The sequence below is a fragment of the Paenisporosarcina quisquiliarum genome (genome assembly GCF_027563315.1).
Classification (GTDB): domain Bacteria; phylum Bacillota; class Bacilli; order Bacillales_A; family Planococcaceae; genus Paenisporosarcina; species Paenisporosarcina quisquiliarum.
In genome coordinates, this window is record NZ_JAMKBJ010000002.1 from 173,014 (window position 1) to 288,356 (window position 115,343).

At 40.2% G+C, this 115,343-nt stretch carries 109 protein-coding genes, 1 riboswitch and 3 other annotated features (2 of these 113 only partly in view); of the genes, 10 read left to right on the forward strand and 99 right to left on the reverse strand.

The window, feature by feature from the left end; all coding sequences use genetic code 11:
- From M9R32_RS03110 to M9R32_RS03140, 7 genes are all read right to left on the reverse strand, one after another.
- Positions 1–1,140 carry the 5' portion of a type 1 periplasmic-binding domain-containing protein gene (locus M9R32_RS03110; RefSeq protein WP_269925288.1) on the reverse strand. 312 nt of this gene lie to the left of the window's left edge, so 1,140 of the gene's 1,452 nt are visible here — the first part of the coding sequence; its start codon is at positions 1,138–1,140; the stop codon falls past the left edge of the window.
- Positions 1,141–1,154: 14 nt separating this feature from the next.
- Positions 1,155–1,616, reverse strand: a complete 462-nt coding sequence (locus M9R32_RS03115; RefSeq protein WP_269925289.1) for a type II secretion system protein — start codon at positions 1,614–1,616, stop codon at positions 1,155–1,157.
- Positions 1,613–2,164 carry a type IV pilus modification PilV family protein gene (locus tag M9R32_RS03120; RefSeq protein ID WP_269925290.1) on the reverse strand — a complete coding sequence of 184 codons (552 nt, stop codon included), beginning with the start codon at positions 2,162–2,164 and terminating at the stop codon, positions 1,613–1,615. The genes M9R32_RS03115 and M9R32_RS03120 overlap by 4 nt, the downstream gene beginning before the upstream one ends.
- A 129-nt stretch (positions 2,165–2,293) precedes the next feature.
- Positions 2,294–4,000 carry a sensor domain-containing diguanylate cyclase gene (locus M9R32_RS03125; RefSeq protein WP_269925291.1) on the reverse strand — a complete coding sequence of 569 codons (1,707 nt, stop codon included), beginning with the start codon at positions 3,998–4,000 and terminating at the stop codon, positions 2,294–2,296.
- A gap of 82 nt (positions 4,001–4,082) precedes the next feature.
- Positions 4,083–5,333 carry a bifunctional folylpolyglutamate synthase/dihydrofolate synthase gene (locus tag M9R32_RS03130; protein WP_269925292.1) on the reverse strand — a complete coding sequence of 417 codons (1,251 nt, stop codon included), beginning with the start codon at positions 5,331–5,333 and terminating at the stop codon, positions 4,083–4,085.
- Positions 5,334–5,396: 63 nt separating this feature from the next.
- On the reverse strand, positions 5,397–6,701 hold the full coding sequence (locus tag M9R32_RS03135) for a bifunctional folylpolyglutamate synthase/dihydrofolate synthase (RefSeq protein ID WP_269925293.1): 1,305 nt from the start codon (positions 6,699–6,701) through the stop codon (positions 5,397–5,399).
- A gap of 329 nt (positions 6,702–7,030) precedes the next feature.
- Positions 7,031–9,679 carry a valine--tRNA ligase gene (locus M9R32_RS03140; protein WP_269925294.1) on the reverse strand — a complete coding sequence of 883 codons (2,649 nt, stop codon included), beginning with the start codon at positions 9,677–9,679 and terminating at the stop codon, positions 7,031–7,033.
- 45 nt (positions 9,680–9,724) lie between these two features.
- Positions 9,725–9,951: a binding site (T-box leader), on the reverse strand.
- Positions 9,952–10,044: 93 nt separating this feature from the next.
- Between M9R32_RS03140 and M9R32_RS03145 the strand changes: the two genes are divergently transcribed.
- Positions 10,045–10,236, forward strand: coding sequence for a hypothetical protein (locus tag M9R32_RS03145; protein WP_269925295.1), 192 nt, complete (start codon positions 10,045–10,047; stop codon positions 10,234–10,236).
- Here the strand turns inward: M9R32_RS03145 and M9R32_RS03150 are convergent.
- The 26 genes from M9R32_RS03150 to M9R32_RS03275 all read right to left on the reverse strand — a co-directional run bounded on the left by M9R32_RS03150 (position 10,229) and on the right by M9R32_RS03275 (position 37,563).
- Positions 10,229–10,780 carry a hypothetical protein gene (locus M9R32_RS03150; RefSeq protein WP_269925296.1) on the reverse strand — a complete coding sequence of 184 codons (552 nt, stop codon included), beginning with the start codon at positions 10,778–10,780 and terminating at the stop codon, positions 10,229–10,231. The genes M9R32_RS03145 and M9R32_RS03150 overlap by 8 nt on opposite strands.
- Before the next feature lie 189 nt (positions 10,781–10,969).
- Complete coding sequence (locus M9R32_RS03155; protein ID WP_269925297.1) at positions 10,970–12,046, reverse strand: AbrB family transcriptional regulator; 1,077 nt, start codon at positions 12,044–12,046, stop codon at positions 10,970–10,972.
- A gap of 43 nt (positions 12,047–12,089) precedes the next feature.
- Positions 12,090–13,379, reverse strand: a complete 1,290-nt coding sequence (gene hemL / locus M9R32_RS03160) for a glutamate-1-semialdehyde 2,1-aminomutase (RefSeq protein ID WP_269925298.1) — start codon at positions 13,377–13,379, stop codon at positions 12,090–12,092.
- A complete protein-coding gene (gene hemB / locus M9R32_RS03165) occupies positions 13,379–14,359 on the reverse strand; it encodes a porphobilinogen synthase (protein WP_269925299.1) in 981 nt (326 codons plus the stop codon). Before hemB ends, hemL begins: the two co-directional genes overlap by 1 nt.
- A complete protein-coding gene (locus M9R32_RS03170; protein ID WP_269925300.1) occupies positions 14,356–15,120 on the reverse strand; it encodes a uroporphyrinogen-III synthase in 765 nt (254 codons plus the stop codon). Before M9R32_RS03170 ends, hemB begins: the two co-directional genes overlap by 4 nt.
- On the reverse strand, positions 15,113–16,042 hold the full coding sequence (gene hemC, locus M9R32_RS03175; RefSeq protein WP_269925301.1) for a hydroxymethylbilane synthase: 930 nt from the start codon (positions 16,040–16,042) through the stop codon (positions 15,113–15,115). Before hemC ends, M9R32_RS03170 begins: the two co-directional genes overlap by 8 nt.
- Before the next feature lie 34 nt (positions 16,043–16,076).
- Positions 16,077–16,907 (reverse strand): cytochrome C assembly family protein, encoded by an 831-nt coding sequence (locus tag M9R32_RS03180; protein ID WP_269925302.1) that lies wholly within the window; start codon positions 16,905–16,907, stop codon positions 16,077–16,079.
- Positions 16,908–16,995: 88 nt separating this feature from the next.
- The gene (gene hemA / locus M9R32_RS03185; RefSeq protein ID WP_269925303.1) at positions 16,996–18,360 is read right to left on the reverse strand and encodes a glutamyl-tRNA reductase; all 1,365 of its coding nucleotides are present in this window, start codon (positions 18,358–18,360) and stop codon (positions 16,996–16,998) included.
- A 554-nt stretch (positions 18,361–18,914) separates the two neighbouring features.
- On the reverse strand, positions 18,915–19,511 hold the full coding sequence (gene yihA, locus M9R32_RS03190) for a ribosome biogenesis GTP-binding protein YihA/YsxC (RefSeq protein WP_269925304.1): 597 nt from the start codon (positions 19,509–19,511) through the stop codon (positions 18,915–18,917).
- Complete coding sequence (gene lon, locus M9R32_RS03195; protein WP_269925305.1) at positions 19,508–21,838, reverse strand: endopeptidase La; 2,331 nt, start codon at positions 21,836–21,838, stop codon at positions 19,508–19,510. Before lon ends, yihA begins: the two co-directional genes overlap by 4 nt.
- Before the next feature lie 129 nt (positions 21,839–21,967).
- The gene (gene clpX, locus M9R32_RS03200; protein ID WP_269925306.1) at positions 21,968–23,233 is read right to left on the reverse strand and encodes an ATP-dependent protease ATP-binding subunit ClpX; all 1,266 of its coding nucleotides are present in this window, start codon (positions 23,231–23,233) and stop codon (positions 21,968–21,970) included.
- Positions 23,234–23,433: 200 nt separating this feature from the next.
- Positions 23,434–24,720: a trigger factor gene (gene tig / locus M9R32_RS03205; protein WP_269925307.1), complete on the reverse strand. Its 1,287-nt coding sequence runs from the start codon at positions 24,718–24,720 to the stop codon at positions 23,434–23,436.
- A 102-nt stretch (positions 24,721–24,822) separates the two neighbouring features.
- Positions 24,823–25,824 (reverse strand): tetratricopeptide repeat protein, encoded by a 1,002-nt coding sequence (locus M9R32_RS03210; RefSeq protein ID WP_269925308.1) that lies wholly within the window; start codon positions 25,822–25,824, stop codon positions 24,823–24,825.
- A gap of 109 nt (positions 25,825–25,933) precedes the next feature.
- On the reverse strand, positions 25,934–27,169 hold the full coding sequence (locus tag M9R32_RS03215; protein WP_269925309.1) for an ATP-binding protein: 1,236 nt from the start codon (positions 27,167–27,169) through the stop codon (positions 25,934–25,936).
- Positions 27,170–27,385: 216 nt separating this feature from the next.
- Positions 27,386–27,595: a hypothetical protein gene (locus tag M9R32_RS03220; RefSeq protein ID WP_269925310.1), complete on the reverse strand. Its 210-nt coding sequence runs from the start codon at positions 27,593–27,595 to the stop codon at positions 27,386–27,388.
- A 611-nt stretch (positions 27,596–28,206) separates the two neighbouring features.
- Positions 28,207–29,160: a hypothetical protein gene (locus M9R32_RS03225; protein WP_269925311.1), complete on the reverse strand. Its 954-nt coding sequence runs from the start codon at positions 29,158–29,160 to the stop codon at positions 28,207–28,209.
- 816 nt (positions 29,161–29,976) lie between these two features.
- Positions 29,977–30,486 carry a metallophosphoesterase gene (locus M9R32_RS03230; RefSeq protein ID WP_269925312.1) on the reverse strand — a complete coding sequence of 170 codons (510 nt, stop codon included), beginning with the start codon at positions 30,484–30,486 and terminating at the stop codon, positions 29,977–29,979.
- Between the two features lie 12 nt (positions 30,487–30,498).
- Complete coding sequence (locus M9R32_RS03235) at positions 30,499–31,095, reverse strand: XTP/dITP diphosphatase (protein WP_269925313.1); 597 nt, start codon at positions 31,093–31,095, stop codon at positions 30,499–30,501.
- Entirely contained in the window at positions 31,092–31,850 is a 759-nt protein-coding gene (gene rph / locus M9R32_RS03240) for a ribonuclease PH (RefSeq protein ID WP_269925314.1), read from the reverse strand. Before rph ends, M9R32_RS03235 begins: the two co-directional genes overlap by 4 nt.
- A 100-nt stretch (positions 31,851–31,950) precedes the next feature.
- On the reverse strand, positions 31,951–32,748 hold the full coding sequence (gene racE, locus M9R32_RS03245; RefSeq protein ID WP_269925315.1) for a glutamate racemase: 798 nt from the start codon (positions 32,746–32,748) through the stop codon (positions 31,951–31,953).
- A 10-nt stretch (positions 32,749–32,758) separates the two neighbouring features.
- On the reverse strand, positions 32,759–33,223 hold the full coding sequence (locus tag M9R32_RS03250) for a MarR family winged helix-turn-helix transcriptional regulator (protein ID WP_269925316.1): 465 nt from the start codon (positions 33,221–33,223) through the stop codon (positions 32,759–32,761).
- 76 nt (positions 33,224–33,299) lie between these two features.
- Positions 33,300–33,524, reverse strand: coding sequence for a helix-turn-helix domain-containing protein (locus tag M9R32_RS03255; RefSeq protein WP_024534303.1), 225 nt, complete (start codon positions 33,522–33,524; stop codon positions 33,300–33,302).
- A gap of 62 nt (positions 33,525–33,586) precedes the next feature.
- On the reverse strand, positions 33,587–34,033 hold the full coding sequence (locus tag M9R32_RS03260) for an acyl-CoA thioesterase (RefSeq protein WP_269925317.1): 447 nt from the start codon (positions 34,031–34,033) through the stop codon (positions 33,587–33,589).
- A gap of 328 nt (positions 34,034–34,361) precedes the next feature.
- Complete coding sequence (gene sdhB, locus M9R32_RS03265) at positions 34,362–35,135, reverse strand: succinate dehydrogenase iron-sulfur subunit (protein WP_269925318.1); 774 nt, start codon at positions 35,133–35,135, stop codon at positions 34,362–34,364.
- A 2-nt stretch (positions 35,136–35,137) separates the two neighbouring features.
- A complete protein-coding gene (gene sdhA, locus M9R32_RS03270; protein ID WP_269925319.1) occupies positions 35,138–36,898 on the reverse strand; it encodes a succinate dehydrogenase flavoprotein subunit in 1,761 nt (586 codons plus the stop codon).
- 56 nt (positions 36,899–36,954) lie between these two features.
- Entirely contained in the window at positions 36,955–37,563 is a 609-nt protein-coding gene (locus M9R32_RS03275; protein WP_269925320.1) for a succinate dehydrogenase cytochrome b558 subunit, read from the reverse strand.
- A 275-nt stretch (positions 37,564–37,838) separates the two neighbouring features.
- Between M9R32_RS03275 and M9R32_RS03280 the strand changes: the two genes are divergently transcribed.
- Positions 37,839–38,258 (forward strand): YslB family protein, encoded by a 420-nt coding sequence (locus tag M9R32_RS03280; RefSeq protein ID WP_269925321.1) that lies wholly within the window; start codon positions 37,839–37,841, stop codon positions 38,256–38,258.
- A 209-nt stretch (positions 38,259–38,467) separates the two neighbouring features.
- Here M9R32_RS03280 and M9R32_RS03285 read toward each other — a convergent pair whose 3' ends face one another.
- The 14 genes from M9R32_RS03285 to zapA all read right to left on the reverse strand — a co-directional run bounded on the left by M9R32_RS03285 (position 38,468) and on the right by zapA (position 54,419).
- The gene (locus tag M9R32_RS03285) at positions 38,468–38,839 is read right to left on the reverse strand and encodes a DnaJ family domain-containing protein (protein ID WP_269925322.1); all 372 of its coding nucleotides are present in this window, start codon (positions 38,837–38,839) and stop codon (positions 38,468–38,470) included.
- Between the two features lie 67 nt (positions 38,840–38,906).
- Positions 38,907–40,130, reverse strand: coding sequence for an aspartate kinase (locus M9R32_RS03290; RefSeq protein WP_269925323.1), 1,224 nt, complete (start codon positions 40,128–40,130; stop codon positions 38,907–38,909).
- A gap of 102 nt (positions 40,131–40,232) precedes the next feature.
- Positions 40,233–40,412: riboswitch (Lysine riboswitch) on the reverse strand.
- Between the two features lie 88 nt (positions 40,413–40,500).
- Complete coding sequence (uvrC, locus tag M9R32_RS03295) at positions 40,501–42,291, reverse strand: excinuclease ABC subunit UvrC (RefSeq protein ID WP_269925324.1); 1,791 nt, start codon at positions 42,289–42,291, stop codon at positions 40,501–40,503.
- A 98-nt stretch (positions 42,292–42,389) separates the two neighbouring features.
- A complete protein-coding gene (trxA, locus tag M9R32_RS03300; RefSeq protein ID WP_269925325.1) occupies positions 42,390–42,704 on the reverse strand; it encodes a thioredoxin in 315 nt (104 codons plus the stop codon).
- Positions 42,705–43,208: 504 nt separating this feature from the next.
- A complete protein-coding gene (locus M9R32_RS03305) occupies positions 43,209–44,183 on the reverse strand; it encodes an electron transfer flavoprotein subunit alpha/FixB family protein (RefSeq protein WP_269925326.1) in 975 nt (324 codons plus the stop codon).
- 37 nt (positions 44,184–44,220) lie between these two features.
- Positions 44,221–44,994 (reverse strand): electron transfer flavoprotein subunit beta/FixA family protein, encoded by a 774-nt coding sequence (locus tag M9R32_RS03310; RefSeq protein ID WP_269925327.1) that lies wholly within the window; start codon positions 44,992–44,994, stop codon positions 44,221–44,223.
- 25 nt (positions 44,995–45,019) lie between these two features.
- Entirely contained in the window at positions 45,020–45,793 is a 774-nt protein-coding gene (locus M9R32_RS03315; protein WP_269925328.1) for an enoyl-CoA hydratase, read from the reverse strand.
- A gap of 18 nt (positions 45,794–45,811) precedes the next feature.
- Entirely contained in the window at positions 45,812–46,393 is a 582-nt protein-coding gene (locus tag M9R32_RS03320; RefSeq protein WP_269925329.1) for a TetR/AcrR family transcriptional regulator, read from the reverse strand.
- 89 nt (positions 46,394–46,482) lie between these two features.
- Complete coding sequence (locus tag M9R32_RS03325) at positions 46,483–48,180, reverse strand: long-chain-fatty-acid--CoA ligase (RefSeq protein WP_269925330.1); 1,698 nt, start codon at positions 48,178–48,180, stop codon at positions 46,483–46,485.
- Between the two features lie 217 nt (positions 48,181–48,397).
- On the reverse strand, positions 48,398–48,811 hold the full coding sequence (locus M9R32_RS03330; protein WP_269925331.1) for a DUF350 domain-containing protein: 414 nt from the start codon (positions 48,809–48,811) through the stop codon (positions 48,398–48,400).
- Positions 48,812–48,916: 105 nt separating this feature from the next.
- A complete protein-coding gene (locus M9R32_RS03335) occupies positions 48,917–51,280 on the reverse strand; it encodes an endonuclease MutS2 (RefSeq protein WP_269925332.1) in 2,364 nt (787 codons plus the stop codon).
- Positions 51,281–51,295: 15 nt separating this feature from the next.
- Positions 51,296–52,996 (reverse strand): DNA polymerase/3'-5' exonuclease PolX, encoded by a 1,701-nt coding sequence (gene polX, locus M9R32_RS03340; RefSeq protein WP_269925333.1) that lies wholly within the window; start codon positions 52,994–52,996, stop codon positions 51,296–51,298.
- 618 nt (positions 52,997–53,614) lie between these two features.
- Positions 53,615–54,154 carry a CvpA family protein gene (locus M9R32_RS03345; protein ID WP_269925334.1) on the reverse strand — a complete coding sequence of 180 codons (540 nt, stop codon included), beginning with the start codon at positions 54,152–54,154 and terminating at the stop codon, positions 53,615–53,617.
- Between the two features lie 4 nt (positions 54,155–54,158).
- Positions 54,159–54,419: a cell division protein ZapA gene (gene zapA / locus M9R32_RS03350; RefSeq protein WP_269925335.1), complete on the reverse strand. Its 261-nt coding sequence runs from the start codon at positions 54,417–54,419 to the stop codon at positions 54,159–54,161.
- Between the two features lie 91 nt (positions 54,420–54,510).
- On the opposite strand from zapA, the gene rnhC reads away from it, so the two are divergent.
- A complete protein-coding gene (rnhC, locus tag M9R32_RS03355) occupies positions 54,511–55,446 on the forward strand; it encodes a ribonuclease HIII (protein WP_269925336.1) in 936 nt (311 codons plus the stop codon).
- 96 nt (positions 55,447–55,542) lie between these two features.
- Here rnhC and pheT read toward each other — a convergent pair whose 3' ends face one another.
- The 3 genes from pheT to M9R32_RS03370 form a co-directional block, all read right to left on the reverse strand.
- Positions 55,543–57,954 carry a phenylalanine--tRNA ligase subunit beta gene (gene pheT / locus M9R32_RS03360; RefSeq protein WP_269925337.1) on the reverse strand — a complete coding sequence of 804 codons (2,412 nt, stop codon included), beginning with the start codon at positions 57,952–57,954 and terminating at the stop codon, positions 55,543–55,545.
- A gap of 12 nt (positions 57,955–57,966) precedes the next feature.
- A complete protein-coding gene (gene pheS / locus M9R32_RS03365) occupies positions 57,967–59,004 on the reverse strand; it encodes a phenylalanine--tRNA ligase subunit alpha (protein WP_269925338.1) in 1,038 nt (345 codons plus the stop codon).
- Between the two features lie 42 nt (positions 59,005–59,046).
- Positions 59,047–59,281 (reverse strand) — a binding site (T-box leader).
- A gap of 50 nt (positions 59,282–59,331) precedes the next feature.
- A complete protein-coding gene (locus tag M9R32_RS03370) occupies positions 59,332–60,102 on the reverse strand; it encodes a TrmH family RNA methyltransferase (RefSeq protein WP_269925339.1) in 771 nt (256 codons plus the stop codon).
- A 93-nt stretch (positions 60,103–60,195) separates the two neighbouring features.
- On the opposite strand from M9R32_RS03370, the gene sspI reads away from it, so the two are divergent.
- A complete protein-coding gene (gene sspI, locus M9R32_RS03375) occupies positions 60,196–60,405 on the forward strand; it encodes a small acid-soluble spore protein SspI (protein ID WP_269925340.1) in 210 nt (69 codons plus the stop codon).
- A 30-nt stretch (positions 60,406–60,435) separates the two neighbouring features.
- On the opposite strand, the gene M9R32_RS03380 is transcribed toward sspI, so the two are convergent.
- The 7 genes from M9R32_RS03380 to M9R32_RS03410 form a co-directional block, all read right to left on the reverse strand.
- Positions 60,436–60,882, reverse strand: a complete 447-nt coding sequence (locus M9R32_RS03380; RefSeq protein WP_269925483.1) for a small multi-drug export protein — start codon at positions 60,880–60,882, stop codon at positions 60,436–60,438.
- Positions 60,882–61,379 (reverse strand): hypothetical protein, encoded by a 498-nt coding sequence (locus M9R32_RS03385; protein WP_269925341.1) that lies wholly within the window; start codon positions 61,377–61,379, stop codon positions 60,882–60,884. The genes M9R32_RS03380 and M9R32_RS03385 overlap by 1 nt, the downstream gene beginning before the upstream one ends.
- 2 nt (positions 61,380–61,381) lie before the next feature.
- Positions 61,382–61,585 (reverse strand): helix-turn-helix transcriptional regulator, encoded by a 204-nt coding sequence (locus M9R32_RS03390; RefSeq protein ID WP_269925342.1) that lies wholly within the window; start codon positions 61,583–61,585, stop codon positions 61,382–61,384.
- A gap of 131 nt (positions 61,586–61,716) precedes the next feature.
- Positions 61,717–62,682 (reverse strand): ornithine carbamoyltransferase, encoded by a 966-nt coding sequence (gene argF / locus M9R32_RS03395; protein WP_269925343.1) that lies wholly within the window; start codon positions 62,680–62,682, stop codon positions 61,717–61,719.
- 136 nt (positions 62,683–62,818) lie between these two features.
- Positions 62,819–63,469, reverse strand: a complete 651-nt coding sequence (locus M9R32_RS03400; RefSeq protein ID WP_269925344.1) for a hypothetical protein — start codon at positions 63,467–63,469, stop codon at positions 62,819–62,821.
- A 303-nt stretch (positions 63,470–63,772) separates the two neighbouring features.
- Positions 63,773–64,861 (reverse strand): M42 family metallopeptidase, encoded by a 1,089-nt coding sequence (locus M9R32_RS03405; RefSeq protein ID WP_269925345.1) that lies wholly within the window; start codon positions 64,859–64,861, stop codon positions 63,773–63,775.
- Between the two features lie 71 nt (positions 64,862–64,932).
- The gene (locus tag M9R32_RS03410; RefSeq protein WP_269925346.1) at positions 64,933–65,418 is read right to left on the reverse strand and encodes a dUTP diphosphatase; all 486 of its coding nucleotides are present in this window, start codon (positions 65,416–65,418) and stop codon (positions 64,933–64,935) included.
- 99 nt (positions 65,419–65,517) lie between these two features.
- Between M9R32_RS03410 and M9R32_RS03415 the strand changes: the two genes are divergently transcribed.
- Positions 65,518–65,907, forward strand: coding sequence for a sigma-w pathway protein ysdB (locus tag M9R32_RS03415; RefSeq protein ID WP_269925347.1), 390 nt, complete (start codon positions 65,518–65,520; stop codon positions 65,905–65,907).
- A gap of 102 nt (positions 65,908–66,009) precedes the next feature.
- On the opposite strand, the gene M9R32_RS03420 is transcribed toward M9R32_RS03415, so the two are convergent.
- The 24 genes from M9R32_RS03420 to citZ all read right to left on the reverse strand — a co-directional run bounded on the left by M9R32_RS03420 (position 66,010) and on the right by citZ (position 91,879).
- The gene (locus M9R32_RS03420) at positions 66,010–66,291 is read right to left on the reverse strand and encodes a DUF1294 domain-containing protein (RefSeq protein WP_269925348.1); all 282 of its coding nucleotides are present in this window, start codon (positions 66,289–66,291) and stop codon (positions 66,010–66,012) included.
- 289 nt (positions 66,292–66,580) lie between these two features.
- On the reverse strand, positions 66,581–66,940 hold the full coding sequence (gene rplT, locus M9R32_RS03425; protein WP_269925349.1) for a 50S ribosomal protein L20: 360 nt from the start codon (positions 66,938–66,940) through the stop codon (positions 66,581–66,583).
- Between the two features lie 52 nt (positions 66,941–66,992).
- Positions 66,993–67,193 carry a 50S ribosomal protein L35 gene (gene rpmI / locus M9R32_RS03430; protein ID WP_016426709.1) on the reverse strand — a complete coding sequence of 67 codons (201 nt, stop codon included), beginning with the start codon at positions 67,191–67,193 and terminating at the stop codon, positions 66,993–66,995.
- Between the two features lie 29 nt (positions 67,194–67,222).
- The gene (gene infC, locus M9R32_RS03435; protein WP_269925484.1) at positions 67,223–67,729 is read right to left on the reverse strand and encodes a translation initiation factor IF-3; all 507 of its coding nucleotides are present in this window, start codon (positions 67,727–67,729) and stop codon (positions 67,223–67,225) included.
- 316 nt (positions 67,730–68,045) lie between these two features.
- Positions 68,046–69,968 carry a threonine--tRNA ligase gene (thrS, locus tag M9R32_RS03440; RefSeq protein ID WP_269925350.1) on the reverse strand — a complete coding sequence of 641 codons (1,923 nt, stop codon included), beginning with the start codon at positions 69,966–69,968 and terminating at the stop codon, positions 68,046–68,048.
- A 56-nt stretch (positions 69,969–70,024) separates the two neighbouring features.
- Positions 70,025–70,258: a binding site (T-box leader), on the reverse strand.
- A gap of 59 nt (positions 70,259–70,317) precedes the next feature.
- On the reverse strand, positions 70,318–71,061 hold the full coding sequence (locus M9R32_RS03445; RefSeq protein WP_269925351.1) for an ABC transporter ATP-binding protein: 744 nt from the start codon (positions 71,059–71,061) through the stop codon (positions 70,318–70,320).
- Between the two features lies 1 nt (position 71,062).
- Complete coding sequence (locus M9R32_RS03450) at positions 71,063–72,694, reverse strand: ABC transporter permease (protein WP_269925352.1); 1,632 nt, start codon at positions 72,692–72,694, stop codon at positions 71,063–71,065.
- Between the two features lie 73 nt (positions 72,695–72,767).
- A complete protein-coding gene (locus M9R32_RS03455) occupies positions 72,768–73,835 on the reverse strand; it encodes a Fe(3+) ABC transporter substrate-binding protein (RefSeq protein ID WP_269925353.1) in 1,068 nt (355 codons plus the stop codon).
- A 254-nt stretch (positions 73,836–74,089) separates the two neighbouring features.
- Complete coding sequence (dnaI, locus tag M9R32_RS03460; RefSeq protein WP_269925354.1) at positions 74,090–75,031, reverse strand: primosomal protein DnaI; 942 nt, start codon at positions 75,029–75,031, stop codon at positions 74,090–74,092.
- Complete coding sequence (locus tag M9R32_RS03465) at positions 75,018–76,421, reverse strand: replication initiation and membrane attachment family protein (RefSeq protein ID WP_269925355.1); 1,404 nt, start codon at positions 76,419–76,421, stop codon at positions 75,018–75,020. The genes dnaI and M9R32_RS03465 overlap by 14 nt, the downstream gene beginning before the upstream one ends.
- A 24-nt stretch (positions 76,422–76,445) precedes the next feature.
- Positions 76,446–76,913, reverse strand: a complete 468-nt coding sequence (gene nrdR / locus M9R32_RS03470) for a transcriptional regulator NrdR (protein WP_269925356.1) — start codon at positions 76,911–76,913, stop codon at positions 76,446–76,448.
- A 119-nt stretch (positions 76,914–77,032) separates the two neighbouring features.
- Entirely contained in the window at positions 77,033–77,416 is a 384-nt protein-coding gene (gene speD / locus M9R32_RS03475) for an adenosylmethionine decarboxylase (protein WP_269925357.1), read from the reverse strand.
- A gap of 224 nt (positions 77,417–77,640) precedes the next feature.
- Positions 77,641–78,663, reverse strand: coding sequence for a glyceraldehyde-3-phosphate dehydrogenase (locus tag M9R32_RS03480; protein ID WP_269925358.1), 1,023 nt, complete (start codon positions 78,661–78,663; stop codon positions 77,641–77,643).
- Positions 78,664–78,789: 126 nt separating this feature from the next.
- Complete coding sequence (gene coaE / locus M9R32_RS03485) at positions 78,790–79,380, reverse strand: dephospho-CoA kinase (protein ID WP_269925359.1); 591 nt, start codon at positions 79,378–79,380, stop codon at positions 78,790–78,792.
- A 15-nt stretch (positions 79,381–79,395) separates the two neighbouring features.
- Positions 79,396–80,268: a bifunctional DNA-formamidopyrimidine glycosylase/DNA-(apurinic or apyrimidinic site) lyase gene (gene mutM / locus M9R32_RS03490; protein WP_269925360.1), complete on the reverse strand. Its 873-nt coding sequence runs from the start codon at positions 80,266–80,268 to the stop codon at positions 79,396–79,398.
- A gap of 12 nt (positions 80,269–80,280) precedes the next feature.
- Complete coding sequence (polA, locus tag M9R32_RS03495; RefSeq protein WP_269925361.1) at positions 80,281–82,905, reverse strand: DNA polymerase I; 2,625 nt, start codon at positions 82,903–82,905, stop codon at positions 80,281–80,283.
- Between the two features lie 280 nt (positions 82,906–83,185).
- On the reverse strand, positions 83,186–84,169 hold the full coding sequence (gene hflC, locus M9R32_RS03500; protein WP_269925362.1) for a protease modulator HflC: 984 nt from the start codon (positions 84,167–84,169) through the stop codon (positions 83,186–83,188).
- Positions 84,169–85,128, reverse strand: a complete 960-nt coding sequence (hflK, locus tag M9R32_RS03505) for an FtsH protease activity modulator HflK (RefSeq protein ID WP_269925363.1) — start codon at positions 85,126–85,128, stop codon at positions 84,169–84,171. Before hflK ends, hflC begins: the two co-directional genes overlap by 1 nt.
- 260 nt (positions 85,129–85,388) lie before the next feature.
- Positions 85,389–86,933: a two-component system histidine kinase PnpS gene (pnpS, locus tag M9R32_RS03510; protein ID WP_269925364.1), complete on the reverse strand. Its 1,545-nt coding sequence runs from the start codon at positions 86,931–86,933 to the stop codon at positions 85,389–85,391.
- A complete protein-coding gene (locus tag M9R32_RS03515) occupies positions 86,930–87,643 on the reverse strand; it encodes a response regulator transcription factor (RefSeq protein WP_269925365.1) in 714 nt (237 codons plus the stop codon). The genes pnpS and M9R32_RS03515 overlap by 4 nt, the downstream gene beginning before the upstream one ends.
- Before the next feature lie 54 nt (positions 87,644–87,697).
- Positions 87,698–88,174, reverse strand: a complete 477-nt coding sequence (locus M9R32_RS03520; RefSeq protein WP_269925366.1) for a MaoC/PaaZ C-terminal domain-containing protein — start codon at positions 88,172–88,174, stop codon at positions 87,698–87,700.
- A gap of 111 nt (positions 88,175–88,285) precedes the next feature.
- Positions 88,286–89,224 (reverse strand): malate dehydrogenase, encoded by a 939-nt coding sequence (mdh, locus tag M9R32_RS03525; protein ID WP_269925367.1) that lies wholly within the window; start codon positions 89,222–89,224, stop codon positions 88,286–88,288.
- Between the two features lie 138 nt (positions 89,225–89,362).
- Positions 89,363–90,631 (reverse strand): NADP-dependent isocitrate dehydrogenase, encoded by a 1,269-nt coding sequence (gene icd, locus M9R32_RS03530; RefSeq protein WP_269925368.1) that lies wholly within the window; start codon positions 90,629–90,631, stop codon positions 89,363–89,365.
- 132 nt (positions 90,632–90,763) lie between these two features.
- Positions 90,764–91,879, reverse strand: coding sequence for a citrate synthase (gene citZ, locus M9R32_RS03535; RefSeq protein ID WP_269925369.1), 1,116 nt, complete (start codon positions 91,877–91,879; stop codon positions 90,764–90,766).
- A gap of 263 nt (positions 91,880–92,142) precedes the next feature.
- Between citZ and M9R32_RS03540 the strand changes: the two genes are divergently transcribed.
- Positions 92,143–93,102 carry an AI-2E family transporter gene (locus M9R32_RS03540; RefSeq protein ID WP_269925370.1) on the forward strand — a complete coding sequence of 320 codons (960 nt, stop codon included), beginning with the start codon at positions 92,143–92,145 and terminating at the stop codon, positions 93,100–93,102.
- On the opposite strand, the gene M9R32_RS03545 is transcribed toward M9R32_RS03540, so the two are convergent.
- From M9R32_RS03545 to M9R32_RS03580, 8 genes are all read right to left on the reverse strand, one after another.
- Positions 93,089–93,472: an FxsA family protein gene (locus tag M9R32_RS03545; protein ID WP_269925371.1), complete on the reverse strand. Its 384-nt coding sequence runs from the start codon at positions 93,470–93,472 to the stop codon at positions 93,089–93,091. The genes M9R32_RS03540 and M9R32_RS03545 overlap by 14 nt on opposite strands.
- Positions 93,473–93,570: 98 nt before the next feature.
- On the reverse strand, positions 93,571–95,331 hold the full coding sequence (gene pyk / locus M9R32_RS03550; protein WP_269925372.1) for a pyruvate kinase: 1,761 nt from the start codon (positions 95,329–95,331) through the stop codon (positions 93,571–93,573).
- Between the two features lie 21 nt (positions 95,332–95,352).
- Positions 95,353–96,312 (reverse strand): 6-phosphofructokinase, encoded by a 960-nt coding sequence (gene pfkA / locus M9R32_RS03555; RefSeq protein WP_269925373.1) that lies wholly within the window; start codon positions 96,310–96,312, stop codon positions 95,353–95,355.
- A 95-nt stretch (positions 96,313–96,407) separates the two neighbouring features.
- Positions 96,408–97,361 (reverse strand): acetyl-CoA carboxylase carboxyl transferase subunit alpha, encoded by a 954-nt coding sequence (gene accA, locus M9R32_RS03560; RefSeq protein ID WP_269925374.1) that lies wholly within the window; start codon positions 97,359–97,361, stop codon positions 96,408–96,410.
- 1 nt (position 97,362) lies between these two features.
- A complete protein-coding gene (gene accD / locus M9R32_RS03565) occupies positions 97,363–98,223 on the reverse strand; it encodes an acetyl-CoA carboxylase, carboxyltransferase subunit beta (protein WP_269925375.1) in 861 nt (286 codons plus the stop codon).
- The gene (locus M9R32_RS03570; RefSeq protein WP_269925376.1) at positions 98,220–98,867 is read right to left on the reverse strand and encodes a FadR/GntR family transcriptional regulator; all 648 of its coding nucleotides are present in this window, start codon (positions 98,865–98,867) and stop codon (positions 98,220–98,222) included. Before M9R32_RS03570 ends, accD begins: the two co-directional genes overlap by 4 nt.
- Positions 98,868–99,076: 209 nt before the next feature.
- Positions 99,077–102,154, reverse strand: coding sequence for a DNA polymerase III subunit alpha (dnaE, locus tag M9R32_RS03575; protein WP_269925377.1), 3,078 nt, complete (start codon positions 102,152–102,154; stop codon positions 99,077–99,079).
- A 19-nt stretch (positions 102,155–102,173) separates the two neighbouring features.
- Positions 102,174–103,109 (reverse strand): DHH family phosphoesterase, encoded by a 936-nt coding sequence (locus M9R32_RS03580; RefSeq protein WP_269925378.1) that lies wholly within the window; start codon positions 103,107–103,109, stop codon positions 102,174–102,176.
- 94 nt (positions 103,110–103,203) lie between these two features.
- Here M9R32_RS03580 and M9R32_RS03585 point away from each other — a divergent pair, with 94 nt between their 5' ends.
- Positions 103,204–103,512, forward strand: a complete 309-nt coding sequence (locus M9R32_RS03585) for a YtpI family protein (protein WP_269925379.1) — start codon at positions 103,204–103,206, stop codon at positions 103,510–103,512.
- 34 nt (positions 103,513–103,546) lie between these two features.
- Here the strand turns inward: M9R32_RS03585 and M9R32_RS03590 are convergent, their stop codons facing one another.
- Together M9R32_RS03590 and M9R32_RS03595 are read right to left on the reverse strand one after the other, a co-directional pair.
- Positions 103,547–104,854: a DRTGG domain-containing protein gene (locus tag M9R32_RS03590; protein ID WP_269925380.1), complete on the reverse strand. Its 1,308-nt coding sequence runs from the start codon at positions 104,852–104,854 to the stop codon at positions 103,547–103,549.
- Positions 104,855–104,961: 107 nt separating this feature from the next.
- Positions 104,962–105,642: a metal-dependent hydrolase gene (locus tag M9R32_RS03595; protein WP_269925381.1), complete on the reverse strand. Its 681-nt coding sequence runs from the start codon at positions 105,640–105,642 to the stop codon at positions 104,962–104,964.
- Positions 105,643–105,748: 106 nt separating this feature from the next.
- Here M9R32_RS03595 and M9R32_RS03600 point away from each other — a divergent pair, with 106 nt between their 5' ends.
- The gene (locus M9R32_RS03600) at positions 105,749–106,846 is read left to right on the forward strand and encodes a M24 family metallopeptidase (RefSeq protein ID WP_269925382.1); all 1,098 of its coding nucleotides are present in this window, start codon (positions 105,749–105,751) and stop codon (positions 106,844–106,846) included.
- A 124-nt stretch (positions 106,847–106,970) separates the two neighbouring features.
- Here M9R32_RS03600 and M9R32_RS16130 read toward each other — a convergent pair whose 3' ends face one another.
- Positions 106,971–107,222 carry a DUF6199 family natural product biosynthesis protein gene (locus M9R32_RS16130; protein WP_472924563.1) on the reverse strand — a complete coding sequence of 84 codons (252 nt, stop codon included), beginning with the start codon at positions 107,220–107,222 and terminating at the stop codon, positions 106,971–106,973.
- Positions 107,223–107,367: 145 nt separating this feature from the next.
- Positions 107,368–108,486: an alanine dehydrogenase gene (gene ald, locus M9R32_RS03605; RefSeq protein WP_269925383.1), complete on the reverse strand. Its 1,119-nt coding sequence runs from the start codon at positions 108,484–108,486 to the stop codon at positions 107,368–107,370.
- Positions 108,487–108,668: 182 nt separating this feature from the next.
- Between ald and M9R32_RS03610 the strand changes: the two genes are divergently transcribed.
- Both M9R32_RS03610 and M9R32_RS03615 read left to right on the forward strand, forming a co-directional pair.
- Entirely contained in the window at positions 108,669–110,003 is a 1,335-nt protein-coding gene (locus M9R32_RS03610; RefSeq protein WP_269925384.1) for a purine-cytosine permease family protein, read from the forward strand.
- A 68-nt stretch (positions 110,004–110,071) separates the two neighbouring features.
- Positions 110,072–110,521, forward strand: a complete 450-nt coding sequence (locus M9R32_RS03615; RefSeq protein WP_269925385.1) for a universal stress protein — start codon at positions 110,072–110,074, stop codon at positions 110,519–110,521.
- Positions 110,522–110,698: 177 nt separating this feature from the next.
- On the opposite strand, the gene M9R32_RS03620 is transcribed toward M9R32_RS03615, so the two are convergent.
- From M9R32_RS03620 to sppA, 6 genes are all read right to left on the reverse strand, one after another.
- Positions 110,699–110,848 carry a hypothetical protein gene (locus tag M9R32_RS03620; RefSeq protein ID WP_269925386.1) on the reverse strand — a complete coding sequence of 50 codons (150 nt, stop codon included), beginning with the start codon at positions 110,846–110,848 and terminating at the stop codon, positions 110,699–110,701.
- Positions 110,849–111,221: 373 nt separating this feature from the next.
- Positions 111,222–112,421 carry an acetate kinase gene (locus tag M9R32_RS03625; protein WP_269925387.1) on the reverse strand — a complete coding sequence of 400 codons (1,200 nt, stop codon included), beginning with the start codon at positions 112,419–112,421 and terminating at the stop codon, positions 111,222–111,224.
- 63 nt (positions 112,422–112,484) lie between these two features.
- Entirely contained in the window at positions 112,485–113,414 is a 930-nt protein-coding gene (locus M9R32_RS03630) for a class I SAM-dependent methyltransferase (RefSeq protein ID WP_269925388.1), read from the reverse strand.
- Positions 113,415–113,524: 110 nt separating this feature from the next.
- On the reverse strand, positions 113,525–114,031 hold the full coding sequence (tpx, locus tag M9R32_RS03635) for a thiol peroxidase (RefSeq protein ID WP_269925389.1): 507 nt from the start codon (positions 114,029–114,031) through the stop codon (positions 113,525–113,527).
- A gap of 27 nt (positions 114,032–114,058) precedes the next feature.
- Positions 114,059–114,661: an RDD family protein gene (locus M9R32_RS03640; protein ID WP_269925390.1), complete on the reverse strand. Its 603-nt coding sequence runs from the start codon at positions 114,659–114,661 to the stop codon at positions 114,059–114,061.
- A 13-nt stretch (positions 114,662–114,674) separates the two neighbouring features.
- Positions 114,675–115,343, reverse strand: the 3' portion of a protein-coding gene (sppA, locus tag M9R32_RS03645) for a signal peptide peptidase SppA (RefSeq protein WP_269925391.1). Its footprint extends 345 nt past the window's final position; 669 of the gene's 1,014 nt are visible here — the last part of the coding sequence; its start codon lies beyond the right edge, outside the window; it ends in the stop codon at positions 114,675–114,677.

Below are 115,343 nucleotides of genomic sequence, written 5' to 3' on the forward strand. Positions count from 1 at the left end.
GGTTGATTTCCAGTCTATAAAACCGGTTTTGTCCTCATTTCCCAAAACAACTAGATTACTATTCGTCAAATTCATGCTGACGTGGAACGAGTAGGACCGGCTTACGATTGTGTTGTTGTCGGCAGAATTACTATTTTTAATAATCAAATCGCCATCTACGTACATGGAAATGTCCTGCAAATTATTCAAGTTATCTACGTTAAGTGTTTGATTGGAAGGTTTGATATATACCGTCCCCCCACTACCATCTAAACTGTTTAAATTACACTTGGTTTTATCTTCTACTGCATAACATAAGTCATCTACTTTTATACTTACTTTCGAAGGATCAGGCAGACTGGCTAAATAACTTTCAAGATTGGTACCCGTATATTTGCAGACACCTGACGTCATTGCACTTGCTTCGACTGGACAAATAGACGTACTGTCATTAGGTGGAATGAATATACGGTCTACTGTTTCTTTTTCACTTAAAATCGTTTTAATCACAATATCATTTGATTCGGAAGTATGATCTGGTATTGTAACAATCAAAGTGGCATTTAGTGTTTTAGCAGAGGTATTTTGTTTTCCTTGGACGGCAAGAGGTATTTCAATTTGCCGGCTTGCTTGATTAAAAACTGGATTTATTGCAAGTGGCATCAACTCATATTTTGTTTTTGAATCTATTCTATTTTCTTGAGGTGCTAAATCTGCATAAATCCGGTTTACTTCAGATGAATACATCTCTAATCCTGCTTTTTCAATTTCTTTCGTTTCGCAATCAATCCAGGCATTAATGTGGGTACTGGAATAAAACACATTACACTCTGCAGTAGACATTCCTGAAGGGAGTGCTAAGTTATTATCTTTGGCAGTGGTAACTGCTGTTGCTTTATCTACTAAATTATTAAGACTGGTATTCATAAAATTCTTATAATCCTGATTCAATATTTTAATTTCATTCACTAAATTATTGATATTGTATTTTACACCCATCTCAGCTGCGACCACCGATTGGTTCCGGACGTCAACGGTCCTTTCCTGTGTAGCGTTATTAAAAGATGCGGCAACAAAAACTGCTGATAAACCAACAAAAAAAACAACTAATAAGAGAACAAGTAACAAAGCATAACCTTTATGGTTGTTTACATACTTCATTCTACCCCTCCTCTTTAGTTAGTTGTTTTATATCTCGTCAATTTTGTGTTGATTTCATAATTTGCATTTTTATAGGATACTTTTGCTACTAATGTGTAGTCCTCTTTAGTGGGATTAATCATTTTACTGGCACTGGTCAATGTTACATTATATCCACTAGAGGATATATCCTTAAATCCAGTGGTTGGTTCGGTTTGGCTAGTACACTGCGTTGGCGCTGCCATTATCTTATAATTGTTCGGAGATCCTCCTTGCTTAATAAAATAACAATCTCCTTTTCGGTGGTCATTCAACAATTTCGAAACAATTAAATTCGCTTCCTGTTGTGTCGAAGTTTTATTCGCTTCAGCAATTGAATGTTTGAACCCTATCCCCAAGGTGGTCATGATTAATACCGCAACCAGTGAAACTAGAGCAAGAGCTGCTATTAACTCCACTAAGGTTATGCCCTGATTATTCTTAAGATAGTTTCTCATGGAGACACCTCGATATAGCCGTACGTCTCACTACTCAATTGACCTTGTAAAGTATAAATTTTAAGAATGGTTTTATATAATGAAATGGTTCCCGCAAGATCAGGCACATCGAATACTTGGATTTCGAATTTAAATTCTTGTCCTGCATTAACCGTACTATTAAATATAAATGAAGTGTAATCATCTTTGTTGGATGTTGTATCATCAGTTACGACACGGGTTTTACTTATTGTCGCTCCTGGAAATTGTAATTCGATAACAGATTCGATTTGGTCAATGGGTATTGTAAGGTATTCAGGGACACTTGGATTAGTATCCGAATCTGGAACGAGAGTTAATTTTCCTTTACTATTTTCAATAAACTCCGCCATTTCCTGCCTCGCAATATTCATCGTGTCTAACTTCGTTTCCGTTTTCGCATTAAACAATGTCATTTGCGGAAATACTGTCATGATTCCTATGAAAACGATTCCCATTATAACAAGGGCTGCCAAAACTTCGACGAGCGTCAAACCAGATTGTTTTGAACGATTTGGTAAAATTTTCATATAAATCTACTCATTTCATGTTCTTTATACGTATTATGAATTGTTTTAATAGAATTGTCATTATATTTATACTATAATATCGCTTCTATTAAAGAGTACGAAAAAAAGAGCTGATTTTCTCAGCCCTTTTTATTTCACATATTCCGCAACACGATTTCGACCTTCGCGTTTTGCTCCGATATATAGCGCTCTGTCTGCATTACGAATCAATGCCATCGCATCGTCGCAGTCTTCTGGTGCAGTGGACACGCCAATGCTTATTGTGATATTTACTAATGATAATAGCGGTTGATCTGCTAAATCTGTTTGGATTTCAAATGGTGTTGATTCTATTTTCTCCCTTAACTCTTCGGCCAATACCAAGGATTGCTCTTTTGAGTAGTTTGGCAGGATGACCACAAATTCTTCACCGCCATATCTAGCAATAGTGCCGGAGTCTCCCAGTTCTTTTTCCAGCAGTCTGGCCAATCCAAAGAGAATATCGTTCCCACTTTGATGACCATAGGCATCATTAATAGATTTGAAGTGGTCAATGTCCATCATCAATAAGGATAACTGACGTAGTTCCCCATTAAGAACTTGGTTCATATTAATTTCGAGCTGCTGATCTAGGTAACGGTAATTATATAATTTCGTTAAGCCACATCGTTCACTTTTTGAAACGGCATCTTGTACGTAGCGTGCTTTTTCAAGTGATACTGCAAAATACGAACATAGCAAACTAATAATTTGCAGCTGATATGTTTCAAATGCATATTTCTTCCTTGATGCAATAACGAAAATGCCTTCCATTTTTTGATTCCGACTGATTGGAACAGATATGATGCTTTCTGCATCCATCGGAAGAAAATCCGAACCTGATTTACGCCATTCCTTTTGTTTATTAAATAAAATGGACTTGTCCTTTTTATAAACGATTCCAGCTATACTTCTCAATAATTCCTCATGTGATTGATAGATATCAACATTAATATCTTTTTCCATTGACTTCAAAAAGTACATATTGCCTTGGTCAATATCAATGATGTAGGAATAATCAACGGGCAACATTTTGCTGATTCTCGATAAAAACAAATCCTTAATTGCATCTCCGCTGAGCCGATCTGCGAGTTCATGACCGATTTCAGTTGCTTGATTCAAGTCCTCATTGACGCGTTCTGAATTACTGTATAACCGAACCAGGAACGTCATAATCAGGAATGGAATGCCTAAAAGCAAGAATGCAACAGGACCCACATATTCAATTAACAAGTAAAGCATAATGCCAAATGGGAATGTGACAATTAATCCTGCGTAATCCCAAATTGAATCTCTTCCAAAAAAGCCTTCATGCTCTTGCTTTGTTAAAACTAAATAAAAATGCAAAATAACATGGTTAGTAAACGTATTTAAAATCTGATAGATACAGCCAAATAAAATAATATCGTGTATGTTTAATGTCCCAATCTGATAACCCATTAATAAGACTGAAACTCCACTTATAGCAGATACCATAAAAAACATAAACGAGTTAAAAAGTGCTCGATAAAAGTCACTCCACCCAATCTTCAGTTGCATGGCCAAAGGAATAATGGCCAGTTGCATGACGATTGACTCAACGAAAGCTCCATATTTTAGGAATATGGCGAGGTTGATCCATTGAACTAAAAATAAGGTCGTCCCAGCTACTTTAAACGGAAAATAAGTCGTGATAATCGCTAATGCAGTGTACCCCAATAAGATGGGCCAATTGATTTCACTGGGTGTCGCAAAATGATAAAGAGAGTATAGTCCAAATGGAACAACAAGAACCCATATGGCCCAAATTAATCGTTGTGTTCGTTTAGAAATGTCCATATGTGCCCCCTTCGATGTGGTTCAATTTATCTAGTACGATTTACATCGTATCAAAATTAGAAAGTTTTGTCATCTTTTATCTTCAAATAATTTTAAACATTCTAATAGCCTTCAAACGCACGCCAGACAAGAGATAAAGCGAACCCGATACTATAGTCACTTGTTTTTCTGAAATTGTATTTGACAGAGAATTGATTAGGTCTTTTGTCACTGATACGTTATTTGATTCGCTTATTTTCGACAAAGCATTTGCAGACATTGCACGCTCATCATCGAAATCCACAAATGTAAAATTCATTGAAATTTCTTCAAAAATTCGCAGTATTTTTTCAGTATCTTTTCCTCTTATCATGCCAATATAAAAATGAACTGGTGTATTAGGAAAATATTCTTTAATTGTCTCGACAAGCGCTCGAGCACTCGCAGGATTATGTGCCCCATCAAAATATAAATACTCCGTTATTTTTTCAAATCTTCCAGGAATAAATGTCTCATTCAACCCTTTACGTAAAGTTGTTTCAACAAAGTCTACTTTTAGCTTTTCTGCCACATAAAGCACAGATTTAATGGCAAGAGCTGCGTTGTTAATCTGATGTGGACCTTTTAGAGGAACGGATAGATTCGAAAAATTTAGACCCTCAGTATCTTCGTACAGTCCATTCTTTAATGAAAAATCTTTATTTATTCTCCAAACTGGAGATTTGGTTTTCTTCGCTTCTTCCATAAGAACCTGTTCAGCTTTCATTTCCATTGGACCAATAACAACCGGACTTCCAGGTTTGATGATTCCTGCTTTATGTGTAGCCACTTCCTCAATTGTGTTCCCTAGAAATTGTTCGTGCTCTAGTGCAATGCTTGGAATCACGGAAAGGAGCGGTGAAATTACATTAGTACTGTCGTACCGGCCCCCCATCCCAGTCTCTAGCAACACAATATCAGGTTGGAATTTTTCAAAAACTAAAAATGCAAGGACTGTTAACAGTTCGAAATCCGTCAGCATGCCACTCAATCCCGCTTCTTTTGCTCGACTGAACGCTTCATCCAATTGACTGGTTGAAATAAACGCACCATTCAGTTGAATCTGATCATGCACATCCATGAAACACGGCGAATAAAAACATCCCGTTTTGATCCCATGGGCTTGAAGCATCGCATTCATCATACTGATGGTCGAACCTTTACCATTTGTACCTGCTACATGAACAAATTTGAGTTTCAGATGTGGACTCCCTACTTTTTCAAGCGCATTGGTAATAGCATCAAGTCCAGGCTCTATCGTATTTTTGCTTTCCATTTGAAAGCGTTCTTTGTATTCATTAAATTTTGGGATCATCTTTGCTTCTCCTTCCTAAACGAGAAAAGAACCCCACCTTCGCAATAAAGGCAGGGTCACATATTAAAGTACTTTCAGTTGAGCTTTTTGTTTTAAATAAGGACGAGCAAGTGACATGAAGTACAGCGAGCCGGTAACAAGAACGACATTCGAGTCATCGACTTTCAAAAGAGCTTCTTCCAGCGCTTCCTGCCAATTTAAGATTAATTGCTTTTCAGCATGATCTGTCTTTTCAAAGATTTCTTTACCTGTTGCTGCATTTTTCACATGAATTTCCGTCACTGTTATGCTTGTTGCAATTTCATCCAGCATATGAAGGACGGAAGAAATGTCTTTATCCTGCAGAGCCGTGAACACGACGTGAATATTTTTTGTTTCGTAGCGTTGCTGAATAGTTTTAATGAGCACTTCCATTCCAGCCGGGTTATGTGCACCATCAATAATGACGTTTGGCAATACTTCTTCAAAACGGGCAGCCCAGCTAGACGTGTTTAGACCTTGACGTATACTTTGTTCCGAAATCGTGAAGCCGTGGTACTTGTTCAATAATAATGCAGCTGTCACAGCAAGCGAGGCATTTTCAACTTGATGATGGCCCATCATTTTTAGGGAAAGATCATTCAGTTTTTCATTGTTTAATTCATAAGTAAAACTTTGTTGGTTGACTTCCTGCGTCACATTTTCAACTAAGAAATCTTTATATAATTGATAGATCGGCGCCTGTTCCAACTCCGCTTTTTTCTCAATTACCGCAACTGCCTTTTTGTCTTTCACCGCGCTGATTACGGGAACAAGATGTTTGATGATTCCCGCTTTTTCTTCAGCAATGGCTTCAACCGTGTCGCCCAGTATTTGTGTGTGGTCGAGAGAAATCGACGTTAAAATAGAAATTAATGGTGTTAGTACATTCGTTGAATCGAATTTCCCGCCGATTCCTGTTTCAATTAAAGCAATATCCACTTTCATGTCGTTGTAGTACATAAACGCAATAACCGTCAAGATTTCGAAGAAGTTCGACCCTTCTCCCACTTGACCTTTTTGCAATAGTGGATAGATATCATTCATATATTGGATAAATTGTTCGTCTGTAATCATTACATCATTCATCATGATGCGTTCGTTCACTTTTTCAAGATGAGGAGATATGAAGCTTCCGACTTGCAGTCCTTCAGCAATCAAAATTTCTTTAAGAGCATTCAAAGTTGAACCTTTACCGTTTGACCCTGCAATGTGAACAGAACGGAATCCTTGATGTGGATTTCCGAGGACTTCTAAAATTGCCGTAATACGGCTCAATCGACCATTTCGCTCCGTTTTCTGATCCATGGAATATATGTATTCAATTACTTTATCAACTGATGTAAACACATTTGGTCACTCCTCAAACTCAATACTCCCAGAACATCTGAGAATTCACTCTATTCTATCATGTTCAATTACAGAAAAGATATGAAATTATTTCTATCGACTAATGAAATTTTTATGTCGAAATAACTTTACTTTCCAGGGTATAAGAGTCCTAAAAATGGATAGATAGAACTGAATTTCATACTCGGACGAGTGAATTCTAGATAACGATGAATGAAATCGAGATAACGATAAGCGAATTCTAGATAAAGACACATGAATTCGGATAAACCTGATCACACTGCTCTCCCAAAAAATACCCCAAAAGCCAAAGCTTTTGGGGCATTATCTTATAGATTCTTCAATTCAGCCAAGCGTTTTTCAACAGTTGCGTGTTTTTCGATATAATCCTGTTGTTTAGCGCGTTCTTCAGCGACTACGGCTTCAGGAGCTTTTGAAACGAAACGTTCGTTTGAAAGTTTACCTGTTACGAGCTTCACTTCTTTTGCCCATTTCTCCAGCTCTTTCTCTAGTCGTGCAGTTTCAGCTGCTACGTCGATTAAGCCTTCTAATGGTAAGAATAGTTCTGCACCTGAAACAACACTCGACATCGATTGTCCTGGCGCTTCAATTCCTTGACCCAATACCAGTGGTTCCGGGTTACAGAATTTCTCTAAATACATTGCATTTTCTTCAAGTACCACTAAAGTTTCTGCATCTTTAGTCGAGATGTACAGTGGAACTTTTTTGCTCATCGGCGTTTGAACTTCTGCGCGAATTGCGCGTACAGAACGGATGATGTCCGAAAGCAATTTCATGCTTGAAGCTTTTTTGCTGTCTGTTAATGATTCATTAACTGTTGGCCAAGCTGCAATCGTAATCGATTCGCCTTCGTGAGGCAGGCTCTGCCAGATCTCTTCCGTGATGAATGGCATGAATGGATGTAATAGACGCATTGTGTTGTCTAAAACATATGCCAATACTGAACGCGTCATTTTCTTCGCGTCTTCGTCTTCACCGTATAGTGGCAGTTTCGCCATTTCGATGTACCAGTCACAGAAATCATCCCAAATAAAGTTGTAAAGTGAGCGACCTACTTCACCGAACTCATATTTTTCTGCTTGTTTCGTTACTTGATCAATCGTTTCATTTAAACGAGTCAAGATCCATGCATCTGCAACTGATTTTTCTCCGCTTAAATCGATGTCTTCAAACTTCATGCCTTCCATGTTCATCATGGCAAAACGTGAAGCATTCCAAATCTTGTTGGCAAAGTTCCAAACAGATTCTACTTTCTCAATTGAGAAACGTAAATCTTGCCCTGGTGATGAACCCGTTGATAAGAAGTAACGTAGTGCATCCGCACCATATTGATCGATAACATCCATTGGATCAACACCGTTGCCCAATGACTTAGACATTTTGCGTCCGTCTTCAGCACGAACAAGACCGTGAATCAATACATCGTCAAATGGACGTTGATCCGTGAATTCAATTCCTTGGAAAATCATACGTGATACCCAGAAGAATATAATGTCATAACCTGTTACTAATGCATCTGTCGGGTAATAACGTTTAAATTCTTCGTTTGCTTCGTCTGGCCAGCCCATAGTCGAAAACGGCCAAAGTGCAGATGAGAACCAAGTATCAAGAACGTCTTCGTCTTGCTTCCAATTTTCAATGTCTGCAGGCGCTTCGTGACCTACATAAATTTCGCCTGTTTCGTTATGATACCAAGCTGGAATGCGGTGGCCCCACCATAATTGACGTGAGATACACCAGTCACGGATATTTTCCATCCAGCGCATATACGTGTTTTCAAAACGTTCTGGTACGAATTGAACTTTGTCTTCGCCTTGCTGTAATTTAATGGCTGCGTCTGCAAGTGGCTGCATGTTTACGAACCACTGTGTCGATAAATACGGTTCAACTACTGCCCCGCTGCGCTCTGAATGCCCAACCGAATGCATATGCTCTTCAATTTTGAACAATACGCCAGCTGCTTGTAGATCCGCAACAATTTGTTTGCGGCATTCGAAGCGATCCATGCCGTTGTATTTGTCCGCATTGTTATTCATCGTGCCGTCTTCATTCATGACCAATACACGTTCCAGTTCGTGTCGGTTACCGATTTCAAAGTCATTCGGGTCATGTGCTGGTGTAATTTTAACAGCACCACTTCCGAATTCCATGTCTACGTAGTCGTCAGCAACAATCTTGATCTCGCGTCCTACGATCGGCAAAGTTACGGTCTTGCCAATCAAGTCTTTATAGCGGTCGTCTTTCGGGTGAACTGCTACAGCTGTATCCCCAAGCATCGTTTCCGGACGTGTCGTTGCCACTTCAATATGACCCGTGCCATCTGTTAGCGGGTATCGCATATGATAGAAAGCACCCTGTACATCTTGATGGATTACTTCGATATCAGATAATGCTGTTTTCGTAGCTGGATCCCAGTTGATAATACGTTCGCCACGGTAAATAAGCCCTTTGTTGTAAAGCTTTACGAATACTTCTTTAACGGCATTTGATAAGCCTTCATCGAGCGTGAAACGTTCACGAGAGTAGTCTAGACCCAATCCAAGTTTCGACCATTGCGTACGAATATGCCCTGCATACTCTTCTTTCCATTTCCATGTTTCCTTAACGAATGCTTCACGACCCAGATCGTAGCGAGATTTGCCTTCTGAACGCAATTTTTCTTCTACTTTTGCCTGTGTTGCAATTCCGGCATGGTCCATTCCTGGCAACCAAAGAGCATCATAGCCTTGCATGCGTTTCATGCGGATTAAAATGTCTTGCAGCGTCGTATCCCAAGCATGGCCCAAGTGTAATTTACCTGTTACGTTTGGTGGTGGAATTACGATTGTGTACGGTTCTTTCCCGCTTTCAGGTTGTGCTTCGAAAAATTTCCCTTTCAGCCACCATTCGTAGCGTCCTTGTTCAATGGACTTCGGATCATACTTCGTTGGAAATTGTGTGTTTTGTTGTTCAGTCATCCTCTATTCCTCCTTTTTTGAATACAAAAAAACTCCTGTCGTCACAAAAAGGACGAAGGAGTTGTTCGCGGTACCACCTTTATTCGCAGATGACAAAATAATCATCACGCTCTCAAGTTTATATAACGGCTTTTAACCGGTTTCTGCTACTGAATCGTTCACAGAAACTGCTCATGGGCGACATTCAAATGTGTGTTAACGGAAACTCTCACCAAACGTTCCCTCTCTTGTGAAAACAGCACCATTTTACTCTTCCCAATCAATGCATTGTTATTTAGTTTTGTAACATATTGTATTTCCAAGATGAGATTATTGTATAGGACTGCACGACAACCCGTCAAGTTTTTTTGAAAGGAGGAATTTCAATGCGAAGAGGATATAATCCCTATCTGCTTCCACCGTGGCTGCGAAAAACCCGCTTCTACTGCAAAGACATCATTTTGCCAATCACAGTTTTTGAATTAATCCGAACCATCTTCATCCCGACGACCTTCGATTTCTTGCTGCTGTGCTTGCTGATTGGGATCTTATTTTTATTTCAAAAAGATATCATTTAACTTCGTAGACGGAATAGGCGTCTTTTAGATCGCGCAAGAAGAAGGGCAAATCTACATTTTCTTTAACTTCAGGACTTTCCTCGGAAGTAGAATTGGCAGGCGCCGTAATTACTTCAACTGAAGAGGATTCCTGTGGTTCAGGAAGTTCATACGTGCAAGTAACATTCCATTCAACTTTTAACGCATTTTCATCCGTTACAAATGCATTGACGTCTGACAAATGGATTTCCGGTTCTACATTGCCATGCACGTAGGTTGGTGGCAATTCCACGAATAAAGGCACTGCATATTCAAAATAGCCGTTTTCCCCATTCATGTCCAAGTCCTCGATTGACACCCACTCAGATGTACCGTGATGCGCACATTCACCCGGTTGGAATCCAACGTGTGCTGAGATATGGTAAATCCCATATAAACTGCATACACCTTTAACTTGTTGAAACTCTACTTGTGGCTTGACCTCAATACGTGCAGCATTTGTCGGTACCCCAAAACTTTCTGGGAAATAAAATACTTCTTGAAGCTTCCAGTTAACTTGATTCACTTCTTGTCCTCCTTCACAAAGCTATGTGAAAGAGTTTATGCGAGAGAACGAGCCTTTATGATTTTTCCTGGGAGGTTCTGGACTTCTCAACGTTATTCATACGTGGAACGCATTTTTTCAGACGTCATCTTCTTTTATTCAGACGTCAACATAAAAAAGTCAGACTGAGCAACCGCTCACCTTTAAACACTAAGCTTTCAACCATTTCTTCAAGACGTAGGTCATGACAGGTCCTGCAATCAACAAAATAAAGAATATACGGAATAAATGAAAACTCGTAACGGTCGACAAATCCGCGCCTGTTTCCAGTGCGGTGATGGACATTTCGGCAATTCCTCCAGGCGCTGCGCTAATAAAGAAATCTAAAAACGTGTTAACCGGATGAATGTTTGTCAGTATGTACGCGATTAATCCACTAAAAGCAATGAGAGCCAAGTTCGTCAGCACAATAGCACTGAACAATCGTATGGACAATTGATCTCGAACTTTTTCGAGTTGCAACCCTAAATGTGCACCTACAAAGATTTGAGAAAGAATCAACACAATGGCAGGCACTTCGACAACTGGGTGATCCGTCACGAACTGCACAATGGCCATCGATAAAATAGGGGCCATCAGTTCAGGCAAAGGAAAATGTATTTTTTTCATTGCGACAAAAAAGAACGTGCCGAGTAAGACCGCTAGAACGAAATGCATGACATTAAATGTCGGCAACACAGCGATTGTCCCTTCATTCAAATGACTCCCTTTCGGAATCCAGGCCGTCAGAAATGGGACAACCGTTACGACAACAAAAATCCGAAATGTTTGCATCAGCGTTACAATAGTTGAATTCGCCGATTTCACTTCCTCACTCAGCAAAACCATTTGGGACAAGCCGCCTGGCAGGGAACCTAGCACACTTGTGGCAATTGACTCCCCAGACATTTTCATGAACAGGTAACTTAGCAGTAACGCGACACCTACGATAGAAAATGTCATTAACACCATCAGTGGAAAATCAAACCACATGAGTTCAATCGATGTTTTGGTAAATGACGAGCCGATTTGAATACCTAAGAAAATCAAACCAACTTGACGATATATTCTCGGCCACTCAAATTCCAGTTTGGTGTACTGCCTCAAAAGCAGCAGTGAACCCATTGGGCCAAGCAACCATGGCAAAAAGATGCCGAGCTGGTCAAATAGAAATCCAGCTGCTGCTGTAATTAAAAAAGTACGTAATACAATCCAAGACTTTTGCAACAAGACCACACCTTTCTCCATTGAAAAAAGCCCTGATACTCGGTTGAGTACCAGGACAGTTACATTACGCTAGTTGTTTGAAAACTTTATGGAATGCTTCCACCGTTTTTGCAATGTCTTCAGACGTATGAGCAGCTGATAGGAACATGCCTTCAAATTGTGAAGGTGGCAAGAAAATGCCTTCCTCAGCCATCAAACGGTAATATTTAGCGAACAATTGAAGATCAGACGTTTTCGCCACATCATAGTTTGTGACCGTTTCGTCTGTAAAGAAGAAGCCAATCATAGAACCTGCACGATTTACTGTGTGTGGAATGTGATATTTCGATGCCGCTTCGCGGAAGCCAGCTTCTAATTGATCCGCCAGTCTGTTGAAGTGTTCATACGTTTCAGGTGTTAAACGGGACAATGTTTCAAGTCCTGCTGTCATTGCTAACGGGTTACCTGAAAGTGTACCTGCTTGATAAATCGGACCACTTGGCGCGATTTGAGACATAATCTCAAGTTTTCCGCCGTATGCACCTACAGGCAGTCCACCGCCGATTACTTTCCCTAGACAAGTCAGATCAGGAGTGACATTGAAATGACCTTGCGCACAGTTGTAGCCTACACGGAAGCCCGTCATGACTTCATCAAAAATAAGAACCGTTCCGTTTTCAGTCGACAATTCGCGAAGACCTTCCAGGAAGCCAGGTTGTGGACCTACTACGCCCATATTTCCTGCAACTGGTTCCACAATAATCGCTGCTAAGTCGTCACCATGTTGTTTAAAGGCAGCACGTACGCTTTCTAAGTCATTGTAAGTGACCGTAATCGTGTTTTTCGCAACCGACTCAGGAACGCCTGGGCTATCAGGTAAACCTAGTGTAGCAACGCCTGAACCCGCTTTAATTAACAAGCTGTCGCCGTGTCCATGGTAACAACCTTCAAATTTCAAGATTTTATTGCGCCCAGTATAACCACGAGCCGCACGAAGAGCACTCATCGTTGCTTCCGTACCAGAAGAAACCATACGTACCATTTCGATTGAAGGCACGCGTTCCATCACTAATTTTGCCAAATCATTTTCAACCACTGTAGGTGCACCGAAACTTGTACCTGTTTCAGCCACTCTTTGAATAGCAGAGACTACGTCTGGATGAGAGTGACCCAAAATCAATGGTCCCCATGAAAGTACATAATCGATATAGTCATTGCCATCGATATCCCTAATGGTTGCGCCTTTTCCACTTGCCATGAAAATAGGATCCATATCAACAGATTTGAATGCACGAACCGGACTGTTAACGCCACCGGGCATTAATTTTACTGCTTCGCTGAATGCTTGTTTTGATTTTTCATAAGAACGTCCCATTATTTCGCCCCCAACCAACGAGCCACGTCTTTCGCGTGGTACGTCATGATTAAATCCGCGCCTGCGCGCTTCATGCTTGTAAGTGTTTCAATGACAATTCTTTCTTCGTCAATCCAACCGTTTTGAGCTGCCGCTTTAACCATTGCATACTCACCACTTACATTATAAGCAACAACTGGTAGGTCAAAGTTGTTTTTCACGTCACGTACGATATCCAAATAAGATAGTGCCGGTTTTACGATTAAGAAGTCCGCGCCTTCTTCGACGTCAGAAGTTGCTTCACGCATTGCTTCATTGCGGTTTGCAAAATCCATTTGATACGACTTGCGGTCACCGAACTGAGGTGTGCTGTTCGCAGCATCACGGAATGGACCGTAATAAGCCGATGCGTATTTCACTGCATACGACATAATCGGAAGATGTGAAAAGCCTGCTTCATCCAATCCGTAACGAATTGCCGCTACGAATCCATCCATCATGTTTGAGGGCGCAATAATATCGGCTCCTGCTTTCGCTTGCGCAATTGCAGTGCGAGCCAATAAATCAAGAGTTGGATCATTCAGAACTTGTCCGTTTTCAATAATGCCGCAATGACCGTGATCGGTATATTCACATAAGCAAGTATCGGCAATAACAACCAGGTGTGGATGACGTTCTTTAACGAAACGAATCGCTTCCTGGATGATGCCGTGATCATGGTAAGCTTGCGTTCCTTCCGCATCTTTTTCAAGCGGAATACCGAATAAGATAACCGAAGGAATGCCAAGTGATACTACTTCGTCGACTTCTGCTCCCAATTGGTCTAATGAGAACTGGAAAACACCAGGCATTGAAGCGATTGGGTTTTTGATATTTTCGCCTTCTGCTACGAAAATCGGATAAATTAAATCATCAGTATGTAATTTTGTTTCACGTACCATTGCACGTAATGTTTCGCTATGACGCAAGCGTCTGTGTCGGTTAAATTGAAGTTCTTTCATTTCAGTTTCTCATCCTTCCAATTAGCAATTTCTTGAACGACTGCAAGCCAAGTGTACGTTGTTGGCATGATATGAACAGGTGCACCTTGTTTTTTCAAAGCAGATGCAGTGATATGACCAATTGCCGCAATCGTCAGTTCGTTCCAATCGGTTTTCGGGGCAATCTCTCGGGCGAAAACTTCTACTGAAGATGGACTCGCAAATGCGACAATAACATTTGGATGTACGTTTAAATACTCACTTAAACTTTTAGCGTTAGTCAGATCCGGCAGTGTTTCATATACGGTCCATTCGTCCACGTTTTGAGATAAGCCCTCTTTGATCGTAGCTTTAGCTAATGATCCTCGTAGAAATAAACAAGAATCCGAATGACCCGCTACCAACGGGAACTGTTGAACGAATGCGTCCGCACTGAACATCGTTGGCATGAAAGTCACCTGGAATCCGATGCGCTCCAATGCGCGAGACGTTTTACTGCCGACTGCCGCAATTTTATTCAACAAAGTATCTATTCGAATCCCGTGTCGCGCCAATTTTTGTTCGAATGCAACGACGGCATTTTGACTTGTGAAAATCAGCCACTCATATGTGTGTAGCTTATTTATAAATAATTCATCTTGAAGCGTTACTTCTTGCGTCCGAATGAGCGGGAATACGACCGAATCCCCTCCCAGTCTCTTGACTTCAAGAAGTGCCTCTTCTGACTTCGGTTGACCTGTAAAGACAATCGTTCGTCCTTGCAAATCACCTTTTTTAGACATTTAAATCGCGTCTTACTTGTTGAATCAAATCATAAGCACCTTGCTCGCTTAATGTCTTCGCCACTTCTTTCCCTGCAGTTTCAGGTTCAACATTTGTTGAAAACTGTTTGAAAACTTGATCAGCATCTGGTGAAGCAACCAAACCTGTAAATTGAACGTCTCCGTTTTCTACAGTAGCAAAACCAGCAATCGGCACTTGGCAACCGCCATCCATTGCATGTAAAAATGCTCGTTCCGCATGAACTGCTTTCCAAGTTTCTTCGTGTGTCAGTTTGCCAAGCTCTCCTAACAACTCCGCGTCATCTCCACGGCATTCAATCGCTAAAGCGCCTTGGCCAACTGCAGGAAGACAATCCTCAGTAGATAAGTATTCCGTTACGACATCATCACTCCATCCAAGACGTTTAAGTCCAGCTGCAGCTAAAATAATCGCGTCGTATTCTTCTGTTTCAAGTTTCGCTAGACGTGTATCAACATTTCCGCGAATCCATTTGATTTCAAGGTCTGGTCGTAACATCAAAAGTTGAGCAGAACGACGTAAACTGCTTGTCCCCACTACTGCACCAACGGGTAGGTCCATAAATTTCACATGACCCGTCGAAATGAATGCGTCGCGTGCATCTTCACGTGGAGGAATACATCCGATGACAAGTCCTTCTGGCAATTCCGAAGGCATATCTTTCATGCTGTGAACTGCAAAGTCGATTTCTTTATCATATAAAGCTTGTTCTATTTCTTTTACAAACAATCCTTTACCACCAACTTTTGAAAGTTGGACATCCAGAATTTGATCGCCTTTCGTGACGATTTCTTTAACTTCAAATTCAAATGGTGATCCTGCTTGTTTCATTTGGTCAATAAACCAGTTCGTTTGTGTCAAAGCCAGTTTACTTCTTCGTGAACCTACAATAATTTTTCTCATCAATAACAACCCCATTTATTCGATTAGTTTAATTTTAATTCCAGAAATGAAACTCGGACAATCGACTTCCCAGGAAGAAGTTCACCAAAACAAGAAGGAATGCATAAACATGCCACCATGCATAACTTGTTCCATGAAGAGTCCCTTTTTTCCGTCGATAAAATAAATAGCCATATACAAATAATAAAATGAATGAACCAATGATTTTCACGTCAAAAAGTGAGAATTCATTGAGTGTAACGTACCCCCACTGCAGTCCAAGGATCAGACTGACGAGGAGGAATGGAATGCCGACAACGATTGAAATCGTCATTCCTTTCTCCGTTTGATCGAGAGAAGGCAGTTTCCCGAATTGTTTTGTCCATTTCTTTTTCTTCAATAAACGATACAAAATGTGATACAACGTCGAAAAGACAAATGATAACGAGAAGCCCACGTACGATAGAATCGCAAAAGTCACATGGATGAATAACAACTCTGAAATCAGTGTTTCCCCAACAGGCGAGCGTTCAATCTGAACCGGTGCAAATGTATGAATCGTCATGAAAATGAACCCGATGACATTCAGGAAAAACACGGGCACCATCACCCGGTATGTAAGATGAAGAACGATGGATAACGTGATCAATAACCAGGCATAAAAATAAATACCTTCAAACAAAGTCAAAATCGGAAACCTTTTCGTTTCCACAATATAAAGGACTAAAAAAACCGTCTGCAATAGCCACACAATGCCGAGTAGCCAAAATGCAATGCGGTGAGCTTTTGAATCTTTATCTAAATAATCAATGAAGTAAAATACAAGACTGATTGCGTAGAGGATAACCATTCCTTCATGCAGCCTTGTCATGGTCAAATCCGCCACTACCTTACCCCTCTTCGCCTTAGACGTAAAAAAGCGTTTTCGCATGTATAGTTTACCATACAGATACGAAAACGCCTCCTAACATGAATTAATATGAATACCCTGGATTAACTACCTGCTTTTTTTCTTCAACAACTTCTAGCTGTTGTTTAGCAGCCATCATTTGACGTTGTTTTTCATGCTGTACTTCTTCTTCAATTCCGAAGATCTGTTGGAATAATTGCAGTTGTTCTTGTGAATTTGATGAAGCAGCAAGTTCTTTTGCCTGCAGGATTGGATCTTTTAATAATTGATTAATAATTGATTTAGTATGTTTGCTTAAAATCTTGCGTTCACGATCTGTCATATCAGGCATTTTGTTTTCGATGCTGAGCATTGTATCCGATTGAATTTGCAATGCTTTCTGACGAAGTGCTGAAATGACTGGGACGACACCCAAAGTGCCAAGCCAATTATTGAACTGGACAAGTTCCTGTTCAATCATCAACATGATGTCGTTAGCAGCACGTTGGCGTTCCGCTAAGTTCGCTTCAACAATGCCTTGCAAGTCATCAATGTCATATAAGAATACATTCGGAAGCTCGCCAATGCGCGGATCCATATCACGCGGTACCGCAATATCGACCATGAACAATGGTTTTCCTTTACGAAGACGTTCCACAAATTGCATCAACTCTAAGTCGATAACAAAATCCGTAGAGCCTGTCGAACTGATTAGAATGTCAGCTTCAAGCAATGCACATTGAAGTTCTTGCATCGATTTAGCTTCACCATCAAATTTTTCAGCTAATAATTGTGCTTTTTCGAAAGTACGGTTGATGACGGTGATTTTTCCCGCTCCACTTCCATGAAGGTTCTTAATCGCCAGTTCACCCATTTTCCCTGCACCCAAAATAACCACATGCTTTTGCTTCAATGAACCGAAAATTTTCTTTCCGAGTTCAACCGCCGCATAAGAAACGGAAACGGCATTTTCACCGATTGCTGTTTCAGCATGTGCACGCTTGGCAAGTGTCACCGATTGCTTGAACAATTGGTTAAACACAGTTCCTGTAGTTCCGCGTTCTTGAGCTTCCAAGAAGCTTTTACGAACTTGTCCAAGAATTTGCGTTTCTCCAAGAACCATTGAATCGATTCCAGCTGTTACGCGGAATAAATGCTCCATTGCCCCATCATTTTCATAAATGAATAGGTACGATGAAAACGATTCAATCGGAAGCTTGAACCAAGTGGCTAAAAATTGTTTTATATAATAACGTCCCGTATGTAACTGATCCACAATCGCGTAGATTTCGGTACGGTTACATGTAGAGACAATCACGTTTTCCAATATGCTTTTCTGCTCTTGCAGTGCTTGCATCGCCTGCGGTAATTCGGACTCTACGAAGGACAAACGTTCGCGAATCTCTACCGGCGCTGTACGATAATTAACACCCACTACGATGGTATGCATGGCTTCATGACACCTCTCACGTTCTATTTCATGCCTTTTATTATAGCATAACGGTTTTAAAATCAAGGTTATAAATGTGAACAAGCTATGAAATCAAGGCTGATTGATTAGCTACTTTGTAATAATTATAATGTAAGTGTAACAAAACGCCAGGTCGCATACAATGGATTTGCTTGTAGGCGAAATTATCTGTGAATGGTGGTGTTTTAGAAAGAAATTGGTTAGTCCAGATCTGTTCGTGTAACAGGTAAACAGATTGTTGCTTGCGGTAGACACAAATCCAAACCAGGTTGCGTAAATTCCCAACAATCTTAATTATACCTCCTAGACTGAATGTTCAATCCTCCAATTGTTTGTTCTCAGTAGTTTGTGAAAAATTTATCGCTCAAACCGGAGATTTATCGCTCATTCTGACCTTTTATCTCTCATATAGAAGCATTTATCGCTCAAACCCATCTCATCCCCAAGTTAACTTTCTGAAACACGTCACACAAAAAAAGCTCAAATAAAAAACTCCCTAAAAAGCTCAACGCTTCTTAGAGAGTCTAACCGTTCTATTCTGTTTCTATTACCATACGACGCTTGATTTCTGCCCATGCCGCATCAAATCCGAGTCCTGTTTCAGATGAAAACAGAATCATCGTATCATGTGCTTCCATATCAAGTTCTTCACGAACCATTTTCTTGTGCTTCTCCCATTTGCCTTTCGGGATTTTATCCGCTTTTGTGGCAATGACGATACAAGGAATGTTGTGATACTTAAGGAAATCATACATCATGCAATCATCATCGGATGGTGGATGACGAAGATCCACGATTTGAATAACTGCTTTCAATAATTCACGACTCGTAATATACGTTTCGATCATTTTACCCCAAGCTTCACGTTCACTTTTCGATACTTTTGCATAGCCGTATCCAGGTACATCGACGAAGAATAATTGTTCTTCAATTTTGTAGAAGTTCAATGTTTGCGTTTTCCCCGGTTTTGATGAAATACGCGCCATACTCTTGCGGCCTATCATTTTATTAATAAATGAAGATTTTCCTACATTAGAACGACCAGCAAGAGCAAACTCCGGAAAACCATCTTCCGGATATTGCTCTGGTCGTACTGCACTGATTACTAATTCTACGTTATGCACTTTCATTGCACGCCGCCTCCTTCTAGTGCTATTTTCAGCACTTCGTCAGCATGGGAGACAAATTTAAATGTTAAGTCCTCGCGCACACTTTCCGGTATATCTTCTATATCTCGTTCATTGTCTTTCGGTAAAATAATGGTGGTTAATCCAGCGCGGTGAGCACTTAATGTTTTTTCTTTCACGCCACCGATTGGCAACACACGGCCTCGTAGTGTAATTTCTCCAGTCATGCCCACTTCACGTCGAATCGGTTGTTTCGATAACGCAGATACAAGAGCCGTGGCAATCGTGATCCCTGCAGAAGGACCGTCTTTTGGAACTGCGCCTTCAGGCACGTGAATATGAATATCATGTGCTTCATGGAAATTCGCATCGAGTCCTAATGATTCGGTTTTCGATCGAACGAAGGACAGAGCTGTCTGTGCAGATTCTTTCATGACATCGCCCAATTTACCTGTCAAAATCAGCTTGCCTTTACCTGGTGAAAGCGATACTTCAATTTGAAGTGTATCTCCGCCAACTGTGGTGTAAGCCAGTCCAGTTGCGACACCTACCTGATTTTCCGTTTCAGCTTGTCCATAACGGAATTTATGCTTACCAATCAAATCTTCCAAAGAAGAAGCTTTGATAACAATGCGTTTTTTATCAGTAGATACCACTTGTTTGGCAGCTTTACGGCAAATCGCAGCAATTTGACGCTCTAGACTACGAACACCAGCTTCACGTGTATAGTAGCGAATCAAGTCAAGAATCGCATCATCTTTAAGTTGTAATTGGGATTTTGTCAATCCATGCTCTTTTAATTGTTTCGGCAATAAATGATTTTTCGCAATCGATTGCTTTTCCATTTCCGTGTAGCCCGCAATCGAAATAATTTCCATGCGGTCGCGAAGTGGTCCAGGAATCGTACTCAAATCGTTTGCTGTTGCAATAAATAATACATTCGATAGGTCGTACGTTTCTTCGATGTAATGATCACTGAAATTATGGTTTTGTTCAGGATCCAAAACCTCAAGCATCGCTGCAGAAGGATCTCCACGGAAATCATTCGACATTTTATCGATTTCATCCAGCAAGAATACAGGATTGATTTTCCCTGCTTTCTTCATTCCTTGAATGATGCGTCCAGGCATTGCGCCTACATACGTACGACGATGTCCACGAATCTCTGATTCATCACGGACTCCACCAAGGGAAATACGTACGAACTGACGACCCAATGATTCTGCAATCGAACGAGCAAGTGAAGTTTTCCCTACACCCGGAGGTCCGGCCAAACAAAGAATCGGTCCACGCAATGACTTCGTCAATTGGCGAACTGCTAAGTATTCAAGCACACGCTCTTTTACTGATTCCAGTCCATCGTGATCACGGTTTAAAATGATTTCTGCATGGTTGATGTCCAAACGATCTTCTGTAGCATCTGTCCACGGAATTGCAACCAACCAATCCAAATAATTACGAATGACACCACTTTCAGCTGCGGCAGCTGGCAGTTTTTCATAGCGATCCAATTCTTTTAAAGCCACTTTCGACGTGGATTCTGGCATTCCAGCCTCATCAATTTTCTTGCGAAGGTCGGCAACTTCTCCTGTTTTCCCTTCACGATCGCCAAGTTCAGTTTGAATCGCTTTCATTTGCTCGCGCAAATAGAACTCTTTCTGTGTACGTTCCATCGCCTGTTTCACACGTGCAGATATTTTCTTTTCCATATCCAGCACTTCTTGCTCATTGTGGAGACGATTGACTAACCATTCCAGACGTTCTTTTACGTCGAACATTTCCAACACTTCTTGCTTTCCACTTATTTTAAGTGGCAAGTACGAGGCAATCATATCTGCCAGACGACCAGGCTCTTCAATGTCTGATACCGTGTCATATGTTTCTGACGTAACTTTTTTCGAAATTTTGGAGTACTTTTCAAAATACTGAAGAAGCATACGCATTAAGGCTTCATGCTCTGGCGTTTTTTCAGTGTCGTCAGGTGCAGATTCAACCGCCACTGTTGCGTAGTTGTCGCCTTCTGTGTAACTTGACCACGTAGCACGTTCCAACCCTTCAACTAAGACACGGATTGTACCGTTTGGCAGTTTAATCATTTGATTGACATGAGCCAATGTTCCGATTCCATAAAGATCATCTTCAACAGGTTGTTCAACGTTCATTTCTTTTTGGGTCGCCAGGAAGACGATGTTATCCGTCAACAACGCTTGTTCCAATGCTGCAACAGAGCGTTCACGGCCTACATCAATATGTAACACCATCGTCGGAAATACTAACAAACCACGTAAAGGTAATAAGGGAACAATTTTTTCTTCATTTTTCTTTGACATGTGGAAAGTCACCTCCGTCCAATTTTGTCCGTTTTCACCATAAATCAAACATATGGAAGAAAAAGCTGACATCCGAGCTGCGCGTATGCACACGCACGATCGAAGCCAGCTTTTCTAACTTAACTCAATTTATGCTGAAGTTTTTTCATCTTGGTTGAGTACAGTACCGTCTTCGAGAACCAATTTAGGACTTGAAGAATCAGTCACTGTTTCTTTCGTAATGACACACTCTATAATATCTTCACGTGAAGGTAATTCATACATCACATCTAACATTAAAGATTCAATAATTGAACGAAGTCCACGTGCACCTGTTTTACGCTCGATTGCAAGCTTCGCAATTTCTACCAACGCGTCGTCTTCAAATGTCAATTTCACATTATCCAATTCAATCATCTTTTGATATTGCTTCACTAAAGCATTTTTAGGTTCAGTTAAAATTTGCACCAAAGCGCTCTCGTTTAACTGTTCCAAGCTTGCCAATACTGGTAAACGACCGATGAATTCCGGGATTAATCCGAATTTCAATAAGTCTTCAGGAATCAATTGTGATAATAATGTAGATTCTTCAGGATCTTTTTTGTTTGGATCTGAACCGAATCCAATCACTTTTTGACCTAAACGACGTTTAATGATCTGGTCAATTCCATCAAATGCTCCACCGACAATGAATAAAATGTTTGTCGTGTCGATTTGAATGAATTCCTGATGAGGATGTTTACGTCCACCTTGAGGAGGAACGCTTGCAACTGTGCCTTCTAAAATTTTAAGAAGTGCTTGTTGTACACCTTCACCTGAAACATCACGCGTAATTGATGGGTTTTCAGATTTACGGGCAACTTTATCGATTTCATCGATATAAATAATGCCTTTTTCTGCTTTTTCAACATCGTAATCAGCAGATTGAATCAGTTTCAAAAGAATGTTTTCAACATCTTCCCCAACATATCCAGCTTCAGTCAATGATGTCGCGTCCGCAATCGCGAACGGTACATTAAGAATGCGCGCAAGCGTTTGAGCTAGCAACGTTTTACCGCTACCAGTTGGTCCCAAAATCACGATATTTGATTTAGATAATTCAACATCATCGATTTTACTGTTGGAATTGATGCGTTTGTAATGATTATAAACAGCTACAGCGAGTGATTTTTTTGCTCGCTCCTGACCAATTACATATTCATCAAGAATGGAAAGGATTTCTTTAGGTTTTGGAACTTCTTTAAACTCAGTTTCTTCTTCTGTACCGAGTTCTTCTTCTACGATTTCTGTACATAATTCAATACATTCATCGCAAATATATACACCAGGTCCTGCGACCAGTTTACGAACTTGTTCTTGGGATTTACCACAGAAGGAACACTTTAAATTCCCTTTTTCATCATTAAATTTGAACAAAATATTCACCCCTATTCAAGCCACAATCTTACAAGATTCTCCTACTAGAATCAACTAATAAGATTAATGAAAACTTAGATCATTATTTTTCATCACGAACACAATCTTTTGGGTTAATCACCAGACATTACCTATGTATGAGAGAAAACAAGGCACGGGCAATATGTCCGCGCCTTGTTTTAATAAAGCAGGTATAAAAATTATTCTGTAACTTTTGCGTTTTCAACTAAGAAGTCGATTGTTTTTTGCATACGGATATCGTTTTCAAGAGCGCCAGTTCCACCAAGTGCTGTACGGATTTGTTCAGCAGTCATGTTGAATTGACCAGACATTTTTTCGATTTCAGTATTCACTTCTTCTTCAGAAGCTGTTAAGCCTTCTGCTTCAGCGATTGCTTCAAGTGTTAATGAAACTTTCACACGCTTGTTAGCATCTTCGATCATTTGAGTACGAAGTGCTTTTTCATCTTGACCTGAGAATTGGTAGTACAGGTCAAGGTTCATGCCTTGTGATTGTAAACGTTGAGCGAAGTCATTTAACATACGGTCCACTTCAGCGTCGATCATAGCTTGAGGAATATCGATCGTTGCGTTTTCAGCAACTTTCTCAACTAACTCATCTTTAAATCCAGCTTCTGCAGCGTTTTTCTTTTCTTCAACTGCTTGTTCTTTTAATTTCGTACGTAGAGCATCGATACCTTCAACTTCGCTATCGATTTCTTTTGCGAAATCATCGTTTAATTCAGGAAGTTCTTTTCCTTTTACTTCTTTCACTGTTACTTTGAAAGTAGCTTCTTTACCAGCAAGTTCAGCTGCATGGTATTCTTCAGGGAAAGTAACAACTACATCTTTTTGTTCGCCAGCTTTTAAGCCAACCAATTGCTCTTCGAATCCTGGAATGAATGAACCAGAACCAATTTCAAGTGCGTGGTCTTCACCAGCGCCGCCTTCAAATGCTTCTTCTCCAAGGAATCCTTCGAAGTCGATTACAGCTGTATCGCCTTCAACGATTGCTTCGTCTTCTTTAACAACTAGCTCAGCTAAACGAGTTTGTTGTTCTTTTAATTGAGCTTCGATGTCTTCGTCAGTTACGTTAGCGTCTTGTTTAGAAACTTCAATTCCTTTGTAATCTCCAAGAGTTACTTCAGGACGTACTGTAACAGTTGCTTTGAAGATCAAGTTTTCGCCTTGTTCCATTTTTTCGATGTCGATTTCCGGACGATCAACAGGATCGATTCCCGCTTCTTCAACAGCTGCAGCGTATGCATCTGGAAGAATGAAATCTAAAGCATCTTGGTATAAAGATTCAGCACCAAAACGTTGTTCGAACATTTTACGTGGCATTTTCCCTTTACGGAAACCTGGTACGTTAATTTGTTTAACAACCTTGTTGAAAGCTTTGTCTAAACCTTCTTTAACTTTTGCTGCTTCTACTTCTACTGTTAGAATACCTGTGTTACCTTCTTGTTTTTCCCATTTCACTGACATATATTCAACCTCCATCATTAATTTCAATTGTTAGTATCATTCTTATCTATGATTTTGACAACCATTCTAGTATAGCATACCCGCTGATACTTTCAACTTTTTTCACATGCTTCGCAATTCGAATAGTACATCAATCCTGACAAGCAAGTCGTACAACTTCCCTTCACAAGTCACTTCTTCCCCCAACATACCGCCGACATAGTTTATGTAAGCTTCAGCCACTTCCTGCTCATCGAACGAAAACCATTCAAATGGATATGTTGCAAATGAGTGACGAATAATCAAATCTTGAACCATTTCCAACTTGGTTGGATTTTGAATGAGTTCCTCTTCAGTCATATTCAAGACAGACTCCACCTTTGATGTTTGTGAAGGATCCACAAGCTCTGCTGGATTAATGACCGTTTGGTAACCGAACTTTTCAATGGATATTTTTCGATTAATACCTTTATGCACCATTAACAACAAAGCGAAGGATTTTGTTATCGGTGAAATCAAATCATCTTCAATAATCGTCACCAGTTCATTTTCAATTGAAGTCAGATCTTCCCCATCCAGTTCAACCAAAAGTTGCTGTTGTTTATCCTCAGGAAATCGTGAAAACGTGTCGTATTGAAACAAACGGACATCAATTTGGTTGTTATGCGGTACATCTTCTAAGATTTGATCACCTTTTTGTTTGGCCACACGTTCATTCAATTTCAGAAGTTGCTCAAATTTATCGAGTTTCTCAACAGGAACTACGCCTTCGTCAAGCAATGATTCTACAATCTCTTTGACCTCACCAAATTGACGGAGCTCCATGAGAATAGTGACATACAACTCCATCGTTTCAAAGTAATAGGTAGGGCCTAACTTCAAAAGTTCTTCACAAACGGTCTTAGCCTCTGCAAATTCCCGGATTTCATACAACGAGTACGCATAGACACCTAGCGTTTGTTCGTCAGCTTCTATGTAAGTCAATGCTTGTCTAATTGAATCCACTGCTAAATCATATTGAAAATCTTCAGCATGTTTGAGTCCTTCAGATATGAGCCTGTCCACCATGCCCGGAAAGACAATGATGTTTTCTTTTTTTTGAAGTTTTCCGTACTTTTTCCGCAATGTGGATTCCGCCTTTCTCTTGCGTATATAGTAGCACAAAATGAAAAATGGATGCGCCTCTCAGCACATCCTTACTTCATTAACTTATTCAATTTGGATTGCGGAAAATTTAAACCGGAATGGTAATCGTGAAAGTTGTTCCTACCCCTTTTTTACTTTCCACATCTATTTTCCCTTTTACTTTACTGATTGTTCCGTATACCATCAGCATGCCTAGCCCTGTACCTTCTTTTTTCGTCGAGTAGTAAGGTTTGCCGAGTTTTTGAATCTCTTCATTTGTCATTCCTACCCCGCTATCTTTAACGGTAATAATGATATTCTGCTCGAGATCATAGACTTCGATTTGTAAAGTTCCACTTTTTTCTTTCATGGATTCGATGCCGTTTTTAAATAAGTTCAAAAGACTTTGCTGCATTTGATTTTTATCGTATTTCAAGTTAAGCGTGTTTGAAAAAGCACATTTGATATCAACCTGGTTCATTCTGGCGAAGGGCATGAGAATATTCTTTACGTAAACAAATTCTTCATGCAAATTCGAATACACCATGTTTTTAGATTGCGGTTTGGCAAATGCCAGAAAATCACTGACAATCTGCTCGGCCCGTTCCAATTCTTTCAGTGAATAATCTATATACATTTTTTCATCTGAAGTAACCGTCTTTGATCCCTTCAAAAGTTGTAAAAAACCATTGGTCACCGTTAGTGGATTCCTAATTTCGTGAGAAACACTTGCTGCAAGCTCACTCATGACATGAAGACGTTCTGCATGAAGGAAATTTTCGCGGTTCTTAATGTTATCCAGCACTTTTTCCACCATCAACATATTCAGGATAATGACGCCCACATGCGTGGTAAGGGAATAAAATGATAAGAGCCAGAATTCCTTCGTCAACTCATCAAAAAATGTGCTGAGCGTCGTCAAATATAGACCCATTGTAAATATCGCCGCGGAAACACCAATGAGTATTCGTTTTTGTGTGTTTACTCGGAGGAATTTTTTGCTGATTAAAGGCACGATTATGAAGATCGCCGTTGAAAATAATAGGGATTGAATCGTTCCCTCTCCGCCAATCATAAAACGATAAACATTCAAAACGATATATAAAGGTAGTACCTTTAAATAACCACCATAAAGAGCGACGATAATAAACGGTATGTATCTTAAATCAAAAATAAATCCTATTTCCAGATGGATCGGATACACCATACACAAAATCATTGAAATAGCGGAGAAGGCAATGAGGAACGCAGTGTTATAAAAATGTCTGCGGTTATCAAAGAAAATGACGAATAACAGAAGAGGAAAAATTAAAAATAAGATATTTAATAACAAAGTTTCTAACACAAAATTCCCTCCTTTCCATTCAAACCATAAAGCTTCTAGGGAGAATTATACTTCTTCTTCGTTCAATGCGACAATGCCGATTTGTCGAATTTTGCAATAAAAAAACCTTCTTTACCAAAGTGAAGTGATATTTATTCGAGACCAATTCACTACTTGATAAAAAAGGTTTTAACGACAACCTACTAAAGTTATAGAAGATTTTTTCATACTGAAAAATCAACGTGAAGCTCTAACTTCAGAACATGCTGGACATTTCTTCTGATTGCTACCTTTAAATTTAGTGAAAGTTTTTTCGAAATTATTTCCACATGAACATTTAAACAGTAGTTTTTGTGAGTATCCTACATACTCTTTAGAAAGTAATGCACAATCTGAATTATTCTTTACATAATCTCTGATATTTTCAATCGTCCATTTTTTATTCATATTAACACCTCCGATATTGATTTCGAATTTAAACACATGAGAAGTTTCGAAAACCTTGCCCATTATACCATTATTTAAGTAACTCCAACTCTGATAAAACATTCAGGCAGAAGGATCATCCAATGATTTGATTATCGGATAATGACTATTATAAGCCACAAAAAAACTTCCTAAATATCATTTAGGAAGTTTTTTCTCAAAGTCTTAATTACGTCCCAGGAGGGATTGGAACCCCCGACCGCGTTCGAAGGGAGTCGCTCAATCCAGCTGTGCTACTGAGACTTGTCTTGCTATGTTGGGCTTTAAGGTTATTTTTGATGATTTGGAATTCGTTCATTTTACGTTTTCGAACCGAAACTACCTACATTAATATGTTAACACTAAAAACCGAGTAGTTGGAAGCTTTATTATATTATTAGGTTTACAATGTTAGAGTTTGGTATGCCTACGATCCTCCACTATATATTCAATCCCATGTATTGGGTTCCAGCTTGCCCCTCAACCTTTGACTTCACTCTTAATAGGCCACTCCCGCAGCTTACGAGTCACCAACCTTCACATCTTTTCACGCAAAAAACGCTCAAACAGGGAGTTTGAACGCATCATTAACACTATTCTTGAGTGATATAAGAGTTACTGATAAACTCCTGTAGCTCTTCGTCCGTCATTCTGCCACCATTAGTACCTTGTTGTGTGTTACGAATACTGTCTCTAAACCGTCTTATTTGGTCGACTTCTTCTCTCGTCCGAATAATTAAGTATTGTTTTTGCGTAAGGCCCTCGTCTTTAATTTCCTCTTGATAAATGAGTTTCTTATTTACAAAACCGTTCTCAATTTCTCTTCTTTTGTGTAAATCTGTGTCATTATCGCGATGATATTCTTGTCTACGGATCGCCACAACGTCAGATAAGTATTTCAAAGGACTGTAAGCGTATTCCGCTACTACAATGTCTTTGGGGATTAGCACAATCGGTCTGCCGTCTGCAGTTGCAGGTAGCATTTCTGTGATAGTCTCCCAACTCCGGGAATTATGGTTCCAAAACGGCCTTTCAAGCTCTACCGTTCTGTTAATGTCGTGCTTTGCACACTGCTCAACAGTAAAAAGAATTAACTCCTTCTTTAGCAAACTAGCAACTAAGTCCGAAAGGTAGTCAGGCCCAAACTTCGGTACAAAAATACATAAATCCTCGACTTTTTCTACAATGCCTCCCCCAAGTATACCCTCTCGCACAACATAATTAAAAACTTCGGTCAACGATGTTTCCGTATTGCCGTTTCCTCTTGGTCTACTAGTCGAATAGCCTAAGAATATTTCGTTAGACTCGTTAGAAGAATTAAATATGGCTTGCGCTAATCGTAAATCGCCATTCTCATAGTAAGTCAAAGTCGTTGTGATAAAACTTTGAACTATCGAGTGCCAATTTTTGAAACGTTCATTTCTAGACACAGCCATAACCGTCGGGTCTAAAAACAACTGATTATCCGTATCTAACCGTACATCAACAAACTCTAAATCGCTTTGCTGATTAGGCGTAATGCTAAAATGCTCTGAAAACCTTACCAATAAAATTCCTCCTTTTAAGTAAAACAAATCTTTATACCTGTTGTAACCAGTAAAATTTTTAACTCCTGATTTTATAATAGAACTTTTCTATCAAAAAACCAACAGAAAAGCCTTTATTTTCTAATTATTCGTGCTAGTTTAACATTTTTCGCTATTGGCGATTAAATCCCGAACATAATACTAACTAAATCACTATTCACTTCAAACAATCCTGTTTCTGTCATAACAAAAAATCCTCCATTCAATTGAAATGGAAGATAGTTTCGTATCATATATCACATAAAATGATAGGAATAAAAAAGGGATTAAGTCACTTGGACCGAAGCCCTGACCTAATCCCAACCCATTAACAAACTTCGTCAAGGGTTCTTAACCTTTTTTAATTACGTCCCAGGAGGGATTCGAACCCCCGACCGACGCCTTAGCTTACCACTATAGCTTTCGCTACCAATGAACATTGTTTGTAGTCTGGACTATATCTTCACCATTGCAGGTGCGACACGTGTAGTCTCTACGGAACCTCACGTCGTTAGACGATTTTCAGCATTCTTACCATTACGTATGTAATCATTCAGATTGCCTCTTCTTCACTTTCGCGAAGCGTAAGTTTCCTCGGTATTGCCATCAGCATGATCTGTTAAGGTTTCACCGATATAGTGTCGTCCACTCTACAGGTTCTTTTTTCCCTGTAAAGGCTCCTAATAAATTGAAGGGCGTTGCTCTATCCAGCTGAGCTACTGAGACTTGTGTGTTTCAGTTCATTTCAGAAATGAAAGACAATACTTATTATAGAAATGCTACCACCAAAAGTCAACGTTATTTTTCAGTAATTTCAAAAGTTACTTGTTCAAGCTTTTCATGTTCATCCGAAAAGAATGTCACAGTCCATTCTACTGGGGACTTTTCAATGATTGCATAGCTTTTTTCCAAACGCCCTCTTGGAAATTCCAAACTTCCCGGATTGACAAATACAGTGCCGTCAATCTGTTCTGCACCCAGTAAATGCGAATGACCGAACAATACCAAGTCAGCGTCATATTCCTGAGCACGATAACTGATTGGCAGCATGGTCGATTTTACTTGTAATAAATGACCATGCGCCATAAAAATTTTCATACCGTTTATTTCAGTAACTACTTCTTCGGGATATGAGGAATCCCAATCGCAATTTCCTCGGACAACAAAGGCTGCATCCAGTGATGCATGACTTGCATCTAGTTCGCTATCTCCGCAATGAAAAATTGCATCTACTGTGCCGACATGTTGTCTTACCTGATCAATTGTCTTCACTTCTCCATGAGTATCACTCATGACTAAAATACGCATGTCCTCGCCACCTTATTTCAACAAGTTGGGTAATTCAGCTTCAATTTTTTTAATGGCATTCCCACGGTGTGAAATTGCCGCTTTTTCTGAGGGCTGTAATTCAGCCATCATTTTGCCGAGTGTCGGCACAAAGAAAATCGGATCGTAGCCAAAGCCATTCGTACCCTTCTTTTCGTGTGCAATAACGCCTTCACACGTTCCAAACGTAGTCTTAGTCTGCATATTTGGACCTGCCAATGCAATCGCGCAGCAAAAACGAGCTGTCCGTTTTTCGTCTTCTACACCTTCAAGTTCGTTCAGCACTTTTTGCATGTTGGCTTCATCACTTTTCTCTACTCCCGCATAACGAGCAGAATAGACGCCTGGCGCGCCATTTAAAGCGTCAATTGCAAGACCGCTGTCATCGGCTAAGACGAATGTTTGTAAGCGCTCAGCAAGCGCCTCCGCTTTCAGAATCGCATTTTCTTCAAACGTTGTGCCGGTTTCTTCAACGTCCATGTCATTCGCCACATCATGGAGCGTTAAAACTTCATAACCATACGGGTTGAAAATCGCTTCGAAGTCTTTCGCTTTGCCTTTGTTTTTCGTTGCAATGATTACTTGTTTCATGACAATGCCCCTTGCCTCGTGCTGATTCGGTCAGCTATTTCACCAAGTACTTCTTTTTGAATGGCAATTAACTGTTGAATACCTTCATCTCCAAGATCGAGCATTTCATTCAGTTGTTGTCTTGTAAACGTTGCTTCTTCCCCGGTACCTTGAAGTTCCACAAATTGACCAGAACCCGTCTGGATAATATTCATATCGACATTTGCCGAAGAATCTTCAATGTAGTTTAAATCAAGAATCGCTCCAAGTTCAGCATCAATTCCTACGCTCGTCGCAGCAAGAAAATCCGTTACAGGGAATTCAGGTAGCTGCTTGTCATCTTGTAACTTAGCAATCGCCATCGTCATCGCAACAAATGCACCTGTAATCGATGCTGTACGTGTCCCGCCGTCTGCCTGGATTACGTCACAGTCAATCCACAATGTACGCTCGCCTAAAGCTTCTAGATTTACGACTGCTCTCAAAGCTCGTCCAATGAGACGTTGAATTTCCATCGTACGTCCACCAATTTTGCCTTTTGACGCCTCACGTTGTGTTCGTGAACCTGTCGCTCTTGGAAGCATCGAATATTCAGCCGTGATCCATCCTTTGCCTTGTCCACGTAAAAAATGGGGTACGCGATCTTCAATCGTTGCTGTACAGATTACTTTTGTCTGTCCTACCGTTATTAATACGGAACCTTCCGGATGTACCAAGTAATCCGTCTCGATTTTTACAGGTCTCAGTTGTTTAGCATTTCGTCCATCATGTCTCATATGGTAATTGCCTCCTTATATACATTCGCGCACTTATCGTATCACATAAGCTTTAAACGAATCAAAACCCGGAAATTCCTTTTACAAGGAATTCCAGGTTTTATTGAAATGATATTTGTTGAATCGTTGGGTTTTCGATTTCAAGCCATTTCGTAATAATGGTCTTGAACATCGGTATGGAACCTGTTGTATAAAATATGTGTGGCTGCTCGCTTGGTAGTTCTCTTTGCTTCTGGTAATAGTTGAGGATTGCGTCCACTTCGTCTGCCGTTTCTTCGGCTGATGAAAGAACTTTCACATGCGGACCAACCGCTTGTTCAATATGATCCTGTAATAAAGGGTAATGTGTACACCCCAAAATTAACGTATCAAATGATTCTTTTTGCAGTGGTTCAAGTGTTTTCTCAACTAAGGCTTTCGCAAAGTCACCTTCATATTCGCCACTTTCAACAAGTGGTACGAATGCGGGGCAAGCAAGTGGAACAGTATGACATGAAGACGATAATGCCTTCAAAGCCAACTCGTAAGCACCACTATGAATCGTACCTACTGTACCTAAAATACAGACTTCAGAACGTCTTGTTGCTTTTATAGCTGCTCGGGCCCCGGGGAAAATAACCCCTACGACAGGGAACGGGCAATATTTTTGTAAGGATTCAAGTGCGACCGCTGTTGCTGTATTACACGCGACAACGAGCATTTTTATGGATTGCGCTTTTAGTGCTTCCGCCATTTGCCATGTGAATTTCCGCACTTCAGTTGCTGAACGCGGTCCATATGGGCATCTCGCTGTATCTCCAATGTAGAGGAATTGCTCATTGGGCAATCGTCGCATAAGTTCTTTGACAACTGTTAAGCCGCCAACACCTGAATCGATCACGCCGATGGGTGCATTCACGAGATTCGCCTCAATCCTCTTTCATTTCTACATGAAGTTTTTGAAGAAGGCTCGACAATTGTTGCACTTCTGACGCATCAAAATCTGTAAGAATATCTTGCAAATAATCTTGACGTTTTTGAATAACTTCTTCAATCACGCGCTCGCCTTCTTTTAATAAATGAATGCGAACGACGCGTCGATCTTGCTCATCACGTACACGCATGACAAGTTGGTTCTTTTCCATCCGGTCGACTAAATCCGTCGTCGTACTGAATGCCAAATACATTTTTGTCGAAAGATCGCCAATTGTCATGTCCCCATGTTCAAACAACCATTGCAATGCAACGAACTGAGGTGGCGTTACTGTATAGTTACTTAAAATCTGACGACCTTTTTGTTTGATAATGCCTGATATATAACGAAGCTCTTTTTCCAGGAAAGCTACTTGTTCCTGGTTATGGTGAAGTTCCTTGTTCGAAATTTGCTCTGTCATGTGCTAAATCCACTCCCTGAATACGTTTACTTGTGTATTCATTGTGACGTTTTTTGCGGAAATTGGCAAGACCTACTCAGTCTAGTGCTAATTCGCCGAGTCGTAAAAGTTCGAGTATTGCTTGTGATCTCCCGGATACACCCAACTTCTGGATGGTATTCGAGATGTGATTTCTCACGGTTTTCTCACTGATTTTGAGTTGAATGGAAATATCTTTCGTTGAATAATCACGCACTAACAATTGAAAAATTTCTCTTTCTCGTCCGGTTAATAATGAACGATGATGTGCTCGTTCTGACAAAATACGCCCCTCCTATCCACTCTTCCTTGTAACGTATGTCAGAAGATAAAAGGCGGTGACGGCTAATTGGGTAGGAATAACGATTTTTCTTCTTCCGTCCACGGAAAACCTTTGCCAGTTGTCTTGCTTATCTGCACAATTGTTCCTCTACCTGTGAAAACGGTCTGCCCTTTTTCGTTTGTTGCATGGTAATGAATATCCACTGAAGAGGAACCCACCGAATCTGCCTTTACATGAATTTGAAGCTTTTCATCAAAGAAAACCTGTTTTACATAATCGCATTGTAAGTCCGCAACAACCGGGATTGTCGTCCCATTAGGATCCAGCCAATCATTCATCAAGCCAATGTGCTTGAAATATTCGATTCGCGCATACTCGAAATACGAAAAATTATATGTATTGTTCAAATGCCCATACATATCCGTTTCACTGAAACGCACTTGTACGGGTACTGAAAACTTAAAACCACTTACCCACTGCTCTGGGTCTTGTATATAAGATGCACGCATGATGGAAAACTCCTTTGATTATCGTATTTTATGAATGGTGATTCATTGTTAATATTATTGTAACAAAGTTTCAATAGATGAGGAAGGATTTGGGAGAGTGGAATTTGTGTGAACTGGGGCAACTTGATTTTGGAGCAACTTTGGCTGTTTTGGAGCAACTTTCAGGATTTGGGAGCAACTTCTGCACTTTTTGGAGCAACTTTTGGGATTTGGGAGCAACTAACCAATTCCCTCCTAATTCTAAACTCCGTACGGACGCAACTGTACTCTTCCCTAAACAAAAAGCAGCCCCCCGCAAATTGCGGGAGGCTGACAAATTAAGCTCTTCTTAGTCAACCATGTGGTCGCTTCCGAAGAAGTTTTTGAACATTTGAACCGTAGTGTCACGGTTTAAAGCTGCGATCGAAGTTGTCAAAGGAATTCCTTTTGGACACGCGACTACACAGTTTTGTGAGTTACCACAGTTTGCAAGGCCACCTTCACCCATAATAGCGTTCAGGCGCTCGTCTTTGTTCATTGCACCAGTTGGATGCGCATTGAAAAGACGTACTTGTGATAACGGTGCTGGACCCATGAAGTCTGAACCGCTATTAACGTTCGGACAAGCTTCTAGACATACACCACAAGTCATACATTTTGATAATTCGTAAGCCCATTGACGTTTGCGCTCTGGCATACGTGGACCTTCACCAAGATCATACGTACCATCGATTGGAACCCAAGCTTTCACTTTTTTCAATGAATCGAACATGCGTGAACGGTCTACGATTAAATCGCGTACCACAGGGAATGTTCTCATTGGTTCCAAACGCACTGGTTGTTCCAATTGGTCGATTAGAGCTGTACATGATTGACGAGGTCTACCGTTGATGACCATCGAACAAGCACCACAAACTTCTTCCAAACAGTTCATATCCCAGTTTACTGGAGTTGTTAATTTGCCGTCAGCATTGATTGGGTTACGGCGAATTTCCATTAAAGCAGAAATAACGTTCATGTTTGGACGATATTCAAGCTCGAACTTTTCCCAATAAGGCGTAGCATCCGTTGTATCCTGGCGAAGGATCTCGAGAACGACTGTTTTAGTAGCTGTTGCACTCATTCTTAATGATCCCCTTTCTTCGCTGAATAGTCACGTTTACGTGGAGGAATCAGAGAAACATCGATATCTTCATAATGGAAGATCGGCGCGCCTGTCGCAGGATCAAACTTCGCCATCGTTGTTTTCATGAATTGCTCATCATTACGCTCTGGGAAATCCGGTTTGTAGTGAGCTCCGCGGCTCTCATCACGGTTAAGTGCTCCCAGGGTAATTACACGTGCCAAGTATAGCATGTTTTTCAACTGACGCGTAAATGTCGCACCTTGGTTTGACCATTTTTGAGTGTCGTTGATATTAATGTTGTTATAACGCTCAAGAAGTTCCTGAATTTTTTCATCTGTTGCTTTCAAGCGGTCGTTGTAACGTACAACTGTTACGTTGTCCGTCATCCACTCACCAAGCTCTTTATGCAACACGTATGCATTTTCAGTACCGTTCAACGCTAATGTGTCATCCCACTTTTGTTGTTCAGCAGCGATGTGTGCATCGAAAATCGTTGAAGGCATATCTTCAGCATGCTTATCCAAATTGTTCATATAGTGAACTGCGTTTGGACCGGCAACCATCCCACCATAAATTGCTGATAGTAATGAGTTTGCTCCAAGACGGTTTGCACCATGTTGAGAGTAATCACATTCACCTGCTGCAAATAATCCAGGAATGCTTGTCATTTGATCATAATCTACCCATAATCCGCCCATTGAGTAATGAACAGCCGGGAAAATTTTCATTGGTACTTTACGTGGGTCGTCGCCCATGAATTTCTCATAGATTTCGATGATTCCACCAAGTTTGATATCCAGTTCTTTAGGGTCTTTGTGAGAAAGATCCAAGTACACCATGTTTTCGCCGTTAATCCCAAGTTTTTGGTTTACACACACATCGAAAATTTCGCGTGTCGCGATATCACGTGGCACTAAGTTACCGTAAGCAGGATATTTTTCTTCTAGGAAATACCAAGGTTTTCCGTCTTTATAAGTCCAAACACGTCCACCTTCACCACGAGCTGATTCAGACATCAGACGAAGCTTGTCATCCCCAGGAATCGCAGTCGGGTGAATTTGAATGAATTCACCATTTGCATAATGTGCTCCTTGTTGATATACAATCGAAGCTGCAGAACCTGTGTTAATAACAGAGTTCGTAGATTTTCCGAAAATAATACCAGGACCACCAGTAGCCATAATAACAGCGTCTCCGCGGAATGCGCGGATTTCCATTGTTGTTAAGCTTTGTGCCATAACGCCGCGACATACGCCGTCGTCATCAAGAATCGCACCAAGGAATTCCCATCCTTCGTACTTCGTTACAAGTCCGTCAACTTCATAGCGACGTACTTGCTCGTCTAGTGCGTACAATAATTGTTGGCCAGTTGTAGCGCCAGCAAATGCTGTACGATGGTGCATTGTTCCACCAAAACGGCGGAAGTCCAATAATCCTTCAGGTGTACGGTTAAACATAACACCCATGCGGTCTAGTAAATGAATGATACTAGGTGCCGCTTCAGTCATTGCTTGTACAGGTGGTTGGTTTGCTAAGAAATCTCCACCATATACTGTATCGTCAAAGTGAATAGCAGGTGAATCGCCTTCACCTTTTGTATTTACAGCTCCATTGATCCCGCCTTGTGCACACACTGAGTGTGAGCGTTTAACAGGAACTAGAGAAAATAATTCAACAGGCGTGCCTTCTTCGGCCGCTTTAATTGTTGCCATTAAACCGGCAAGACCGCCGCCGACAACAATCAATTTACTTTTTGCCATGATTCTTCTCACTCCTCTTTTTAGTAGTAGTCAAGCGCTTTCAATTAATATACTTTTTACACGAATGCAAGAAGTGCTTGAACGCCAACTACTGTCAATGCTAAGAAGATACCTATTGTCACGTAAGTTGAAATTCTTTGTGACGTAGGAGATTGAGTGATACCCCAGCTTACTAGGAATGACCAGATACCATTTGCAAAGTGGAAAGTTGCAGTTACAACACCCAGTACATAGAATGCAAACATAAATGGATTCGCTAAAATATCAGCCATCATATTAAAGTTAACTTCCGCACCCAAAGCTGCTTGGAAACGAGTTTCAAATACATGCCATGCAATGAACACGACAAGGAAAACTCCGGAAAAACGTTGCAAAACAAACATCCAGTTACGGAACGTACCGTAGCGTTGTGGATTGTTTTTCGCAGTAAATGCTATGTAGAGACCATAGAATGCATGGAACATTAATGGTAAGAAAATCACAAACCACTCTAAGAAAAAGCGGAACGGAAGACTTTCCATAAAATGAGCTGCAGTGTTGAATGACTCTTCGCCTCTAGTTGCGAAATGGTTAACAACGAAATGTTGCGTCATGAACAATCCTACTGGAATGATTCCAAGTAAAGAATGCAAACGGCGCAAATAAAATTCACGATCTTTCGACAAGACTGTTACCCCCCTCAGTACTGAAAATAGGCAGACAAGATCAGACCTTCGAATGGAACGAAAGCAACATTGACTGCATATCTCATCATGGTACAATATTATGACATGTTTATTGTACTCCCATCATAAGGGAGCGTCAAGGCAAGGTAGCCCACTACATAAGGCATTTAAATGCAGGTAAATTCTCGTTTCTGCAGCATTTTCACTACCTCGTCCATGAAAAATTCTTATATTAAAAAAGTTTGAAGGCAATTTAGCCAGAAAGCGGGATTCATATGACAATGACAGAGACAAATAAGGTACCCACTTTTGGTTACGAATTAATTCGAGATCACGTACTTTCGACAATTTTAGGCAAACATGAAGAGGATATTTTATATTGGGCTGGAAAAGATTTAGCCCGCAAGTTCCAGATGTTTTCCATGGAAGAAACGATTTCATTTTTCGAGGAAGCTGGATGGGGACAATTGAAGCTAGAACAGCTTTCAAAGGATGAAGCCTTTTATGTCTTAACGGGCGACCCGGACGCTCTTCAAATCGACAAACGTTGTTTCCGTCTAGAAGCTGGATTTTTAGCACAGCAACAACAGAAGTTGAGTGGCTTCATGACCGAATGTTTCGAAGAGAAGTTCGTGAAAAAGAACACAGTCCAATTTCATATTAAATGGGACTTGAAAGAAAAAGTTAACTCCTAGATACGCATGCACCATTTTAGGTGCATGCTGTTTTTTTGAGCTTTTTCAGACGTGAGCTTTGTTTTTTCAGACGTCACTGCTTTTTTTCAGACGTCAACGTAATAAATTTCGACTGAGCAACCATTCAGTGACTTCAAGATTACTACTTTTACGACGATTTCAACCAGAAAGCGGGCAGACACTTCCAATTGGAGTGTCTGCCCGCTTTTTCAATCCCACTTCAAACGATCATCCAATTGGGATTGATATTGTTTAAAGGCACTGCTATTAGTTTTCATGCCTTTTTTCGATAACATTCGGTTCAGTTGTGTAAGTCTTTGATTATACTGCTGTTCCAGCTCTGTTCTTTCGCGTTGTGTGGCTTTTTTCATTTGACTCTGCAAGTCGCTCATTTCTTCTTTTACAAATTGAGCTTCATCGTCATGTCCCGAGTTCTTCAAAATGCGCATGATCATACGAATATCTTCTGGATAATGGGCAAATTCATCTGGCGGCAACGGCTTTCCCGCTCCCGGCAAATTGTCAAACTGTCCTTCACGTTGTGCTTTTTTGATTAAATCCTCCACCATATGCCAGTTCATTTCTTTCACTGCCTCTCATGATGATAATGAAACTATTAACCTACTTCCATCATACCATGAAATGTTTTTACACTCGAACTGCAGCTAATCCAAATTCATCATGCAATGCATTAGTCGCTTGCAACATGGCGCTTTCAGGCACAACAACCGAAACTTTAATTTCTGAAGTACTGACCATTTTCACCGGAATTCCTTCTTTGCGAAGGCGATCGAACATTTGGGCAGCAACACCAGGATTTGAAACCATCCCTGAACCCACAATCGACACTTTGGCCAAGCCTACTTCAAAATTGGTGGATTGGTATCCGAGTTCCGCTTTCTTACTTTCCAACACTTGAATGGTTTCTGCAAAATCCTCTTTTTTAATGGAAAATGAAACGCTTGGTTGCACGCCCTCCATAATGCTTTGGACAATGATATCTACGTTTACATGATGTTTTGCAAGTGTAGTGAAGATTTTTGCCAGTGAGCCGTTAAAAGGCACTTCATACCCTACTGTTATCCTTACGATTTCTGGTTCAAATGCGACACCACGCACAACTAAGTTTTTTTCCATCGTTGGTTCCTCCAATAATATGGTCCCTGTATCTTCACTTAAACTCGAGCGGACACTGAGTGGCATGCAATAATTTTTAGCAAATTCAACTGCTCTCGGATGCAAAACCCCTGCTCCTAAGTTAGCTAGTTCGAGCATTTCGTCATAAGATAACTCCTGCAATTTTCGTGCCCCATCCACGTATCGCGGATCTGAGGTATAAATCCCATCAACATCGGTATAGATATCGCATTGTTCAGCTCTTAATGCTGCTGCAATTGCAACAGCCGTCGTATCGGAGCCACCACGGCCGAGAGTTGTAATCTCTCCGTACGCATCCAATCCCTGGAATCCGGCAACAACTACCACTTTACCGTCCGATAAAGCCTGTTCCATGCGAACCGTATCGATATGTTCAATACGTGCGTTGCGATGAACGGATTCCGTTCCGATTCCTGCCTGCCAACCTGTAAACGAAACCGCATCCTGCCCCATATGTTGTAATGCCATTGTCAACAAAGCGATCGTTACTTGTTCGCCTGTCGACAATAACATATCCATTTCACGTTTTGATGGTTCTGCTGATAAATCACCAGCCAGACTCATTAATTCATCTGTCGTTTTTCCCATAGCAGAAACCACCACGACAATTTCATGACCTTTCGCAGTTTCACCTATAATACGTTTTGCAACGTTACGGATTCTTTCCGTATTTCCGACTGATGTTCCACCAAATTTCATGACAATACGACTCAATGTAAACTCTCCCTTATTTCCAAAGAAGCTAAAAAAGACAGCCTATCCACGGGTGATCCGTGAAAAGCTGTCTCCATGCATGTACGTTCAAAAGAAGCGTCCATGTGAGATAGCCCTCCAGAATCGATTAGATTCTGACAATCCTGCATTTGTTCAATGCAAAACCAGCGCGACATCAGAAACAGTATGTCGAACTTCGGCGAATTTCCCTTTCACTTTCCTTCAATGGATCTGTTCATCCTCGAGAAAGTTACTGTTGATTTTCGCGCCTCTATCACCACTTATTATTGTTTGTTCAAAAAAAGCAGAAGCTCTTTGTTGAACAATCGTTTTAGTGATTCAATTTCAGTGAGTCAACAATATCATATACTCACTCTTTTGACAATGACTCATTTTGAAAATAGGCAGACATGGATTCCGCGATTTGCAATGGTAAACCAGATTGTTTCAGCTCTTCCACGGAAGCTTCTTTGATGCGTTTTACAGAGCCAAAATGTTTCAATAACATTTTTTTACGCTTCGGACCGATTCCTTCGAAACCATCCAAAGCAGAAGCAATAGTTTGTTTCCCACGCTGTTGACGATGGAATGTAATCGCAAATCGATGGACTTCATCCTGTATCCGTTGTAGTAAATAGAAACCTTCACTCGTTCGTTTTAAAGGAATGATTTGTGGTGGTTCTCCATATAACAACGAAGATGTCTGATGTTTCGCATCCTTAGCCAATCCCGCTATCGGAATGGATAAACCGAGTTCATCTTCAATCACTTCGCGTGCGATTTCCATTTGTCCTTTCCCTCCGTCAATGACGATCAGGTCGGGCAATGGTAGTTCGTCTCTTAATACACGGGTATATCGTCTGCGAATAACTTCCCGCATCGCACCGTAGTCATCATGAGCTGCAGCGGTTTTCGTTTTATATTTACGGTAGTCTTTTTTGTTTGGCCTTCCGTCAATAAACGATACCATCGCCGAAACTGCATCTGCTCCGTAAATATGTGAGTTATCGAACGCCTCAATCCGGAGAGGTGGTGCAATATCCATTGCTTTCCCAAGTTCCTCAACCGCACCAATCGTCCGCTGCTCTTGTCGGTCAATAAGCTGGAACTTTTCACGAATGGCGATTTCGGCGTTCTTCGTCGCCAAATCGATCATTTGTTTTTTCTTGCCTCGGCTTGGTGAAGACACTTTTACCTCAAGCAGTTGATTGGCTAGTTGCAAGTCGACGGTGCTCGGTAAAAACACTTCTTTAGGCTTGATATGATGTGGCTTATCATAAAACTGACCAAGGAATGTCAGGAATTCATCGTCCGGGTCTTGATATAACGGGAATAAGGATACATCACGTTCGATTAACTTGCCTTGACGGACAAAGAATACTTGCACACACATCCAACCTTTATCCACGGCAAAGCCAAAAATATCACGGTCAGTAAAATCATTCGTCGTCATTTTTTGTTTTTCCATAACGGTTTCAATATGTGTGATTTGGTCACGGTATTCCTTTGCTCTTTCAAACTCTAAGTTTTCGGCAGCTGAGGACATTTTTTCCGTCAATTCATGCTTCACTTGTTGGTATCCACCATTTAGGAAACGGGTAATTTCATCAATAATTTTCCGATAAGCATCCTGTTCGATTGTTTTTACACAAGGTGCAAGGCACTGGCCTAAATGGTAATACAAGCAGACGCGATCCGGTAAAGTCGGACATTTTCGCAAAGGATAAAGCCGATCAAGTAATTTTTTCGTTTCACTCGCTGCATATGCGTTCGGGTAAGGACCGAAATATTTCCCTTTATCCTTTTTAACAATCCTGGTTGTAATCAATTTCGGATGTTTCTCACCTGTTATTTTGATATAAGGATATGTTTTATCATCTTTCAGCATGATGTTGTATTTAGGATCATGCTTTTTAATTAAATTCAGTTCCAAAATCAATGCTTCAATATCTGAAGACGTAACGATGTACTCGAAATCTTCTATTTCCTGAACGAGGCGTTGTGTTTTCCCATCATGACTCCCTGTAAAATAAGAACGAACACGATTTTTCAACACTTTTGCCTTCCCCACATAAATAATGGTGCCTTGCCGGTCTTTCATTAAATAAACACCCGGCTGATCAGGTAGAATCGCGCATTTTTGTTGAATTAAATCATTCATCATCTCATCACCTGTTGAAAAAAACCGGGTGCCCATGGGTACCCGGTTTTAATAATATGTCTTTTACAATATAAGAATTGAAAGCTAATTGAAAAAGATTATGCGTGTTTGTTAACTAAATTAGCTAAAGCTTCTTTCGGGTTGAATCCAACTACTTTATCAACAGGTTGCCCGTCTTTGAAAAGTACTAATGTTGGAATCGACATAATGCCGAAATTGCTAGCTGTTTCTTGGTTTTCATCTACATCAACTTTTACGATTTTCACTTTACCATTCATGTCAGCATCTAATTCTTCAAGAACTGGAGCGATCATTTTACAAGGTCCACACCAAGGTGCCCAAAAATCGACTAAAACTAAGCCGTCAGAAATTTCACTTGAAAAGCTTTGATCTGTTCCGTGTACAATTGCCATATTAAAACATCCTCCTCTTAATACAAACTCTAAACGTAGTATAGCATGTGGTAAATACTGCTTCTACTTTTATGCTCAGCCTTTTCATGACTAAAATGAACAGGATAAACACTATCCATTGAAGCGGAAGCGATATTTATCATGTACCCGCTTTTGGTCCTTTTCAAAACAAAGGTTTTTGGACATTTGCGCTCGCCGTGTGTTTCACGAATACCAACAAGTTCAAAGAACCTACTCAAAGAATACGATTTTGGTCATACTCTTTCTTGCGGCATGCAGGAACAAATGTGCTCTCTCTAAAGCAATTTTCTATTTTTTGGAGCAACTTTTCAAAAATAGGAGCAACTTCCAATGGTTTTGGAGCAACTTTTCAAATTTGGGAGCAACTTTCGCGATTTGGGAGCAACTAACCATTTTTATCCATTTAGAAAATCTTCCCCTAGCATTCCTGTCCATGAAAAAAACTCCGCAAAGCATTTTCGCTTAGCGGAGTCTTAATAAAGATTAGTTAGCTTTCAATTTCTTGAATTCTTCAGTCAACATTGGGATGACTTCGAACAAGTCACCGACAATCCCATAATCAGCTACTTTGAAAATGTTTGCTTCAGGGTCTTTGTTGATTGCAACGATGATTTTTGAGTTAGACATACCAGCTAAATGCTGGATTGCTCCAGAAATTCCTGCTGCAATGTAAAGGTCAGGAGTTACAACTTTACCTGTTTGACCAATTTGAAGTGAGTAATCACAGTAGTCAGCGTCACATGCACCACGAGATGCACCAACAGCGCCGCCTAAAAGATTAGCTAGTTCTTTTAATGGTTCAAAACCATCTTCGCTCTTCACGCCACGACCACCAGCAACGATTACTTTCGCTTCTGATAAATCTACGCCTTCAGTTGATTTACGTACAACTTCTTTGATAACTGTGCGAAGGTTTGTGATGTCTACAGATAATGAAGATACATCGCCAGTTCGGCTAGCATCGTGAGCTAAAGGCTCAATATTGTTAGGACGGATTGTGATGAAATCAATACCGTCTTTGATTTTCACTTTTTCAAATGCTTTACCAGAGAAGATTGGGCGGATAAATACTACGTCTGCGCCTTCTCCTTCGATATCCGTTACATCTGAAACAAGACCTGATTTTAATTTACTTGCTACTTTTGGTGATAAGTCTTTCCCTAATGCTGTGTGTCCGAAAACAACTGCATCCGGGCTTTCACTTTCAACAACAGCCATAAATGCTTGGCTGAAGCCGTCAGATGTATACGTTTTCAAATGTGGGTGCTCGACAGTGATAGCACGGTCAGCTCCATAATGAATCATTTCAGTTGCTAGAGATTGAACAGAGTCTCCTAGAAGAACTGCTACTACTTCTCCACCGCCTGAAATTTTCTTTGCTGCAGCGATAGTTTCAAAAGATACATTACGTAAAGCACCTTCACGTGCTTCACCGAGTACGATTACTTTTTTTGTCATGATGTGTTTCCCTCCAATTACAAATCTTCAGATTCGATTAAACGACTTTTGCTTCTGTGCGAAGTAATTGCACCAATTCTTGTACTTGGTTTGAAAGATCGCCTTGAAGTACGCGACCTGCTTCTTTTTTAGGAGGCAAGTAAATTTCGATTGTCTCCGTTTTCGCTTCTACATCATCCTCATCAATATCCAAATCATCCAATTCTACTTCATCAAGCGGTTTCTTTTTCGCTTTCATAATACCTGGTAAAGATGGATAACGAGGTTCGTTCAAACCTTGTTGAGCTGTAACTAGTAATGGCAATGACGTTTCTAGAACTTCAGAATCGCCTTCCACATCACGTACGATATTGACTTGTGTTCCATTGATTTCTAATTTCGTAATTGTTGTTACATAGTTGATGTCCAATAAGTCAGCAACACGTGGTCCAACTTGACCAGATCCACCATCAATTGCAACGTTACCAGCTAAAATTAAATCTGGGTTTTTATCTTTCAAGTAATCTGCCAATATTTGAGCAGCAGTAAATTGGTCCATTTCATCTAAATCATCTTCTGTGTTGATTAGAACAGCTTTATCAGCGCCCATTGCAAGAGCTGTACGAAGTTGCTTTTCAGCGTCTTCCCCACCCATTGTCAATACCGTCACTTCGCCGCCGTGAGCGTCGCGGACTTGGATCGCTTCTTCAATTGCATATTCATCGTAAGGATTAATGATGAATTCAGCGCCGTCTTCCTGAATTTTGCCACCAGAAACGACAATCTTTTCTTCTGTATCAAATGTACGTTTTACCAACACATAAATATTCATGTTGCAGACCTCCCAATACTTTTCATTATTTTCCTTTGAACGATGGTTCGCGTTTTTCGATAAATGCTGAAATGCCTTCTTGAGCATCTTCCGAAACGAAAACGGTTCCAAAAGATTGCGCTTCAGCTTTCACACCTTCATCATAAGCGTACGTTTTTGCAAATTGTAACATGTCTATTGCTGCTTTCATTGCAACTGGGCTCTTCTTTGCAATTTTACTTGCAAGTTCCATAGTTTTAGCTAATAATTCTTCCTCCGCATATGCACGGTTTGCCAATCCCCATTGAACCGCTTCCAAACCGCTGATCGGTTCGCTTGTCAGCAACATTTCTGCTGCTTTCGGCATTCCAACTAAACGTGGTAAACGTTGAGTGCCAGCAAAGCCTGGAATCAGACCTAGCTGTAGTTCAGGCAGTCCAAGTTTAGCATTTTCAGATACGATGCGCATGTGACAGCTCATCGCGAGTTCAAGTCCTCCGCCAAGTGCCGCTCCATGAATAGAAGCAATCACCGGTTTTGAGAATCTTTCAACGCGTTCAAAAATTTCTTGTCCGCTTGCAGCTAATGCAGAAAACTCTTCCCCAGTTTTGATTGAAGTAAACTCTTTAATATCTGCGCCTGCCGAGAAGAAACGTCCTTCTCCGTGCAAGACGATGACACGAACGCTGTCATCATGCTCGACAGCATTCAGCAATTCGTTTACTTCGAGAATAAGTGCTCGTGATAATGCATTTGCCGGCGGTCGATTAATCGTTACTTTCGCAACGTGATTTTCTACAGTCCAACTCAAAAACTCCATACAAGCCCATCCCTTCACTTATGATTTCATACCACTCATTAATAAACGATGAACTTTAGGTGCCAATTTCATCAAATCGTACTTCTGTTCATTCATCACCCAAGTAGTAATCGTCTCATCAATTGTACCAAAGACCATGTGTCTCGCAAGACGAATATCTAACTCTTCTTGAAATTCACCATTTTCCAATCCTTCAATTAAAATATCATCGAGCAACATTAAGTACTCTTTTAACACTTCATTGATTTTCATGCGAATTTCCTTGTTGGACTGTCTCAGTTCCAATTGAGTAACGATGGCTAAATGATGATCTGTAGCTAAAACGCGAAAATGATTTTCCACCATTTTTAATAGTTTTTCAGATGATGTTGATCCATCACTTATGATTGCTTTCAGGTTCTCAACAAATAAACCCATTTTTTCCTGGAAGACAGAAATTAAGATATCTTCCTTGTTTTTAAAGTACAGATAAATGGTTCCATCAGCGACGCCTGCTTGTTTCGCGATTTTAGAAACTTGTGCCTGGTGATACCCATTTTCTGCAATCACTACTACGGCTGCGTCGATTATTTGTTTAAATTTCGGTTTGTCTCGTTTCATAGATATCACCACCAAAAAAGATGAAATTATGAATGAGTGTTCATTCACAATTTCATCTTAAACTGAAGTACAAACGTTGTCAAGAATTGTTACGACGTTGCACTTGCTTCTCTATATTTTTCTTTTTCTTCTTCAACTAAAGAACGACGAAGAATTTTACCTACTGCTGTTTTCGGTAACTCTTTTCTGAATTCGTAAATTCTAGGCACTTTAAATGCTGCGAGGTGTTCCCTGCAGAAAGCGTTCAATTCTTCTTCAGTAACCTGATGGTCTTCTTTCAATACAACATACGCTTTAACGGTTTCTCCACGATATGGATCAGGTACACCGACAGCGACACATTCCTGGATAGCGGGATGTTCGTAAAGAACTTCTTCAATTTCTCGAGGATAGATATTGAATCCACCTGCAATAATCATATCTTTTTTACGATCTACAACGTAAAAGAATCCTTTTTCGTCCATATACCCTAAGTCACCGGTTAACAACCATCCATCGCGCATTGTATTTTCAGTATCTTCTGGACGGTTCCAATAACCTTTCATGATTTGTGGTCCGCGTACACAAATTTCTCCTATTTCTCTTGGAGGCATTGGCTCTGTAGAATCCACTTGGAAAATCGCTGCTTCTGTATCTGGCCATGGAACACCGACAGACCCTTTGATTCGTTCATTATCCCAAACAAAATTTGCGTGTGTCACAGGGGATGATTCAGTCAAACCATATCCTTCAACAAGTTTCCCACCAGTTACTTCCTCAAACTTTTCCTGAACTTCCACTGGCAGTGGTGCCGAACCGCTTAAACATGCTTGAATGGATGATAAATCATATTTGGCAATATCCGGATGGTTTAATAGACCGATATAGATGGTTGGTGCTCCAGGGAACAACGTTGGTTTCTGTTTATCTATCGTTTTCAAAGCAGAATCAACATCAAATTTCGGTAATAACACCATTCGGTTGCCTAGCATGACAGACAAAATCATGACGGTTGTCATTCCATACACATGGAAAAATGGCAGGATGCCCAAAATCGTTTCTTCACCTTTTTTACATCGATACAACCACGCATCACACATCGAAGCGTTGGCAATCAGGTTTTTATGGGACAACATAACACCTTTCGGGAATCCGGTTGTACCTCCTGTGTATTGCAAAATCGCAACATCTTCTTCAAAGTCAAAAGGTACGTCTATTTCTTGTGCTTTGCCGACCTTCATCACTTCCGGGAACAAGTGATTCATGCCTCTATGCTCGACTTTTACAGTGAATCCGTATTGTTTCTTTTGAATAAACGGATAAACCAAATTTTTCGGGAAAGGCAAGTAATCTTTTATTCCGGTAATAATGATGTTTTCTAAATTGGTTTCTTTAATTACTTTTGAAATACGAGGGAATAAAATATCGAGTGACAAGATTGCTTTGGCGCCAGAATCTTTCATTTGATAAGCAATTTCTCTCTCTGTATAAAGCGGATTGGTCTGGACGACGATGCCACCTGCATAAAGAATTCCATAGTACCCAATCACATTTTGAGGACAGTTCGGCAACATGATGGCCACTCTGTCACCTTTTTGAATTCCGAGTGAACGCAAATAGTTAGCAAACTTCAACGCAGATTCATAGAGTTCTTGGTACGTCAGATCTTTCCCAAGAAAATGAATAGCCACTTTTTCCGGATAATCACGGTAGGCTCTTGTCAGATATTCCTGAACCGGAATAGGATCGTACGAAAGCGTATGCGGAATCTCTGGTGGATACTGAGACAACCATGGTTTTGCCGTCATTTTATTTTCCCCCTTTTTTTAATCGTTTGAATATTCCTATTCTTTATTATAGAGAAAAATGAATCCGCTTACAATAAAATAAGAAAAAAGCATGGGACGTTTTACATATCCCATGCTACTAAAGTTATTGTAAATACAAATAAATGATGCCCACAATGAAAAAAGCGACGCAGACCCCAAGTAAAATTTTCGCTAGTTTTTCCAAATCAATCCGCTCCTAAGAGATACTTGCGCCAATAACAAATGACAGACCTACGGAAATAGATAATGAAATGAAACCAACGGATCGATTGTCATTTTCAATTTCACGGTCAATATTGAATTTTGGCGTTAAAAATTCAAACAGGAAATATGCGACGAGTAGCAATCCAAAACCATATAAACCCCAGCCCATCATTTCAGGCAAAGAATTATGATTTTCAATGGAATAACGAAAAATATTTGCAACTCCAAAAATTTTCCCTCCTGTCGCCATTGCGACTGCGACATTTCCTTTTTGAATCTCTTCCCAGTTTTTATATTTGGTGACGATTTCAAATATGACCATTGTCAAAATCAAACATAACACGACCACACTGAAATACCCTGTTGTCTCTACTAATGGGTGTTGCCAAAAATCCATCCCTAACATATGTTAACTCCTTTAAACGTTTGTAGCTTGTACGTTTGAAACGGATTATGGTTTCAAAAATTTATTTCAAGACATGAAGATTAGTCGAACAATCAACCACCAAGCTTATTTTAATTCTACAACTGTTACGCCGTGTCCACCTTCGCCGGCTTCCCCAAATCGGTAACTTTTCACGCGGGAGTGATTCTTCAAAAACTGCTGAATCCCTTGTCTTAATGCTCCCGTGCCTTTTCCGTGAATGATGGATACTTGATGGTAACTGGATAATACCGCGTCATCAATGTATTTCTCAGCTCGCAAAATGGCGTCTTCGTAACGTTCTCCACGTAAATCCAGTTCCAGTTTTACATACGTGTCGCGACCTTTGACATGTGTCATCGCTACGGTTTGTTTTGGTTTTTCCGGCTTGATGTATTCCAGGTCCGTTTCAGGCAACTTCATTTTCAGAATGCCAATTTGGACACTCCACTCTGTGTCTGAAACTTTATCAAGCAACGTACCTTTTTGTCCGTAACTCAATACTTTGACCTCGTCACCCTGCGTCAGTGTCATCTCACGTTCTTTAATTTGCTTTTGTTTTTTCAGTACTGAGTTTTCCGGAGCAGCTTTTTCAAGGCGTTTGCGCACATCAATCAATTCATGGTCTTTAATGACGTGTTGTGCATTTTTTTGCATATGGCGAAGTTCAGTAATAATGCTTTCGGCTTCTCGTTTCGCTTCGTCCACAATTTTCCGTGCTTTGTCTTTCGCTTTTTGTTCAAGCTTTTCTTTTTGTTCTTCCAACTCTTTCAGCTGGGCTGTCAGATCTGCTTGAATTTTTTCCGATTCCACGAGCAATGCATGGGACTGTTCCGCATCTTTTTCCGACTGCTTACGGCTCACTTCAAGTGATGCAATCATTGACTCTACTTCGTGACGATCTGTACCAGTAAATGATTGTGCATGCTTAATAATGTGCTGTGGCAAACCAAGTCTTTTTGAAATCTCGAATGCATTACTGCGTCCGGGAACTCCGATTAACAATTTGTAAGTCGGACTTAAAGATTCCACGTCAAATTCAACGCTGGCGTTTGCGACACCCGGTCGGTTATAACCATATGCTTTCAGTTCAGGGTAATGCGTCGTGGCCATCACGCGTGCACCTCTGCCATGCACTTCATCCAAAATAGAAATGGCTAAGGCAGCACCTTCCTGAGGGTCTGTTCCTGCACCAAGTTCATCAAATAACACGAGGCTGCGATCATCAAACTTCGATAATATATCCACAATGTTAACCATGTGGGATGAGAATGTACTCAAACTTTGTTCTATCGATTGTTCGTCTCCGATATCTGCGAAAATTTGATCAAAAACGGTTATTTCTGAACCATCCAGTACAGGAATCGGCAATCCTGCCTGGGCCATTAACGTACATAATCCCACTGTTTTCAGGGTGACTGTTTTACCACCTGTATTCGGTCCGGTAATAACAATCGCTGTAATATCGTCGCCAAATTCAATTGTGTTGGCTACCGCTTCCTCAATATTTAACAATGGATGACGAGCCTTTACCAATCGAATCACGCCAGTGTCATTTACAGTAGGCTTTGTACATTTATTGGCTTGTCCATATTTTGCTTTCGCTAAAATGACATCGATTTCACCCAGAATCTGGACCAGCACAAATATATCGTGAGCAACAGCCTGCACTTCCAGGGACAATGCCAACAAGATGCGTTCGATTTCTTCTTGCTCTTTCATTTTCAGTCTACGAATTTCGTTGTTTGCCTGCACGACAGCATCTGGTTCAATAAACAACGTTTGCCCTGAAGAGGACTGATCATGGACAATCCCACCATAATTTCCACGGTACTCCTGTTTTACAGGGATAACGAAACGATCGTTTCGAATCGTTATGATGGAATCTGATAACATTTTGGATGCGTTTTTCCCGCGTGTGTAACTTTCCAACTTTTCACGAACACGGCTTTCCTGTGCACGCAACTGCTGACGAATTGTGCGTAGCTGAGTGCTGGCACTGTCTAGTACGGCACCGTTGTCATCAATACAAGCGATGATTTCGTGTTCTAATGCTGTAAGAATCGGCAATGCTTGTTTGCGCTCTAAGAAGTAGGGGATTTTAATATCTTCTGATTCCTCTACTGCTTCAAAAAATTGACGTAATATACGGCTGGCACGAATTGTGCTGGCAATTTCCATCAATTCAGTCGGGCTTAGCATACCGCCAATTTGAGCTCGTTTGGCATGCCCACGCACGTCAAAAATACCGCCCATCGGTACATTTCCCCTTACACGCAGTACAGAAAGCCCTTCATCCATTTCATCCAGAAGTTTAACTACAGTATCCAAATCTATTGATGGTTCAAGTAAATCCAAATGTGTACGGCCAAGTGATGATGTGCAAAAACTGGCCACTTGCTCTCTCACTTTATCAAATTCAAGTGTTTTCAATGCGCGTTTGGCGATCATAAAAAAACACCTCCATTACTTCAAGTATTTTATCAATTTCTCATAGGACCATGTATTGACAATCATATCTTTTTTCAACCATGCTTTTTGTCCATATTTCACGCCGATGTCCATAAATCGCAATTGATCTATGCTGTGTGCATCGGTATTAATGGCAATCGGAACATTAAGCTTTTGTGCTTCCTCTAAATATTCAGTCGCCAAATCCAGGCGATGAGGATTTGCATTCAACTCAAGGATTTTACCATACTCCGCAGCCCATTTAATTAGCTGATGGACATCAGGATCATAACCATTTCGTTGTCCGATAATACGGCCAGTCGGATGGGCAATCATATCGACATGAGGATTTTTCATGGCCGTCAATAACCGTTCCATGATTTTTTCCTGTGTTTGGCTGAAACTTGAATGAATGGAGGCAATGACAAAGTCCATTTCTTCAAGTAATTCATCATCAAAATCAAGTGAACCGTCAGGCAGTATGTCCATTTCAGTTCCAGCCAATATTTTAATGTCTGGGTAATTTTTTTGAATTTCTCTTATTTCAGCCATCTGCTGACGCAAGCGTTCAGGAGATAACCCGTTTGCGACACGCAAATAATGAGAGTGATCGGTGATGGCTATATGTGTGTACCCTTTAGCAAGGCAAGCTTCGATCATTTCACTTAATGAATGCGCACCATCTGACCACGTTGTATGCATATGCAAATCCGATTGAATGTCACTGACATCAATAAGTGTTTCCAGTTCTTCTTGACGGTCAAACTCCCTAGAATCTTCTCGGACAGGTGGCGGAAAATAAGGAAGGCCAAAATGGGCGAAGAAATCTTCTTCCGACTCGAATGTTTGATTCGAGCCATCTTCTTGTTCCACTCCGTATTCACTGATTTTCTTTCCTTGTGCTTTGGCAATCTGGCGCAACTTCACATTATGGTCTTTCGAGCCTGTGAAATGGTGTAAAGCAGTCGTGTAAGCTGCGGGTTCAACCAGACGGAAATCTACATCAATTAATTCTTCATAATCGATCGTAACGGAAACTTTCGTGTCTCCAGCGGCAATAATTTCAGATACGGGCAATGCTTTCAATAAAGTTTCCCGAACTGTAACCACATCCGTGGTTGCGATAATGAAATCAAGATCTTTGCTCGTTTCTTTCACACGTCTGAAACTACCTGCCACAGAAAATCTATCTATTTCCTTAATTCCACTTAATACGGCTTCGATGATGGTTACAGCTGTTTCTAAACGCCAAATCGGCAAACGGTCCGGTCTAGAATTGAATTGTTCCAATTCTTTCAGAATTTTCTCTTCCGTTTTTGCACCGAAACCTGCAAGTGAACGGACTTTCCCTTCGTCACACGCTTGTTTCAACGTCTCAGCAGAATCTACACCAAGTTCCTGGTATAGTTTGGCTATTTTCTTCCCGCCGAGACCAGGCAATTTCAACAAAGGCAATAGTCCACTTGGTACTGACTCTTCCAATTCCTGCAATACAGTTGATTTACCCGTTTCAATCAAGTCCTCGATTACTGAAGCCGTACCTTTTCCGATGCCTTTAATTTTTGTGACATCATCCATTTCGGCTAGACTTCTTGCATCCAGTTCAAGTGCTTGAGCAGCTTTTCGGAAAGCTGATACTTTAAAAGGATTTTCTCCTTTCAGTTCCATATATAAAGCAATTTTCTCTAAAGTTTTAATGATGATTTTTTTATTCAAGTGTATCCCTCGTCCCCTGTCAGATTGGTTCAAAAAAGGTATTCCTATCCATGAAATAGCAGAATGAGTTTATAACAAATGTATAGAGTATCGATTGAAAACTATTTAAAAAAGGTTGTGCTAAATGGTGCTATTGATATTCCGCAAAACAGCTACGCTTTCCGTGGACTTGCGCTGAACTAACTCGGACTAAATGTCCGAGTGGATTTCAGCACTTCGCTGTTCCCACAGGAGTCTTCACTGTTTTGCTCCATATCACTAAATCGTAAGTTAGTTATTTCACTGCTTACTATAATGATTGTAGTAGAATGCGGCGACTCCAGCGGAATCAGCGTGTCCCAACTAGACCCCGCAGTGAGCGACTTGTGCAAAATTATTTTTGCATAAGTCGTTTGCGACGAGTAACCGCAGGAGCACCATAAATGAACGAAGGCAAAGAACGTCACATCCTGTGACAATACCTTCGTGACCAACATCCTGTTGGCCCGAGGAGGCTAGTGGACCGCCCGCGGAAAGCGTCCGCATGGAACGAAAATCAACAATATCTCTTAACTGAACATAATAAAAAGAAACTATCTGACGCTTTAAAAAAACTTCTCTCATGAAGAGAGAAGTCACTTATTCAGTATAGATGTACCACCAGTTTTTAACCGTCTCTGATAAAAATGGTGTATTTTTAAGCATAGATTCCGCTAAATTTGAATGCTCGATCAAATTTTGGAAAGGCCCTATCGGCATAAGAGCAACCACGTAGATTAAAATAAACAATAATATGTAAAATTCGATGAAGCCTAAAAATGCACCAGCAATTCTACTAATGAATCCTAGTACTGGTAAGTATGAAAGGAAATCAAACATGGATGCGACTAACTGTAACGCAAATTTCACGACAAAGAAGATGAGTGCAAATGCGATTAACTGATAAAACGTCTGATCCAGATCCAATTTATCGATTGCAAATGTCAGCCTTGAGCTTGAATCGACAGTCGGGTATGGAATCCACAGCACAAATTTTTCTGCGAGTGGTTTATAATAGGAGTAGGCAACGATGAGCGCAATTATGAATCCAGTCATATGGATCAATTGGACGATTAATCCTCGTTTTGCACCTACAAAAATTCCTGCAGCTAATAATACTAAAATAATTATATCTAACATGTATTCAACCCTTTAACCTTTTAATTTCTTCTTCCAGTTGTTCTACTTGTTCTTTTAATTTAACATATTCATGAACTGTGTTGACCGCAGTTAGTACCGCCAACTTAGAACTATCTAATGAGGGATTGTGCGAATTGATTTCTCGCATTTTATCGTCAACCATAGAGGCCACGAGACGCATATGACCGCTCGTTTCCGAACCAACCATTTTATACGTTTGTCCATATATATCTACTGAAACTCGTATTTTATGTTGCTCTGACAAAGGTTACCCTCCCCATCAAAAAATCCTATAAATTATCATACCATGAAATACCTGTACATGTGAATAAGTAGACACAGAAAGGAAAGTGTTCATGTCGAACGTAGTTCTTCAACTATCTCCTACTCAATTAAAAGAAGTATTTTCCCATTATGCAAATAATAGAATCGAGCGTAACGCGCCAGGCGTTGTCTTCGCAGCTAAACTAGCAGACACCTCTATTACCGCATATAAATCTGGCAAAGTTTTGTTTCAAGGCAGTGGTTCTACACGTGAAGCGATGCGCTGGGGGACCTTAGACGAGAAAGCAGCTAAAAAAGCGAGTTCCGCAAAAGGAGACACATTACCTGAAGGGTTCGCATTGAAATCCGTGATTGGTTCTGACGAAACGGGAACCGGAGATTTCTTCGGCCCGATGACGGTCGCTGCTTGTTACGTCCCTGCCGATAAAATCGAGCTGATTCAGTTCCTTGGTGTAAAAGATTCAAAAATGTTGACCGATGACCTTATGAGCAAAATAGCTCCTGATTTAAAAAATGCCTTAACGCACAGCATCTTGATTCTTGGCAACGAAAAATATAACACGGTACAGGCAAAAGGTTGGTCGCAAGGGAAAATAAAAGCGTTGTTACATAACCAGGCATTGAAGCATGTACTTTCAAAAATCGCTCCTGAAAAACCCGAATACATCCTGATCGATCAGTTTGCCGAACGTGGAATTTACTACAATCACGTGAAAGCGGAAAAAGAGATCATCCGTGAAAATGTTCTTTTCTCAACAAAAGCAGAACAATTGCATGTTTCCGTAGCAGCAGCTTCCATTTTGGCACGCGTCGCGTTTCTAGAGGAAATGGATAAGCTCAGTGTCAAAGCTGGAGTAACCATACCAAAAGGCGCAAGTTCAAAAGTGGATGAAGTCGCAGCCCGTATTTACCTGAGCAAAGGCGAGGAATTTCTTTCATCCATTACGAAAAAACATTTCGCGAATACAGGAAAAGCTATGGCGATTGCTAAGAAGAAAAGATTTTAATCGGTATACACTCCAATTTAATTTCATCCCATTACAATTCAAAAAAAGAGGTAGATTCTAAAGTGCCATGCACTCTCGAATCTACCTCTTCTCTATTTATCCTCGAAGCTGCGCATTGCCTTCTTCTTCTAGTGCTTTAAGCACTTTCGAATGAGCTTTAACGACTTCTTCGTCTGTTAATGTACGCTCTGGATCTTCGTAAGTAAGTGAGAATGCCACGGATTTTTGACCCGCTTCCATTTTCTCTCCTTCGTATAAATCGAAGACGCGAACATCTTTTAGTAACTTGCCACCTGCTCTACGGATAATTTGCTGTAATTCACCTGCAGCTTGTGTGCGGTTTACTACTAACGCGATATCACGTGAAATGGATGGGAAACGTGGAACTGGCGTATATAGTAACGGCTCCAATGAGAAATTCAGTAACTTCGCCAAGTTCATTTCCATTACGTACGTTTCTTTTAAGTCGCGTTTCTTTTGTTCGGTTGGATGTAATTGACCAACTACACCAACTACTTCATGCGCAAGTTTAATGGATGCTGTTCGTCCTGGATGTAATCCATCCTTTTGTGTTTGTTCAAATGTAACAAGATGATCTAATCCAAGCTTCGCAAACAAACCTTCGATGATTCCTTTTAATACAAAGAAATCGACTGTTTTACGTTCGCCTTGCCAGCTATGGTCAAGCCATTTGCCAGTCATAACTGCCGCTACGTGCTCTTCTTCGTGTGGAAGACCTTCTGCTGTTTCACCAAGGAATACTGAACCCGTTTCAAACAAAGTCACGGAATCCGCTTTGCGCGCGACGTTGTAACTTGCCGCTTCCAATAAATGCGGAATTAATGATTGACGTAAAGTACTGCGCTCTTCGCTCATTGGCATTAACAGTTCTGTTACAGGTGCTGTCTCAAGAGCAAAGCTTTGTGCCAGTTCTTTTGACGTCAATGAGTACGTAATAGCCTGGTGCAAGCCGGCACCTTCCAGGAAATTACGGACAATGCGACGTTGTGCTTGATAAGGCGTCAAGCCACCCGGTGTCGATTCCCCTTCAGGAAGAGTCATCGGGATATCATCATAACCGTAGATACGGGCAATTTCTTCCACGATATCTTCTTCAATTTGAATATCCTGGCGACGCGTTGGAGCTTTAATATAAAGCATGCCATTTGCTGCTTCGAAATCAAATTTCAAACGGCTTAAAATGGATGTCATTTCTTCCAAAGAAATTTTCATACCTAAGCGATTGTTGATGAAATCTGGTGAGACGATGACTTCTTTTTGAGTTTTATCTAACTCATCAAATTTCACGCTTCCTTGTAGCACTTCTCCACCTGCAAGCTCCGCAATCAGTTGAGCCGCACGTTCTGCAGCTGCTTCCACGCGGTTTGGATCTACGCCTTTTTCAAAGCGTGAACTTGCATCACTACGCAGATTGTGATCTTTTGATGTCTGACGGACAGAAGCGGGTTTGAAATAAGCTGACTCAATGACTATTGTTGTCGTGCCATCATGAACTTCTGAGTTTGCACCACCCATGACTCCTGCGATTGCTACTGGTTCTTGACCGTTTGTGATAACTAAATGATGAGCTTGTAATTCACGTTCCTGATCATCAAGTGTCATTATTTTTTCGCCTGCATGAGCTGCTCTGACAACGATTTCACCCGTTTGTAAACGATCGTAGTCAAATGCGTGAAGCGGTTGACCGTATTCCATCAGTACATAGTTCGTTACGTCAACGACATTGTTATGAGGACGGACACCAGCTGCCATTAATCTTTGTTGTAACCATAATGGCGATTCACCGATGACAACGTTTTTAACGACTTTTGCCACGTACATAGGGTTCGCATCCACGTCTTCCACGCGAAGTTTCAGAACGTTTTCAGCTACTTCATTTGATGAAGCATAGTTAATTTCAGGATACTTCATATCTTCAGAAAGAATGGCTCCTACTTCGTATGCCACGCCTAACATGCTCATCGCATCCGCGCGGTTAGGTGTCAAGCCTAACTCAAGAACTGTATCGTTTAAACCTAAAATTCCAAGTGCATCAGCACCCGTTTGTGTATCTGCAGGTAAAACGTAAATCCCTTCAGCATACGCTTTTGGTACAAGCTTTCCTTCAATTGCAAGTTCCTGAAGGGAACAAATCATCCCGTTCGATTCTTCGCCACGAAGTTTCGCTTTTTTGATTTTCATGCCACCAGGTAAAACAGCTCCTGGACGAGCGACAATGACTTTTTGACCTGCTGCGATATTCGGTGCGCCACAAATAATTTGCGTCACTTCTTCCCCGACATCCACTTGGCAAATCGATAATTTATCTGCTTCTGGATGCTTGCCGCATTCTAAAACATGACCTACTACTACGTTTGTCATGCCGTGGGAACGGTCGATAACTGCATCGACTTCAATTCCTGAACGTGTTATTTTCTCAGCGAGTTCAGCCGGAGCCAACCCTTTAGTATCAATATAATCTGCTAACCATTTTGTAGAAACGAGCATGTGATCTCCTCCTTACACTTCCGTCCGGTGGAATTGCGATACGAATCGCACATCATTTGTATAGAAATGACGAATGTCTTCCACTCCATATTTCAACATCGCAATACGTTCGGGTCCCATACCAAATGCAAATCCTGACAGACGCTTCGAATCATATCCTGCCATTTCCAATACATTCGGATGTACCATACCGGCACCTAAAATTTCAATCCAACCTGTCTTTTTACATACGTTACATCCACTGCCGCCGCATTTGAAACAAGAAATATCCATTTCAACCGAAGGCTCTGTGAATGGGAAGAAACTTGGACGCAAACGAATTTCACGATCGTCTCCAAACATTTTCTTCGCAAATACGGATAACGTTCCTTTTAAATCACTCATGCGAATGTTTTCACCAATAACTAGTCCTTCAATCTGAGTGAATTGATGAGAGTGGGTCGCGTCATCACTATCACGTCGATACACTTTACCCGGACAAATGATTTTGATGGGTTCCCCACCTTTTGCTTCCATCGTGCGTGCTTGCACTGGGGATGTATGAGTGCGTAGTAAAATGTCTTCAGAAATGTAGAATGAATCTTGCATATCGCGAGCCGGATGCCCTTTTGGCAAGTTCAATGCTTCGAAGTTGTAGTAATCCTTTTCGACTTCAGGACCTTCTGCAATTTCATAACCCATGTTGATGAACAGGTCTTCGATTTCTTCCACCACACGAGTCAGTGGATGATGATTTCCTGTTTTCACAGGACGTCCTGGTAATGTCACATCAATGGACTCATTTTCAAGTTGTTGTGCAATAGCTGCGTCTTCTAAAATAACGAGTCGCTCGTCGAGAACTGCAGTTACTTCTTCACGTACGACATTCACCAAAGCACCCATTTTTGGACGTTCTTCAGCTGGCAGTTTCCCCATGCCTTTTAACAAATCGGTAATCGGCCCTTTTTTTCCTAAATACGCAACACGTACGTCTTGCAATTCTTTTACAGTTGAAGCGGCTTGAATTTTACCAATCGCTTCATCTTTCAATTGTTGTAATTGTTCTTGCATGTGTACATCTCCTTCCAAAAAATAAAAAAACCCCGCCCCTATAAAAGGGACGAGGAACAATTTCGCGGTACCACCCTGATTACTACGCTGAGTATCCAGACGTAATCACTTCATTGAATTAACGGCTCTTCACCGGCGCACCTTTACAGCATATGCTGGTCCTGATGGCAGCTAACGGGGTGAACTTCGATGAATCTTTACTGTTTGCACTCACAGTCTTGATGCAAACTTCCTGAAATAAAGGATTTCATGTACTCTTCCCGATCACAGCTTTTACATGTATCGAATTAGTATCTATTATACGCTCGATTTACTGTTTCATCAACTTCAATTTGCTTGAGGAATAAGTGAATACAAAAGAATTCCGGTTGCGACAGCTACGTTTAAAGATTCCGCTTGTCCAAGCAGTGGGATTTTCAGGTTCATATCGGTCTGAACAAGAAGCTCTGGCGACAATCCACTGCCTTCATTGCCCATGATTAACGCAAATTGCCCTTGAGGCTGAACTTGATTGTACAATACCGATTCGTCTAAGGATGTGCCGTAAACAGGTATTCCCTGTTCTTTACATGTTTGAATCCATTGTGATAAATCACCTTTTACAATCGGTATATGGAAGTGCGAACCTTGACCGGAACGGACCGTTTTTGGATTATAAGCATCCGCAGAACCTTTACCCAAAATGATAGCATCCATTCCAGCAGCATCTGCAGTCCGAATCATCGTCCCGACATTGCCTGGATCTTGGACAGCATCAACCAAAAGAAGTTTTTTCCAAGTTTGTTGTTGCTCAGGCGTTGCCAGCTGTTGGCTGCAATGAGCGTAAATTCCTTGTGAGTGCTCTGTTTCGGCAATTTCTTTCGCAATATCCATTGTGACTTCAATGATATCTACTTCATCGACATTCCAACCCGTAGGAATCGTCGTTCCTTCTCTAACAATTAATGCTAAAACATTTTCTTTGTTTTTCAATGATTCTTCAACCAAATGGAAACCTTCAACTAAAAATTCACCCGATTTATCACGTTCTTTTCGAACGGAAACGAGCTTTTTCCAGTGCTTAACTTGTGTATTTTGTGATGATTCAATTCGTTTCATCGATTGTTATACCGCCTTTTTCTTTTTAGTGTATCAAATTCATGTATAAGTGGCGATAGTAGCGGACAAAATGAGGTGTGAGGAGGAGAGATTATGAACTTTCAAATTCGAGATGCAATTACCGCCAACATGGTTGGCAATAGTGCTACTGAGATTCGTGAAGTCGTAGAAGATGCCATCAAACGTGGCGAAGAACATTTACTCCCGGGCCTTGGTGTGTTTTTCGAAAAATGGTGGAAAACAGCCGGTGAACCTGAAAAAGAAACAGTATTAAAACACTTGGAACAATCTTTCCAAGGATAAGAAAAGTCTCCGTATTGCACGGAGACTTTTTCATATTTCACGGACAAAGAAATCAAAGCCGAGTGCCGTTAAAATACCGAATACCAATGCCCATAATGCAATGCTTATGACTGACCAGATAGTTGTCTGTTTCTTGCTCGCACCGAGTGTCATGCCAATAAATGCAGCAATATGAGTCCCTATTAAAATGGGCCCTAGCATTAGCATTCCCGGAAGACCATATTTATTCCATATTCGCTTCGCACGTTCACTGCGCTTGGACTCTTTTTCTTCTTTCCCTTCGTTTCTTTTAGCCAGCCAACTCCTGAAACGATCATATCCAATGATTAAAGCCATCACTGTTACCATATTTCCGATGAAACCAATAATAACCACCCACAAAGGATTTAATCCTGACACAATACCTAGCGGAATGACCAAAGCCATTTCAAGCCAAGGAATTGCCGCCCCCAAAAACACTAAAAAATATTCCCACATCATTCTTCATCCTCCAGGCGTTTTCGTACCTCAATGTAATAAATGAAGTATTGCATCAAGGCAAGCAACAAAATGCCGACAATCATCCAGAATCTAGATAGTTCAAATACTAGGAAAATTACCGCTATAAATGGGAGTGCCCAAGCAAAGAACGTATACACTTTTTGAGAAGCAATTCTTGTAATATGAACCATGCCTTCGTCTTGCTCTAAATATTCCAATGGACGAATCTGTAATAATGAGATTCTTTGTGTTGGGTTTTGTTTATTATGTTTGGAGATCTTCATGAAAAAAATAGCCAATAACAATAAGGTTAAGAAAAGTGTGACAAACAAAGCTACTGACTCCAATGGAGGAAACTGTAGTGAGTAACTGAATTCATCTGAAGTATTAACAAGCTCCGACGTTGCGCCTTTTAAACCGAATGCCATAAAACCAAACAACACAATAAACGCCATTTGCCATAATGGATATTGAACGCGAAAATCTTTTTTCATCATCATTTCTCCTCTTCCAACCAAAATAATTGGTCTACAGGTATTTGAAACTCCCTAGCAATTTTCAAGGACAACGTAATCGAAGGGGAAAAATCTCCTTTTTCGATAAAACCAATCGTTTGTCTTGTTACCCCCACTCGTTCACCTAGCTCCCCTTGCGAAAAACCAAATCGCGCACGAAGCTCTTTGACCCGGTTTTGCAGCATATCTTCACCTCTTCATGTTATGTATTGTATTCATAATGTAAACTATAGTTAACATTTAGTAAAGTATTATTAACAATATACATTTGTTCCAAAAAAAAAATTCCTGAACAATTCTTCAGGAATTTTCTAAATTAAGATAGGATTGATGCCAGTATGGCTTTTTGTGCATGCAGTCGGTTTTCAGCTTGTTCAAATACTGCTGAATTCGGACCATCGATGATGGATGTTGCCACTTCTTCTTCGCGATGTGCAGGTAAACAGTGCAAGAACAAATAATCCGATTTTGCATGCATCACGAGATCCTCATTTATTTGATACCCTTTGAATGCTTGAAGTCTAGCCGCTGTTTCTTCTTCCTGGCCCATGCTAGTCCACACATCGGTGTAAATGATATCGGCGTCTTTAACAGCTACAATTGGATCGTTTGTTGTCATGATATTTGTGCCATTTGAAACTGCCAGTTTTTGAACCTTTGTTAGAATATTTTCATCTATTTCAAAACCTTTAGGTGTTGCAATGGATACCTCAATCCCTAAATGAGCACAGGCAATTAAAAGTGAATTCGCTACATTATTTCCATCTCCCACGTAAGCCAGCTTCAGCCCCGGTAAATAGCCTTTCACTTCATGAATCGTCAGCACATCCGCTAACGCTTGGCATGGATGGTATAAATCTGTTAATCCATTGATGACAGGAATGTTTGCCGCGTCCGCAAGTTCTTCGACCATTTTATGTGAGTGGGCACGAATCATAATGCCATCCATGTATCCCGACAACACTTTTCCAGTATCCGAAATAGGCTCCCCCCTACCGATCTGCAAGTCTCTCGCATGCATATACATTGCATGACCGCCTAATTGATTAATTCCAACTTCAAAAGAAATACGCGTTCTAGTTGAGTGTTTTTCAAAAATGAGGCCGACCGTTTTTCCAGCAAGCAGTGGAGGATGTACATTACTTTTAGCGAGACTCTTGAGGTTCGTTGCTAAACCTAACAATTGCTTAACTTCTATTGATGAATAGTCGAACCAAGTTAACAAGTCTTTGCCTTTCAAACTCTGCACCACTTCAAGGTTTACGTATTCTAGTAATTTCATAAACATTCACTCCTTATTATAATTATGTATACATATTATAAGATTGAATATTTATAATTACAAGTGAATATTTATTATTTAATAAGAAAAAAAGGCAACCTAATTACAAGTTACCTTTTTCTACATTTTCCTTTGATTAGCTATAACGCACTGCTGTTAAAGTACTTTGGCCGAAAAGGAAAATATCAACGTTGTTTTCTAGACGTTGAATTCTCACCGTGTAAGTCACGTTGCGGATGTCATTTTGTTCTACCTCTACATGAGCAAATGGCTCTTGTGTTCTATCGTTATTTCCTTCTTCGTGGACTTCGAATATTTGTGAGTAGATGATGTTGCTCAATCCATTGTCTCTTGTTCGAAGTATCGTAATTAACATTGTAACATCTTCATCTGAGTCATTATCCAATCCAATAATACCACTTAGAGAAATTCTGTCTCCAGCTTTTACTTTATTAAATTCTGCCTGTAGTACTGCAATTGGATCTCCAAAGATTTCAACATTCAAGTTCGAGATATCATATTTGAATTCCACTTTGTCGCCATTGTCTTTGTCATGCTTGTCGTCATGGTCTTTGTCTTTGTCTTTGTCTTTGCCTTTGCCATGGTCATCATCTTTTTTATCATTACCACAGTTAACATTGATATTGATATCCGAGCACTTAAAAGAATTACCCTCGTGTTTTTCATCCTCATGTTTTCCATTGCAATCTACTTCAACTTCGACTTCACGGCATCGCCAACAATCACAACCTTCTAGTTTTTTCCATTTTTTCTTGTTGTATCCCATATTTTTTCACCTCCTGTCGTTCGAATCTCTAGAGATTATCTCTCTTTTCAATTCGTAATTTGCCTTACATCTATAACATATTAAGAGATAGAAGATTGCTCTGGGCAAATATGAAAATTTAATAGATTTCTTCTATCTTTTCTTACTAAAACTCTTTACATAATAAAAGACGTAGTCAATAGCTACGCCTGCGGGTTTTTATAGAATGTAATTAGTGCATGATATGACAACAATCTACTATGGGTTAATTATTAAGAGCATAAAAAAACACCGCCTGAGCGATGCTTTTTCTGATAATTTTATTTAGTCAAAGATAATCTTGTTTACTGTATCGCGATCTAGTTTCTTGAGAACCGCTACAATTAATTTTACAGCATTTTCATAATCATCACGGTGTAAAATACCTGCATGAGAATGAATATAACGTGTGGCAATCCCGATAGCTAAAGAAGGAACACCATTTGCAGTCAAGTGAATAGCGCCTGCATCTGTACCGCCTCCAGGAATAGACTCGAACTGGTATGGAATATTGTTTTCTTCAGCAGTATCTACAACTAAATCTCGAAGTCCTTTGTGAGAAACCATAGAAGCGTCAAACAATACCAATTGTGGACCTGCTCCCATTTTGCTTGTAGATTCTTTCGCTGTAATTCCCGGCGTATCTCCAGCAATACCAACGTCCACTGCAAAACCGATATCCGGTTTGATTTTCGAAGCAGCTGTACGTGCACCACGTAATCCAACTTCTTCTTGAGCAGCCCCTACTCCATAAACGATGTTTGGATGTTTCTCATCTTTCAATGCTTTCAACACATCAATCGCGATTGCGCAACCAATACGGTTATCCCAAGCTTTTGCCAATAGCATTTTCTCATTGTTCATCACAGAGAATTCGAAGTATGGTGTTACCATATCTCCTGGCAATACGCCCCACTCCATTGCTTCTTCTTTCGAAGAGGCACCGATATCAATAAACATATCTTTAATATCAACCGGTTTGTTGCGTGCTTCAGGTGATAAGATATGTGGTGGTTTCGAACCAATAACACCTGTAATCGATTCACCTTTACGCGTTACGATTGTTACTCGTTGAGCTAGCATAACTTGAGACCACCAGCCACCAACGGTTTGGAATTTCAAGAAACCTTTATCATCTATTTGAGTGATCATGAATCCGACTTCATCCAAGTGACCAGCAACCATGATTTTTGGACCGTCAGCGTCTCCAACTTTTTCAGCAATCAAGCTTCCAAGGTTATCTGTGTCCATGCGATCTGCAAATGGCTCTATGTATTTTCTCATAACGTCTCGTGCTTCACGTTCGTTGCCTGGAATGGCTTTTGCATCTGTTAAATCTTTCAACATCGTAAGAGTTGGATCAAGTTTTGTCATTATTTCGCCCTCCTAAATATACACTAACCATCTAATTATAATTCAAATGTCTTCAGTTTTCAAAATATTCTTTAATAGCCAGAACGTTGACGCTCATAATTCTTTTCATTCTTATCAATATACGCTTGAACGATTTGTTGATGCGTAAAACCAAGTGACGTTCCAATCGCTCCATACCATTTCCAAACTTCTTCATATAAAGGTTTGCTTGGTTCTTCGAGAAAGTGTTGGATTGATGCATGGGTATGTAAAAATAATTGTGTGAGAGATTCTTCTCTATCTTCAACTGGCCAGTTTTCTAGATCGTCTAATTGCTTTTCAATGCCAAGAGAAAGTAAAAAATGTATAGAATCTACGTATTCTTCGAGGATTGTTTCTTTGTCGGATGGTCCTTTTGCGCTCCAAAATTTAAAACAACGTGTTTCATTAGCCAATTCTGCGAGTTCTACCAAAAGAGCAAGACCCTTTTCAAAAAACACATCATGAGATACATTCTTTTCCTTCTGGATATATGAGTCGAGAGATTTTTGCATCGTAAATAACTGCTGTAATTGCATAGCGATTGCCTCCAGAAAAATAATTTGAACAATCTTGAAACCAAAGTATTTGTTCATCCGTATACCATAGTAACACGTCTGCCCAGAGGAGGTTCCATTATGATCATCGTATTAATCCGGTTTTTAATTATCGCCATTATTGTCTATTTGTTTTACCGTGGAATTGTTTACTTAATGGATCCTAAGCGAAAACTTGATGATGCGTACGAAAAAGGTGCTTACTATTTTTACGATGATGTGAAAAATGTGCGAAAGAATTTCTTTATCTCATTTAAAGGAGCTTTATTTGAAGGAGAGAAATATCTTGGTACTACGGGTGATGCCTTCGAGGTCGTTTCTATATTTGTATGGGTTAAAGATTCAATGAAACTGCAAGGATTTACTCGGGACGATTTTTTATTTCTTGAAAAAGAAATTCTCATGAACTATCCCGAAGCAGAGATCAGCTGGAAAAATCCAATCGAAAAGTTGATGAATAACCAAAATTAACAACCCGACATGAAAAATTCATGTCGGGTTGTTCTTTTGATAGAAGTCTATTCGTGTTTATTTTGAACCACTAGAATCCAGTCATACTCAAGTCTACCAATGTTACGACCATTCTTTCAAAAATTGCGCTGCCCAGATGAGTAATGCTACTTGTAGAATTGCCAGTAATGTAAAGCCTATACGGAACGACATATGCTTGGTTTTGTGTCGATAGAGGATCATTCCAAGGTAAGCGCCTACTCCCCCGCCAAATAATGCAAGATTCCACAAAGTGCGTTCAGGAACTCGTCGGTTGCGTGTTTGTGCTGCTGATTTATCATGTCCCATTGTGAAAAACGCCACGATTGACATGACAATGAAAAGTCCAATAATAATAAAATACATACTGATTCCCTCCTGATAGCGATGCCACCTTTTCTGTCCCTATTCATTTCTATCTCAATAAGCCTACTTGGCTATGAGACCTATTTGAGCGATAAATGCCCCGATATGAGCGATAAATCTTTTATTTGAGCGACAAATGCCTTGATATGAACGATAAATCCCTCAATTTGAGCGATAAATTTTTCACAATCTATTTCCTACATCTAGAGCACTCAAAAACCACCACTATGTATTTATTAGTATAAAAAAAGGCTGATGGAAAATCCATCAGCCTTTTTAAAAAGTAAGATTAGTTGTTCATTGCTTTTTTAGCAGCTTCTGCTAATTGTGTGAATGCTGCTGCGTCTGTAACAGCTAGGTCAGCTAACATTTTACGGTTAACTTCGATACCAGCTAATTTCAAACCGTGCATTAAACGGCTGTAAGAAAGACCATTCATGCGAGCTGCTGCATTGATACGTGTGATCCATAATTTACGGAAGTCACGTTTTTTGTTACGACGGTCACGGTAAGCATAGTTACCTGATTTCATAACTGCTTGGTTTGCTACTTTATATAGTAATTTTTTAGCACCATAATAACCTTTTGCTAATTTTATAACTTTTTTACGACGCTGGCGCGTCACTGTTCCGCCTTTTACGCGTGGCATAATACATTACCTCCTGCTATTATTTCGAACATTTAAGTTTCGAGTATTTAACTTACTTCATGTAAGCGATAAGTGATTTGATGCGTTTGTAGTCACCAGAAGAAACTAGTCCACCTTTACGTAACTTACGTTTAGCTTTAGTAGACTTATTTGCAAATAAGTGACTGCGGTATGCAGATGCACGTCTTATTTTTCCAGAGCCAGTCTTTTTAAAACGCTTCGCTGCTCCGCGGTGAGTTTTCATTTTTGGCATGTCGAATTCCTCCTAAACTGTCGTCAATCTTACTTTTTCTCGTTCTTCGGTTGAAGAATCAAGAACATGCTACGGCCTTCCATTTTCGGTTTTTGTTCAACCGTGGCTACCTCAGCACAAGCTTCTGCAAAGCGATCTAACACGCGTTGGCCAATTTCTTTGTGCGTAATTGCACGGCCTTTAAAGCGGATAGAAGCTTTAACTTTGTCACCTTTTTCAAGGAACTTGATTGCATTTCGTAATTTCGTTTGGAAATCATGCTCATCGATTGTAGGGCTCAAACGAACCTCTTTCAATACGATAATCTTTTGATTCTTACGAGTTTCACGATCTTTCTTTTGATTCTCAAACTTGAATTTACCATAGTCCATGATACGAGCAACTGGTGGCTTGGCTTGAGGGGCCACAAGGACAAGATCCAAATTAACGTTAGCGGCAATTTCAAGCGCTTCGAAACGTGTTTTTACTCCTAATTGTTCACCATTTTGGTCGATAATTCGAAGTTCACGTGCGCGAATACCATCGTTTACATACATGTCTTTGCTAATAGTAATCCACCTCCAGGTAGTGTCGCGAATACACGGTTTGGGCATATCGTTTATCGATGTTCTCCAATAAATCGGGTACGCCGTTCCGGACCAATAAAAAAACGAGCGGACATTTACATAAGTAGATGTCCGCCCGCCGATATATGCAAGTACAACGCTGTACGTTACGTTCAATCGTGTGCCGACCTGTCAACTACATCTAGTGTCAATCAGGTGAGAAGCGGGCAGCCTCTTCTTATACCACAAACTTTGTATTCATTAACCTTAATAACAATATCACGTACAGCAACCATTGTCAACAACTTTAGTTAACTTCTTGTTGAATGCGTGAAAGGAACTCGTCAAAAGGAATGCTTTCAGAATTCTGTTCTCCGTATTTGCGTACATTGACAAATCCGCTTTCCACTTCTTTGTCGCCGAGTACCAACATGTACGGAATTTTTTGCATTTGTGCTTCACGAATTTTATAGCCAAGTTTTTCGTCACGGTCATCCATGTCGATTCGTAGTCCAGCTGCCTGAAGTTTCTCAATGACACCTTTGGCATAGTCAAAGTGAACTTCGTTCGATACAGGGATTACCTGAACTTGAACTGGTGCCAACCATGTCGGGAATGCACCTTTGTATTCTTCGATCAGGAAGGCAACAAAACGTTCCATTGTTGACACGACACCACGATGAATTACGACCGGACGATGTTGCTTGCCGTCTTCACCGATATATGACAGGTCAAAACGCTCTGGCAACAAGAAGTCCAGTTGAACAGTTGAAAGCGTTTCTTCTTTTCCTAATGCTGTTTTCACCATAACATCAAGCTTAGGACCGTAGAATGCCGCTTCGCCTTCTGCTTCGAAGTAGGATAGACCAAGCTCATCCATCGCTTCTTTTAACATGGATTGTGCTTTGTTCCACATATTATCATCATCATAGTATTTCTCTTTATCTGCAGGGTCACGGTATGACAGTCGGAATGAGTAATCATTTAAGTTAAAGTCTTTGTATACATCAATGACTAATTGAACCACACGTTTAAATTCGTCTTTGATTTGATCTGGACGAACAAAGATATGTGCATCATTCAATGTCATTCCACGTACACGTTGAAGTCCTGTCAATGCGCCTGACAGCTCATAACGGTGCATTGTACCAAGCTCCGCAATACGCATTGGCAAGTTACGGTATGAGTGAATGCCATTTTTGAAAATCATCATATGATGAGGGCAGTTCATCGGACGAAGTACTAAGTCTTCGTTGTCCATGCTCATAACAGGGAACATGTTTTCCTGGTAGTGATCCCAGTGACCACTAGTTTTGTAAAGCTCTACGCTACCCATAACAGGTGTGTAAACGTGGTCGTAACCAAGCTTCACTTCTTTATCGACGATGTAACGTTCGATAATGCGGCGAATAGTTGCGCCTTTCGGCAACCACATTGGCAATCCTTGACCAACTTTTTGTGAATTCATAAATAGGTCAAGTTCTTTCCCGATTTTACGGTGGTCGCGTTCTTTTGCTTCTTCAAGCATTTTCAAGTGCGCAGCCAGTTCTTCTTTAGTGAAGAAAGCTGTTCCGTAAATTCGTTGCAACATTTTATTGTCGCTGTTACCTCTCCAATATGCACCGGCAATACTTAATAATTTAAATTCTTTTAACTTACCTGTCGATGGAACGTGTACACCACGGCATAAGTCGAAAAACTCACCTTGTTCATAAATGGATACTTGCTCATCTTCAGCAATGGCTTCTAGTAATTCAATCTTGTATTCATCCTCTTTGAACTTTTCAAATGCTTCTGCACGAGAAACGTTATGACGAACAATTTCAATATTTTCATTGATGATTTTTTTCATTTCTTTTTCAATGACTGGCAGATCTTCAGCAGTAATAGGTTCTGGTGAATCAATATCGTAGTAGAATCCATTTTCAATGACAGGACCTACGCCCAATTTCACATCTTTAAAAAGACGTTTAACTGCTTGAGCCAATAAGTGGGCTGAACTGTGACGCAATACTTCCAATGCCTCATCCGAACCTGGAGTAACAATGGCAATTGCCCCATCTTGCTCAAGTGGTGCTTTTAAGTCTACAAGCTGGTTATCCAATTGACCCGCTAACGCTTTTTTGCGAAGGCCGGGACTAATCGATGCTGCAACGTCTTCGGTTGTTGTGCCTTTTGAGAACTCCTTTATCGCGCCGTCTGGAAATTTCAGATGAATTGTTTCTGACATTTTAGCCACTCCTTCTTTTTATCGTTAAAAATGAACACAAAAAAACCTCGTCCTATGAAAGGGACGAGGTTTGAGTTCGTGGTTCCACCCTTCTTCCTTCTCTTCAGTACAAGACTAAAAAGATGAAGCTTTGAGCCGGCTAACGGGCCGTTACCGTCAACAGTTACTAAAGATTTCACTGTTGCTGCTCCGAGGTGGTAAATTGCGTGTCGTACTTAAGAAGCTTTCAGCCATGGCTTCTCTCTCTAAAAAGTCGTACAGACAAATGTTGTCCTCTTCTTGGCATTTCATTATTCTTATGTTGACATTTTACTCTTGCATGAAATCAAATGCAACTCCAAATTTAAAATTATACACTCACTAATTCACGGGTTTCTTGTATGGGTACAAATTGTGGGGCTGGCTGGGGATGAATACCAAGCAGATCACAAGGTCGGCCAATCATATCAATACACCCATCTTTTAATTTTACGATGCGGTCCGCTAACGCATGGGCATCATTTTCATCGTGTGTGACAAAAATCGACGTGATATTCGCTTTTTTAAGAATTTCACGTAGGTCCTTGCGAATTTTAACTTGCAGCTCGGCATCCAGGTTACTAAAAGGTTCATCCAACAAAATTAAATGTGGATTTGGCGCAATCGCTCTTGCAATTGCAACTCGCTGTTGCTGCCCTCCACTAAGTTGATGCGGATAACGTTTTTCATAATCCTGAAGTTCTACTAATTCAAGTACTTCTGCGAGACGTTTTTTCTTTTCTGCTTTTTTCATTTGAAATAAACCAAACAGAATATTCTCACCGACCGTCATGTGTGGAAACAATGCATAGTCCTGAAATACCATGCCAATACCCCGCTTCTCCGGTTGAAGAAACGTTTTGCCATCAAAGATGACTTCATTCTGAATCGTCATAGTACCTTGCGTTGGTTTTTCCAGTCCAGCGAGGAGACGCAGTATCGTGCTCTTTCCACTGCCGCTTCTGCCTAATATAGAGATAACTTCACCTTTTTCAATATTCATTGAAAACTGGTCAAGTGCTGATCGGTCTGTATTTGGATATGAGAAACAAACATTTTGAATGGAAATAAACATGTCAATCCGGCTCCTTTTCGAGAAACTTATAGAAAATCACAATGGCAAGGGCACTAATACCGACAATTAGTAAGGAAGCTTGTGAAGCCTCCATGATTTTTTCATCACTGGCATATTGGAATGCCTTTGTAGATAGTGTATCAAAATTGAATGGACGTAAAATTAGTGTTAAAGGAATTTCTTTTAATATATCAATGAAAACCAAAATATATCCGCTGATAATTGCACCTTTTAGCATCGGTACATCCACTTTAAAGAACGTTTTTGTCAAACCGACACCAAGAAGTCTTGAGGCATCACGGAAATCCGTTCCAATTTTATCGTATCCAGATTCAATGGAATTATAACCAATCGCAAAGAACCGGATGATATAGGCGGATATTAACATCGTCAAACTTACACTTAGGACAAGTGTTGTCCCAACACCGAGCATTTGATACAAAGGTGCCAGAAAACGGTCAAGTGCAATAAATGCAGTAACAACAGCCACAGCGATTACCGCTCCTGGTATAGAATAACCGAGGATTGTTAACTTAGGCAACAGTTTCGCCACTTTTCCATGCACGAGTCGACTGAAGTTGCCGACGATCAACGCGAATACAATGATAGCGAATGCACTTATGCCAGCCACTGTAACTGAGTTTTTAACATAAGTCAGAAACTCACCCATTGGAATGGTACCAAGTGTCAGGAACATCCAATCAATTAGCTGGATAATCGGTATGAAGAAACCAAGACTTAAAATCAATAACCCGTAACCAGTTGCCGTAATAGCTTTCCATCCTTTTAGTTCAATAAGAGGCAATGGACGTACTTTCGTAGTGGAATAACTGTATTGCCTTCTTCCACGCAATAATTTTTCAATCATGAGAATCAAGATGACAAACCCCATCAGGGATGCGGCAAGTTTAATTGATGATTCAATATCACCTAAACCAAACCAAGTTTGAAATATCGCCGTCGTAAATGTTTGGATACCGAAGTATTTCACTACGCCATAATCATTTAACACTTCCAGCACAACTAAACTTGCTCCACCAATAATGGAAACCCTGGAAATCGGAATGACGACTTGGAAAAAAGTGCGCCAAGGACCTTTCCCGAGCATTCTAGCACTTTCAATCAATGAAGCGGATTGTTGAGATAAGAAAATCCGCGTAATCGTATACACATATGGATATAAAAACATCGTATAAATAAAAATCGCACCCGGTAGATTCATAATGTCAAAAAATGAAGGATTCAGATTCATTTCGAACCGATCTCTAAGTGTCGTTTGAATCACTCCGGTGTAATTGACAATCCCGTGATACGTATATGCACCAATAAAAGGTGGAATGGATAAAGGCAAAATAAGAGCCCATTTTAAAAACTTTCTTAATGGAAATTGATATTGCGCGATTAGCCAAGCTAGACTCAATCCTATAAATATCGTTAATAGAGCTGTAGTGCTTATGAGAATCAATGAGGTTTTAATGAATGAACCTAGAACAAATTCTTTCATATGTGCCCAGTTTTCATTGGCTGGCGAAAAAATTCCCGTTACAATCGTTAAATTCGGCAAAAAGAGTAGAATCATAATGATTGCCGCTGATACCGTCCACATATTTACATTTGCCAATCTTCTTTGCACGTACCTGACACCTCTTATCCAATCGCAAGAAATCCCTTGCTACGTAAATACGTAACAAGGGCTAATGATTTAATTATTTCCAACCAACTTCATTGAAGATCAAAATTGATTTTGCATTGTTGTCACCTAGAACTGATAAAGGAATATCTTGTTCTTTGAATTCGCCCCATGATTTAAGTAATTCAGTCGGTTCAACTGATTCGTTAACTGGGTACTCATAATTTGCTTCCGCAAATGTTCCTTGAGATTCAGGAGATGAAAGGAACTCAAGTAATTTTACTGCATTGTCTTTATTTTTTGCTGCTTTAACGACACCAGCGCCACTTACGTTCACATGTGTACCTGATGTGTCTTGGTTAGGGAAGAAAATGCCTAAGCCTTTAGCTACTTTAACTTCTTCTGGATCTTCAGAGTTCAGCATTTGGCCAAAGTAGTACGTGTTCATGATTGCAACATCGCCAACACCCGCAGCAATTGCTTTTGCTTGGTCACGGTCTCCACCTTCAGGATCACGTGCAAAGTTTGATACTAATCCTGCAGCCCACTCTTTTGCCTTCTCTTCACCATTGATTTCAATGAAAGAAGCTAACAAAGATTGATTATACACATTTTCCGAGCCACGAATCAAGACGCGACCTTTCCATTGGTCTTCAGTTAATGCTTCATATGTCGATAAATCTTCAGGTTTTACAGTTTCTTTATTATATACAATCACACGTGCACGTTTAGTTAAACCGTACCACATTTGGTCTTTATCTTGGAAATTAGCTGGAACTTGCTCATCCAGAACATCACTTGATACTGCTTGAAGTAATCCATCTTCTTTCGCACGGTATAGACGTCCTGCATCGGCTGTAAGGAATAAATCCGCTTCAGTAGCATCGCCTTCACGTTTAATACGCTCAAGTAATTCATCTGCTTCACCTTTGATTACGTTTACTTTAATGCCAGTTTCTTCTTCGAACTTTTTGTAAAGCTGGTCATCTACATCGTAATGACGAGCTGTGTATAGGTTTACTTCCTTACTTTCGGTTGTTTCTTTCGTTTCTTTGTTCTTTGTTTCTTTAGAAGGTGTATCATTGCCACATGCCGACAATACGACTAGAGCAAAAGCTAAAACAAGAAATAATGCTTTTTTCACTGGATGTCTCTCCCTTTGATTATGTAGTGAATCATTGAAAACGATTCTCACTCTCAATTATAGTTATGTAGATGAGAATGTCAACTGTTCTCCTAACTCTAATACATATTCGAATAATTCGTAAAAATCGAACAATTATAGTGTGTCTCTAACAAGTAGTTTTATGTCTGGTTTTAAAAGGAATTCTTCATATTCCTAGATTTTCTCCACAAAAAAACTACCCGACATAAACTGTCAAGGTAGTCACAAATCATTTATCCATCTCTTCTATTCTTCCCACTCAGACGCATTGGAATGGTTATAGAACGAATTCGTTCCATGATCCGGGCTGCTTTTACAAGTTCCCGTTCACCTTTTCCTGAATAAGCGAGATGTTCTTCAAGTCCGTCATAATCAAAGTTTGAAGTAATGAACGTTGGTAAGTTCTCGGCCATTCGATAATGCAACACGGTTCCTAAGATTTCATCGCGCGTCCAGCTTGATAGTGTCTCAGCACCTAAATCATCCAGCATTAGAACGGGTGCTTTCTTAACATAATCTACTTTTTCCTGAAGCGATTGATCCTGAATGGCATGTTTCATTTCACGTAAAAATTCCGGTACATACACAAGTACCGTTTTTATTTTCTGTTCAGCAAGCTCATTTGCCAGGGCACCCAATACATAGGACTTTCCAACACCGAATTCACCGAATATATAAAAGCCTTTTGAAGGTAAATTACCTGTCGTTTTGACTTCTTCCATAAATGCATTCGCTGCCGTACCGAGATTCACACGTGTATTGTGATCGTATGTAACCGTAGCTAGCCTTGCCTGCAAAACGTCCTTCGGCATATGCATGCTTGAAATCATGGCAGATACTTGGCGACGTTCATCTTCAATCGTTTTTTGTCGGCATCTTGTATAATCCAGGTCAATTGAGCCACGTACAATCGTTAAATTCGGTACATAACCTTTCATGACATTATGACAGCTGGCCACATTTTCACACGATTCACAGTCATGGTTTTGCGACGTATATTCGTACAGTTTATGAAGTCCACGGTCCACCATATCTTTATTGACCAACTCAGCGTTTTCCGTCAAGAAAGCTTGGACGCCACGGTCCTCAAGAATTTCGGTTTTCATTTTTTCATAGCGCTTCGAAAATTCAGGTGCATTCACGACGCGTTTTAACGTTTCACTAATTGGTTCCATTCGTTTTCGCCTGCCCCTCTGTTACACCGAGTTTTTCAAGCAATTGCTGTTTTTTTGCTTCCCAGTCTTCTGTTACTTCATTTTCAATCGTTTGTTTGGTTGAGCGGGTTTCTTTCGCTTTATAAAACCATTCCGGCACTTTTTCATCCCGAACATTTTTTCGTTTGTAAGAAGTAGTGGAAGCGGTTTTGGCTGAATTCTGCCAATCCATATACTGGTCATGTTCCTTGCGTGATATTTCGATTGCCTGTTCACAAGTCTGGATATTTTCACGTTGCCAGTGAGCCGCAATTTTGTGTACATAATTTTTGTTGAGTTTCATTTTCGCTCTGATCAACACAAATTGCAGAAGAACATTGACAACGGCTGGAGGAAAACCATATTTGAAAATCAGTTCATTGGCTAAATCCACTTCCACAGGAAGAGGTTCCTTGCCATTGGATAAATCCCTTAATACTTCCAATGGTGGCGTCTCTTCAAGATATTTAATGAGAGACTGGTCTTTAGACATTTTCACTTCCTGGGAAACCATTTCTCTTTGTACACCAGCTTTAGGCATGAGCCTTGGTGGTTTGGATGAGATAGAAAGCTTGTAATAATCAGCTGCTGTTTTTTTCAAACGTTCTTCCGTAATGCGGTTTTGATCATCAATCGCCATCATTAATACTTTTTGCATATCGATTGCATTTAAGGAATACAGGAAGGCTACTTTGGCAATCAGTTCCTTAACAGATAACGTTAATACACTAGAAGGAATCATCACTTCAGACAATCCTGATTTCAACAGATCAAAATCAAAATCCATTGAATAGAAAGGAAGTTTCTGCGGCCTCACGGAACTCTGATCACTCTGTCCCGGTTCAAAAATATGTCCGAGTTTATTGTAATCGTGATTGCTTTTAAAAACGTCCTGCAAGTCACGCGATATATTCTCGAACCCGCTTAAGATTGGTTGCTTCTTAATGAAACGTTCTCTTATTCGTATATACGCTTTTTCGTGTATGACGCTATATAAGGACGTAGCCAAAATCGGTTCACTGAAGAAAGAAGCGGCATCAAGTGGTGCCACTACCTCGTAAATGAAAAGACGTTTGTCATCATCATCTTTTTTCCACGTTTTCATCAACCCAATTGCTTCGAGAGCCACCCGTGCGTCAAAAATTTTCTTTAATGACATATTTAACACATCCATTAAATAATAGTGTGTCAATTGTTCTGTTGTTTCGCCTTCCGATTCGGCCCATAACGTACAATACAGACTCATTGCATCCGAACCGATAATTGGTTTATACAACATGGTCACAAGCTGGCGATCCTTGTCCGTCAGTATATGGGGCATTTGGATGATGAAGCTATCTACCGGCTGAAGTTCTTTAAATAATAGTTGCATGCCACATCGTCCTCCTGTCCCTTATTATTTGTCTTCTGGACTTTTCTTCAATAAATCTTTTAATTCATCTATAAACACATTAATGTCTTTAAATTGACGATAAACAGATGCAAACCGCACATATGCCACTTCATCGATGGTGGCAAGACGATCCATGACCATTTCACCCACATCTTCCGATTTCACTTCGGAATTCCCAATTCTGCGCAATTCTTTTTCAATCGAAAATACGACTTCTTCCAATGCGTCGAGTGAAACTGGTCGTTTTTCACATGCACGAATTAGGCCTCTTAACACTTTTTCATGGCTGAACTCTTCACGTGAGCCATCTTTTTTCACAACGATCAAAGGCATTTCTTCTACTTTTTCAAATGTTGTAAAACGGAAACCACATTCTTCACATTCTCTTCTTCTACGGATTGCTTTATTGTCGTCTACTGGTCTAGAATCGACGACACGTGTTCCATTAAATTGACAAGCTGGACATCTCATAGTTTTATCTCCTGAATTTCGTCATTCGTTTAGTGTTCCTATTATATCAAAAAAAGTCCATTAAAATCGAAAAAGCAGAGGAATTTCTCCCTCTGCTTACTCAGTTTACAGTTTAATTGTTATGCATGTGCTGTTACGCGAGCTTTACCCGCCATAACAGGACCCATACCACGTGGAATTTCTGTCATTTCACGAGTTTGAGATCCAAGTGCATCAGCAATATATTTAGCAGCAATTGTTGGATCTAAATCGCCGCATGTATATACATCAATACTTGCGTAACCGTGTTCTGGGAAGCTGTGGATTGTTAAGTGTGATTCAGAGATAATCACGACTCCACTTACACCTTGAGGTGCAAATTTGTGGAATGCTACTTCACGAACTTCTGCTCCAGATTTAAGAGCCGCTTCTACAAATGTACGCTCGATATAAGTCTCATCGTTCAATTTGTCAAATTCGCACTCCCATAGTTCAGCAATTACATGACGCCCCATTGTTTCCATGGTTCGTTTCCCCCTTTGATAGGTTTTTTTAGGTTTGTGTATCATCAAAGTCGACTACCACGGGGGAAAGTTAGTCCAGAGAGGTCCTAACCCTTTAAGCAGTCAGTTGTATACAATAAAAGTACACGATTCACATTATATGGTTTAATGTCACACAATGCAAGTGTTCGAGAAAAAAATATTCCTTCCTACTTTTGGAATCAAGTAGGAAGGAATTATTTTGTTTATGCAATTACCGTATCTTTCAGCGCAGAACCTACTTTTTTAGTCAAATCTACCACGCGTGCTGAGTAACCCCATTCATTATCATACCAAGCAAGAACTTTCACTTTACGAGTTCCCATCACCATTGTTGTTAAACCGTCAATGATAGCTGAGTGTGGGTTTGAATTGAAGTCAATAGATACAAGCGGTTCTTCAGTGAATCCAAGAACACCCTTCATTAAACCTTTAGAAGCTTCAATAAATGCAGCATTTACTTCTTCTACCGTCACATCCGTTTGTAGGTCGACAACAAGGTCCACTAACGACACGTTTGGAGTCGGTACGCGAAGAGACATGCCATGAAGTTTACCTTTTAACTCTGGTAAAACCAATGATAATGCTTTTGCAGCTCCTGTAGACGTAGGGATGATGGATTGAGCACAAGCACGTGCACGACGCAAATCTTTATGCGGATTGTCTAAGTTCTTTTGATCATTCGTATACGCATGTACAGTCGTCATAAGACCATTTTCAATACCAAATGTGTCATTCAAAACTTTCGCTACCGGCGCAAGGCAGTTTGTTGTACAGCTAGCATTTGAAATGATGTCATGTTTGTCGATATTCAATTGATGATCATTTACACCCATAACGATGGTTACGTCTTCGTTTTTACCAGGAGCGGTCAAAATTACTTTTTTAGCTCCAGCTTGTAAATGCAATGCCGCTTTTTCGCGGTCGTTAAATTTTCCAGTTGCTTCGATAACAATATCAATGTTCATTTCTTTCCATGGCAACTTCAATGGATCACGATCACTAACTAGTTGTACACGTTTACCATTTACAATTAAAGCGCTTTCTTCAATGACAATGTCACCTGAAAACGTACCATGATTTGTGTCATACTTAATCAAATGTGCTAACGTTTCGGCAGGATAACTTGCATTAATTGCCACCACGTTTAAATCATCTTGAAGAATTGCTTGACGAAATACCATACGACCAATACGGCCAAAACCATTAATTGCGATAGAAGCTGACATGAAAAATCCTCCTAGAAGTATGTTATACTGTTAATCTTTTACCTGAAATTAGTATAACACATTCTAAATTAAGTTAAACACTTTGTTGACAAAGTGAAAATGTTCTATTTTTCAGAAAGTGGGACACTATACGTCCCACTCAAGTAATATACGCTCTAATTGGACTTTGGATTGTTCGATCGATCCATTATTATATATGACGGCATCGGCACCTTTTTCTTTTTCTGAAATTGGTAATTGTGATCGAATTCTTGCCTTCGCTTCTTCCTCTGGCAAAGAATTACGTTGCATCAAACGCTGCAACTGCATTTCTTCCGTGACAGATACCACCAGTATTTTATCCACAAAATGTTGAAGATGACTCTCAAAAAGAAGAGGAATATCCATAATCAACGTTTTTTCCCCTTGTTCAAAAAGCTCATCTCGTTGGCGAAGCATTTCCGCACGAATGGCCGGGTGCATCAAGTCATTCAGTTGTTTTCGTTTTGCTGGTTCATGAAAAATGAGCTGGCCAAGCGCTTCACGATTTAATGTGCCATCCTTATTCATTACTTGATCACCAAATACGCGCTCAATTTCTGACAAGGTTTCTGTTCCAGGTTCGACGACAAGACGGGCTACAAGATCAGCATCAATAATCGGATAGCCTTTTTCTTTTAACATCGCTGATATGGTACTTTTTCCACTCGCAATACTTCCTGTTAATCCAATTATCATTTTATGTTCATCCTTTTATCGTTGACACGAAGGACAATACCAAGAGTTTCGTCCTCCGAGTACAACTTGTTTTGTAGGAATCAAGCAAGCAGGGCATTGTTTCTTTCCATACATTTGTAATCGATCCTGCATGCCCCCTGCTTCCCCATTGATATTACGATAATCTGAAATGGAGCTTCCACCAGCAGATATACTTTCGTTCAACACATCGACAATCATTTGAAACAACGGAATCAGCCGCTTCTGACTGATCCTCTTCACTTTCCTCCCCGGGTGAATACGCATCCGATATAACGCTTCAGTTGCATAAATGTTCCCGCATCCGGAAATTACTTGTCCATCCATAATCGTTTCTTTAATGGACTTGTTTTGATATTTTGTAAGCTTCGACATTTCTATAAAATGATTTAAAGCTGACTCGTGAAAAGGTTCAGGTGCCATCAATAATAATGGCGGAAATTGATCTTCTGAAGTCATTAATCGCATTTCACCAAATCTCCGGATGTCCGCATAGACGAGCAGCATGCCGTCATCCAATTTCCAAATGACGTGAATATGTTTTCTGAACTTATCTTCCGCAATTTCAGCCGTATCCTGTACATAAAACCATGCACCGGTCATTCCGAGATGTGTTACTAACAAAAGTTCCTGTTGATCTTTTAGTAAATGAAAATAAATATATTTGGATCTTCTTACAATTTGCGTGATTTTGGCATTTGCCAGTTTCTGTTTGAAAGGTTCAAGCTCTGAGCCTTTGATGATTGCTTGTTTACCCGCTTGTCGAGAAACTTGAAGAACGGATGAGATTTCTACATGTTCAATCGTTTTCCCGATTGCTACGGGCTTAAGGGAGTTAACAACTCCCTCCACTTCAGGTAGTTCAGGCATTTTTTTGCCCCCTTACTTCGTATCGTACCAAGTCGGACCAAACGCATAATCCACTTTTAGTGGCACTTTTAATTCAATCGCGTGTTCCATTACTTCAGGTACGATTTTTTCTAAAATTGCTATTTCTTCCGGAGGTGCTTCAAAAATTAATTCATCATGGACTTGGAGAAGCATTTTTGCTTGTAAATTTTCTTTTTCCAGGCGGTCCGCCATATCAATCATGGCTTTTTTGATGATATCAGCTGCACTACCTTGAATAGGTGTATTCATCGCTGTACGCTCCGCAAAGCCACGCAAGTTGAAGTTGGAGCTCGTAATATCCGGTAAGTATCTTCTTCTATTTAAAATAGTTGTGACAAACCCTTTTTGCTTCGCCTCGCGGACAATTTCATCCATATACGTTTTTACACCAGGGAAACTTTCAAGGTATCGCTCGATAAACTCAGCCGCTTCTTTACGTGAAATCGACAAGCTTTGAGAAAGTCCATAATCACTGATACCGTAAACAATCCCGAAGTTAACAGCCTTTGCTGCACGACGCATGTCTGATGTCACAGCATCTGCTTCCACGTGGAAAACATCCATTGCCGTTTTGGTATGAATGTCCAAGTCATTACGGAATGCATCAATCAGCTCTTCATCATCGGACATATGTGCTAAAACCCGCAACTCGATTTGAGAGTAATCAGCCGCAAATAAAATCCAATCCGGTTGGGAAGGAACAAATGCCTTTCTGATTTTTCGACCCTCTTCCAAGCGCACCGGTATGTTCTGTAAGTTCGGATTCGTAGAACTCAATCGACCTGTTTGCGTCAGTGCTTGTTGATATCTTGTATGAATTTTGCCATCGTCTTTGTGAATTTCTTTTAACAAACCTTCAATATAAGTCGATTGCAATTTGCCCAACTGACGATAGATAAGAATATGTGAGATGACTTCATGCTTTCCTTCCAATTTTTCTAAAACATCAGCGGCTGTCGAGTAGCCCGTTTTCGTTTTTTTGATTGGAGGAAGTCCGAGTTTTTCAAATAAAATCACACCTAATTGTTTTGGCGAATTGATATTGAAGTTTTCACCTGCTGCATGATAAATGGTTTGTTCAATTTCTGTTAACTTCCCAGCCAAATCCTCACCGATGTCTACAAGTGTTTGACGGTCAACTTTCACTCCATCTGATTCCATCTTCCCTAGTATTGTTGCTAGTGGTAACTCCAGATCATGGTAAAGTTCATATTGCTCGTTTTCTTTCAGTTTATCGTCCATCACTTTACGCAGTTTCCAAACGGCCATTGCTTTTCGGACGACATGTTCGCCAAGCTCCGCATCCGCTGGAACCGATTTTTTGGCACCTTTGCCATACACTTGTTCATTTGTCAGCACTTCACTATATCCAAACTCCCTTGATAATACGGCTACATCGTCCGAAGTTATTCCTGGATTCACGATATAGGCAGCCAGTACAAAGTCGAATTCAACCCCATCGAGTAGCACACCATTGCGATGGAAAGCGGCCAGTGCAGCTTTCGAATCAACCAGCTGTTTCTTTTTGGAATCGTCTGCCAGCCACGTCCGGAATGATTCGCAAGCAAACGCATCATCTACTTTCATGAAAAACGCGTTTTTGTCATCGACAAGTGCGACACCCAACATATCTGCTGTATGATACTGCTCGTCATATAATTCCAAGTGAACGGCCATTTCGTCTGAAAGTTGCTCTGCAGAGATTTCGGTCAAGTGAGTAAATGAAACTTCCGCTTTTGTCTCTTCCACTTGTGAATAAGTCGTTTTTTCAAGTAAAGATTTGAAGGCAAGTTCTTGCCAAACTTTAATGACTTCATCCATATCAGGACCTTTATAAGTCAAATCGTCCATAGTGATTGTGATTGGCGCTTTAGTTTCAATCGTTGCCAATACCTTACTCATTTTAGCCTGCTCTTCATTAGCTTCTAGTTTTTCTTTTAATTTGCCTTTGATTTGCTCAAGTCCTTCATAAACGCCATCTACCGTTTTATGTTCAAGTAATAATTTAATGGCTGTCTTTTCACCTACACCAGGAACTCCTGGAATATTATCCGACGCATCTCCCATCAAGCCTTTCATATCGATGATTTGATCTGGAGATAGACCATACTTCTCCTGAATGTGCTCAGGCGTATATTTCTCGATATCCGTCATGCCTTTACGCGTGATATAGACTGTCGTTGATTCTGAAGAAAGCTGCGTAAGATCTTTATCCCCTGACACAATAATGACTTCTTCCCCTTTTTCTTCAGCCTGTTTGCTCAATGTCCCGATAATGTCATCCGCTTCATACATTGGAAGCTCGTATTGAGGAATTTGATAAGCGGTCAACAGTTTTCGAAGGTATGGGAACTGTTCAGAAAGCTCTGGCGGCGTTTTTTGTCGACCACCTTTATATTCTCCGAAAGTTGTGTGTCTGAACGTGGTTTTCCCAGCATCAAATGCCACAAGCATATGCGTTGGTTGTTCTTCATCTAATATTTTTTGTAGCATCATTGTAAAACCATATACCGAATTTGTGTGAATCCCATGTTCATTCGTCAGTAATGGGAGCGCGAAAAATGCCCGATACGCTAAGCTATTTCCATCTAGTAATAATACTTTGTTTTTGCTCACAGATTTTCCACTCCTCTATAAAAAAACGTCATCTTCCTTCATATTACCATGTAGGCAAGATGAAAGGAAAATGACGCACATATGTTTCAAGGAGTTATCAGCAGTTTATGGTATTGATGCGATTCTTTTTTCGCTTGGTCTGACTCTTGGTTGTAATAATCGACGTTGACGTAGGAAAAATCGATGTTCACGTAGGAAAATTTGGCGTTGACGTAGGAATAATTGACCTTCACGTTGTAAAAGCATCATTTGGTACGTGAAAGACACTTCTTCCTGCTATCTATTCCAGATATCCTGAAAGAATTTTTGCGTAAGGAGAATCCGATGGCAAAATAATCATTGTATCATCGCCAATGGTTTTCTTGTATGATTCCAATGTTCGATACAAGGCATAAAATTCAGGGTCTTTTGAAAAAGATTGATTATAAATCTTGGCTGCTTCCGATTCCCCTGAAGCCGCGATAATAGATGCTTCTTTTTGGGCGATTGCCACCATTTCCTGTACTTTGCGGTCAGTAGATGCTTCAATCGTCCGCTTTTCAGCATCTCCTTCTGACAAGTACTTCTGTGCAATGGATTGACGTTCCGAAATCATGCGTGTGTAGACGGATTGTTCATTTTCAGGTGGAAGATCCGTACGTTTCATGCGGACATCGACTACTTCCACTCCATAATTATCATCCTTCAACAACTCGTTGACACGAGCAGTTACACGGTCATTCAAGCTACCTCTCGATGTATTCTCATCGTTAATAATTTCGTCATAGTTCAGCTGACCTAACTCACTCCGAACGACAGAATAGATGAACTCTTCCATACGTGCTTCAGCATTTAATAAAGTCCCAGCATTCGTAATCATGGCTTTAGGTTGCGTAATACGCCAAACGGCATAATTATCGATGATAATCCGTTTTTTATCCTTTGTGTTAATCTCCGCTTCGGAAACGTTATACGTCATTTGATATCGGGGTAAAGAAGAAACACTTTGGACAAACGGGACTTTCATATAAATACCCGGATCGTCTCGTAAATCCACCACTTCACCAAATTGACGAACAACACGGTATTCATTTTCTTTCACCACATAGACATTGGCCAGCAAGATAATCAGTGCCGCAAACACAATTGTTAAGGTTATGATGGCTTTCATATGTTTCTTAAGGTTTAACGGTTCTCGTGTTTTCGGTATTTTGTTTTTATTTTTGAATTGTTCATTAAACTTTTGTTCCAGACTTGCGAAAGGATTTGGATTGTTTTGATCCATTAATTGCCGCCTCCTTGCTCAGTTGTAACCGGTGGGACTTGTGAAGGTTGTTGTAAAGGTAAGTACTTCACTGTTTCGCCTGAATCATTCATGATATAAATTTGAGCATTCGGAAGAACCGATTCCAAGGTCTCTATAACTAGACGTTGTCTAGTAATCTCTTTATTGTTCCGATACTCTGCATAAAGCTTATCGAATACAGCGACTTCCCCTCGCGCTTGCTCGATACGTGCTGTACGTTGACCTTCAGCACGAGATTTGATGGCAGCAATTTCACCAATTGCTTCACTTTCACGTTGATTTTGATATTTCTTCGCTTCGTTCGTTTTTGTATTTTTCGTTTCACGCGCATCTGTTACTGCCGTAAAAGCGGAACGTACTTCTGCATTAGGCAATTCCACATCCTGCAGTTTTACACCTAATATTGAAATACCAATATCGTATTTTTCGATAAGAGTAGCCAGTAAATCTCGTGTTTGTGCTTCAATATCCGCTTTTCCAGATGTTAAGGCTTCGTCAATCAATGAACTACCGATGATGGAGCGGATTGATGCCGAGGTGGCATCATGAAGAATTTCTTGTGGCGCTTCTGCGTTGAATAAATACTTTCCAGGATCAGTGATTTTCCATTGAACAACTAAATCAGTTAATACAATGTTTTCATCCCCTGTAATCATCTTTGTTTCGTTATCGAAAGAAACGATTTCTCCATCTGCTGATTGTTTATAACCAAATTGCAGACTGAATGTTTCTTTTGAAAGAATTTCCACTTTCTGCATAGGCCAAGGCAATTTGAAATGCAGACCGGAATCCAAAATAGGTTCCTCGGCTTTCCCAAAAGTTATAACGACTGCCTGCTCTGATTCGTCCACAGTGTACCATGAAGTAAATATGACAATAAGTGCAATGATCCCTGTCAAAACCAAAGCTGCCGTCGTTAAAATACGCTTCACACTCATCTATATCCCTCTTTTCTAATCTCTCTATATTTCTACGGCTATCTTCAGATTAAGTTTCAAAGAGTTGCTTTAAACTCAGCAATGATTATGCCAATCGATGCCGAATAACCCTGAAAACTTATAGAACATTTTTTATAATACATGAAAAAAGAACCCTTGAATAAAGGATTCTTTTTCCTGCCAATTGCGGTTGTAGGGGGTTTCATAAGTATCTTATCAAATCACTGTGAATCCTCTGTGAAGAGCTTGTAAAGAACATGTTAAGATGTCTGTTTTTTTGGAATGAGAATTTTAAATTGGGTCCCTTTCCCTTGCTCGCTCTCTACAAAAATTCGACCATGATGTGCTTCGATTAAATGCTTAACAATTGCTAGCCCTAGCCCCGTCCCTCCAGAATTCCGGCTTCTCGCACGATCAATGCGATAGAAGCGTTCAAAAATACGGGGAATTTCTTTTTTATCCATTCCGATTCCTTCGTCTCGGATAATAATAATTCCATGTGTTTCACTTTCATGAAGGGACAAATAAACAGACGTGTTTTCTGGCGAATAAGTTATGGCGTTTGTGAGTAAATTCATGACCACTTGAATCAATCGGTTCATGTCTCCATCAACTACGACGTCACGGTTCAGGTTCGAGATAAACGTCATGTCTTTTTCATCTAAGCGGGGACTCGTCATTTCTGCCGCACGCTTCATGACCTCACGTAAACTCGTTTTGGCAAACTCAACTGAAAAACCATGTTGTTCAATTTTCGATAGTTCAAGTAAGTCCTGGATCAACATTTGAAGACGATTACTTTCTTTATGGATAATTTCCAAAAACGAATGCAAGGTCTTTTCATCTTTCATCGCACCATCCAGCAATGTTTCGGAAAATCCTTTAATCGATGTGATCGGTGTACGAAGTTCGTGGGAAACATTTGCGACAAAATCTTTCCTAATTTGCTCAAGTCGCACAAGGTCAGAGATATCGTGCATCACGATGACAACTCCGAGCCAACGACCATGTTCACCAATTACGGGTGCTCCGTATACTTCCATATGGTGAATTTCTTGCTGTATGACGATGGTCATTTGTTTTCGAGAGGAAGATTCCATTAAAAATACGTAGTCAATGAACTTTTTCAATTCTTCCGGTAACCCTACACTTTTGAATAATTTATCCTGAACATCACGTGCACTGAATTCAAACTGATCCACAAAGGTTTTATTGACGATACTGATTTGCCCGTCACGGTCAATCATCATCAAGGCACTGCCCATATTTTCAATAAGTGTTTTTAATCGTTCTTTTTCCATTTCACGCACTTTGAACAATTCCTGCAAATTCCTCGCTAAGACATTGATCGAAGTGCTGAGTTGTGCCGTAGTTGAAGAGTCGTCTTCATACGCTCTCGCTCTATAATTGCCTTTCGCTAGTTCTATAGCTACTTCAGTCACATTGTCGATTGGTTGCGCGTAACGCTTCGTCAACCGATACGTAAAGAGGATAGCGATGACAAATGCGCCAAGAAAGACAATTAAAATGGTTTTCCAAAGTTGCTTACGTGGATCAATAAAGTCGCTGCCAGTGCGGTTATTTGAAAGAACATCTGTAATTTCAGCCTTTTGGTCGTCATTAATTTCAACATTCGATTGTTCAACAATCTGTGAAATTTCCTCCACTTTTTCAACCGCATTTGACCTTACTGATTCTTCCACATAAACAGGAAAAAGCTGACTTATGATTATACCCAAGCCAGCTAAGATTGTTCCTACCAGTAATGTAAAGGACAAGACTATTTTTCCTTGAAGCGACTTCATACTGTCTTCGGCTCCTCGAATTTATACCCGAGCCCCCGAATGGTCTTAATGTAAATCGGTTTACGGCTGTTGTCTTCAATTTTATCCCGCAAATGGCTGATATGCACATCAACGATTCGAGTATCGCCTGCAAAATCATAATTCCAGACAGCACTTAATAATTGATCACGTGTCAATACTCGGTTTTTGTTTTCCATTAAGTAAACGAGCAATTCGAATTCTTTCGGCGTAAAGTCCAAAGTTTCCTCACGTAAAAACACTTCAAACCGTTCCGGATAAACGCGCAATGGACCAAATTCATACCCTTGGTATTGTCCTTTTACAGACATCTCTTCAACAGACGCGGTAAACCTTCTTAAAACAGCTTTCACGCGTGCCGTTACTTCTCTTGGACTGAATGGCTTCGTCATATAATCGTCTGCGCCCAATTCAAGGCCCAGTACTTTATCAAACTCATCATCCTTTGCTGTCAGCATAATGATCGGTGTATTAATTTTTTGAAGACGCAAAGCTTTGCAAACTTCCATGCCATCCATTTTGGGCAACATTAAATCAAGTATAATGAGATCAGGTTTTTTCTCTAAAACTGCGTCATAGCCTTCCTGTCCATCACTGGCTGTTTCCACAATAAAACCTGCTTGCTCCAAATTATACTGAAGTAAAGTTGCAATTGAACTTTCATCATCGACTACGAGAATTTTCTTTGACATGATTTTTGCCTCCACCTTCGATTTAAAACCCCCATCTTAAACCGAAAGAGCTATTTAGAAATTATCCATTGCTTGAGATGTTAATTTGTTTTCCAATCTTGGAGGTGTAGAAGTAATTTTACCAACAATTACCTTTTCACCATCTTCATTCGTTGCATTTACTTCAATTTCCACCAAGTTTTTCTCAACATTTACAGAAACCACTTGCAGTAAGAAATCAATTGTTGCGTAATGGTACACAGGTTTTGGGAATGATAATTGCTGTTCTACAATATGTGAACCCGGACCAGGTAAATACTTGGAAACGGCCGAAGTAACAATTCCCGTTAGCATAATTGCGGGAACAATTGGTTTTTCATAAACTGTTTGAGATGCAAAATCATGTTGAATGTATAATGGGTTTCCATCATTCGTTAAACCTAAATATAGTAGTAAATCTTTATCTTCGATTTTTTCTGTCAGCTTCAACTTTTCTCCAACTGACATTTCTTCTACTTTTCTTCCGAGTTTGCGTTTCTTGCCCAATAACATCAGATGTCCCCCTCTGTTCGTGTTATCTCTACAATTATATAGTATCAATACCAATGAAAAAAATCGAGCGGGGATTTCCCGCTCGATTGATGTTCGAAGCTTTTTAATCCTTTACGCAAGGATATCCATAACGTTTCGGACAGAAGCGGCTGATTTTTCTAATTCCGCTTTTTCCGATTCCGTTAGATCAAGTTCGATAATTTGTTCAATTCCACCAGCACCTAAAATTGTCGGTACACCAAGATAAATACCTTGTAAGCCATATTCGCCTTCAAGGTAAGCAATCGAAGGCAATACACGACGTTGATCTTTAAGGATTGCTTCAGCCATTTCAACGATAGAGGCTGCTGGTGCGTAGTAAGCTGATCCGTTACCTAGAAGGTTAACGATTTCTGCCCCACCTTTACGAGTGCGTTCCACGATTTCCGCCAAACGTTCGGCTGGAATCAATGTTTCAAGAGGAATTCCACCAGCGTAAGAGTAGCGCACTAATGGAACCATGTCATCACCGTGCCCACCAAGTACAAAACCAGTGATGTCTTTAACTGACAAGTTTAATTCCTGTGCTACGAATGTACGGAAACGTGCTGAATCAAGTACACCTGATTGACCGATTACTCGTTCTTTAGGAAAACCAGATTCTTTGTATACAGTGTATGTCATTGCATCAACGGGATTTGTCAAAACAATGATTGTTGTGTTTGGAGAATGTTTAACGATTTCACCTGTAACGCTTTTCATTACTTTTTGGTTTGTTTGAACCAAATCGTCACGGCTCATACCTGGCTTACGAGCAATACCAGCAGTGATAATCACGATATCCGAGTCTTTCGTATCTTCATAGTTAGAAGTACCAATTATGTTTGCATCAAATCCTTGAACGGGTCCTGCTTCCAACATATCTAATGCCTTCCCTTTAGTCGGGTTTTCCATTTGCGGAATATCAACTATTACTACGTCCCCCAGTTCTTTTTGAGCCAGAAGGAATGCTGTTGTTGCACCTGTAAATCCAGAACCGATTACTGAAATCTTTTTACGCTTCAATGTCATCAGAAAACTCTCCCTTTGTTCGTATGTAAAGAGGGCCGAAACCCTCTCTCTGAAAAAAGTATTCGTTTTACTAATTGCTTATGTGACGAGTTTGCCATATTGTAATGTCGAACTTACGCAGGCTTCTACGCTTTTTTATTAAAGGTTTTTGATTAGTTCGTCAGCGAACTCAGAACATTTCACTTCAGTAGCGCCATCCATCAAACGAGCGAAGTCGTAAGTTACAACTTTAGATGAAATTGTTTTTTCCATTGAGTCCATAACTAATTTAGCCGCTTCGTTCCAACCAAGGTGTTCAAGCATTAATACACCAGAAAGGATTACTGAAGATGGGTTTACTTTATCTAGACCTGCATATTTAGGAGCTGTACCGTGAGTAGCTTCGAAAATAGCATGACCAGTCAAGTAGTTAATGTTTGCTCCTGGAGCGATACCGATTCCACCAACTTGTGCAGCTAGTGCATCAGAAATGTAGTCACCGTTCAAGTTCATTGTTGCCACAACATCAAATTCGCTTGGACGAGTCAAGATTTGTTGTAAGAAGATATCAGCGATTGAATCTTTAACAAGAATTTTACCAGCAGCTAATGCGTCAGCTTGTGCTTTGTTCGCAGCTTCTGTACCTTGATCAGCTTTAATTTGATCGTATTGGTTCCAAGTGAACGTTTTATCAGCGAACTCTTGTTCAGCAACTTCGTAGCCCCAAGTTTTGAAAGCTCCTTCAGTGAACTTCATGATGTTCCCTTTGTGAACAAGTGTTAATGATTCACGGCCTTCTTTAATGATGTAGTTTAATGCAGCACGCACTAAACGCTTCGTTCCTTCTTCAGATACTGGTTTGATTCCGATACCAGAAGTTTCAGGGAAACGGATATTTTTTGTACCCATTTCATTTTGTAAGAATTCGATGATTTTTTTAACTTCATCAGAACCTTTTGCGAACTCGATACCTGCATAGATATCTTCAGTGTTTTCACGGAAAATAACCATATCTGTATCTTCTGGACGTTTTACCGGTGAAGGTACTCCGTCAAAATAACGAACTGGACGTAGACAAGTGTATAGATCCAATTCTTGACGCAATGCAACGTTTAATGAACGAATTCCGCCACCAACTGGTGTTGTAAGAGGTCCTTTGATTGCGATCAAGTATTCACGAATTACGTCTAAAGTTTCTTCTGGTAACCATTCGCCAGTTTTGTCGAATGCTTTTTGTCCAGCCAATACTTCTTTCCAGACGATTGATTTTTCACCGTTGTATGCTTTTTCTACTGCCGCTTCCAATACACGTTCAGATGCTGCCCAGATATCAGGACCAATTCCGTCACCTTCGATATAAGGAATGATTGGATTGTTAGGTACGTTTAAGACGCCGTTTTCAACTTTAATTTTTCCACCGTTTGTCATAATAATTTTCCTCCTATAGGCATAATCATAGGGCTAGCACTTTTAAAGTGTTATTCACAAAGAAGCTAAAATGCACTTCCTGAACGCAACCTTTATATAAAGTACAGCCCTACATATGTGTAATTTTAGAAATTAACGCTCATTCACTGGTACATATTTTTGCATACCAGGTCCTGTATATTCAGCACGTGGACGGATTAGACGGTTATTAGAATATTGTTCTAAGATGTGAGCTAACCAGCCAGATACACGTGATACTGCAAAGATTGGTGTAAATAAATCGTGATCGATATTCAATGAATGATAAACAGACGCTGAATAGAAATCAACATTTGGTGGAAGATTTTTTTGTCCTGTTACGATATCGTCAATTTTAATTGACATTTCGTACCATTTTTCTTCTCCACGAAGTTTCGTTAACTTTTGAGACATTTCACGTAAGTGTTTCGCACGTGGATCACCTTTGCGGTAAACGCGGTGACCGAAGCCCATGATTTTTTCTTTGTTTGCAAGCTTCTCGTTGATGTATGAGTCTACATTATCAACTGAACCAATTTCCATCAACATTTTCATTACTTGCTCGTTCGCTCCACCGTGTAGAGGTCCTTTAAGAGCACCTAGCGCTGCAACAACACCAGAATATACGTCTGAAAGTGTAGCTACACAAACGCGAGCTGTAAATGTTGAAGCATTTAATTCGTGGTCAGCATGCAGTACTAATGCTTTGTTGAAAGCTTCTTCTTCGATTGCTTCAGGCACTTCGCCATTAAGCATGTACAAGAAATTAGCTGCAAAACTTAGGTCACTCTTTGGTGCGATTGGTTCTTGTCCTTTACGAACACGAGCAAATGCTGTTACTAAAGTTGACATTTTAGCTTGAAGCTGAATAGCTTTCAAGTAGTTAGCCTCTTCAGACATATCTTCTGCTTTTTCATCATACAATCCAAGCATAGATACAGCTGTGCGAAGAGCTGTCATTGGATGAACTTGGTCAATCGGGTATGTTTTGAAATGGTTTAATACCTCTTGTGGTACAGCCATATTATCCGCTAATTGTTGTTTAAGTTCTGCTAGTTCATCTGCTTTTGGCAGGCGTTGATGCCAAAGTAAGTAAATTACTTCCTCAAAACTTGCGTGATCTGCCAAGTCATCAATATCATAGCCAACGTATGTAAGAGTGTCATCAATGATTGAACTGATAGCCGACTGAGTAGCTACTACTCCTTCAAGACCTTTTGTAGATGTCATGTATATCGCTCCTTCTTCTTTTTGAAATTCATCGTTCCACACAAAAAAACGCAGAATGATGGCTCATCTGCTCAATATGAACCTTTTATTTAAATCGCTTACATTGCCATTATAATCAATTTTGACTTCTTTGTGAATGAAAACGCTCGATTTTCGAAAACTTTCGCAAAATTCATGATATCTTGTCGCAAAGCAGAAATATTCTGTCTAAACGATTTAGATTCTATCAAACATATTAAAACAAAGGTTTTGGAGGTGAAAAGGTGTATGAAAACATAGTTGCATTTATGAAGAAGTGGGTGCCAGTTGCACTCATATTGCTCGTTACGTGGCTGATTTACCCTGTTACCATTGCCATATTACTTGCATATTTTTTACATCCAATAGTGAAATGGATACATAAAGTTACCCGGTTACCTAGATGGATTACCGTTTTGTTATTCGAAAGCGCCTTACTCGGAGCAATTATCGTAGGTTGTACGTTGATGGTGAGAGAGCTTCTTGAAATACTCTATCCCTTTAGATTTCACTTGGAAGAACTTCAGGTCTTAATGACGGCCAATAAAACAAACTGGCAATCAGTTATTGAAGCTCTATCGATGGTCAGTGAAAACTTATTGAAAAAAATCTCATTATTTATTCAGCATCTTCCAGCCCAATTTGTTGAAACCTTTGTATTTTTAGTAGCGCTGTTTTTTGCTTTGCAAGAATCATTGAAATCCAGAACTTGGTTCTTTATCTATATTCCCACCAAGACGAGACAAACCATCAAGCCATTATTTTTAAAAGCAACCAAGCTTTTCGAGAAATTTACGATCGTGGAGATTAAGTTATTCCTTATGACCTTTGTCCAATTAATGATCGGGTTTTATGTGCTGAATTTTTCGTCTCCGATTGGACTTGCCTTCTTGATATCTTTTGCTGATTTGATGCCATTTTTAGGGACAGGCATAATTTTAATCCCGATGGCTGCTTTCTTCATATTAACGAAGCAAACGACCCTCGGGATTATCATTCTCTTACTCTATGCATTTATATTGTTAACACGTCAATTATTCGAGTCTTACTTGTGGGCAAACACCATGCACATAAGAGCTGTCCATGTTTTTTTCATCAGTGCATGTTCTTTACTGCTTTTCGGCATTCCAGGCATTTTACTAAGTCCTTTTCTGCTTCTCGCAGCCGTTCATTTCAGCAAACATCACTGGTTTACATCACAATAATTTGCCCTTTTTTCATTTTGGACCGAATCCATTTATAGACGATGGGCTTAAATAATTGTCTTGTCGGTGAAAACAAAAACAAAAATCCAAACAAATCTGTAACAAAGCCTGGCGATAATAATAAAAGTCCACCCGCAAATACAAAAACAGCATTGACCATGGCATCTCCGGGAGCTTGGAAATTCTTCATTTGAATTTGGACATCCCGTATCGCTTTCAAACCTTGCTTTTTAGCCAGGAAAGCACCGAGTATACCCGTGCTAAGAATAATGATAATGGTAGGAATCAAACCAAAAGTCTTACCAGACCACAACAATATCCCAATCTCCATTGCAGGAACTACGATAAAAATTAATGCCAGCCATTTCATTCCGAACATCCCCTTTATTTTTCTATCTTCAACACATACAATATGAAAAAAATGGCCCCAACACTCCAGTGTTGAGGCTTTTTTTATGAAAGGTTCACTTACAGAACGCTCGCATGTCCATGATAGATAACACCAGATTCTGCATCCATCGTGACATCCTGACCACTTTCGATCAATTTAGTAGCATCTTTAACTCCAACGATTACTGGAATCCCAAGACTCAAGCCCACTACAGCCGCATGACTTGTTAAGCCACCTTCTTCCGTAATAAGCCCTGCACATTTTTGAATGGCCGGCATCATATCGCGGTCAGAACCGATGGTAACGATAATAGAATCAGTTGTATCAATATTCTCTAAGTCATAAGCATTATTTGCCACGACAGTCTGTCCGAATGCAACCGATTTCCCAATACCTTGTCCTTTTGCAACGATATCGCCAATTACGTGTACTTTCATCAAGTTAGTTGTACCGGCTTCGCCAACAGGTACACCTGCCGTAATAATGACAAGATCACCATGTTTAACGTAATTATGTTTTAAACTTTCTTCAACTGAAAGATCAAGAATTTCATCTGTTGACCCTACTTTTTCACCGACAATCGGATAAACACCCCATACGAGAGTCAATTTACGTGAAGGTCGTTCAGTTGAAGTAACAGCTATGATTGATGCACCTTGACGATACTTTGAAATCATTTTCGCAGTATGACCACTTTCAGTAGGAGCGATAATCGCTTTAGCTTTCAAATTTATAGAGGTATGAGCAACAGCCTGACCAATTGCATCTGTCATCGTTACTTCTTTGCTTTTACTCTTAGCAGAAACAATTGCACGATAATCCAATGCATCTTCCGTGCGAATTGCAATTTTATCCATCGTTTTTACTGATTCTACTGGGTACATTCCAGCTGCTGTTTCACCTGATAGCATAATTGCATCTGTACCATCAAAGATTGCGTTGGCTACATCACTCGCTTCGGCACGTGTTGGACGAGGATTGCGTTGCATAGAATCCAGCATCTGTGTTGCAGTAATGACAGGTTTACCTGCATCATTACATTTACCGATTAAGCTTTTTTGAACCAATGGCACTTCTTCGGCAGGAATTTCTACGCCAAGATCTCCACGAGCGACCATCAACCCATCTGATACCAACAGGATGTCATCAATATTATCGACACCTTCCTGGTTCTCAATTTTCGGGATGATTTGAATATGTCCACCATTATTTTTCTCGAGCAATTCACGAATTTCCATAACATCTTTTGCACGACGTACAAATGAAGCAGCAATAAAGTCAACGTCCTGTTCAATCCCAAACAAAATATCCTGTGCATCTTTGTCCGTAATTCCTGGCAGTTGCACGGAAACACCTGGTACGTTTACACCTTTTTTGTTTTTCAACGTGCCAGCATTATAAACAACGGTATGAATTAAACCTTCAGTTAAATCTACGCTAGATACACGAAGTTCGATTAATCCATCATCCAATAAAATAATAGAGCCTTCTCTTACATCTTCAATCAAACGGTCGTACGTGATTGAAAACATATCTTTGTTCCCTAAAACTTCTGTCATTGAAATTGCTAACGCTTGACCTGACTCCAATTCAATTGCATCGTTTTCCATTTGGTGAGTGCGGATTTCTGGACCTTTTGTATCCAAAAGAATACCGACGATTTTCCCAGTTTTTTTAGATGCTTCACGAATACGTTTAATGCGTTCTCCGTGTTCCTCATGATTTCCGTGCGAAAAATTCAAGCGAGCGACGTTCATACCTGCTTCGATTAATTTTTCCAGCATTTCTGGTGATTCACTGGCAGGACCGATTGTACATACAATTTTTGTTTTTCTCATTTTTATATCCTCTCCATTACACTAAATGGCTAATTCTTTTGATAATTTATACAGAGTTAAATCCGCTTCATGCTTTCCATCGAAAGCCTCAGTCATTGAATAGTCTACCACTTGATGATTGCGCATGCCAATGGCAAGCCCACCTTGACCTTCCATTAACTTTTCAACAGCCCTTGCACCAAATAGACTCGCTAATACACGATCCCTTGCTGTAGGAGTGCCCCCTCGCTGAATATGTCCGAGAACTGAAACACGTGTTTCAATTTGTGCATGCTCTTTTAATAGTTCCGCAAATTGATTGGCATTCATAACACCTTCAGAGACAATGATAATGCTATGTTTTTTTCCACGTTCGTGACCACTGCGAAGTCTTGATAAAATATCTTCCAAATCAAATGGTTCTTCAGGAATCACGATTGTTTCAGCACCACCTGCTAAACCTGCCCACAAAGCCAAATCGCCTGCATCTCTGCCCATTACTTCAATGATGAAAGTACGTTCATGAGAAGTTGCCGTATCACGGATCTTATCTATTGCTTCTATGACAGTATTTAGCGCTGTGTCGAAACCTATTGTGAAATCAGTACCTGGAATGTCATTATCAATGGTGCCTGGCACACCGATACAAGGAAAACCTTTAGATGTTAAAGCCATTGCACCTCGATAAGAACCATCGCCTCCAATGACAACTAGTCCTTCAATACCATGTTTTTTCATTTGTTCAATCGCTTTTAATTGTCCTTCTTCGGTCTTAAACTCCAGGCATCGGGCAGAGTGTAACTTAGTGCCGCCTCTTTGAATAATATCCCCAACTGAACCCAAGTCCAATGGAACAATCTTTCCGTCAATTAAACCTTGGTAACCATTATAGATTCCCATTACTTCCATATCATGATAAATCGCTTTTCTGACAACTGCACGCAAAGCTGCATTCATGCCTGGTGCATCTCCGCCACTTGTTAAAACACCTATTTTTTTCAATTGGATGTTCCTCCTTTGCCAATCCCTCTATTCACATTACCATGTTTGAACAGTTATTGTCAGTGAAAAAAAACAAGGATGCGTCATACGCATCCTCATTCTGCAAATTCACCAATGGATTTAAACTTCTCATAGCGATTGTTCACTAATTCCTCTTTACTCAGTTTGCTGAGTGTATCGATTGAACGTTGCAAAGCTTCTTTCATATAGATGGCTTGTTGCTTTGTATCGCGATGAGCTCCGCCAACGGCTTCTTGAATGATTTCATCGACAATGCCCATTTGTTTTAGGTCAGGCGCGGTGATTTTCATTGCTTCCGCAGCTTGTTGTGCGAGTGATGAATCTTTCCATAAAATAGATGCTGCTCCTTCAGGTGAAATAACAGAGTATGTGGAGTTTTCTAGCATATGAACGTGATTCGCAACGCCTAGTGCGAGTGCGCCACCACTTCCCCCTTCACCGATTACCACACTGATTACAGGAACTTTGAGGCCAGCCATTTCAACAAGGTTTCGGGCAATCGCTTCGCTTTGTCCACGTTCTTCCGCAGCTTTACCAGGATAAGCTCCTTTTGTATCAATAAAACAGATAATCGGACGATTGAACTTTTCAGCTTGTTTCATCAATCGCAATGCTTTGCGGTAACCTTCAGGATGAGGCATTCCAAAATTTCGTCGAATATTTTCTTTCGTATCTTTGCCTCGTTGATGACCGATTACGGTTATCGGACAACCATTGAATGCGGCGATACCTCCGACTATGGCTTCATCATCTCCATACGAACGGTCACCATGAAGTTCAATGAAGTCTGTAAAAATTTCACGAATATAATCAAGAGTCGTTGGGCGTTCTGGATGTCTAGCAACCTGAACGCGGTCCCATGGTTGCATATTGTCATAAATATCTGTCTCCAGTTTTTGAAGACGATCTTCTAATTGTTGAATTTCAGTGGATAAATCAACGTCAGCATTAGAAGTGAAGTCTTTTAACTCAGTGATTTTATCACGTAATTGAATAACTGGTTCTTCAAAAGGAAGAGTTTTCACCATATTAATTGCCTCCTTTCGCATGAAGCTTTACAAGTGTGGATACGGTTTCTTTCATCGAAGAACGGTGGACTACTGCATCCAGCTGTCCATGTGCCAATAAGAACTCGGCCGTCTGGAAGTTTTCTGGTAGTTTTTCCCGTACAGTTTGTTCAATAACACGACGGCCTGCAAAGCCAATCAATGCTTTTGGTTCAGCTAAATTGATATCACCAATAGAAGCGAAACTTGCTGAAACCCCTCCTGTAGTTGGATGAGTCAGAATTGAAATAAATAGTTGTCCTCTTTCACTATGACGATTTAGTGCCACGCTTGTTTTCGCCATTTGCATTAGTGAAAGCACTCCTTCTTGCATGCGTGCTCCACCGCTGGCAGTAAAAATAATGAAAGGTACTTCTTGCTTCGTCGCTTCTTCAACGGCGCGAGTAATTTTTTCACCAACCACTGACCCCATCGAACCCATTCGGAAATGTGCATCCATAATAGCTACCACAACTTTGCGTCCATTTACTAATCCAGTCCCAGTAAGGACCGCTTCATTTAAGCCGGTTTTCTCACTATCTGACTTAATTTTATCCGTATATCCTGGAAAATTAAGTGGATTGACAGTACTTAAATGATCGTCCATTGATACAAATGTGTCCTCATCGATAAAAATAGACACACGTTCATAAGCCGTCATTTTGTAATGATGATCACAAGCCGGACAAACTTTTTTGTTTTTGATTAAGTCTTTCGTCAAACCGATATGTTTGCATTCCGGACATTTTGTCATAATGCCTTCTGGAACATCTGTTTTTGATGCATTTGATGGAATCGTCGCGTATTTGTTTTTACGATTTCTTGAAAAGATTTCTCGTATCATGTAGTCTCTCTCCCTTGTGTTAACCATTTAGTCCAAGCAGAATATGAGCGAATCGCCTGTTCAATATCTCCATCCATAATGGCTGTCAATAATTGTTGAATAGCATGGTTTTCTTCATCTTCCGAGTGTCCTTGGTATGGTTCTTCTCCATATTGCTTTAAGAGAAACCACATTTTCAGGGACAAACGGTTATTACTTGATATCAAAATTTCTCGAATCAAATCTTCTCGTACAATGCTTCCATCTTCTTGTAATTGCTTGAGTAAACTCGCCCAAACCGGTAGTTGATTCAATACCGTTGATCCAGCCACAATGCGAATGGCTTCTTTTTCATGTATTTCACGTGTGATATGTACATCTTCTATAGTTTTCGTATCTTGTAGAATAAATGTTGATAGTACTTCGACTAATTTGTGCTTGCGGAAATCTGTGAGAAACGTTCCTTCTCCACGTTTAGTTTCAATTAAACCTAAAAGTTCCAGACTACGCAGCGCTTCACGAACGGTCGATCTCCCTACTTGAAGTCGTTCCGCTAATTCACGTTCTGATGGAAGTTTCCCTCCTGGTCGTATGTTTTCGGATTGAATAAGAAGTCGAAGTTCACGAACAATTTGCAAATACATTTTTGTCGTTTGATTTGTCATAGCACGCCTCGACCTTCCAAATTTTTCAAAGTGGTCTGACCACTCAATGAACCTATCATACAAAAAAATTGGCCGAGTTGCAATGGAAAATTCGAAAAAGACAAACGGAAAACAGCAGTTGCGGTAAGTACCTATCCACTTTGAAGAAATACGGGAAAATACCTGTTTAATCGACAAAAAAGACCCAACAAAGGATTGTTGGGTCTTCATTAAGACAGTTCTTTTAAATTTTTAACAATGATTTGTGGCTTACCTTGTCTCCACTCTATCATGCCTTCGATTTTTATGACATGCTGTTCTTTAATGACCAGATTATGATGTGCATAGTCTTTTGGGAATATGGTACACGAAATATCAGAGGTCTCATCTTGAACGGTAATGAATGCCATCGATTCACCTTTTTTGGTACGAATTCTACGAATCTCTTCAATCATTCCGACAATGGCAACGGATTGGCCTGTACGTGCGTAACGGATTTCCTGAATTGAAGAAACTTGCAGTTGCAATTCTTTTTTCAAACGTTCAACAGGGTGGTTGGACATGTATAATCCAAGTGTTTCACGTTCGAATTGTAGTTTCAGCAAGTCAGGCATGTCCGAGTTTTTCACGTACTTCGGCTTTCCGAACGTCGTGATGTCCCCGTCAAATAAATCCTGTTCTGAATTTGGTCTGACGAGTTCTGCGTATTGTACGGCTGCATCAAGTGTTGCAAGCAATGTCGCACGGTCTTGACCAAAATCATCAAGAGCACCAGCTTTAATCAACGGTTCAACTTGCTTCCGGGAGAATTGTTCTGCCGATAAACTGGCTGCCAGTTCAAAAATATCCTGCCAAAGTGGATGAGAGTTTTTGCGTTTTATCAATAAATCTTTTAAGAAAACATTGGAAACTCCTTTGACTGCCGATAATCCAAAACGGATTGCACCATTTTCTACCCGGAACGTCAGTCCGCTTTTATGTATGGATGGTGGCAGGAGTTGAATGTTATGCTGTTTGACTTCCTGAATCAGTCGCATGATTTTTTCTTGATTTCCCATGGCAGCCGTCAATAATGAAGCGTAGAAGTAAGCCGGATATTGAACTTTTAAATAAGCCATCTGATAGGAAATCAAACTGTAGGCTACAGCATGACTTTTCGGAAAACCATAGTCCGCAAATCTGACAATTAGATCATATACTTCGTTTGCTTCTTGCTTGGTAAATTGATTTCTCTGTGCACGTTCTACAAAATGCTGACGCTGCTCATCTAGCACTTGTCGATTTTTCTTACTAACAGCACGTCTTAAAATATCCGATTCTCCAAAAGTAAAACCAGCCATTCTTGAAGAAATTTGCATGATTTGTTCTTGGTATACAATAACGCCGTAAGTTTCTTTTAAGATTGGCTCTAGCATGGGATGGACATATGTCGTTTTCTCTTCCATATGTTTCCTGCGTTTATATGTAGGAATATTATCCATCGGACCGGGACGGTATAAAGCGTTGACTGCCACAATATCCAGGAAATGAGTGGGTCGTATATCACGAAGAGCTTGTCTCATTCCATCTGATTCCAATTGGAAAACCCCGGTTGTATCCCCCGCTTGAAGTAGTTTAAACGTTCCTTCGTGATTTAAGGGGATTTTTTCGAAATCGAGCCACTTGTTCTGATCGAACCAAATCATTGTGCGGATTCTTTCCAGAATGGTCAAATTTCTTAATCCTAGAAAATCCATTTTCAGTAACCCGCTCTGTTCCACTTCTTTCATTGGCCACTGGGTTAAATAAATGCCGTCCTGTCCTTCTTCAATTGGCAGAAGCTCGACTAGGGGAACAGGTGATAAGACCACGCCTGCTGCATGGGTCGATGCATTTCTCGGCAACCCTTCCAGCTCTTTAACAGTAGCGAACCACTTTTGATGTGCATGATCCATCTCAATCCATTTTTTCAGATTCTCAGAGCTGTTCACTGCTTCTTCAAATGAAATGCCGGGTTTATTCGGAAGTTGTTTGGATATCATCTCGAGAACAGAACTATCAAACCCAAAGACGCGTGCTACATCTCTGGCCGCTGCCTTTGCAGTCAATGTACCAAAGGTGACTATTTGAGCTACATGGGTGCTGCCATATTTTTTTGCCACATACTGAATGACTTCCTGACGGCGATGGTCAGCAAAATCAATATCAATATCGGGCATCGTAATTCGTTCCGGATTTAAGAAACGTTCGAATAACAGACCATACTCCAAGGGATCGACATGAGTAATGTATAACGAATACGCGACAAGGGAGCTTGCAGAAGAGCCACGGCCGGGACCTGTCAAAATTTGATTATTTTTCGCGTACTCCATAAAGTCAGCCACAATTAAAAAATAATCGGCATAACCCATTTGATTAATCACGTTTAGTTCCATCTCAAGTCTTTTTTTATACGGTTCATTGACTAATGACAAACGCTGTTGTAGTCCGGAGATACACTTTTCTCGCAAAACATCCTGCACCGAAACATTATCCGGTACTGGAAATTTCGGCATATGATATTGATCCGTGACAAGTTCAACACGACAACGCTCAAGAAGTCTTGATGTTTCCTCCAACCACTCTGGCTGGTCCGCAAACCATTCAATCCATTGATCCCGAGTAGGCAAATAGTGATGCTCATGCTGAGGTTTAACCCGGTTAGAATCGCTAAGTTTTACTCCGTTTGCAATGGCTTGAGCCACTTCATAAGCAAATGCATCTTTTGAAGATACATAGTTTGCCTGATGAGTTGCCATTAACGAAATTTGCCTTTCTCTACATTTTGCAACAAAGGCACTTTCGTTATCAGAAATTAAACCGCCTGCTCGTTCAATTCCACCAAACAAACCAGAACCCATAATTTCTTTTAAAGCATTCAAGCTCGAATCAATTGTTTGCTTTGTTTCGAGTTTGGCTAGTGGGACAACCACCAGACAACCTTCTCTGTAGGCACGTAACCATTTGATTGGGAGAGCGGATAACCCTTTCACTTCCAGTGCACTACTGATTTTCAATAAGTTCTGGTACCCCAAGTTGTTTTTCGCATATAGCTGGACCTCTACGAGAGTCTCGTCCAATAGTTCAATATGACAAGTTAAACCAATGACGGGATTCAAACCCGCTTTCCTGACAGCCTGATAAAACGGCAACACACCGTATAAACGTCTATTTGTAAGAGCTACTGAAGACGCCTGTTGATCTTGAAGGAAAGGAATCAATGCTTCTAAGCGAATCGTACTATTTAGTAAATCAGCTGAAGTCCCTACTTGTGGATACACTGGATTCATTGTTCCTTCCCCCTCTTTCTTACTCACATAATGTGTTTAGTTTAGCGATAACTTCATCCGCATCTTTCCAGTTATAGACGGAAGCTCCTGAAGCAAGTGGATGCCCACCGCCACCATACTGTTTAGCTAGTTCATTGATTACTGGACCTTTTGAACGCAGTCTAACGCGTATTTGATCTTCTTCTTCAATAAATATAATCCAAGCTTTGATTCCTTTTACATTGCCAAGCGAGCCAACCAATAACGACGTTTCGCTTGCAGTCACTCCAAATTCTCTCAACGTTTCTAGTGGTAATTTAACATAAGCGGCTCCATTTTCGTTCATCACGAAATGTTGATAAATATGTCCTTGTAAATTCAATAAATTGCGTTCTACTTCGTACATTCCATTGAATAATTCGGTACGATCAAAATTGTATTTAATTAAATCACCAGCTGTGTCAAAAGTCTTTTGACTGGTGCTTGAAAACATAAATCGTCCAGTATCTCCGACGATGCCTGCAAATAGAACACGAGCACCATCGTCAGACAATTGCCAATTCGCACTTGACTGACCTTCTTCGAATAAGTCATAGATCATTTCACTGGCAGAACTAGCTTGTGTATTTACCCATAATAAGTCACCGTAAGCGTCATCGTTCGGATGATGGTCAATCTTGATTAGAAATGCGCCTGATTTGTATCGTTGATCGTCGATGCGTTCTGTATTGGCTGTATCCGTAACGATAATTAGTGCGCCTTCAAATTGTGCGTCACTTACTTGATCAGGGTGAGCCAGGAAGCTTAACGTATCTTCATGTTCACCTGTTACGTAAATATTTTTATCCGGATAACTTGCCTTCAATATTTCTTTCAACCCAAATGAAGATCCATATGCATCGGGATCTGGTCGTACATGCCGATGGATAATGATTGTTTCGTAAGCAGATATTGTGTCAATGATTTGACGTTTCATGATTTTCCCTCCGACCTTTCGTGTATACCATTCGCAATTCTGTAAAAATGTCGATACAATAATGACAGTTTCATTTATTAACAGGAGGTTTACGATGATAAATGCTGTATTTATATTTCTGATTGTTGTTTCTTTTGCGTTTTATTTCTATTTTAAAACGAAGCAATTTCGCAGTGAGTTACCGATTGCCAAGAAATGGTATGCGAATCGTGCTTTAATAGCACTTGGCAGTTTGTTGTTTTTCTTCGGACTCAACCAATTATTTTTATTCCCGACTACCTTAACGTATGTGATTTCCGGACTGTTTATCGTTATTGGATTGTTTACCATGATTAATTATTACCGCGTTGCCAAACACTACGGTCAATTTGTTGAAGAAGAATACAATCTGAACAAAAAGTGATGCTTACTAGCATCACTTTTTTTATGGGATAATCTTATCTCTCCAACAACTGGAACATCATCATCGCTTTCCCGACTAGAAGAGTACCATGGAAGACGTCAAACTCCATCTTTACAAACTTCCGGCTCATATCTAGTATGCGGGGACGTACGGTCAATACACTATCCATCTGGACAGGTTTAATGAAATAGATCGTCATATTTTCAGCGACACTATCTCCGCGTTTTCTATTTTTCATGGCGTAATTACCCGCTTCAGCCAACAACGTAGTAAAGGCCCCATAAGATATCGCCCCAAATTGGTTTGTCATTTGAGGGGTTACCGTAAACTCGACAGCGAGTTCATCATCTTGCAAAACTTTCATTTGATTTTTCACAATATCATCGATTGTTTCGCCATGTTGCGGTTGCCTTTGTGCCAGTTGCAAGGCTTTCAATACATCCTGGCGACTGATGACGCCTTCAAGAATACCAGCGTCATTGACTACAGGCATCAAATCGATACCTTCCCAAATCATCCGATGTCCAGCAGTGGCCACACTTGTTTTCATCGAGACTGTAATTGGATTTTTGGTCATGACTTTCTCGATTGATTCACCATGATTTTTCCCGATTACATCCCTCGCAGTAACGATTCCGACTATTTTTTGATTAGCATCTACTACCGGAAAACCACCATGATTTGTTTGCGCATTTTTGTCATGATACGACTTCACATCATCACTTACACGCAAGAAATCGGTTTCCTGGTAAGGGATATAAATATCTTCAATGAATAAAATTTCTTTCTTGATTAATTGATCATAGATGGCACGATTAATCATTGTGGCCACTGTAAATGTGTCATAACTTGTCGAGATAATCGGCAACTCTAATTCATCCGCCACTTTTTTCAAAGACTCCGATGCTTCAAACCCACCGGTAATCAAGACGGCCGCTCCAGCTTTCAATGCAGTAAAATGTGCCTTCGCCCGATTTCCGACGATCAACAAACTCCCTGCATCGGTGTAACGCATCATGTCTTCTAATTGCATTGCCCCAATTACAAACTTGGTTAGCGTTTTATGTAATCCACTTTTGCCACCCAATACTTGGCCATCCACAATGTTTACAACTTCTGCAAAAGTCAGTCGTTCGATATTTTCTTTCTTTTTCTTTTCAATACGAATCGTTCCAACCCGTTCAATCGTACTAACATAACGCTGAGTTTCAGCCTCTTTGATTGCCCTGTACGCCGTGCCTTCACTCACTTGCAGTTCTTTCGCTATCCGACGAACGGAGATTTTGTCTCCAACGGGTAAAGACTCAATATATTGTAATATTTGTTCGTGTTTAGTAGCCATGTATTCACCTATTCCCCAAACAATCGTTCTGTAATTAGTGTATCACAAAGCCACTCTTTTAATTAAATAAAAAACACGGAAAGTCAGTGACTTCCGTGCCTTGTTCATTACAATTCCACTCCATCGCCAGCGTTAAGGACATGAACCGTTACCCCTTCAACTGCTGCTTTGAAGTCCTGAGGATTTTGTTTAATTGGAGGAAACGTATTGTAATGTATCGGAACGACGGCTTTTGGTTTCAATAACTCAACCGCATAGGCAGCATCCTCAATACCCATTGTGAAGTTATCACCGATTGGTAAAAATGCCAAATCAATCGGGTGTCTTTCACCGATTAACTTCATATCTCCAAATAATGCAGTATCACCTGCATGGTAAATGGTTTTCCCTTCAGCCATAAACAGAATTCCTGCTGGCATTCCAGTATAAATTATTTCATTCTTTTCCGTTACATAAGAAGAGCCGTGGAAAGCCTGCGTGAATTTCACTTTTCCAAAATCGAATTGATTTGCTCCACCAATATGCATTCCATGCGTTTTTACACCTTGCCATGACAAATACTCTGCAAGCTCAAAAGGTGCAACGACTAGGGTGTCATTCGCTTTTGCGAGGGCAATCGTGTCCCCTACATGATCGTTATGTCCGTGCGTTAATAATATGACATCCGGCTTTTCGTTTTCTGCAACTAGATCAGTCAAGTCGTTCCCTGTAATAAACGGGTCAATCAATATCGTATAATCACCCGTTTTGATTTTGACAACTGAATGCCCGTGAAAAGATACATACATATTCTTGAACCTCCTTTATTTGTTATTTGATAAGTATACGATATAAATGTCGTATCTCCTGTTTTTTGATATGCTTAGAGGGAGAAAGTTATAAAGGAGTGCTTATATGAGCAAAATCAATCAAATCTCTTCGTATTTAAAACAACATAAAATAGACGCTGCGTTTATCACGACACCTGACAATGTTTTTTACGTATCCGGTTTCCGCAGCAATCCCCATGAACGATTATTGGGCGTAGTAGTATTCCAGGATGCTGAACCATTGATGATTTGTCCGAAAATGGAAGTTCCAGATGCGCAAGCTGCCGGCTGGTCTTTTGATGTTGTAGGACATCAGGATACGGACAATCCATGGCAGTTATTAAAAGAAGCGATTGAAAAGAAATCGACTATTTCTCGACTTGCAATTGAAAAGTCCCATATGACAGTTGAACGTTTAGAAGCCCTTCAAGAGTTGTTCCCACAAGCTACATTCGATCGTTTAGACGACCAATTAAATGCGATGCGTGTAGTGAAAGACGAACAGGAACTTGAGATTCTTCGACAAGCGGCTGCTTATGCCGATTATGCAATCGAAGTAGGTGTCAGTGAAATCGCTGAAGGTAAGACCGAGCTTGAAATACTGACAGCAATCGAACTTGCTTTAAAGAAAAAAGGAATTTCCCATATGTCATTTGATACGATGGTATTGAGCGGTCCTAAAACGGCATCTCCTCATGGGAAGCCCGGCGACCGAAAAATCCAAAAAGGTGATTTCGTCTTATTCGATTTAGGCGTTATCTACAAAGGATACTGCTCGGATATTACGCGTACTGTTTCGTTTGGCGAGCCTACTGAAGCTCAAAAAGAAGTATATGAAACCGTACGAAAAGCAGAGCAAGATGCCGTCGACGCTGTAAAACCAGGTGTACGTGCGATGGATTTGGATAAGATTGCACGAGATGTGATTACGGAAGCGGGTTATGGTGAATACTTCACCCATCGCCTAGGACATGGTCTCGGAATTTCTGTCCATGAATTCCCTTCAGTAACAGGAAATAATGAGATGGAATTGATCGAAGGCATGGTCTTCACAATCGAACCTGGGATCTATGATCCGAATATTACGGGCGTTCGTATAGAAGATGATGTTGTTGTTACAAAAGACGGTGTCGAAGTCCTAACGAAGTACCCGAAAGAATTGGTTATCATTCCGACCGCTTAATACTGATAAAAACGAATTTTAAAAGACCTGTATCGCGATATAAGCGATACAGGTCTTTCCCATTAGTAGCGTAAATTACCTGTCTAACATTTTGGGTTCAATTAAAGCTCACTAAGGAACCTTCTTAAACATTTATATTTGGTAAAGGCGGTGTAGGTGTAAATGACACAATAGCAAGGGCAATTAAAGATATTGTCATAATTATCATAGCAACTACACTCCCGATTCTAATCAACTTAATTTGTATCTCTGATAATTCAGGAGTTTCTTTGTATCTCCAACGATCCAAAAATAAAAAACTTTCTACCGGTTTATACAGACTCCAAATGCAATACCCATATACAGGAATCAATAAAACTATAATAATGAATAACAATAAATCACCCCCGATAATGATAAATACTTATACGGTTCACCTTATTTAAAGATTCATAAGTATACAGGTATATTTATGAATTGCTTGTCTACAGAATAAGACCCGTTCCACTTTAGCAGTGGAAAGGGTCTTATTCTTAACTTAATTATTTATTTAAAAGTTGTTCAACTGCAACGTATGGAAGTCCTTGTGCATCAGCAACTGCTTGATAAGTAACATGTCCTTCAAGAGTGTTGATACCTTTTAGAAGTGCACTGTTGTCTAAACTTGCTTGCGCATAGCCTTTGTTCGCAATTTGAACAGCATAAGGAACTGTTACGTTCGTTAAAGCCATTGTCGATGTACGTGGAACTGCACCTGGCATATTCGCAACTGCGTAATGAACAACACCATGTTTTTCATAAGTTGGTTGGTCATGTGTAGTAATACGGTCAGAACTTTCAAAAATTCCACCTTGGTCAATTGCGATGTCGACAACAACAGAACCTGGTTTCATTGATTTGATCATTTCTTCCGTTACAAGTTTCGGCGCCTTAGCTCCTGGAATTAATACTGCCCCAATTACAAGATCAGAATCTTTTACTGATTCAGCAATGTTGAATGGATTTGAGATTAATGTCTGTACATCACGCCCGAATAAATCTTCTAATTGGCGAAGACGATCTGGACTTAAATCGATGATCGTTACATCTGCCCCCATACCGATTGCAACACGAGCAGCGTTTGTTCCTGCAATACCGCCACCGATGATTGTTACTTTACCACGAGAAACCCCAGGTACTCCTCCAAGTAAAATCCCCATACCACCATGGATTTTCTCCAAGAATTGAGCACCAATTTGAGTAGACATGCGACCAGCTACTTCACTCATCGGTGTTAACAATGGCAATGAGTTGTTTGGAAGTTGAACTGTTTCGTATGCAATCCCAACTACTTTATTATCAACCAAAGCTTGAGTCAATTCTGGTTCAGGTGCTAAATGTAAGTACGTGAACAAGATTAACCCTTCACGGAAGTAACCGTATTCAGAAGCAATCGGTTCTTTAACTTTCATGACCATTTCTTGAGACCATGCTTCTGCTGCCGTAGCAACAATAGTTGCTCCTGCATCTGCATATGCTTCGTCTGTGAAACCTGAACCAAGTCCAGCTCCAGCTTCAATAAATACTTCATGACCGAAAACAGATAAGTTAACAACACCAGCTGGCGTCATAGCTACACGGTTTTCATTATTTTTTATTTCTGTTGGCACTCCAATTCTCATTGAAAAACCCTCCTGTGTCATTTATAGAAAATGAGTAATGTAAATAAGTCGAAATGAACCGACATTTATAAAATTGTTGAAAGCAAATCCATTCTATCAGATATAATGGAAATTGGCTTTAAAAATATTTTGTAATCATAATATTAGATTAATCTGATAATTGGAAGATGGTGTAAATACATATGGCACGAACGAATACAGGCAATTTCGAACAATATGGACTTGAAGCAGTCCCCTCTTCCCTCAAAATATCGACTTGGAAAGAGTACGCAATCATCACTTTTGCTTTTTCCGTCAATGCAGGAAACTTTCTTGTTCCTGCGCTGGCTGTTACACAAGGAAATCTTCCATGGTTGGCCGCGTTTCTCGCAGTATGGATCGGTGCTCTCCTCGCATTTCTTTGTGTTTCAGCTTTGTCTATCCCAGGCGCTCTATATGGCCTGCCAGGGCAATACATATTGCGTACGTTTGTTGGATCTTGGCTAGCTACAAAAATCGCTTCTCCTATACGTGTCCTCACTTCATTATATTGGTTCAGTGTGCAAACCATCGGGGGCACTTTTATTTTACAAGCTGTGATATCGATCTTTGTGGATATCCATATACCTTTCGCCGTACTGGCCAGTTTGACTGCGAGCTTGATGGCTTATCTAGCCCTTGTTGGATACGATGCTGTGAAAAAAGTCACTAGATTGTTTCTTCCTTTATTGATAATTGGGCAAGGCCTTATGCTCTTTGTTATTTTTAAAGAAATGTCAGCCGTAAATGCTATTAGTACATCAAATTCATCAATGCATTGGGGCGTATTTTTCTTTTATATGAGTCTGGCTTTTGTGCAATTTGTTTCAGGTGTCAGCGCTTCAAGCGATATGACACGCTATGCTAAAACTGCTCGCCAGGGGTTTGTCGGTATGTTTGTTGGAAACACTGCAGGTTATTTCATGACTGCACTGATCGGAACATTGGTGGCTGCATATTTCCACTCCACGAATCCATTCGTTACACTTAGTGATCAGGCACCGAGTTTCTATGTAGGACTTTTCATCACTTTTAGCGGTCTGCTCGCCATGATATCCATCAACATCGGCAATGCGTATACCGGGGGGTTCAGTCTTCTTAACACATGGCCTTCGCTCGGGAGAATTAAAAGTGCATTATTATTTGGAGGTACCGGCGTTTTTCTGAGTTGCTTCCCTCGTCTTTCTGCAGAAGCTGCAGCTATTATTTCACTTTTAGGAGCGGGAATCGTCCCTTTATCAGCCATTATTGTCATCGATTATTTATGGTTTAAAAGAGGCACAATATCAGAGGAAGATTTGCTGCAGGTCGTCAGTGGCTCATACAAAATAAATTTAGCAGCCATTATTACATTCGTAACGATGAGCATAGCTTATTTGATTATTCCTAAAGAACTATCTCCCGGCATGTTGGTTTTTATCGTCAGTTCAATTGTCTACCTAGTTCTTAAAAAATTTCATGTCACAAAATTGACGTTTCTAAATGGAAATCTTTCATAAAAAGCAGGTATTCCTCGTCCTATACAGAACTATATTATGTAAGAGACAAATTTGGAGGAGGAATTGACATGACACTTTCATACAACCACATCCTAGTTGCAGTGGATGGTTCTAAAGAAGCGGCTTGGGCTTTCAAAAAATCAATTGGAGTTGCGAAACGAAATGATGCGACTTTGAACTTAGTAAATGTTATTGATACACGCTCATTTGCTGCCATTGAAGCATATGACCGATCAATCGCTGACCGTGCGCAATCATTCGCGGAAGAACTGTTGGGCAACTATAAGAAGGAAGCGGAAGCGGCTGGTGTGACAAAAGTAAATGTGTTTGTGGATTACGGTTCCCCTAAAACATTAATCGCTAGAGAAGTCGCTGCTAAAGTTGAAGCAGACTTAATCATTTGCGGGGCAACAGGCTTAAGTACTGTAGAGCGGTTCCTGATTGGTAGCGTATCTGGACATATTGTACGTGCAGCAAAGTGTGACGTACTCGTCGTTCGTACTGAAGAACATGAATAATCGATAAAACCCAAAGGCTCTTTGCAGGAGTCTTTGGGTTTTTGTATTATTGATTTGAGATTGTGAAAAATTTATCAATCAATATGAGCAGTTTATCAATCAGATTCGAACATTTATCGATTATCCTTAGGATTTGTCGCTCAAACCTCAACGTTTATCAATATGTTTTCATTCATATTATTTATCTGTTTGTTTTTGCTTTTTTTTCAAATACTCCGCACGTATTTTTTCAAGTTGCTGCTTTTTATCAAATTTGGCAGGCTTGTGTTTTTCATGATACTTCGCCACAGCCATCTGACCTTTGGAATCCAATTGATATTTCCCCACTTTGTTCACCTACTTTTCTTGTCTTTAAAGAGAATCTATTCAACAAATATAATATACCTTATTTTACTGAAATAAACCTTTTACTTTATTAGTGTACTAACTAACCGTGCATATATCAGTAAAAACTTACTAAAATAATTCATAGCCAAATGGTATTCATTACACTTATCTTTACGACCTTAAATTTGCTGATTCATTTTAAAGTCATCAATCAAGTCGCTAATTTTAACTAACTTTCGTGGCGCTATAAAAATAACCTTCCTTCACATTGGATTAGAACATGAAGAAAGGTTAATATCAGCGCAGTTTAAATAAAATTCGGGTTATGGTTTCACATCGAAGTCAAAGGTAACGACTTTTTCTGTTTAGTGTATCAAAAACCTTGTAAGCCAGACAATCTCACCGTATCCCTCGCAATCATCACTTCTTCGTTCGTCGGTATGACGATTACTTTTACTGGGGAATGTGGGAAGCTGATAAATGCTTCTTTTCCACGTATTTTATTTAGATCCGGGTCCATGTAAACGCCCATAAACTGAAGACCTGCCAATACTTTTGCACGGATTATATCACTGTTTTCTCCGATACCTGCCGTGAAAATGATAGCGTCTACTCCATTCATCCGCGCTGCGTATGAACCAATATATTTATGAATCCGATTTGCGAACACGTCAAGTGCCAATTGAGCACGTGGGTTGTTTTTTGACGCTTCCACTTCAATGTCGCGCAAATCACTTGAAAATCCTGATACCCCTAGCATTCCGGATTTCTTATTTAAGATATCCAGAACTTCTTCTGCGGTTTTTTCAGTCTTTTCCATCAAGAATGGAATCAGTGCCGGATCCAGATTACCTGAACGTGTCCCCATCGTGACTCCTGCTAAAGGTGTAAACCCCATGGAAGTATCGATTGAACGTCCTCCATCAATTGCTGCAATACTTGCTCCGTTACCAAGATGGCACGAGATCAGTCTGATTGATTCTACTGGTCGGTTTAATAATTCGGCCGCACGTCCGGTTACATATTTGTGTGAAGTGCCGTGAAAGCCATATTTCCGGATACCATACTTTTTGTAGTAGTCATATGGAATCGAATACAAAAAAGAACTTTCAGGCATGGTTTGATGAAATGCTGTATCAAACACTGCAACTGCCGGTACATGCGGCAAAGCTTTTTTAAATTCAATGATTCCCGTGATATTGGCTGGATTATGGAGTGGTGCCAAATCGGATAGTTTTTCGAAAGCTGAAATTGCTTCATCATCGATTAACACTGAATCGCTAAATTCCTCACCACCATGGACTAAGCGATGTCCGATTCCATTTATATCTTGTAGGGATGTCACTGCCTGTTGTTCCACCAGATGATGCAGAAGTAATTGAACTGCGTCCTCATGGTTTGTAATTTTTTCGATCAATTCTACTTTTTTTCCATTCGTGGTCATTGAAAAAATCGGTTCTTTCAATCCGATGCGCTCGATTAACCCTTTGGCTACAACATGTTCTTGAGGCATCTGAAGCAATTGAAATTTTAATGATGAGCTTCCTGCATTGATTGCCAATATATTGATCATAAAAAAACGCCCCTTTTCCACTTATACAGTCATTGTACAGGTGAAAAATGAGGCGAACAACTCTCAGTTCGTATTTTCTTGACGCCATATTTTAACTTTTTCAAAGAACAAAGCCATGGCTTCCTTATTTGACATATTAGGAACTTTTGCAAGTAACACTTCTTTAGGTTGTTTCATTTCAGGTGATTTCTTTTGAAGCACTAGTAAACTCTTCGCATGAGCTTCATTTTTAAACAAGTTCACGGGTAATTGCACAACCGCTTGAATCCAAGCATGGTTGGCAAAGTATGCGTGTAAATCCTTCGCTTGAGGTGATTCAAAAATCCCTTGAGGAACTAGAAACACCAAGTGTCCCCCATCAACCGTATGACGAATGGATTGTTCAATCATCAAATGATGCGCGAAAGACATGCCTTCTTTAGCTTTCAATTCATATCCAGCAGCAGTTTTATCATCTGGATAATAACCTACCGGCAAATCACTGATGACAACATCTGCAGGGTCAATCAGTAAAGGTTGCAAAGCATCCTGACGATATAAAGTTACAGGTTGTTGCAACAAATCACCTGTTGAAGCAGCTAGTCGGATTAACATATCATCAATTTCAACCGCTGTTGCTGTTGCTTTATCCTCTAAGAAATTTAATACGGTAAACAATAAATTTCCCGTACCTGCTGCAGGATCCAAAATGGATAATTGCTTTTTATCTTTCGTCAGTTGATCCACGAAATAGCCAACAAGCAGACCAAGTGAATCTGGGGTCATCTGATGATGCGCCTGAACATGTTCTTTCATGCCTTTTAAAATAGCAAGTTGAATAGATTTTCGGATATCTTCTTTTTGGAGGTTTTGGATATTTGGTTCAATATCGCCATCCAACCACATTTCTGTCGTTTCCAAAACGCCCTCAATATACGTTAAGTCTTCCGCGCTTTGCATTTTTTTTGCATGGTTATCGATAAATGTAAATAATTGTTCCATCGAACTGTTCATGAAGTTCTCCTTTTAAACAAACATTTCCTGCACTTGCAAAAGCACAAGATTATATGGTTATTTTTTGTGCAATGGGAAACCCACTCAAAAATCGAGTGGGCTTCTGAATTTTACTTTTGTGCTGCTTTTACAGCGGCGATTGCTTTTTCATAATCAGGATGTTCTGTTGCTTCAGAAACATACTCTACATAAGTAACTTTGTCGTTGCTGTCCACTACAAAAATGGCACGAGCAAGCAATCTCAATTCTTTGATTGCTACTCCGTATGCTTCACCGAATGACAAATCGCGGTGATCTGAAAGTGTTTGTACTGAATCGATTCCAGCAGCTGCACACCAACGTTTTTGAGCGAATGGCAAATCATTCGAAATGGTTAAAATGACAACATCTTCACCAAGTTCAGCAGCACTTTCGTTGAATTTTCGAGTTTGTGCATCACATGTACCTGTATCCAATGATGGAACCACACTGATCAATCTTGTTTTGCCTTTTGAGTCTTCTAATGTAACCGGGCTAAGATCATTAGCTAAAACTGTGAAATTTGGCGCCGTGTCACCTACTGTTACTTCTTTACCAAGTAATGTTACTGGGTTTTGCTTAAATGTAATTTGTGCCATGATAACGCCTTCCTTTCCTTCATCTTCCTACATCTTACTAGAATGCTTTTGGCTGATGCAACTGACTTGATTCGGAACAGGCTGATAAGTAGTGATAATCTTCTTTTCATACGTTTGTTCATGAATCACCATTGTATCAGCTATGAAGTCATGCAATCCTTGTTTTTTAGGTGTCAAGCCGATAACCCAATACAACGGTAAGATCGTTGCCGAGAAAAAGCGGCCAATCCACTCCCGGAAAAGAATCGTGCTTATAGAAAGTGACTCCTCCTGTAATCCGATGACGCGTAATCCAAAAACCATTTTCCCGACCGTTTGTTTAAAGAACTTCGTCATTAGTACAAAATATAAATAGAAAATGAAGCCGGTAACAAATCCGATCGGTGCATACCAAGTTGTCCCTTGTACGTCCCATCCGAAAATACGAAATAACGGATAGATGACAATTGATGTAATAGAAGAAATGACAAGTAAATCTAATAAATATGCCCAGAAACGTACCCAGAACCCTGCAGGTTTTAAGACATACTGTTCATTATTGTGAGCTGTATAACTTGGTTTTGGTGCGACTGGTGCAGCTACTTTTTCAATAGGAGTTTCTTGTTCATTGAGATCTTGTCGATCAGTCATTTACTGTTCCTCCTCACTTCTCACCGTATAAATACATCATACGAGGAGCGTTATAATCCGAAAGTAAACGGCCAACCAATTGCGTTTCCATGTCTCCACCCATTAATGATTGAGCTTTCATGGAAAATAGGCTCGTGAAGCCTGAAGGATATTCATATTGCATGACTTCTGCGTTCTCTAAATCAAAGTCTTTACGAACAGCTTCAATAACATCTTCCAAATATCCATAATCATCCGCAAGACCGGCTTCTATCGCCTGACGCCCATTCATAATGCGTCCATCCGCCACTTTTTTCACTTCAGCTTCCGTCATGCCACGGCCTTCTTCAATAATATCTACAAATGACTCATACGATTCGTTGATCATGTCCTGTAACATCGCACGCTCATCTTCAGTCATTTCACGGGTTGGGCTCATGATATCTTTATACGGTCCTGTTTTGATGGTTACGAAATCAACACCATATTTTTCAGCGAGTTTTCCGTAGTTTACACTCTCCATAATTACCCCAATGGAACCTGTTAATGTTTCTTTATTCAAGAAAATTTTCTCTGCAGGTGCGGCGATATAATAGCCGCCTGATGCTGCCATGCTGCCCATCGACACATAAAATGGAACGCCAACTTCTTCTTGTACTTCTTTTATTTTATCGTATATTTGTGCAGACTCGACAACACCGCC

Excerpts from the sequence above, each read along its gene's own strand:
- M9R32_RS03235 (WP_269925313.1), bottom strand. The coding sequence starts at position 31,095 with ATGAAACAAGTAATCATTGCAACGAAAAACAAAGGCAAAGCGAAAGAC.
- M9R32_RS03145 (WP_269925295.1), top strand. The coding sequence starts at position 10,045 with ATGCGAAGAGGATATAATCCCTATCTGCTTCCACCGTGGCTGCGAAAA.
- M9R32_RS03400 (WP_269925344.1), bottom strand. The coding sequence starts at position 63,469 with ATGGGATACAACAAGAAAAAATGGAAAAAACTAGAAGGTTGTGATTGT.
- rplT (WP_269925349.1), bottom strand. The coding sequence starts at position 66,940 with ATGCCACGCGTAAAAGGCGGAACAGTGACGCGCCAGCGTCGTAAAAAA.
- M9R32_RS03590 (WP_269925380.1), bottom strand. The coding sequence starts at position 104,854 with ATGGCTACTAAACACGAACAAATATTACAATATATTGAGTCTTTACCC.
- M9R32_RS03410 (WP_269925346.1), bottom strand. The coding sequence starts at position 65,418 with ATGCAATTACAGCAGTTATTTACGATGCAAAAATCTCTCGACTCATAT.
- M9R32_RS03260 (WP_269925317.1), bottom strand. The coding sequence starts at position 34,033 with ATGCGTGCATCTTATATACAAGACCCAGAGCAGTGGGTAAGTGGTTTT.
- argF (WP_269925343.1), bottom strand. The coding sequence starts at position 62,682 with ATGAAATTACTAGAATACGTAAACCTTGAAGTGGTGCAGAGTTTGAAA.
- M9R32_RS03380 (WP_269925483.1), bottom strand. The coding sequence starts at position 60,882 with ATGTGGGAATATTTTTTAGTGTTTTTGGGGGCGGCAATTCCTTGGCTT.
- M9R32_RS03545 (WP_269925371.1), bottom strand. The coding sequence starts at position 93,472 with ATGAAATGGCTGGCATTAATTTTTATCGTAGTTCCTGCAATGGAGATT.
- M9R32_RS03305 (WP_269925326.1), bottom strand. The coding sequence starts at position 44,183 with ATGACAAAAAAAGTAATCGTACTCGGTGAAGCACGTGAAGGTGCTTTA.
- M9R32_RS03580 (WP_269925378.1), bottom strand. The coding sequence starts at position 103,109 with ATGAAACGTCAAATCATTGACACAATATCTGCTTACGAAACAATCATT.
- M9R32_RS03610 (WP_269925384.1), top strand. The coding sequence starts at position 108,669 with ATGGCACGAACGAATACAGGCAATTTCGAACAATATGGACTTGAAGCA.
- M9R32_RS03285 (WP_269925322.1), bottom strand. The coding sequence starts at position 38,839 with ATGAACTGGCATATGGTGGAGGATTTAATCAAAAAAGCACAACGTGAA.
- M9R32_RS03330 (WP_269925331.1), bottom strand. The coding sequence starts at position 48,811 with ATGTTAGGGATGGATTTTTGGCAACACCCATTAGTAGAGACAACAGGG.
- M9R32_RS03345 (WP_269925334.1), bottom strand. The coding sequence starts at position 54,154 with ATGTTAGATATAATTATTTTAGTATTATTAGCTGCAGGAATTTTTGTA.
- M9R32_RS03335 (WP_269925332.1), bottom strand. The coding sequence starts at position 51,280 with ATGATCGCCAAACGCGCATTGAAAACACTTGAATTTGATAAAGTGAGA.
- sspI (WP_269925340.1), top strand. The coding sequence starts at position 60,196 with ATGAACTTTCAAATTCGAGATGCAATTACCGCCAACATGGTTGGCAAT.
- M9R32_RS03125 (WP_269925291.1), bottom strand. The coding sequence starts at position 4,000 with ATGGACATTTCTAAACGAACACAACGATTAATTTGGGCCATATGGGTT.
- tpx (WP_269925389.1), bottom strand. The coding sequence starts at position 114,031 with ATGGCACAAATTACATTTAAGCAAAACCCAGTAACATTACTTGGTAAA.
- icd (WP_269925368.1), bottom strand. The coding sequence starts at position 90,631 with ATGACAAACGGTGGAAAAATTAAAGTTGAAAACGGCGTCTTAAACGTA.
- M9R32_RS03625 (WP_269925387.1), bottom strand. The coding sequence starts at position 112,421 with ATGATCAATATATTGGCAATCAATGCAGGAAGCTCATCATTAAAATTT.
- rpmI (WP_016426709.1), bottom strand. The coding sequence starts at position 67,193 with ATGCCAAAAATGAAAACTCACCGCGGAGCAGCGAAGCGTTTTAAAAAG.
- M9R32_RS03220 (WP_269925310.1), bottom strand. The coding sequence starts at position 27,595 with ATGAATAAAAAATGGACGATTGAAAATATCAGAGATTATGTAAAGAAT.
- hflK (WP_269925363.1), bottom strand. The coding sequence starts at position 85,128 with ATGAGTGTGAAGCGTATTTTAACGACGGCAGCTTTGGTTTTGACAGGG.
- ald (WP_269925383.1), bottom strand. The coding sequence starts at position 108,486 with ATGAGAATTGGAGTGCCAACAGAAATAAAAAATAATGAAAACCGTGTA.
- M9R32_RS03115 (WP_269925289.1), bottom strand. The coding sequence starts at position 1,616 with ATGAGAAACTATCTTAAGAATAATCAGGGCATAACCTTAGTGGAGTTA.
- hemA (WP_269925303.1), bottom strand. The coding sequence starts at position 18,360 with ATGCATACCATCGTAGTGGGTGTTAATTATCGTACAGCGCCGGTAGAG.
- hflC (WP_269925362.1), bottom strand. The coding sequence starts at position 84,169 with ATGGATCAAAACAATCCAAATCCTTTCGCAAGTCTGGAACAAAAGTTT.
- M9R32_RS03595 (WP_269925381.1), bottom strand. The coding sequence starts at position 105,642 with ATGTATGTATCTTTTCACGGGCATTCAGTTGTCAAAATCAAAACGGGT.
- M9R32_RS03280 (WP_269925321.1), top strand. The coding sequence starts at position 37,839 with ATGACAATGACAGAGACAAATAAGGTACCCACTTTTGGTTACGAATTA.
- M9R32_RS03585 (WP_269925379.1), top strand. The coding sequence starts at position 103,204 with ATGATAAATGCTGTATTTATATTTCTGATTGTTGTTTCTTTTGCGTTT.
- M9R32_RS03415 (WP_269925347.1), top strand. The coding sequence starts at position 65,518 with ATGATCATCGTATTAATCCGGTTTTTAATTATCGCCATTATTGTCTAT.
- M9R32_RS03630 (WP_269925388.1), bottom strand. The coding sequence starts at position 113,414 with ATGAACAGTTCGATGGAACAATTATTTACATTTATCGATAACCATGCA.
- M9R32_RS03405 (WP_269925345.1), bottom strand. The coding sequence starts at position 64,861 with ATGACAAAACTTGATCCAACTCTTACGATGTTGAAAGATTTAACAGAT.
- pnpS (WP_269925364.1), bottom strand. The coding sequence starts at position 86,933 with ATGAAGTCGCTTCAAGGAAAAATAGTCTTGTCCTTTACATTACTGGTA.
- M9R32_RS03480 (WP_269925358.1), bottom strand. The coding sequence starts at position 78,663 with ATGTCAGCTTCTATCGCAATTAATGGTTTTGGCCGTATTGGTCGTATG.
- M9R32_RS03385 (WP_269925341.1), bottom strand. The coding sequence starts at position 61,379 with ATGAAAAAAGATTTTCGCGTTCAATATCCATTATGGCAAATGGCGTTT.
- pheT (WP_269925337.1), bottom strand. The coding sequence starts at position 57,954 with ATGCTCGTTTCTACAAAATGGTTAGCAGATTATATTGATACTAAAGGG.
- hemC (WP_269925301.1), bottom strand. The coding sequence starts at position 16,042 with ATGAGAAAAATTATTGTAGGTTCACGAAGAAGTAAACTGGCTTTGACA.
- M9R32_RS03325 (WP_269925330.1), bottom strand. The coding sequence starts at position 48,180 with ATGACGGCAAAACCATGGTTGTCTCAGTATCCACCAGAGATTCCGCAT.
- tig (WP_269925307.1), bottom strand. The coding sequence starts at position 24,720 with ATGTCAGTGAAATGGGAAAAACAAGAAGGTAACACAGGTATTCTAACA.
- M9R32_RS03515 (WP_269925365.1), bottom strand. The coding sequence starts at position 87,643 with ATGTCAAAGAAAATTCTCGTAGTCGATGATGAAAGTTCAATTGCAACT.
- M9R32_RS03570 (WP_269925376.1), bottom strand. The coding sequence starts at position 98,867 with ATGACAAATCAAACGACAAAAATGTATTTGCAAATTGTTCGTGAACTT.
- M9R32_RS03420 (WP_269925348.1), bottom strand. The coding sequence starts at position 66,291 with ATGTATTTTATTATTATTGGACTTTTCATTGTCATGTCAATCGTGGCG.
- M9R32_RS03310 (WP_269925327.1), bottom strand. The coding sequence starts at position 44,994 with ATGAATATTTATGTGTTGGTAAAACGTACATTTGATACAGAAGAAAAG.
- M9R32_RS03140 (WP_269925294.1), bottom strand. The coding sequence starts at position 9,679 with ATGACTGAACAACAAAACACACAATTTCCAACGAAGTATGATCCGAAG.
- hemB (WP_269925299.1), bottom strand. The coding sequence starts at position 14,359 with ATGAAAGAACTTCAATTTAACCGACACAGACGCTTGCGTCATAGCGAA.
- sdhA (WP_269925319.1), bottom strand. The coding sequence starts at position 36,898 with ATGGCAAAAAGTAAATTGATTGTTGTCGGCGGCGGTCTTGCCGGTTTA.
- M9R32_RS03390 (WP_269925342.1), bottom strand. The coding sequence starts at position 61,585 with ATGCTGCAAAACCGGGTCAAAGAGCTTCGTGCGCGATTTGGTTTTTCG.
- accD (WP_269925375.1), bottom strand. The coding sequence starts at position 98,223 with ATGATACGAGAAATCTTTTCAAGAAATCGTAAAAACAAATACGCGACG.
- M9R32_RS03120 (WP_269925290.1), bottom strand. The coding sequence starts at position 2,164 with ATGAAAATTTTACCAAATCGTTCAAAACAATCTGGTTTGACGCTCGTC.
- thrS (WP_269925350.1), bottom strand. The coding sequence starts at position 69,968 with ATGTCAGAAACAATTCATCTGAAATTTCCAGACGGCGCGATAAAGGAG.
- M9R32_RS03155 (WP_269925297.1), bottom strand. The coding sequence starts at position 12,046 with ATGGAGAAAGGTGTGGTCTTGTTGCAAAAGTCTTGGATTGTATTACGT.
- M9R32_RS03130 (WP_269925292.1), bottom strand. The coding sequence starts at position 5,333 with ATGATCCCAAAATTTAATGAATACAAAGAACGCTTTCAAATGGAAAGC.
- lon (WP_269925305.1), bottom strand. The coding sequence starts at position 21,838 with ATGTCAAAGAAAAATGAAGAAAAAATTGTTCCCTTATTACCTTTACGT.
- M9R32_RS03640 (WP_269925390.1), bottom strand. The coding sequence starts at position 114,661 with ATGACTGATCGACAAGATCTCAATGAACAAGAAACTCCTATTGAAAAA.
- M9R32_RS03600 (WP_269925382.1), top strand. The coding sequence starts at position 105,749 with ATGAGCAAAATCAATCAAATCTCTTCGTATTTAAAACAACATAAAATA.
- M9R32_RS03230 (WP_269925312.1), bottom strand. The coding sequence starts at position 30,486 with ATGCGTATTTTAGTCATGAGTGATACTCATGGAGAAGTGAAGACAATT.
- M9R32_RS03465 (WP_269925355.1), bottom strand. The coding sequence starts at position 76,421 with ATGCAACTATTATTTAAAGAACTTCAGCCGGTAGATAGCTTCATCATC.
- nrdR (WP_269925356.1), bottom strand. The coding sequence starts at position 76,913 with ATGAGATGTCCAGCTTGTCAATTTAATGGAACACGTGTCGTCGATTCT.
- sdhB (WP_269925318.1), bottom strand. The coding sequence starts at position 35,135 with ATGAGTGCAACAGCTACTAAAACAGTCGTTCTCGAGATCCTTCGCCAG.
- infC (WP_269925484.1), bottom strand. The coding sequence starts at position 67,729 with ATGTATGTAAACGATGGTATTCGCGCACGTGAACTTCGAATTATCGAC.
- hemL (WP_269925298.1), bottom strand. The coding sequence starts at position 13,379 with ATGGGACGTTCTTATGAAAAATCAAAACAAGCATTCAGCGAAGCAGTA.
- citZ (WP_269925369.1), bottom strand. The coding sequence starts at position 91,879 with ATGACATCTACAAAAGGTCTTGAAGGAGTAGTAGCTACTCAGTCGGCT.
- M9R32_RS03320 (WP_269925329.1), bottom strand. The coding sequence starts at position 46,393 with ATGAAACGAGACAAACCGAAATTTAAACAAATAATCGACGCAGCCGTA.
- M9R32_RS03170 (WP_269925300.1), bottom strand. The coding sequence starts at position 15,120 with ATGTCTAAAAAAGGTGATTTGCAAGGACGAACGATTGTCTTTACAGGT.
- rnhC (WP_269925336.1), top strand. The coding sequence starts at position 54,511 with ATGTCGAACGTAGTTCTTCAACTATCTCCTACTCAATTAAAAGAAGTA.
- dnaI (WP_269925354.1), bottom strand. The coding sequence starts at position 75,031 with ATGGAACCAATTAGTGAAACGTTAAAACGCGTCGTGAATGCACCTGAA.
- M9R32_RS03520 (WP_269925366.1), bottom strand. The coding sequence starts at position 88,174 with ATGTTATTGGGCAAGAAACGCAAACTCGGAAGAAAAGTAGAAGAAATG.
- speD (WP_269925357.1), bottom strand. The coding sequence starts at position 77,416 with ATGGAAACAATGGGGCGTCATGTAATTGCTGAACTATGGGAGTGCGAA.
- M9R32_RS03370 (WP_269925339.1), bottom strand. The coding sequence starts at position 60,102 with ATGAAACGAATTGAATCATCACAAAATACACAAGTTAAGCACTGGAAA.
- trxA (WP_269925325.1), bottom strand. The coding sequence starts at position 42,704 with ATGGCAATTGTACACGGAACAGATCAAAGCTTTTCAAGTGAAATTTCT.
- accA (WP_269925374.1), bottom strand. The coding sequence starts at position 97,361 with ATGGTGAAAACTCTTCCTTTTGAAGAACCAGTTATTCAATTACGTGAT.
- M9R32_RS03445 (WP_269925351.1), bottom strand. The coding sequence starts at position 71,061 with ATGTTTATTTCCATTCAAAATGTTTGTTTCTCATATCCAAATACAGAC.
- coaE (WP_269925359.1), bottom strand. The coding sequence starts at position 79,380 with ATGATAATTGGATTAACAGGAAGTATTGCGAGTGGAAAAAGTACCATA.
- uvrC (WP_269925324.1), bottom strand. The coding sequence starts at position 42,291 with ATGAATGATTTAATTCAACAAAAATGCGCGATTCTACCTGATCAGCCG.
- pheS (WP_269925338.1), bottom strand. The coding sequence starts at position 59,004 with ATGCAAGAACAATTACAACAATTGAAAGATGAAGCGATTGGTAAAATT.
- dnaE (WP_269925377.1), bottom strand. The coding sequence starts at position 102,154 with ATGAATCCAGTGTATCCACAAGTAGGGACTTCAGCTGATTTACTAAAT.
- rph (WP_269925314.1), bottom strand. The coding sequence starts at position 31,850 with ATGAGACATGATGGACGAAATGCTAAACAACTGAGACCTGTAAAAATC.
- pyk (WP_269925372.1), bottom strand. The coding sequence starts at position 95,331 with ATGAGAAAAACAAAAATTGTATGTACAATCGGTCCTGCCAGTGAATCA.
- M9R32_RS03250 (WP_269925316.1), bottom strand. The coding sequence starts at position 33,223 with ATGACAGAGCAAATTTCGAACAAGGAACTTCACCATAACCAGGAACAA.
- mdh (WP_269925367.1), bottom strand. The coding sequence starts at position 89,224 with ATGACATTGAAGCGTAAAAAGATTTCAGTAATCGGTTCTGGATTTACA.
- yihA (WP_269925304.1), bottom strand. The coding sequence starts at position 19,511 with ATGAAAGTGCATAACGTAGAATTAGTAATCAGTGCAGTACGACCAGAG.
- M9R32_RS03615 (WP_269925385.1), top strand. The coding sequence starts at position 110,072 with ATGACACTTTCATACAACCACATCCTAGTTGCAGTGGATGGTTCTAAA.
- M9R32_RS03315 (WP_269925328.1), bottom strand. The coding sequence starts at position 45,793 with ATGGAGTTTTTGAGTTGGACTGTAGAAAATCACGTTGCGAAAGTAACG.
- mutM (WP_269925360.1), bottom strand. The coding sequence starts at position 80,268 with ATGCCTGAACTACCTGAAGTGGAGGGAGTTGTTAACTCCCTTAAGCCC.